This is a genomic window from Streptomyces sp. NPDC052109 (genome assembly GCF_040680195.1).
In the GTDB taxonomy this organism is placed as follows: Bacteria; Actinomycetota; Actinomycetes; order Streptomycetales; family Streptomycetaceae; genus Streptomyces.
On sequence record NZ_JBFAWF010000004.1, the window covers coordinates 80,926 to 193,800 of the forward strand.

97 protein-coding genes and 8 pseudogenes (1 of these 105 only partly in view) are annotated in these 112,875 nt (G+C 72.1%); 56 read left to right on the plus strand and 49 right to left on the minus strand.

The features are described from left to right. Positions 1-567 precede the first annotated feature (567 nt). Positions 568-1,365 carry a GntR family transcriptional regulator gene (locus tag AB0L59_RS11315; protein WP_365581736.1) on the minus strand — a complete coding sequence of 266 codons (798 nt, stop codon included), beginning with the start codon at positions 1,363-1,365 and terminating at the stop codon, positions 568-570. Positions 1,366-1,529: 164 nt separating this feature from the next. Here AB0L59_RS11315 and AB0L59_RS11320 point away from each other — a divergent pair. Both AB0L59_RS11320 and AB0L59_RS11325 read left to right on the plus strand, forming a co-directional pair. After that, a pseudogene (locus AB0L59_RS11320) lies at positions 1,530-2,373 on the plus strand ((2Fe-2S)-binding protein). A 316-nt stretch (positions 2,374-2,689) separates the two neighbouring features. Further along, positions 2,690-3,733 carry a DUF2637 domain-containing protein gene (locus AB0L59_RS11325; RefSeq protein WP_365581738.1) on the plus strand — a complete coding sequence of 348 codons (1,044 nt, stop codon included), beginning with the start codon at positions 2,690-2,692 and terminating at the stop codon, positions 3,731-3,733. Positions 3,734-3,922: 189 nt separating this feature from the next. Here the strand turns inward: AB0L59_RS11325 and AB0L59_RS11330 are convergent, their stop codons facing one another. From AB0L59_RS11330 to AB0L59_RS11340, 3 genes are all read right to left on the minus strand, one after another. Further along, complete coding sequence (locus AB0L59_RS11330) at positions 3,923-4,393, minus strand: ATP-binding protein (protein WP_365581740.1); 471 nt, start codon at positions 4,391-4,393, stop codon at positions 3,923-3,925. Positions 4,394-4,700: 307 nt separating this feature from the next. After that, the gene (locus AB0L59_RS11335; protein ID WP_365581741.1) at positions 4,701-6,443 is read right to left on the minus strand and encodes a pyruvate dehydrogenase; all 1,743 of its coding nucleotides are present in this window, start codon (positions 6,441-6,443) and stop codon (positions 4,701-4,703) included. A gap of 75 nt (positions 6,444-6,518) precedes the next feature. Then, positions 6,519-8,399 (minus strand): protein phosphatase 2C domain-containing protein, encoded by a 1,881-nt coding sequence (locus AB0L59_RS11340; RefSeq protein WP_365581743.1) that lies wholly within the window; start codon positions 8,397-8,399, stop codon positions 6,519-6,521. Positions 8,400-8,893: 494 nt separating this feature from the next. On the opposite strand from AB0L59_RS11340, the gene AB0L59_RS11345 reads away from it, so the two are divergent. Both AB0L59_RS11345 and AB0L59_RS11350 read left to right on the plus strand, forming a co-directional pair. Then, positions 8,894-9,874, plus strand: a complete 981-nt coding sequence (locus tag AB0L59_RS11345) for a helix-turn-helix domain-containing protein (RefSeq protein WP_365581744.1) — start codon at positions 8,894-8,896, stop codon at positions 9,872-9,874. A 61-nt stretch (positions 9,875-9,935) separates the two neighbouring features. Further along, positions 9,936-10,418, plus strand: a complete 483-nt coding sequence (locus AB0L59_RS11350) for a DUF456 domain-containing protein (RefSeq protein ID WP_365581746.1) — start codon at positions 9,936-9,938, stop codon at positions 10,416-10,418. 89 nt (positions 10,419-10,507) lie between these two features. Here AB0L59_RS11350 and AB0L59_RS11355 read toward each other — a convergent pair whose 3' ends face one another. From AB0L59_RS11355 to rsgA, 4 genes are all read right to left on the minus strand, one after another. Continuing rightward, positions 10,508-11,695 (minus strand): SGNH/GDSL hydrolase family protein, encoded by a 1,188-nt coding sequence (locus tag AB0L59_RS11355; RefSeq protein WP_365582187.1) that lies wholly within the window; start codon positions 11,693-11,695, stop codon positions 10,508-10,510. A gap of 294 nt (positions 11,696-11,989) precedes the next feature. Further along, positions 11,990-12,490, minus strand: coding sequence for a methylated-DNA--[protein]-cysteine S-methyltransferase (locus AB0L59_RS11360; RefSeq protein WP_365581748.1), 501 nt, complete (start codon positions 12,488-12,490; stop codon positions 11,990-11,992). Further along, positions 12,487-13,902 carry an AlkA N-terminal domain-containing protein gene (locus tag AB0L59_RS11365; protein WP_365581750.1) on the minus strand — a complete coding sequence of 472 codons (1,416 nt, stop codon included), beginning with the start codon at positions 13,900-13,902 and terminating at the stop codon, positions 12,487-12,489. Before AB0L59_RS11365 ends, AB0L59_RS11360 begins: the two co-directional genes overlap by 4 nt. 69 nt (positions 13,903-13,971) lie before the next feature. Then, positions 13,972-15,081, minus strand: coding sequence for a ribosome small subunit-dependent GTPase A (gene rsgA / locus AB0L59_RS11370; RefSeq protein ID WP_365581752.1), 1,110 nt, complete (start codon positions 15,079-15,081; stop codon positions 13,972-13,974). A 674-nt stretch (positions 15,082-15,755) separates the two neighbouring features. Between rsgA and AB0L59_RS11375 the strand changes: the two genes are divergently transcribed. Both AB0L59_RS11375 and AB0L59_RS11380 read left to right on the plus strand, forming a co-directional pair. Beyond that, positions 15,756-16,181: a hypothetical protein gene (locus AB0L59_RS11375; protein ID WP_365581753.1), complete on the plus strand. Its 426-nt coding sequence runs from the start codon at positions 15,756-15,758 to the stop codon at positions 16,179-16,181. A 1-nt stretch (position 16,182) separates the two neighbouring features. After that, a complete protein-coding gene (locus AB0L59_RS11380; protein WP_365581755.1) occupies positions 16,183-16,545 on the plus strand; it encodes an alpha/beta hydrolase in 363 nt (120 codons plus the stop codon). 46 nt (positions 16,546-16,591) lie between these two features. Here the strand turns inward: AB0L59_RS11380 and AB0L59_RS11385 are convergent, their stop codons facing one another. From AB0L59_RS11385 to AB0L59_RS11405, 5 genes are all read right to left on the minus strand, one after another. After that, the gene (locus AB0L59_RS11385; protein ID WP_365581756.1) at positions 16,592-17,467 is read right to left on the minus strand and encodes a polysaccharide deacetylase; all 876 of its coding nucleotides are present in this window, start codon (positions 17,465-17,467) and stop codon (positions 16,592-16,594) included. After that, positions 17,467-18,381 (minus strand): agmatinase, encoded by a 915-nt coding sequence (speB, locus tag AB0L59_RS11390; protein ID WP_365582189.1) that lies wholly within the window; start codon positions 18,379-18,381, stop codon positions 17,467-17,469. The genes AB0L59_RS11385 and speB overlap by 1 nt, the downstream gene beginning before the upstream one ends. A gap of 104 nt (positions 18,382-18,485) precedes the next feature. Next, a complete protein-coding gene (locus AB0L59_RS11395; RefSeq protein WP_365581758.1) occupies positions 18,486-19,262 on the minus strand; it encodes an SDR family NAD(P)-dependent oxidoreductase in 777 nt (258 codons plus the stop codon). Continuing rightward, positions 19,263-19,970 carry an SDR family oxidoreductase gene (locus AB0L59_RS11400; RefSeq protein WP_365581760.1) on the minus strand — a complete coding sequence of 236 codons (708 nt, stop codon included), beginning with the start codon at positions 19,968-19,970 and terminating at the stop codon, positions 19,263-19,265. After that, positions 19,967-21,445 (minus strand): amino acid permease, encoded by a 1,479-nt coding sequence (locus AB0L59_RS11405; RefSeq protein ID WP_365581762.1) that lies wholly within the window; start codon positions 21,443-21,445, stop codon positions 19,967-19,969. The genes AB0L59_RS11400 and AB0L59_RS11405 overlap by 4 nt, the downstream gene beginning before the upstream one ends. 299 nt (positions 21,446-21,744) lie before the next feature. Between AB0L59_RS11405 and AB0L59_RS11410 the strand changes: the two are divergent. The 5 genes and pseudogenes from AB0L59_RS11410 to AB0L59_RS11430 form a co-directional block, all read left to right on the plus strand. Then, positions 21,745-21,858, plus strand: a pseudogene (locus AB0L59_RS11410) (IS5/IS1182 family transposase); the annotation flags it as partial. 389 nt (positions 21,859-22,247) lie between these two features. Further along, the gene (locus AB0L59_RS11415; RefSeq protein ID WP_365581763.1) at positions 22,248-23,693 is read left to right on the plus strand and encodes a PucR family transcriptional regulator; all 1,446 of its coding nucleotides are present in this window, start codon (positions 22,248-22,250) and stop codon (positions 23,691-23,693) included. A 124-nt stretch (positions 23,694-23,817) separates the two neighbouring features. Continuing rightward, complete coding sequence (locus tag AB0L59_RS11420) at positions 23,818-24,363, plus strand: hypothetical protein (protein ID WP_365581764.1); 546 nt, start codon at positions 23,818-23,820, stop codon at positions 24,361-24,363. 75 nt (positions 24,364-24,438) lie between these two features. Next, positions 24,439-24,561 carry a hypothetical protein gene (locus tag AB0L59_RS11425; protein WP_365581765.1) on the plus strand — a complete coding sequence of 41 codons (123 nt, stop codon included), beginning with the start codon at positions 24,439-24,441 and terminating at the stop codon, positions 24,559-24,561. Between the two features lie 1,275 nt (positions 24,562-25,836). Beyond that, positions 25,837-26,142 (plus strand): hypothetical protein, encoded by a 306-nt coding sequence (locus AB0L59_RS11430; protein ID WP_365581766.1) that lies wholly within the window; start codon positions 25,837-25,839, stop codon positions 26,140-26,142. Positions 26,143-26,326: 184 nt separating this feature from the next. On the opposite strand, the gene AB0L59_RS11435 is transcribed toward AB0L59_RS11430, so the two are convergent. Next, a complete protein-coding gene (locus AB0L59_RS11435; protein ID WP_365581767.1) occupies positions 26,327-26,659 on the minus strand; it encodes a hypothetical protein in 333 nt (110 codons plus the stop codon). A 537-nt stretch (positions 26,660-27,196) separates the two neighbouring features. Between AB0L59_RS11435 and AB0L59_RS11440 the strand changes: the two genes are divergently transcribed. The 3 genes and pseudogenes from AB0L59_RS11440 to AB0L59_RS11450 form a co-directional block, all read left to right on the plus strand. Then, the gene (locus tag AB0L59_RS11440) at positions 27,197-30,607 is read left to right on the plus strand and encodes a choice-of-anchor D domain-containing protein (RefSeq protein WP_365581769.1); all 3,411 of its coding nucleotides are present in this window, start codon (positions 27,197-27,199) and stop codon (positions 30,605-30,607) included. A 152-nt stretch (positions 30,608-30,759) separates the two neighbouring features. Next, the gene (locus tag AB0L59_RS11445) at positions 30,760-32,733 is read left to right on the plus strand and encodes a discoidin domain-containing protein (protein ID WP_365581770.1); all 1,974 of its coding nucleotides are present in this window, start codon (positions 30,760-30,762) and stop codon (positions 32,731-32,733) included. A gap of 478 nt (positions 32,734-33,211) precedes the next feature. After that, positions 33,212-33,370 (plus strand): annotated as a pseudogene (locus AB0L59_RS11450) (leucine zipper domain-containing protein); the annotation flags it as partial. An 11-nt stretch (positions 33,371-33,381) separates the two neighbouring features. Here the strand turns inward: AB0L59_RS11450 and AB0L59_RS11455 are convergent. The 3 genes from AB0L59_RS11455 to AB0L59_RS11465 form a co-directional block, all read right to left on the minus strand. After that, entirely contained in the window at positions 33,382-34,890 is a 1,509-nt protein-coding gene (locus tag AB0L59_RS11455; protein WP_365581771.1) for a cellulose-binding domain-containing protein, read from the minus strand. Positions 34,891-35,127: 237 nt separating this feature from the next. Then, complete coding sequence (locus AB0L59_RS11460; protein ID WP_365581772.1) at positions 35,128-36,465, minus strand: radical SAM protein; 1,338 nt, start codon at positions 36,463-36,465, stop codon at positions 35,128-35,130. Between the two features lie 58 nt (positions 36,466-36,523). Next, on the minus strand, positions 36,524-37,198 hold the full coding sequence (locus AB0L59_RS11465) for a pyridoxamine 5'-phosphate oxidase family protein (protein WP_365581774.1): 675 nt from the start codon (positions 37,196-37,198) through the stop codon (positions 36,524-36,526). 157 nt (positions 37,199-37,355) lie between these two features. Between AB0L59_RS11465 and AB0L59_RS11470 the strand changes: the two genes are divergently transcribed. The 8 genes and pseudogenes from AB0L59_RS11470 (at position 37,356) to AB0L59_RS11505 (ending at position 47,328) form a co-directional block, all read left to right on the plus strand. After that, positions 37,356-38,627, plus strand: a complete 1,272-nt coding sequence (locus AB0L59_RS11470) for an FAD-binding protein (protein WP_365581775.1) — start codon at positions 37,356-37,358, stop codon at positions 38,625-38,627. Between the two features lie 131 nt (positions 38,628-38,758). Continuing rightward, entirely contained in the window at positions 38,759-40,009 is a 1,251-nt protein-coding gene (locus tag AB0L59_RS11475; protein WP_365581776.1) for an ROK family transcriptional regulator, read from the plus strand. A gap of 11 nt (positions 40,010-40,020) precedes the next feature. Beyond that, positions 40,021-41,865, plus strand: a complete 1,845-nt coding sequence (locus AB0L59_RS11480; protein WP_365581777.1) for a glycoside hydrolase — start codon at positions 40,021-40,023, stop codon at positions 41,863-41,865. 125 nt (positions 41,866-41,990) lie between these two features. Further along, positions 41,991-42,209: pseudogene (locus AB0L59_RS11485) on the plus strand (sugar ABC transporter substrate-binding protein); the annotation flags it as partial. Positions 42,210-42,228: 19 nt separating this feature from the next. Next, positions 42,229-45,150: a glycoside hydrolase family 2 TIM barrel-domain containing protein gene (locus AB0L59_RS11490; protein WP_365581778.1), complete on the plus strand. Its 2,922-nt coding sequence runs from the start codon at positions 42,229-42,231 to the stop codon at positions 45,148-45,150. A gap of 278 nt (positions 45,151-45,428) precedes the next feature. Then, positions 45,429-45,944, plus strand: coding sequence for a DUF2231 domain-containing protein (locus AB0L59_RS11495; RefSeq protein WP_365581779.1), 516 nt, complete (start codon positions 45,429-45,431; stop codon positions 45,942-45,944). Between the two features lie 249 nt (positions 45,945-46,193). Further along, entirely contained in the window at positions 46,194-46,652 is a 459-nt protein-coding gene (locus AB0L59_RS11500) for a cyclic nucleotide-binding domain-containing protein (protein ID WP_365581780.1), read from the plus strand. Positions 46,653-46,674: 22 nt separating this feature from the next. Next, entirely contained in the window at positions 46,675-47,328 is a 654-nt protein-coding gene (locus AB0L59_RS11505) for a CBS domain-containing protein (RefSeq protein WP_365581781.1), read from the plus strand. A 78-nt stretch (positions 47,329-47,406) separates the two neighbouring features. On the opposite strand, the gene AB0L59_RS11510 is transcribed toward AB0L59_RS11505, so the two are convergent. The 4 genes from AB0L59_RS11510 to AB0L59_RS11525 form a co-directional block, all read right to left on the minus strand. Then, positions 47,407-48,132 (minus strand): CBS domain-containing protein, encoded by a 726-nt coding sequence (locus AB0L59_RS11510; RefSeq protein WP_365581783.1) that lies wholly within the window; start codon positions 48,130-48,132, stop codon positions 47,407-47,409. A 138-nt stretch (positions 48,133-48,270) separates the two neighbouring features. Beyond that, positions 48,271-49,992 (minus strand): GAF domain-containing protein, encoded by a 1,722-nt coding sequence (locus AB0L59_RS11515; RefSeq protein WP_365581784.1) that lies wholly within the window; start codon positions 49,990-49,992, stop codon positions 48,271-48,273. A 572-nt stretch (positions 49,993-50,564) separates the two neighbouring features. Continuing rightward, entirely contained in the window at positions 50,565-51,239 is a 675-nt protein-coding gene (locus AB0L59_RS11520) for a pyridoxamine 5'-phosphate oxidase family protein (protein ID WP_365581785.1), read from the minus strand. 37 nt (positions 51,240-51,276) lie between these two features. Further along, on the minus strand, positions 51,277-52,353 hold the full coding sequence (locus AB0L59_RS11525; protein ID WP_365581787.1) for a zinc-dependent alcohol dehydrogenase family protein: 1,077 nt from the start codon (positions 52,351-52,353) through the stop codon (positions 51,277-51,279). A gap of 248 nt (positions 52,354-52,601) precedes the next feature. Here AB0L59_RS11525 and AB0L59_RS11530 point away from each other — a divergent pair, with 248 nt between their 5' ends. Next, positions 52,602-53,003, plus strand: a complete 402-nt coding sequence (locus AB0L59_RS11530; protein ID WP_365581789.1) for an STAS domain-containing protein — start codon at positions 52,602-52,604, stop codon at positions 53,001-53,003. Between the two features lie 242 nt (positions 53,004-53,245). On the opposite strand, the gene AB0L59_RS11535 is transcribed toward AB0L59_RS11530, so the two are convergent. Together AB0L59_RS11535 and AB0L59_RS11540 are read right to left on the minus strand one after the other, a co-directional pair. Beyond that, the gene (locus AB0L59_RS11535; RefSeq protein ID WP_365581791.1) at positions 53,246-54,148 is read right to left on the minus strand and encodes a universal stress protein; all 903 of its coding nucleotides are present in this window, start codon (positions 54,146-54,148) and stop codon (positions 53,246-53,248) included. Positions 54,149-54,171: 23 nt separating this feature from the next. Then, entirely contained in the window at positions 54,172-55,077 is a 906-nt protein-coding gene (locus AB0L59_RS11540) for a universal stress protein (protein ID WP_365581793.1), read from the minus strand. Between the two features lie 305 nt (positions 55,078-55,382). On the opposite strand from AB0L59_RS11540, the gene AB0L59_RS11545 reads away from it, so the two are divergent. Next, on the plus strand, positions 55,383-56,057 hold the full coding sequence (locus AB0L59_RS11545) for a CBS domain-containing protein (protein WP_365581795.1): 675 nt from the start codon (positions 55,383-55,385) through the stop codon (positions 56,055-56,057). 74 nt (positions 56,058-56,131) lie between these two features. After that, positions 56,132-56,833 carry a response regulator transcription factor gene (locus tag AB0L59_RS11550; protein WP_365581797.1) on the plus strand — a complete coding sequence of 234 codons (702 nt, stop codon included), beginning with the start codon at positions 56,132-56,134 and terminating at the stop codon, positions 56,831-56,833. An 80-nt stretch (positions 56,834-56,913) separates the two neighbouring features. Here AB0L59_RS11550 and AB0L59_RS11555 read toward each other — a convergent pair whose 3' ends face one another. Then, positions 56,914-57,318, minus strand: a complete 405-nt coding sequence (locus AB0L59_RS11555; RefSeq protein ID WP_365581798.1) for an Hsp20/alpha crystallin family protein — start codon at positions 57,316-57,318, stop codon at positions 56,914-56,916. Between the two features lie 314 nt (positions 57,319-57,632). Here AB0L59_RS11555 and AB0L59_RS11560 point away from each other — a divergent pair, with 314 nt between their 5' ends. Continuing rightward, a complete protein-coding gene (locus AB0L59_RS11560; protein WP_365581800.1) occupies positions 57,633-58,514 on the plus strand; it encodes a universal stress protein in 882 nt (293 codons plus the stop codon). A gap of 84 nt (positions 58,515-58,598) precedes the next feature. On the opposite strand, the gene AB0L59_RS11565 is transcribed toward AB0L59_RS11560, so the two are convergent. Further along, entirely contained in the window at positions 58,599-59,489 is an 891-nt protein-coding gene (locus AB0L59_RS11565; RefSeq protein ID WP_365581801.1) for a universal stress protein, read from the minus strand. Between the two features lie 387 nt (positions 59,490-59,876). On the opposite strand from AB0L59_RS11565, the gene AB0L59_RS11570 reads away from it, so the two are divergent. Further along, on the plus strand, positions 59,877-60,548 hold the full coding sequence (locus tag AB0L59_RS11570) for a DUF4097 family beta strand repeat-containing protein (protein ID WP_365581803.1): 672 nt from the start codon (positions 59,877-59,879) through the stop codon (positions 60,546-60,548). Between the two features lie 195 nt (positions 60,549-60,743). Here AB0L59_RS11570 and AB0L59_RS11575 read toward each other — a convergent pair whose 3' ends face one another. From AB0L59_RS11575 to AB0L59_RS11585, 3 genes are all read right to left on the minus strand, one after another. Then, positions 60,744-61,184: a GNAT family N-acetyltransferase gene (locus AB0L59_RS11575; protein ID WP_365581804.1), complete on the minus strand. Its 441-nt coding sequence runs from the start codon at positions 61,182-61,184 to the stop codon at positions 60,744-60,746. Between the two features lie 158 nt (positions 61,185-61,342). Next, on the minus strand, positions 61,343-61,786 hold the full coding sequence (locus AB0L59_RS11580; protein ID WP_365581806.1) for a universal stress protein: 444 nt from the start codon (positions 61,784-61,786) through the stop codon (positions 61,343-61,345). Positions 61,787-61,979: 193 nt separating this feature from the next. After that, on the minus strand, positions 61,980-62,846 hold the full coding sequence (locus tag AB0L59_RS11585; protein ID WP_365581808.1) for a universal stress protein: 867 nt from the start codon (positions 62,844-62,846) through the stop codon (positions 61,980-61,982). A 292-nt stretch (positions 62,847-63,138) separates the two neighbouring features. Between AB0L59_RS11585 and AB0L59_RS11590 the strand changes: the two genes are divergently transcribed. Beyond that, positions 63,139-63,732: a WHG domain-containing protein gene (locus tag AB0L59_RS11590; protein WP_365581810.1), complete on the plus strand. Its 594-nt coding sequence runs from the start codon at positions 63,139-63,141 to the stop codon at positions 63,730-63,732. Further along, on the plus strand, positions 63,729-64,487 hold the full coding sequence (locus AB0L59_RS11595; protein ID WP_365581811.1) for an alpha/beta hydrolase: 759 nt from the start codon (positions 63,729-63,731) through the stop codon (positions 64,485-64,487). Before AB0L59_RS11590 ends, AB0L59_RS11595 begins: the two co-directional genes overlap by 4 nt. Positions 64,488-64,577: 90 nt before the next feature. On the opposite strand, the gene AB0L59_RS11600 is transcribed toward AB0L59_RS11595, so the two are convergent. Further along, a complete protein-coding gene (locus AB0L59_RS11600; RefSeq protein ID WP_365582191.1) occupies positions 64,578-66,302 on the minus strand; it encodes a DUF2264 domain-containing protein in 1,725 nt (574 codons plus the stop codon). Positions 66,303-66,369: 67 nt separating this feature from the next. Next, positions 66,370-66,489 (minus strand): annotated as a pseudogene (locus AB0L59_RS11605) (carbohydrate esterase); the annotation flags it as partial. Positions 66,490-66,970: 481 nt separating this feature from the next. On the opposite strand from AB0L59_RS11605, the gene mmuM reads away from it, so the two are divergent. Next, positions 66,971-67,912, plus strand: coding sequence for a homocysteine S-methyltransferase (mmuM, locus tag AB0L59_RS11610; RefSeq protein WP_365581813.1), 942 nt, complete (start codon positions 66,971-66,973; stop codon positions 67,910-67,912). A 150-nt stretch (positions 67,913-68,062) separates the two neighbouring features. On the opposite strand, the gene AB0L59_RS11615 is transcribed toward mmuM, so the two are convergent. After that, positions 68,063-69,631, minus strand: coding sequence for a carboxylesterase family protein (locus AB0L59_RS11615; RefSeq protein ID WP_365581814.1), 1,569 nt, complete (start codon positions 69,629-69,631; stop codon positions 68,063-68,065). 667 nt (positions 69,632-70,298) lie between these two features. Between AB0L59_RS11615 and AB0L59_RS11620 the strand changes: the two genes are divergently transcribed. From AB0L59_RS11620 to AB0L59_RS11635, 4 genes and pseudogenes are all read left to right on the plus strand, one after another. Continuing rightward, entirely contained in the window at positions 70,299-71,234 is a 936-nt protein-coding gene (locus AB0L59_RS11620; RefSeq protein WP_365581816.1) for a hydroxyacid dehydrogenase, read from the plus strand. 6 nt (positions 71,235-71,240) lie between these two features. Next, positions 71,241-71,459, plus strand: a complete 219-nt coding sequence (locus AB0L59_RS11625; protein ID WP_365581817.1) for a hypothetical protein — start codon at positions 71,241-71,243, stop codon at positions 71,457-71,459. A gap of 21 nt (positions 71,460-71,480) precedes the next feature. Then, positions 71,481-71,706: pseudogene (locus tag AB0L59_RS11630) on the plus strand (substrate-binding domain-containing protein); the annotation flags it as partial. A 73-nt stretch (positions 71,707-71,779) separates the two neighbouring features. After that, positions 71,780-71,971, plus strand: a complete 192-nt coding sequence (locus AB0L59_RS11635) for a hypothetical protein (protein ID WP_365581819.1) — start codon at positions 71,780-71,782, stop codon at positions 71,969-71,971. Between the two features lie 127 nt (positions 71,972-72,098). Here AB0L59_RS11635 and AB0L59_RS11640 read toward each other — a convergent pair whose 3' ends face one another. From AB0L59_RS11640 to AB0L59_RS11650, 3 genes are all read right to left on the minus strand, one after another. After that, positions 72,099-72,356, minus strand: a complete 258-nt coding sequence (locus AB0L59_RS11640; RefSeq protein ID WP_365581820.1) for a hypothetical protein — start codon at positions 72,354-72,356, stop codon at positions 72,099-72,101. Then, the gene (locus AB0L59_RS11645) at positions 72,353-73,216 is read right to left on the minus strand and encodes an isocitrate lyase/PEP mutase family protein (RefSeq protein ID WP_365581822.1); all 864 of its coding nucleotides are present in this window, start codon (positions 73,214-73,216) and stop codon (positions 72,353-72,355) included. Before AB0L59_RS11645 ends, AB0L59_RS11640 begins: the two co-directional genes overlap by 4 nt. A 158-nt stretch (positions 73,217-73,374) precedes the next feature. Next, a complete protein-coding gene (locus AB0L59_RS11650) occupies positions 73,375-74,031 on the minus strand; it encodes a ThuA domain-containing protein (RefSeq protein ID WP_365581824.1) in 657 nt (218 codons plus the stop codon). An 81-nt stretch (positions 74,032-74,112) separates the two neighbouring features. Here AB0L59_RS11650 and AB0L59_RS11655 point away from each other — a divergent pair, with 81 nt between their 5' ends. Further along, a complete protein-coding gene (locus AB0L59_RS11655) occupies positions 74,113-74,745 on the plus strand; it encodes a VOC family protein (protein ID WP_365581826.1) in 633 nt (210 codons plus the stop codon). A 387-nt stretch (positions 74,746-75,132) separates the two neighbouring features. Continuing rightward, positions 75,133-75,534, plus strand: a complete 402-nt coding sequence (locus tag AB0L59_RS11660; protein ID WP_365581827.1) for a VOC family protein — start codon at positions 75,133-75,135, stop codon at positions 75,532-75,534. Here the strand turns inward: AB0L59_RS11660 and AB0L59_RS11665 are convergent. Both AB0L59_RS11665 and AB0L59_RS11670 read right to left on the minus strand, forming a co-directional pair. Next, positions 75,517-76,203 carry an AraC family transcriptional regulator gene (locus tag AB0L59_RS11665; RefSeq protein ID WP_365581829.1) on the minus strand — a complete coding sequence of 229 codons (687 nt, stop codon included), beginning with the start codon at positions 76,201-76,203 and terminating at the stop codon, positions 75,517-75,519. The genes AB0L59_RS11660 and AB0L59_RS11665 overlap by 18 nt on opposite strands. 721 nt (positions 76,204-76,924) lie before the next feature. After that, the gene (locus AB0L59_RS11670; protein ID WP_365581831.1) at positions 76,925-78,163 is read right to left on the minus strand and encodes a YihY/virulence factor BrkB family protein; all 1,239 of its coding nucleotides are present in this window, start codon (positions 78,161-78,163) and stop codon (positions 76,925-76,927) included. A 131-nt stretch (positions 78,164-78,294) separates the two neighbouring features. Here AB0L59_RS11670 and AB0L59_RS11675 point away from each other — a divergent pair, with 131 nt between their 5' ends. The 15 genes from AB0L59_RS11675 (at position 78,295) to AB0L59_RS11745 (ending at position 93,374) form a co-directional block, all read left to right on the plus strand. Then, positions 78,295-79,932: an acyl-CoA dehydrogenase family protein gene (locus AB0L59_RS11675; RefSeq protein WP_365581832.1), complete on the plus strand. Its 1,638-nt coding sequence runs from the start codon at positions 78,295-78,297 to the stop codon at positions 79,930-79,932. Between the two features lie 381 nt (positions 79,933-80,313). Then, positions 80,314-81,600, plus strand: a complete 1,287-nt coding sequence (locus AB0L59_RS11680; protein WP_365582193.1) for a GAF domain-containing protein — start codon at positions 80,314-80,316, stop codon at positions 81,598-81,600. A gap of 176 nt (positions 81,601-81,776) precedes the next feature. Further along, positions 81,777-83,111 carry a hypothetical protein gene (locus tag AB0L59_RS11685; RefSeq protein ID WP_365581833.1) on the plus strand — a complete coding sequence of 445 codons (1,335 nt, stop codon included), beginning with the start codon at positions 81,777-81,779 and terminating at the stop codon, positions 83,109-83,111. Positions 83,112-83,202: 91 nt separating this feature from the next. Beyond that, positions 83,203-83,775 (plus strand): GNAT family N-acetyltransferase, encoded by a 573-nt coding sequence (locus tag AB0L59_RS11690; protein ID WP_365581835.1) that lies wholly within the window; start codon positions 83,203-83,205, stop codon positions 83,773-83,775. Between the two features lie 127 nt (positions 83,776-83,902). After that, positions 83,903-83,986, plus strand: a complete 84-nt coding sequence (locus AB0L59_RS11695) for a putative leader peptide (RefSeq protein ID WP_310739661.1) — start codon at positions 83,903-83,905, stop codon at positions 83,984-83,986. 127 nt (positions 83,987-84,113) lie between these two features. Continuing rightward, the gene (locus AB0L59_RS11700) at positions 84,114-85,811 is read left to right on the plus strand and encodes a nitrite/sulfite reductase (RefSeq protein WP_365581837.1); all 1,698 of its coding nucleotides are present in this window, start codon (positions 84,114-84,116) and stop codon (positions 85,809-85,811) included. 28 nt (positions 85,812-85,839) lie between these two features. Then, complete coding sequence (locus AB0L59_RS11705) at positions 85,840-86,022, plus strand: hypothetical protein (protein ID WP_365581839.1); 183 nt, start codon at positions 85,840-85,842, stop codon at positions 86,020-86,022. After that, positions 86,019-86,729 carry a phosphoadenylyl-sulfate reductase gene (locus AB0L59_RS11710; RefSeq protein ID WP_365581840.1) on the plus strand — a complete coding sequence of 237 codons (711 nt, stop codon included), beginning with the start codon at positions 86,019-86,021 and terminating at the stop codon, positions 86,727-86,729. Before AB0L59_RS11705 ends, AB0L59_RS11710 begins: the two co-directional genes overlap by 4 nt. After that, the gene (gene cysC / locus AB0L59_RS11715; protein ID WP_365581841.1) at positions 86,726-87,352 is read left to right on the plus strand and encodes an adenylyl-sulfate kinase; all 627 of its coding nucleotides are present in this window, start codon (positions 86,726-86,728) and stop codon (positions 87,350-87,352) included. Before AB0L59_RS11710 ends, cysC begins: the two co-directional genes overlap by 4 nt. Beyond that, positions 87,349-88,284 (plus strand): sulfate adenylyltransferase subunit CysD, encoded by a 936-nt coding sequence (gene cysD, locus AB0L59_RS11720; protein WP_365581843.1) that lies wholly within the window; start codon positions 87,349-87,351, stop codon positions 88,282-88,284. The genes cysC and cysD overlap by 4 nt, the downstream gene beginning before the upstream one ends. Before the next feature lie 2 nt (positions 88,285-88,286). Next, on the plus strand, positions 88,287-89,621 hold the full coding sequence (locus AB0L59_RS11725) for a GTP-binding protein (protein ID WP_365581845.1): 1,335 nt from the start codon (positions 88,287-88,289) through the stop codon (positions 89,619-89,621). A 223-nt stretch (positions 89,622-89,844) separates the two neighbouring features. Then, positions 89,845-90,948 (plus strand): ABC transporter substrate-binding protein, encoded by a 1,104-nt coding sequence (locus AB0L59_RS11730; RefSeq protein WP_365581846.1) that lies wholly within the window; start codon positions 89,845-89,847, stop codon positions 90,946-90,948. A gap of 12 nt (positions 90,949-90,960) precedes the next feature. Then, positions 90,961-91,764, plus strand: coding sequence for an ABC transporter ATP-binding protein (locus AB0L59_RS11735; RefSeq protein ID WP_365581847.1), 804 nt, complete (start codon positions 90,961-90,963; stop codon positions 91,762-91,764). Then, positions 91,751-92,635 carry an ABC transporter permease gene (locus tag AB0L59_RS11740; protein WP_365581848.1) on the plus strand — a complete coding sequence of 295 codons (885 nt, stop codon included), beginning with the start codon at positions 91,751-91,753 and terminating at the stop codon, positions 92,633-92,635. Before AB0L59_RS11735 ends, AB0L59_RS11740 begins: the two co-directional genes overlap by 14 nt. Before the next feature lies 1 nt (position 92,636). Continuing rightward, on the plus strand, positions 92,637-93,374 hold the full coding sequence (locus AB0L59_RS11745; protein WP_365581850.1) for a sirohydrochlorin chelatase: 738 nt from the start codon (positions 92,637-92,639) through the stop codon (positions 93,372-93,374). A gap of 71 nt (positions 93,375-93,445) precedes the next feature. Here the strand turns inward: AB0L59_RS11745 and AB0L59_RS11750 are convergent, their stop codons facing one another. From AB0L59_RS11750 to AB0L59_RS11770, 5 genes are all read right to left on the minus strand, one after another. Further along, positions 93,446-93,754, minus strand: coding sequence for a hypothetical protein (locus AB0L59_RS11750; RefSeq protein ID WP_365581851.1), 309 nt, complete (start codon positions 93,752-93,754; stop codon positions 93,446-93,448). After that, complete coding sequence (locus tag AB0L59_RS11755; RefSeq protein ID WP_365581853.1) at positions 93,751-94,050, minus strand: hypothetical protein; 300 nt, start codon at positions 94,048-94,050, stop codon at positions 93,751-93,753. Before AB0L59_RS11755 ends, AB0L59_RS11750 begins: the two co-directional genes overlap by 4 nt. 815 nt (positions 94,051-94,865) lie before the next feature. Then, a complete protein-coding gene (locus tag AB0L59_RS11760) occupies positions 94,866-95,501 on the minus strand; it encodes a DsbA family protein (RefSeq protein WP_365581854.1) in 636 nt (211 codons plus the stop codon). A 10-nt stretch (positions 95,502-95,511) separates the two neighbouring features. Then, positions 95,512-96,498, minus strand: a complete 987-nt coding sequence (locus AB0L59_RS11765; RefSeq protein WP_365581855.1) for a sigma-70 family RNA polymerase sigma factor — start codon at positions 96,496-96,498, stop codon at positions 95,512-95,514. Positions 96,499-96,613: 115 nt separating this feature from the next. Next, a complete protein-coding gene (locus tag AB0L59_RS11770; protein WP_365581857.1) occupies positions 96,614-97,630 on the minus strand; it encodes a 2-dehydropantoate 2-reductase N-terminal domain-containing protein in 1,017 nt (338 codons plus the stop codon). A 62-nt stretch (positions 97,631-97,692) separates the two neighbouring features. Here AB0L59_RS11770 and AB0L59_RS11775 point away from each other — a divergent pair, with 62 nt between their 5' ends. Beyond that, positions 97,693-98,562: a transglutaminase domain-containing protein gene (locus AB0L59_RS11775; protein ID WP_365581859.1), complete on the plus strand. Its 870-nt coding sequence runs from the start codon at positions 97,693-97,695 to the stop codon at positions 98,560-98,562. Here AB0L59_RS11775 and AB0L59_RS11780 read toward each other — a convergent pair. Further along, on the minus strand, positions 98,528-99,079 hold the full coding sequence (locus AB0L59_RS11780) for a DUF1697 domain-containing protein (RefSeq protein WP_365581861.1): 552 nt from the start codon (positions 99,077-99,079) through the stop codon (positions 98,528-98,530). The two genes, AB0L59_RS11775 and AB0L59_RS11780, sit on opposite strands and share 35 nt — an antisense overlap. A gap of 398 nt (positions 99,080-99,477) precedes the next feature. On the opposite strand from AB0L59_RS11780, the gene AB0L59_RS11785 reads away from it, so the two are divergent. Continuing rightward, on the plus strand, positions 99,478-101,730 hold the full coding sequence (locus AB0L59_RS11785; protein ID WP_365581862.1) for an MMPL family transporter: 2,253 nt from the start codon (positions 99,478-99,480) through the stop codon (positions 101,728-101,730). A gap of 160 nt (positions 101,731-101,890) precedes the next feature. Here the strand turns inward: AB0L59_RS11785 and mgt are convergent. Together mgt and AB0L59_RS11795 are read right to left on the minus strand one after the other, a co-directional pair. Then, a pseudogene (gene mgt, locus AB0L59_RS11790) lies at positions 101,891-103,130 on the minus strand (macrolide-inactivating glycosyltransferase). A gap of 23 nt (positions 103,131-103,153) precedes the next feature. After that, positions 103,154-103,318 (minus strand): annotated as a pseudogene (locus tag AB0L59_RS11795) (sugar ABC transporter substrate-binding protein); the annotation flags it as partial. Between the two features lie 143 nt (positions 103,319-103,461). Here AB0L59_RS11795 and AB0L59_RS11800 point away from each other — a divergent pair. Further along, positions 103,462-104,325: an aminoglycoside phosphotransferase family protein gene (locus AB0L59_RS11800; RefSeq protein WP_365581864.1), complete on the plus strand. Its 864-nt coding sequence runs from the start codon at positions 103,462-103,464 to the stop codon at positions 104,323-104,325. 16 nt (positions 104,326-104,341) lie between these two features. Here AB0L59_RS11800 and AB0L59_RS11805 read toward each other — a convergent pair whose 3' ends face one another. From AB0L59_RS11805 to AB0L59_RS11820, 4 genes are all read right to left on the minus strand, one after another. Next, positions 104,342-105,067, minus strand: coding sequence for a 3'-5' exonuclease (locus AB0L59_RS11805; protein WP_365581866.1), 726 nt, complete (start codon positions 105,065-105,067; stop codon positions 104,342-104,344). Between the two features lie 102 nt (positions 105,068-105,169). Then, positions 105,170-106,408 (minus strand): SAV2148 family HEPN domain-containing protein, encoded by a 1,239-nt coding sequence (locus tag AB0L59_RS11810; RefSeq protein WP_365581868.1) that lies wholly within the window; start codon positions 106,406-106,408, stop codon positions 105,170-105,172. A gap of 116 nt (positions 106,409-106,524) precedes the next feature. Beyond that, complete coding sequence (locus AB0L59_RS11815; RefSeq protein WP_365581870.1) at positions 106,525-107,832, minus strand: copper amine oxidase; 1,308 nt, start codon at positions 107,830-107,832, stop codon at positions 106,525-106,527. Between the two features lie 46 nt (positions 107,833-107,878). Beyond that, complete coding sequence (locus AB0L59_RS11820; RefSeq protein ID WP_365581871.1) at positions 107,879-108,682, minus strand: Tat pathway signal sequence domain protein; 804 nt, start codon at positions 108,680-108,682, stop codon at positions 107,879-107,881. A 197-nt stretch (positions 108,683-108,879) separates the two neighbouring features. Here AB0L59_RS11820 and glgX point away from each other — a divergent pair, with 197 nt between their 5' ends. Then, the gene (glgX, locus tag AB0L59_RS11825) at positions 108,880-110,997 is read left to right on the plus strand and encodes a glycogen debranching protein GlgX (protein ID WP_365581873.1); all 2,118 of its coding nucleotides are present in this window, start codon (positions 108,880-108,882) and stop codon (positions 110,995-110,997) included. A gap of 180 nt (positions 110,998-111,177) precedes the next feature. Here the strand turns inward: glgX and AB0L59_RS11830 are convergent, their stop codons facing one another. Further along, positions 111,178-112,743: an MFS transporter gene (locus AB0L59_RS11830; RefSeq protein ID WP_365581875.1), complete on the minus strand. Its 1,566-nt coding sequence runs from the start codon at positions 112,741-112,743 to the stop codon at positions 111,178-111,180. Positions 112,744-112,824: 81 nt separating this feature from the next. On the opposite strand from AB0L59_RS11830, the gene treY reads away from it, so the two are divergent. After that, on the plus strand, positions 112,825-112,875 hold the start of the coding sequence (gene treY, locus AB0L59_RS11835; RefSeq protein ID WP_365581876.1) for a malto-oligosyltrehalose synthase. The gene runs 2,319 nt beyond the window's last position; 51 of the gene's 2,370 nt are visible here — the first part of the coding sequence; it begins with the start codon at positions 112,825-112,827; its stop codon lies off the right edge, out of view.

The window sequence follows — 112,875 nt, forward strand, 5'->3', positions numbered from 1 at the left end:
CGGCTCCGGCGCGGGGACGGGAGACCGGCCGTCTGTCGGGCACAGAGGCGGCGACCGGCTCCGGCGCGGGGGCGGAAGACCGGCCGTCTGTCGGGCGCGGGGCCTGCGGCGCAGAGGCGGGTCTGTAAGGCCGCCGGCGCGAGCGAAAGGCTGCGGCGCCGGAGCGGGTGCGGAAGGCCTCGGCTGTCTGCGGGAGCGGAAGGCTGCGGCGCAGAGGCGGGTGCGTGAGGCCGTCCGCGGGGTGCCGGGGCTGCGACGGCGGAGTGGTGCGGGAGGCTGTCTGCCAGGAGCGGCGGGCCACAGCGTGCACGCGGGCGCGGGGCGACGGCAACCGGAAGCGGCGGGCCACAACGTGCGCGGGCGCGTGACAACGGCTGCCGGAAGCGGACGGGCACAGCGTGCACGCGGGCGCGGGGCGACGGCAACCGGAAGCCTCGGACCACAGCGTGCGCGGGCGCGTGGCGACGGCTGCCGGAAGCGGCGGGCCACAGCGTGCACGCGGGCGCGTGGTGGCGGCTGCGGGCCGTCGGGGTGGTCGTGCTGTTCCCCGCGCCGCTGCCGGGCGCTTCAGCTCGCGCCGGCGAAGTGTCCCGTCACCAGGCCACGCACGATGTCCACGTCCCCCGCGATCAACGCGTCCAGCAGGGCCATGTGTTCCGCGGCGTCCGCGACCAGGTACGCCCGCCCCTGCCGGACCGGCGGCCACTGCGAACGCCGGTGCAGGTCCGACGCGATGGCGACCAGCTGCTCGTTGCCCGACAGCGCCAGCAGCGCGCCGTGGAAGGACCGGTCGTACTCCGCGTACGTCGCCGGGCAGCCGGAGGCGGCCGCGCGTGCCGTCTCCTCGGCGAGCGGACGCAGTTCGGCCCACCGCTCACCCGGCACCGTGCGGGCGAGCCGCAGCATCACCGGCACCTCGATCAGCGCGCGCACCTCCGCCAGCTCGGCCAGCTCCCGCGCCCCCCGCTCGACCACCCGGAAGCCGCGGTTGGGCACGACCTCGACGGCGCCCTCCAGGGCGAGCTGCTGCATGGCCTCCCGCACGGGCGTGGCCGAGACACCGAACCGTTCGCCGAGCACCGGCGCCGAGTAGACCCCGCCCGGCTTCAGCTCGCCCGTCGCCAGCGCCGTCCGCAGCGCGTCCAGGATCTGCCCGCGCACCGAGGAGCGCTGCACCGCCGACGGCTGCGGAATCGGCCGCTCACTGTGCGTGTGCTCGCCCCGGGCGGCGGGCACGGCGGTGTCGCGCTCGCGGAAGCCGTCGGGGGCGTCCGCCACGCGCGCCTGCGCGGGCACCCGGACGCCGCCTTCCGCCCGGCGCTCCGGTGTCCCCGCCCCGGAGGAGCCCTGCGCGCTCTGCTTCACCGGTCCTCCTGGCGGCTTGTCGGCACTTGGGTCATTAACGACGGGTTGTCACTTGTCCGTCAAGCACGATAGGCGCCCGGGGCGGCAGTTCAAATTCACCGGCGACTAGCTAAGGTTAGCCTTACCTGCACACGTCAGCCCGTGACCAAGGATCGGTGCCCCCCATGCCCGCTGCGGCCTCGCCGCTCTCCGCCGCGCACGAGCGCCTCACCAGGGCCCGTGCGGGCCTGTCCGTGACGGAGCCGGGCCCGGCGGAGCCGCTGCCCCGGGGGGGACGGATGGGTCACCGGCGCCGGGCTCGCGGCGGGTGGCGCCGAGCTGGACGCCTTCCTGGCCTGGGACGAGGACCAGGTGCTGCGGGACTACGGACGCCGGGCCCGCCCGGACGTCGTCGCGAGCTGCGGCCTGCACCGCTATGCCTGGCCGGCCTGTCTGCTGATCACCGCGCCGTGGTTCCTGCTGCGCCGGGTGCCCCGGCTCCCCGTGACGCACGTCTCGTACGACCGCGCCGCCGGCCGCATGGCCGTACGCCGCCCCGCCTCCTTCGCGTGCCTGCCGGGCGATCCCGCCGCGGCACTGCCCGGCGCCGTCGTCGTCCCGGACGCGGAGGCGCTGCGGGCCGAGGTGCGCGCGGCCGTCGCCGAGCACCTGGAGCCGGTGCCGGCCGGCTTCGGGCCGCGGATGCGGCGGCGCGGACGGGCCCTGTGGGGCATGGCGACCGACGAGGTCGTGGAGGGGCTGTGGTACGTCGCCCATCGGCTCGGCGAGAGCGAGGAGCGGCGGGCCGTGCGGGAGCTGGAGCTGCTGCTGCCGGGCGCGACCCGCCCGTACGTCGGCTCGGCCGCGTTCCGGGTGCTGACCGGACCGGACGGCGAGGTGATGCCCACCCGGGACCGGGCGAGCTGCTGCATGTTCTACACCGTCCGCCCCGAGGACACCTGTGCCACCTGCCCGCGCACCTGCGACCGCGACCGGATCGCCAAACTCACCGCGACGGCGGCGGCTTGAGGGCGCCTCAGGTCGGGAGCACCGCCCGCGGTCCACTAAGATCGTCGTCGGCACGACCGCTCGCACGCACGCAGGCTCCCGGACAGGAAGTTCACCACTTCCTCACGCGTCGCAGGAACTTTCCGAGGAACCACTCGTACAGGTAGTCTTATTCGAACTCAACTCCCGCCCCTCAAGCGGCAGTTCGAGCAGAACGCCGTCCTGGGCATTTCCTTGCACTTCGTTGGCGGCCTCTTGCCCCGAAACCCCCTGAGGGCCGTCGGGAGTGGGCCACTATGGCGGGCGTTACGCCCTATCCCAATGCAAGGGACCCCTGATGAGACTGACCGACATATCGCTGAACTGGCTGCTTCCGGGCGCCGTACTTCTCCTGGGCATGCTGGCGGCGGTAGCGGTGCTCGCGCGCGGCAAGCGCTCCTCCGGGGAGAACGCGAGCGCCGACGACTCTTGGGAGCGCAGCGAGGAGCGCCGCAGACGCAAGGAGGCCATCTACGGCACGGCCTCCTACGTGCTCCTGTTCTGCTGTGCGGCGGTCGCGGCCGCCCTGTCCTTCCACGGCCTCGTGGGCTTCGGCGAGCAGAACCTGGGGCTGACCGACGGCTGGCAGTACCTGGTGCCGTTCGGCCTGGACGGCGCGGCGATGTTCTGCTCCGTCCTCGCGGTGCGCGAGGCCAGCCACGGTGACGCGGCCCTCGGCTCCCGGATCCTCGTGTGGCTCTTCGCCGCGGCGGCTGCCTGGTTCAACTGGGTGCACGCCCCCCGGGGCGCCGGACATGCGGGCGCCCCGCAGTTCTTCTCCGGTATGTCACTGTCCGCGGCCGTCCTGTTCGACCGGGCCCTGAAGCAGACCCGCCGCGCCGCGCTGCGCGAGCAGGGCCTGGTGCCGCGCCCGCTGCCGCAGATCCGTATCGTGCGCTGGCTGCGCGCGCCCCGCGAGACCTACAAGGCCTGGTCGCTGATGCTCCTGGAAGGCGTGCGCAGCCTGGACGAGGCGGTCGAGGAGGTCCGCGAGGACAAGCGGCACAAGGAGGAGACGCGGCAGCGCCGGCGCGAGCAGCATCGCCTGGAGCGGGCCCAGCTGAAGGCCATCAGCCGGGGCCACCGCGGCTTCGTCGGCCGCGGCGGACGGCAGGTCGAGGTGCAGGCGGTGGAGCGTGGCCCCGCCCCGGCGACCGCGGAGCCTGCCATATCCACCGCGGAACAGCTGCCCGTACGCGCCCGTCCCTCCCTGCAGCCGGTCCGCAGCGGGGCCGCTGAGCAGGTGACCGTCGACCTCACGGCGGAGGACGACACCATGGCCCTGCCGCGGCTGGACTCCCTGGAGCGCAAGCTGAAGGACCTGGAGCAGCAGTTCGGCTAGGACCGCCGCTGCCGACGGGCCGGGGGCGTGACCGCGTGGGTCACGCCCCCGCCCGTTTCCCACCGGCCGCGCGCCTGCCGCGTCCGCGGCGGCCCGCGGTGACGGCCCCGAGACGGCGACACCTCCCCACGGGACGCGGGGACCTCGGCCCGCACCTTGCGCGCCCGCTGTCCGGGCGTTCGCGGAGCCTCACACGGCCTCGGCGCCGAGTTCGAACCACACCGCCTTGCCCACCCCGTGCGGCCGTACGCCCCAGGCGTCCGCGAGGGACTGCACCAGGACCAGGCCCCGCCCATGGGTGTCGTCCGTGTCCGGGCCTGTCAGCTCCGGTCTGCGGGCCACGAAGTCCCTGACCTCCACACGCAGTCCGCCGGGCTCCACGACGGCCGTGAGGACCGCGTCGTCGTCGGTGTGGACGAGCGCGTTGGTGACCAGTTCGCTGGTGAGCAGTTCGGCGATCTCCGAGCGGCCCGGTCTGCCCCAGTGCCGCAGCAGCTCGCGCAACTCCCGGCGGGCCTCGGGCACCGCCCTGAGGTCCGCCCGCCGCAGCCTGCGCCGGAACCGGCGTGCGTGTTCCGCGATGGTGCCGGCCCCTTCCCCCGTCGTCGCCGAGGAGCCCCCGACGACCGCGGGACCGCCACCTCGTGCCTGACTCTCCATGACCCCCGCCCGCACGCCGCCGGACCCTGCCCCTCCTGGTCGAACACGTTCACGGAGGATGGTTGCCCAGCGCGCACACAGGCAGTCATCACGCATGTCCGATGACCGGCGGTTCGGCCACGGCCGTACGGCGCGCGGGCCACCCGCCGGGCCGCTCGCCGTCGGCCCCGACGGCTCCCCGCGCGGCGCTGGGCGCCACGGACGCCCCGGGACGGCAGGGCAGATGCGCCCGGCACCGGCCGTCGGCACGCCGTCACGCGCCGTGAAACTGGCCGAAATCCGCTCCCTCGGCCCGGGGGTTGCTTCCTCAAGGGCGGGGCACGTTCCGGAGGTTGGAGCGGGCCATCTGCAGCATCCGGCCGACCCCGCCGTCCAGCACGATCTTGGAGGCGGACAGGGCGAACCCGGTGACCATCTCGGCGCTGATCTTCGGGGGGATCGACAGGGCGTTGGGATCGGTGACGATGTCCACCAGCGCCGGTCCCCGGTGCTTGAAGGCGTCCTTGAGAGCGCCGGCCAGATCCTTGGGCTTCTCCACCCGCACCCCGTACGCGCCGCACGCCTGGGCGACGGCCGCGAAGTCGGGGTTGGTGTTGGCGGTGCCGTAGGCAGGCAGTCCGGAGACCATCATCTCCAGTTCGACCATGCCGAGGGAGGAGTTGTTGAACAGTACGACCTTGACGGGCAGGTCGTACTGCACGAGCGTCAGGAAGTCGCCCATCAGCATGGAGAACCCCCCGTCTCCGGACAGGGAGACCACCTGCCGGCGCCGGTCGGTGAACTGGGCGCCGATCGCCATGGGCAGCGCGTTCGCCATCGAGCCGTGCGAGAACGAACCGATGATCCGGCGGCGCCCGTTGGGCGAGAGGTAGCGGGCCGCCCAGACGTTGCACATGCCGGTGTCGACGGTGAACACGGCGTCGTCGGCGGCGAGTTCGTCGAGGACGGCGGCGACGTACTCGGGGTGGATCGGGACGTGCTTTTCGACCTTGCGGGTGTACGCCCTGACCACGCCCTCCAGGGCGTCGGCGTGTTTTTTCAGCATCCGGTCGAGGAAGCGCCGGTCGGTCTTCTCCTTCACCCGGGGGACGAGACAGCGCAGCGTCTCGCGTACGTCGCCCCACACGGCCAGGTCGAGCCGGGAGCGCCGGCCCAGCACCTCGGGCCGCACATCGATCTGCGCGATCTTCACGTCGTCGGGCAGAAACGCGTTGTACGGGAAATCGGTTCCGAGCAGGATCAGCAGGTCGCACTCGTGGGTGGCCTCGTAGGCGGCGCCGTAGCCGAGCAGCCCGCTCATGCCGACGTCGTACGGGTTGTCGTACTGGATCCACTCCTTGCCGCGCAGGGCGTGCCCCACCGGGGACTTGATGCGCCCGGCGAACTCCATGACCTCCGCGTGCGCTCCTGCCGTGCCGCTGCCGCAGAAAAGGGTCACTCTGCGTGCCGCGTCGATCATCTCCACGAGCGCGTCGATCTCGGCGTCGCCTGGCCGGACGGTGGGCCGGGAGGTGACGAGGGCGCTCTGCGCGGCCTGCTCCGGGGCCGGTTCGGCGGCGATGTCGCCGGGCAGCGCGACCACGCTGACACCGCTCTGCCCGACCGCGTGCTGGATGGCGGTCTGCAGCAGCCGGGGCATCTGCTTCGGGCTGGAGATCAGCTCGCTGTAGTGACTGCACTCCTGGAACAGCCGGTCCGGGTGGGTCTCCTGGAAGTAGCCGAGGCCGATCTCGCTCGACGGGATGTGCGAGGCGAGCGCGAGCACCGGCGCCATGGAGCGGTGCGCGTCGTACAGGCCGTTGATCAGGTGCAGGTTGCCCGGACCGCAGGAGCCGGCGCAGGCGGCCAGCTTGCCCGTGATCTGCGCCTCGGCGCCCGCCGCGAAGGCTGCGGTCTCCTCGTGGCGTACGTGGATCCAGTCGATGGCGGGGTTGCGGCGGACGGCGTCGACCACCGGGTTGAGGCTGTCCCCGACCACGCCGTAGAGGCGGCGCACACCGGCGCGGACGAGGATGTCGACGAACTGCTCGGCAACGTTCTGTTTGGCCATGTTCTCTCGTCTGCCCCTTCGGTGGTCCCGGATCCCGCCGTGGTCCTCGGTTCCATCCAGGCACACAGAGAGCGGTTACGCCTCCCAAACGGCCGCCGCCGTGCGGTCGTCGGCGTAACCCTTCACCCGCACCTGGGCGTCGGCCAGGAACGCGGCGAGACCGGGCGCGGTGCCGCCGGACCAGCGGCGGGCCAGGTAGGCGCACAGGGCGGCCTCGCCGCGCAGCGGGTCGGCCAGGCCCGTGGAGCACATCACCAGCGCATCACCCGGGCGGGCTACCGAGGCACGGAACCGGAACGGCTCCCGGGGCGGCTCGGGCGCCGGCTCGTACGGGCTCGGCGGGGTCGGGATGCCGAGGTCCATGGTGAGCCGGTCGCCCTGGGCGGTTTCGGCGAACGTCTTCGCGGGCGGGGACCCGAAGCCGACGACGGAGCCGCCGATGATGTCGGCGGGCGACACCACCGGCTCGATGTCCTGCCACGCGCCGTCCCGCAGCCGGAACAGGCCCCCGTCGCCGACGCCGAAGAACACGCGGGTACGGCAGTCGGGGTCGGCGGGCAGCAGCAGACAGCGCAGGCTCGCCGTGTACTCCTCCGGGTCGACGCCCTGTTCGGCGGCGCTCGCGCGGAGCCTGCCGAGACTGCGGTCGGTCAGCCGGTGCAGCCCCGCCTTCAGATCGCCGCGCCGGGCCGCCCGGATGTCCTCCACGAGCCGCTGATGACTGCGGCCCACGGCCCGTCCGATCCACCGGCAGGCCTCGGCCGCCGCCAGATGCGCGCCGGGCGTGCCCCGCACCCCGGTCGCCAGCGCGACGAGCACCAGCCCCTGCTCCCCCGCCCCGAACCGGGCGACGAACAACGAGTCCCGGCGCGGCTCGCCCCGGTACCGCGCCGAGTCCCCCCGCAACGACACGGCCCGCAGCGTGCACACCCCGTACTGGGCACCGTCCAGCACGGTGTCCGCGACCAACTCCCCCAGCCCGTCCGGGTCGGCGGCCGGCAGCGCGGTGGGCTCCGGGTCGTAGGTGGGCGGGCCGGAACCCACGTAGTCGATGGCGGAGAGGGACGGGGGCGGGGTGAGGAGCGGCGGTGCGGGTGGGACGGGGGCGGACTCGGAGTACCGGGGCGCGCGGGCCGCCGGGGGCGGCGGCGTGACGAGTCCCGTGTCCCGCGACTCGGAGGGCCCAGAGACCGCGGACGAGTCCTGGGGCTCGGGAGGCACGGAGAGCGCCGACGGATCTTGCGGCTCGGGAGGCTCGGCGGGTGACCATGGGTCCTGAGGTTCGGGGAGCGGCGCGGGCGGCGGCTGGGCCGGTGCCGGGCGGTCCGAGGCCGGTGGCGTCGGTCGGGAGGAGGCGGTGGGGGTTTGCCTGACGGCCGGGTCCGGTCGTGTCGAGGCCGGCGCGGAGGGCTTCGCGGCCGAGGGGAACGACGACGGGGCCGGGGGTGCGGCCGGCGGAGGCTCCCAGGGCTGCCGTTGCCGCGGCGGCGCGCCGGTCACCGCGCCGGGAGCGGGAGGAGACGCGGCCGGGGGCTCGGGGGGCGGGGCGGCCGGGGGCTCGGGGGGCGGGGCGGCCGGGCCTTCGGCCGCGCGTGGTTTCGGCACCGCGGCCGGCCGGGGCTCCGGTCCGCCCGCGCCCGCGGCATCCCGCGCCATGCCACCGCGCACCGCGCCGCCGTCACCACCCCGCGCGCCCCCGTCGCCACTCCACGCGCCGCCGTCGCCGTCGCCCATCCGACCGCCCGGCGCCGAGTCGCGCGGCGGCCCGGTCTCGGCCGGCGATGCCGCGTCGTACCGTCCCGCCGGCCGGCCCGTCACCGTGTGCTTCGCCGAGGCGAAGCGGTCGTCCAGGGAATCGGGCGCGGCCGTGGGTCCCGTGTCGTCGGTGGAGTCGTCGTACAGCTGTACCCACCAGTCGTCCTCAGGACGGGCGGGCCTTCCCCCCTGCTGGCTCATGCCCCTAATTGTCCACCGCACGGGCCGTGTGAAAACGGGGCATCGGGAAAATCCGGCATCCCCGGCCGCTTCGAAGGGCGGGTCGAGTGAAGGGGTGAACAGCCGTACGAGGGGCGCGAGATGGCCGCCGGGCGGCCCCACCCCCCACGGGAGGACCGCCCGGCGACGTCCGAAGTGGCCCGGCCCCGGATCCCCTTCGCGTGGCTCGCACACGTCCGGGCCCGGGCCACGGCCCGGGCGACCGGGCCGCGGACGAGGCGCCGGTCGGATGGCCGGATTGTGGCTTGGTTTCCTGGGACAGGGCTGTGAACCGGCAACGGCGTCGCGTCCCGCAGTGCTGCCACCTTGGCAGAGTCACCTCCGGTACGGCGATGATGTTCCGCGGCGGGTTTGCGCCGTGGCCGGTTTCCGCCAGAGCGGGCCCGTCGTGGCGGCTTGTTGGTGGCGTGTTCTCGGGCCTGGTTCCAGGCCTGTTCCGGGGAGGGGCTGGACCGATGCTGGCAGCGATAGGGCTGGACGAGACGCACGAGGCGGCGTACCGGGCGCTGGTCTCCGTGGGCGCGGCCGACGTGACCGATCTGGCGCGGCGCCTGACGCTGGCCGAGCCGGACGCCGAGCGGGCGCTGCGCCGGCTGGAGCGGCAGGGGCTCGCCGCCCAGTCCCCGGCCCGGCCCGGCCGTTGGGTGGCGGCCCCGCCCGGGGTGGCGCTGGGCGCCCTGCTCACCCAGCAGCGGCACGAGCTGGAGAAGGCGGAGCTGGCGGCTGCGCTGCTCGCGGAGGAGTACCGGGCCGCGGCGGCCGAGCCGGCGGTGCACGACCTGGTGGAGGTGGTAACCGGTTCCTCGGCTGTCGCCCAGCGCTTTCTGCAGCTGCAGTTGGGGGCGTCCGAGGAGGTGTGCGCCCTGGTGAGCGGCCATCCCGTGGTCGTGTCCGGCGTGGAGAACGAGGCGGAGGAGCAGGCGGCCGGGCGCGGGGTGCGCTACCGGGTGGTGGTGGAGCGGGAGGTGCTGGACCTGCCGCACGGGCTGACCGAGCTGACGGCGGCGCTCGGCCGGGACGAGCAGGTGCGGGCGGTGGACCGGGTGCCGACGAAGCTGGTGATCGCCGACCGTTCGCTCGCGATGGTGCCGCTGACCTCGCGCACGGCGGAGCCGGCCGCGCTGGTGGTGCACGCCAGCGGGCTGCTGGAACTGCTGGCGGGGCTGTTCGAGTCGGTGTGGCGGGAGGCGCTGCCGCTGCGCCTGGGGCCGGCGGGGGTGACCGAGGAGCGGCCGGACGGCCCCGACGCCACCGATCTGGAGGTGCTCTCGCTGCTGCTGGCCGGGCTGACCGACGCGAGCGTGGCCAAGCAGCTCGACCTGGGGCTGCGCACCGTGCAGCGCCGGGTGCGGCGGCTGATGGAGCTGGCCGGGGTGACGACCCGGCTGCAGCTGGGCTGGCACGCGTACGAGCGGGGCTGGGTGACCCGCTCGTAGGCTCGGGCCCGCTGCGGCCTTCGCCTCTGCCGTTTCGCGGCTTCTCCGGCACTCTGGGCAGATGGGAGTGTGGGAACTCCTGCTGGTCGGCGTGGTCGTCGTGCTCGGCCTGTGCGGAGTGCTGGTGCCAGGGGTGCCGGGGTCGTGGCTGGTGTGGGCCGCGGTGCTGTGGTGGGCGCTGACCGATCCGCAGCCGCTGGCCTGGGCCGTCCTGGTGGGCGCCACCGTGGTGCTGCTGCTGTCGCTGGCGGTCCGCGCCGCACTGCCACCGCGCCGGCTCCGGCAGAGCGGTGCCACGCCGCGGACGGGGGTGTACGCGGGAGTCGGGGCGTTCGCCGGCTTCGTGCTGCTGCCGGTGGTGGGCGCCGTACCGGGTTTCATGGCCGGCGTCTATCTGCACGAGCGGCTGCGCCTTGGCCGGCACGGCGACGCGATGGCCGCCCTGCGTACGACGATGCGCTCGGGCGGCTCCAGCGTCCTTGCGGAACTGTTCGCCTGCCTGCTGATCGCGGGGGCGTGGCTGGGGGCGGTGCTGTGGGGGTGAGCCGCCGCCGCGCCGACGCTCCGACGAGGCGAGAGCGCCGACGCTCCGACGAGGCGAGAGCCGGGCGGGGCGAGAGCCGGGCGCAGGTGTCAGCGCAGCGCGGCGAGGGCCAGGTGGACCGTGTGGGCGAGCGCGGCCATGCCCGCGTCGTTGAAGTGCAGGTGGTCGCCGGGGTCGTAGGCGGGCAGGAGGCGGGTCGGGGCCGCCGGGTCGCGCAGGGCGGCGTCGGCGTCGGCGACCGCGTCGAAGGCGCCGCCGGTGCGGATGAAGGCGTTCACCCGCTGCCGTACCGCCTCCCGGGCGTCCGTGTAGGCGGGAAAGCCCCGGTACGGCGTGAGCGTGACCCCGACGACCCGGACGCCCCGGGCGTGGGCGCGGGCGATGAGCGTGCGGTAGGCGTCGGCGTAAGCGGTCACGTCGTCGGCCGTGGGAGTGCCCTTGATGTCGTTGATGCCCTCCAGGACCACCAGGACCCGTACCCCCGCCCGGTCCAGGGCGTCGGCGTCCAGGCGGGCGAGGGCACTCGGTCCGGTGCCCTCGTGCAGCAAACGGTTCCCGGAGATTCCGGCGTTGAGGACGCCGAGCCGCTCCGCGCGCACCCCCTCGGCGAGCCGGTCGGGCCAGCGGTGGTTGGCGTCGGGTGTGGAACCGTTTCCGTCGGTCAGGGAGTCACCGAATGCGACGATGCTGCCCGCGGCCCTGCCGAGGACGTCCACGCCGGTGACGTAGTACCAGCGGCTGATGACGGTGGTGTAGGCGGCGCCGCTCTCGTCGGCGGCCCGGCCCGCGCCGGACGGGGCCAGATAGCTGGTCTGCAGGGCGGTCTGGTGGTAGGTCGCCGGGCCGCTGTCACCGGGGGTGTACACGGTGACGAGAAGGTCGGCGGCGGCCGGGACGGGCAGCGGCACCGGGTCGGTGACCGTCTCCCGGCCGGGCGCCACGGTGACGGTCGGTGCGCCGTGGAAGGTGGCGGTGCGCAGGGTGCCGGGCACGGCGAAGGGGCCGGCCGCCCGGCGCAGCGCGACGGTGACCGCGCCGAGCCGCAGGGGCGCGGCGCCGAAACGGTTGCTGAGCCGGATGCGCACGGCCGTGCCACCGACGCTGAGATGGACGACGTTGCGGATGGCGGCGCCGGGCAGTGCGGAAGCGGTTCCCGACGGTGCGGACTCCCAGCTGCCGGTCCAGGGCGGCGGGGCCGGTTCCGCGACGGCCGGCGCCGTCGTGCCCGGCAGCACCGCCAGCACCAGCACCGCGAGGACCCGCCCGACCCCGGCCATTGCGACCCCGGCCATCTCCGCACCCGCCCTTCCCCGTTGCCCGTCGGAGCAGACCGTGCCACACGGCCGGCCCACGCCACCGCACCTTCGTCGGCGGTCCACCCGCTCGGCGCAACCGGCGCAGGGCGCGCAGCCGTGGCCATGACGGCAGCCAAGCACGCCCGCCCGCCCCGCACATCGGTGGAGGAGCAGGGAAGAAACAGAGGAAACCGAGGTACGGCCCAAGCGCAGCGAACGTACCCGGGTGGGGGCTCGGCGAGGCCGGACGGCCGCGCTCCGAGGCGGCGGCAGGGCCTAGCAGGCGAGCGCGCTCTCCAGGGTCAGCAGCCGCACCTTGCGTTCGACCCCGCCCGCGTATCCGGTCATCGACCCGTCCGCACCGATGACCCGGTGGCAGGGCCGCAGGATCAGCAGGGGGTTGGCGCCGATCGCGCCGCCGACGGCGCGAACCGCCGCACGGGGTGCGCCGATGCGCGCGGCGATCTGCCCGTAGGTGACGGTGGCGCCGTACGGCACCTCGTCCAGCGCCGCCCAGACCCGCTGCCGGAACTCGGTGCCGTGAGCGCTCAACGGCAGCCGGAATTGCTTCAGTTCACCGGCGAAGTACGCGCCGAGCTGGTCCGCGGCGGCGCGGAACGGCCCGGTGTCGTGCCGCCAGCCGTGCTGCACGCTGCGGCCGCCCTTCTGCCCGGGCACGGACAGCGAGGTGAGCGCCCCGTCGGCGTCGGCGGTGAGCAGCAACGGGCCCACCGGGGACTCCAGTCGGGTCCAGTACACGGTCGGCACGGTCGTCATCGGTTCCACTCCCCCGCCACGCGCAGATGCTGAACGGCGTACGAGCGCCAGGGCCGCCAGTCGTCGGGCGCCTCCGCGCCGGGTGGGGCGACGTCCGGGTCGCCGAGGGCTCGCACGCGTACGGCGGCGACGGCAGCCGGGTCCATGCCGGGCAGGGCGAGCAGCACCTCCTGCGCGTCGTCCCGGTCGACGCCCGGGTCCAGCCGGACCGTGCCGTCGGCGAGCGCGGCGGAGAGCGCGCCCAGCGGGCCGCCCGGCTCCGCCTCGGCGAGGACGGCGGGCTCGGGGAAGAGGTGGGTGAGGCCGTCGCAGGGCGCGTCGAGCAGCTTGCCGTACCGGTGCACCAGTTCCTGAGCGCCTTCCCGCCCGATCAGGGCGCGGACCGCGGGCTCCAGCGGGTCCACGGCGCCGGGCGAGCGCAGTCCGGGCCGGGCCACGACCAGCGGGCCGAGCCGCGCGTCGGCACCGAGCCGCTCGTCGACGGCGTACGGGTCGGCGTCGAGGTCGAACAGGCGCCGCAGCCGCTGCACCGCGGTGGTGAGGTCCCTGGGGTCGGTGAGGTGCAGCCGCGCGTCGAGCCAGCCGCCCGGACGGGTGCCGGTGCCGGTGGTCGCCGGCCTCGTCCGTTCCTCGACGGCGACGATTGCGGTGCCGTACGGCAGCCGCAGCGTGCGTCGGTAGGTGCGACCGCCGGGCGCGCCGGAAACCTCCTCGACACCGGTTACCGCCTCCTCCGCGAGCTGATCGAAGACGGCGGCGGCCTGGTACGGCCCGCGGTAGGCGAGCCGCAGCGGGATCCCGGCGCCCGGATGTGCCCGGCGGGCGCCCCGGTTCCGGGCGCCACCCCGGCTCCGGGTGGCGGCGGCCCGCAGCTCCGTGGGCGTCGAGGCGTACACCTCCCGGACGGTGTCGTTGAACTGGCGGACGCTGGCGAACCCGGAGGCGAACGCGATCTCGGTGACGGGCAGCTCGGTGGTCTGCAGCAGCACCCGCGCGGTGTGCGCCCGCTGCGCCCGGGCGAGCGCCACGGGCCCGGCGCCGAGCTCGGCGGTGAGCTGCCGCTGGACCTGCCGCGCGCTGTAGCCGAGCCGCGCGGCGAGCCCGGCGACGCCCTCGCGGTCCACGACCCCGTCGGCGATCAGCCGCATGGCCCGTCCCACGACGTCCGCGCGGACGTTCCACTCCGCCGACCCCGGCACGGCGTCCGGCCGGCACCGCCGGCAGGCCCGGAACCCGGAGCCCTGCGCGGCGGCGGCCGTCGGGAAGAACCGCACGTTGTGCCGCTTCGGCGTGACCGCCGGGCAGCTGGGCCGGCAGTAGATGCCGGTGGTCTCGACGGCGAAGAAGAACACTCCGTCGAACCGTCCGTCCCGGCTGCGCACCGCCTCGTACCTGGTGTCTTCGTCCCTCACGTGTTCCAGTGTGGGACCGGGCAGGAGGCAGGGCCAGCGGGATTCGGACATGGTGCTGGGGCGGTGCGCCTACCCTCGGCGCCCCCGCTTGATCTCCATCGCCGCCCTTCCCTCGGCACCCTTCCTCTTCCAGTCCCGCCGAAGCTCCGCTCGGACCCGCGCGTCGGTCTTGGCCACGATCCACTGGTTCTCCCGCACCAGCTTCCGGTAGCTCTCCAGCCGTCGCGCCGCGAGCCTGCCGTTCTCCACCGCGGAGCGCACCGCGCAGTCCGGCTCGGTCTCGTGGGCGCAGTCATGGAAACGGCACCGCTCGGCCAGTTCCTCGATCTCGGCGAACACCTGGCCGACCCCGCTCTCGGCGTCGTACAGGCCGACGCCCCGCAGCCCTGGCGTGTCGATGAGGACGCCGCCGGAGGGCAGGGCGAGCAGATTGCGGGTGGTCGTGGTGTGCCGGCCCTTGCCGTCGACGTCCCGCGCGGCCCGTACGTCCATGACGTCGGCGCCGACGAGGGCGTTGGCCAGCGTGGACTTGCCCGCGCCGGACTGGCCGAGCAGCACGGAGGTGCCGGAGCCGACGAGCGCGACGAGGACGTCGAGCCCCTCGCCGTGCAGGGCACTGACGGTGAGCACGGGCACGCCGGGCGCGCTCATCTCGACGTCCTGCACCAGATGGGCCAGGGTGGCGGGGTCCGGCACCAGGTCCGCCTTGGTGAGGACGAGGACCGGCTGGGCGCCGGACTCCCAGGAGAGGGCGAGGAATCGTTCGACCCGGCCGAGGTCGAGTTCGGCGGCGAGGGAGACGGCGACGACGGCGTGGTCGATGTTGGCGGCGAGGATCTGCCCGTCGGACCGCTTGGAGGAGGTGGAGCGCACGAACGCGGTCCGGCGCGGCAGATACGCGCGGACGTACCGCGGGGCACCGTCGGGGTCGACGGCGACCCAGTCCCCCGTGCACACGACCTTCATCGGGTCGCGGGGCACGACGAACTCGGTGTCGGCACGGACGGCGCCGAGGGGCGTGACGACGTCGCACTGGCCGCGGTCGACCCGGACGACACGGCCGGGCAGGAGGCCCTGCTCGGCATAGGGAGCGAACTCGGCTTCCCAGCCCTCGTCCCAGCCGTAGACGGCAAGGGGGTGCGACGAAGTGGAAGAAGCCGAAAGAGAAGAGAGATTCAAGGGGAACCCTTCACAAGGGCGGCCCCGGCTCCGCGCATGTGTGCGCTGTGCGAAAGGTCAGCCGGAGGCCACGGAGGTGGAGTGGACGAACTTCTGGTTGCGGGCAGCGCCCATCACAGAGACAGCCATCGGTCACACCTCCCGTTCCTCACTCAGCCGACAGCGGCGGCCAACAACCGCCGCGAGAAAGCAGCCCCAACATAGAGGCACGAACACTCAGGCGCCACCGAATTTCCGTCCGTGTCGCCTACACGGCCTCGCTCGCAGTCGCAGACCTGAGGCCTTCGACTGCAGCGTGGCCGGTGTTTCGCGGTCGCCGCCGCCCTTCCGACATCGACGTCAGCGACTCCAGGAACACCACCGGACCGCACACCCATCACAGCCCGCCCCGCTCCCGCGGTGACCGCGACGGGCTCTGCGGCGGCTTCAGCCACCCCTGTCACGGCGCCTTCGTAGGCTGCGACACCCTCATCCCACCGTCACCCTCGGCCGCGGGGAGAGATTGCCGGGCAGCGTGCCCGGCTACCGCCTCATGCCGTAACCCTCGGTGCACTTGACCGCCGTCGGAGCGCCCTCGGCGGATAGCCGCCAGCCGGCTCCGCCCGAAGCCCCTGACCATGGGCGGGGTCCGGCATCAGCAGACGGTGAAGACCGCGGCAAGGATCGCCGACCGTATGCGGGAGGTGCTGGCCCCCACCGACATCGTGCGGATCCCGCCGCCGCCCATGGCGCTCCGCCTCGACGACGACGTCGCCCAGCTCTCCGCGGCGGCCCGCGGCCTGTTGCCGATGGTCCTGCTGGACCTGGTCACGCAGAAGGACGCGTTCGACCCGGCCCCGGCGCTGGAGTTGGTCGAGGAGCGACTGTCCTTGCTGGAGGCCCAGGAGGCGCTCCGTCCCGCACTCGCCCTCGGCGAGACGGGCCGTAAGGGCGGAGCGGTAGCCGAGGCCCAAACCTACCTGGCGTCGATCCAGGGCCGTCTCGACGGCGTCGCCCGGCACATCTCGGAGAGCCCAGAACTCGTCGAGTTCTTCGAAGAGGTCCGCGCGGCTCAACGCGCCCTGCCGGGCCTGGGGCGCCGAGGCCGGCACCCTGATTGACGTGAACGGCTCGAAGGTGGCCGGCGCACTCCTGATCGGCGAGACGCTGGACGCGGCGATGCCGTTCGAGGGCAGCCTCGGAGTGCGGGCGCGGTTCCCGCACTCGGCGCCTATCGGCGTGCTGGGCGGCATCGGCAACGGTAAGACCCCGGGCAGCAACACGTGTGCGGACGCGTCCGTCGCCGCCTACCTCACCACCGGCACACTGCCGACCCGCACCCCGGCCGCCATGCCGGCGAGTGTGCGCAGCGTCCCCGCTGCCCACACCGGCCGGCTGAACCCTGCACAGCGGCCCGGTCGGCACCGACCAGCCGACCGGGCGTATCCCGGGACGTGGGCGCTCCGGCACCTTCGGCTCCGGTAGGACCGGCGGTCAACTGGCAGGACGGCCGGCCGGTGCAACAGTCTGCTCAGGACAGGTCCGCAGGGATCTCGATAGACCGTGGGGCAAGGCTGAGTCCGCGTATGTGGCGCGCGATTTCCTCCATCGATGCCACCCACACATCGGCACAGCCCAGGACGTGCTCCATCAATTCGTCGAGCTGCTGAGCGCGGGACGGGCGACCAGAGAGGAACGGGTGGTTGGTCAGCACCCAGCATCCACCCGCCACGCGCAGGCCCTCGAACTCGGCCTGCCATAGCTCCCTTGCCTTGGCAGGTGTCTCGATCAGGCCGCCGCCGTAGATATCGGGCAGGTAGCAGTACTGCTCCCAGTCGTCGAGCGCCCACTGCATGGGAATTTCCACTATGGATCGGCTTGACCCGGGAGTGATCGCCAGTTCGTAGGGGACGTCGGCGTCCATGAGGCTCGCATCGTACAGAAAACCCCGCGCGTCCAGCAGAGCGGCACTGTGCCAGGAAAGTTCACACATAGGGGCGCGATAGCCGACAGGCCTGATGCCCGCGACCTCTTGGAGCGCGTCAAGCCCCCGGTCGAGTACAGCGGCTTCTTCCTCGGCACTGATCCCGGTGGGCTGCTCATGCAAGTAACCATGATGCCCGATTTCGTGTCCCGCCGCGACGATGTCGCGCACCACGCCCGGATAGCGGTGCGCAGTGTACCCGGGCACGAAGAAGGTGGATCGGATTCGGTGTTTTTCCAGCAGGCCGAGCAGCCTCGGAACACCGACCAGCGGGCCGTATGCTTGGTGGCTCATGACGCTCATGCGGTCAGCGACGTGCGGCGTCTGCCACAGTACAGCCGATTCGGCGTCGATATCGAAACTGAAGGTGGCGGCGGCGGTCTTACCCTCCGGCCACGTCACCGGGTCTGCTGGCCTGCTCATCAACGCTTCCCTGTCGTCATGATGGTCACCAATTCGTACGCGAGGTTCGCTGCCGCGACCGCAGTGATTTCTGCATGGTCATAGGCGGGCGCCACCTCGACGATGTCGGCTCCTACGAGCGGTAGTTCGCTCATGCCGCGCAGCACTGCCAGAAGTTCGCGGGTGGTCATGCCCCCGCCTTCAGGGGTTCCGGTCGCCGGGGCAAATGCCGGGTCGAGCACGTCAATGTCAATCGACACATAAACCGAGGCGTCTCCCACGCGGTCGAGCACCCGCTGGATAATTCCCTCGACGCCGATTCTTTCGATGTCGCGGCAGTGCACGATGGTGAATCCGAGGTCGGCGTCGTCGAGCAAATCTTTGCGGTCATACAGCGAGCCGCGGATACCGACATGGGCGGAGTTGCCCTTGACCAGCAGCCCTTCTTCGGATGCGCGCCGGAACGGGGTGCCATGTGTGCAGGGGGCACCGAAGTAGGTGTCCCACGTGTCCAGATGTGCATCAAAATGCACGAGCGCGACCGGTCCGTGGACGGAGTTGATCGCCCGAAGCGCGGGGAGTGCCACCGTGTGGTCCCCTCCCAGGACGAGAACCGGTCGACCGTCGCCGATGAGTGGCAGGAGTCCCCGTTCGATCTGCTGGAGAGCCTCGGTGATGTCGAAGGGGTTGCAGACGATGTCTCCGGCGTCGACGACCTGGGCCTCGCGGAAGGGCTCGGCATCCAGGGCGGGGTTGTACGGGCGCAACAGCCGCGAGGCCTGCCGAATGTGAGACGGGCCGAACCGCGCCCCGGGCCGGTAGGTCACCCCGCTGTCGAACGGGAGACCGACCACGGCCACGTCATAGGTCTCGACGTCCTCCAGGCGCGGCAGCCGTGCGAACGTGGTCAGGCCCGCGTAGCGCGGAGCCTGCATCCCGTCCACCTGGCCGACCACCCCATTGGCGTACTGCACGTGTTGCTCAGTCAAGTTGCCTTGTCCTTCGCTTCTGGTTCCCTGCAGAACGGCTCATGCGGCGCTCAGGCCCGGGTCCGGGTGGAGCCGCCGTTGGCCTGAACTACTTGTCCGACCATGGCCGAGATGCGGAAGTCGGACAGCATCGCAACTACGTCGGCGATCTCCTCGGGCCGAGCTATCCGTCCCAGCGGAATACCGGCGGCGTAGCTGGCGCGCATCTGTTCCAGGCTCAGTCCTGCGTCGGCGGCGTCGACCCTCAGTTGCTGCGTGTCGGTGACGCCGGGGGCGACGGCGTTGACGATGATCGCTTCGGGGGCGAGCTCGCGGCCGAGAGTTTTGACAAGGGAGATGAGACCGGCTTTCGAGGCCGCGTATGCCGTCGCTCCCGGCCAGCCCGTGACACCCCATTCGCTGGCCACGACGACGATGCGTCCCCCTCCGCTCCGGCGCATCCCGGGGAGGACGGACTGGATGAGATGGAAGGCACCTCCCAGATTGGTGTCAATCACCTTCCACCAGTCGTCGAGGTCACTCTCGAGGAATGCGCCCATGGACATGTAGGCGTGGTTGGCGACGAGTACGTCCACCGCACCGAGTTGTTCCTCGATCCTGGCCACCAGTTGCTGCACCTGATTCCGGTCGCTGACATCCCCCGGGGCCGGGACTCCTCCGATTTCCTCTGCCAACAGGGTGAGTTCGGGTGACGGGCTCAGGTCGTTGACGGCCACGAGCGCTCCGGCGTCGGCGAGCCGCCGTGCATGAGCGGCCCCCAAGCCCTGGGCGGCCCCGGTAACCAGAGCGATCTTGCCGGCCAGAGGCCTGTCCTCGTTCAACGTCATTCAGATCACCGCTCCGGCATTGGGATTGAGGACCTCGCCGACACAGAACGTGCCCTCGTCGGCCAGGAATGCGATACACAGAGCCACTTCCTCGGGGGTGGCCAGGCGGCGCAGCGGGAGGGTGTTCACGTACTCCGGTGCGCGCCACGGTGAATCGGGGGGATTCATCGGTGTATCGGTCGGACCGGGTGCGACGGCGTTGACCCGCACCCCTTGACCGGCCACCTCGGCGGCCAGGCTTCGGGTCAAGCCGAGGATGGCGCCCTTGGCGGACGCGTAGTGGGCGTCCTCGCTGCCGCCGCCGACGGCCAGTTCGCTCGCTACCGCGACGACCGAGCCGCTGCCTCGGGCCAACATGCCGGGCAACACCGCCCGGCTGAGGTTCAGCAAACCGCCGACATGCACCCGCAGCATGCGCGTCCAACGCTCTGGCGCTATGTCGGACACCGCCAACATCTCGTAATATCCAGCGACTGAAACGGCGCATCCCACCGGCCCCAGACGGTCTTCGGCCGCGACCACTGCGGCAGTCATCGCCTGGGCGTCGGCGACGTTGACCTCAAGCGAGTAGTCGCAGTTCGCCGCGGTATGGAGATCGAGTCCGGCCACAGCCCAGCCCCGTCGTTTCAACTCGGCTGCCGTTGCCGCGCCGATGCCGCTGGCAGCGCCTGTCACGATCGCGGTGCGTGCTTCCTGCCTACCGTTCATGCTGTGGTTGCTGCGACGCCCGCGGCCTCGTCAGCTTCCTCCTCCCGGTCGATGGACGCCGCATCTGGGATGCGCCGTCGCACGGATGCGTAGATGACAGCGCCGATCACGCCAAGAACGGCGATCATGATCCATTCCGACCAGTCGAGGTAGCGCTGCGGGTAAACCCGACGTGGCCAGGCTATGTTCAGGAATTCGAGGACCACCCAGACGGTTGCGACAGCGGTCAATGGCAAGGAATACCTGAGGGCGAACGGCCCTGATCTCCACTGTCGTCGCAACTGCACGACCAAAAGGCCAACCAAGGGGAACAAGAAGGCGAGGAAGAACCCGCCGGATGAGAAGTTGACCATAATCGTGTACACGTTGGTGGCGAGATTGCTGAGCAAGAACAAGGCGGAACCGATGATGGTCGTCACCAGAATCGCGGCCCGGGGGAGGCGCTCGCTGGAACTCAGCCGCGACAGCACGGCAGATCCAGGCAATGCGCGGTCCCGGGCGAACGCCCAGATCAACCGGGAAGCCGAGGTCTGCAGCGCAAGGAAACTGGCGAGGAAGCCGATAACGAACAACACCTCGACCGGTTTGGCGATTCCACTGCCCAGCGCGGATGTCAAGGTGGAGGAGACCGGGTCCGCGACCTTGCCGCCGGCGACGGCCGAAAGGTCAGGGATGGCCAAAATGATGGCAAGGCTGGAGTAGATGACCACGACAGCTATGAACGTCAACGAGAGGATAACGGCCTTGGGCAGGTTCTTGCGAGGTTCTTGTACCTCTTCTGCTATAGCGCCCGCGCTTTCAAAGCCGACGAAGGACCATCCGATGAACGCGACGGCCACTAGAAACGGACCCGACAGCGACAGGTATCCGCCCCCGGCTCCGGCGCCCGCGCCGTGGAACAGAACACCCAGCGAGTTGTGCCGGTGGAACAGCAGAAGCCATGTTCCCAGTCCGATCGAGCCTACGACCTCCGCGATGATGCTGCCCGTCATGAAGATCTTCAACGCCTGGCGGCCCACCAGATTCAGGACGGTTCCGCAGAGCAGGATGACGAAGGCGATAGCCGCCCGTTGTGTTCCGGTCGGGGCATCGATACCGGCGATGTTGGCGATGAACCCGGCCGCTCCCAGCGCCACCGTGGCCATTGCAATCACAAGGGTCCATGTGTAGGCCCAACCGGCAAACCAGCCGTAGCCACTGCCGAGAAGTCGGCGAGACCACTGGTAGATCGATCCTTCGATCGGCCACCGAGAAACCAACGTGGCGAACACGAAGGCGACAAGGAGTTGGCCGGCGAAGACAAGAAAAAATCCCCACCAGAAGCTGGGACCTGCGGCCGTGATCGCCAGGCCAAAGATTCCATACAGAGCCACGATCGGAGAGATGAACCCGAACGCGAACGCGAACGAGGACCACAGGTTGAACTCTCGTTTGAGGCTCTGCTCGGTGGGCGCAACAGTCGTGTCAGGCGACAATTGGATCTCCTGATGGCCGGGGAGGGCGATGGCTAGAGATTTTTCACGCTCTCGGGCCGGCTGCAATGCCCTGACAACCTTACGCTACGGACCTACAATCCAGGCCTCCCAGGTTAGAGGTTTCCACAAGAGGCAGCCTCTTGACTTGGGAGGGAATGGCCAGACGGACGGCCTTCCGCTTATCGCTCGGCAGGCTTGATCAGCCGAACATGGTTCCTGTCCGGGTGGTCTCTCGGTAGTCGGGGGATAACGGCAGGTGGGCCACAGTGTGGGCGGCTGCGAACATCCCGCGCTCCACGACCGGCTGGGACGGCGGGAAGAGGGCGGGCGGCCGCACAAGGCACCTGGTGGTGGACTGCCTCGGCCGGCCTGGCGCTGTGACTGCGGCGAACGGGCAGGACCGCGATGCCGCACTGCTCCTGCTGGAGCGCCCAGCCTCGCTCCACAAGGCGTTTCACCTTCGCCGCAGCACTCGGCTTTCGCCGGGGCCGCCTCCGGCCCAGGGCCACGGCCAGCTGCCGGCACCGCATGCCCTCCCGGCCCGCATCCGACTCCGGTACGGACATGATCCGCCGGTAGTCCGGCGGCAGGACCGACGCCGTCATGCCCTCGCCCGTCGCGGCACCACGGACGCCGCCACCGCGCTCCCCCACCGGCTCCGCGACCGCGGAGGGCGGCTCGGCGCACCGGCAGACCGAACGCCCCATCCCTCCCGCCGCGGACCGGAATTCATGGCCACCCAAGCCGAACCAAACGATCACGGTCGAAATTCGGAAGGCGTCTCACCGGATACGCTTGACCAGTGAGCTTCTCCGAGAGCACCTCCGGAACCAAATCCTCGGAAGGTACATGTCAGGCCACCCTGAGGGACCTCCTCGGCGTCGCGGACCTCCAACTGCAGTGGATCCTGGGCGATCACGGCAAGATGGAGCGAGCGGTGCGCTGGGCACACACCACCGAGCTGCTCGACCCCTCGCCCTACCTGAGGGGCGGCGAACTCGTATGCACGGTGGGAGCCTCCCTGACTCACCCCGAGGCCTGTTGCAGCTTCGTCGCAGCCGTGTCCGGAGCGAATGCAGCTGCCCTGTGTTTCGGCACGGGTGATCTTCACGAGGACATCCCCTCAGCGCTTCTTGACGCCTGCCAACAGCACGGTCTCCCGCTGCTTCATGCGCCGAAGGGAGTTCCGTTCATCAGAGTCGCTGAATATCTTTCCGAGCGCCGCGTCGCCGCGGAAATCCAAGAGAGCCGGCGAGCTGAACTCTTGATGTCGAAATTGCTCGCGGCGGTACGTGGGCAGGTGCCGGTGTCCGGCATGGTGGCCATAGTTGCCGAGTCCTTGCGGGGGCGGGTCGAGCTGATCGTGGACGAGCGCGTCATCGCGACCGAAGGGGCTGACAGGGCGGCAGAGGGCGTACTCGTCACAGCCGCCGTGGAAAAGCGATCCACGCTGACCTGGTCGGGAGCCGGCGTCGCCCCCAGCCTGACCCTCCTGGGACAGCTAGGACGGGTCATCGAACTCGCCCGGCATGAACGGGACGTGGAAGAGGCCCTCAAGCGAGAGCGAGTGGGACAGCTGCTTCTCTTGGTCGAGGATCGCCTTGCCAACCCGATCGCATTGCGGCCGATCCTCTACGAGACAGGAATCGACGAGCGTCGGCTCGTTCTCTCAGCCTGGCCGGACGGAGCCGCAGCCTTGCTGTCCGCTCATCTCGTGGACAGCCTGATCGGCGAGGCGCCCGGCATTGCCCTGGCGGTCACTCGAACAGCAGATCCGGCATATGGTGCCGCACAAATGTTGACTCTGCCATGTGGTTATAGCAGCCCCGTCGAACTTGTAGAACTCCCGCGCGCGATCGCAGAGGCGCGCGCCGCTCTCAAGCTCGCACGAAGACGCGGCGGAGCGGTGGGACCCGACGCGCTGACGAGTCTGGAAGGGCTGCTGGAGCAACAGCCGGAGCGGCGCCTGAGCCCGTTCATCGACCAAATCCTGACCCCACTCATCACCTCGGACGACCGACACGGCACCAGACACGTCGAAACTCTTCGGACCTTCCTGCGGCTGGGCGGATCTTTGCAGGACACGGCCAAGGAGCAATACCTCCATGTCAATACGGTGCGGCACCGGCTCGCCCGGATTCATCTAATAACCGGACATGACCCTCTCGTTTTCGCCGACCGCGTAGCACTTGCCATAGCCCTATGGGCATACGATCGGCGTCAAACAGGCCAAAACCGCGCAATGTAAAGCGTTGTTGGGGGGGTGGAGCGCTTCCCTCGACGGTTCCGCGCTGTTGTCGAGGAATTCTCGGGTCGCGACGTGCGGTGCGTCGATCGAGGGTGGAGCACGGACAAAAGGAATATGATACTTCATGACCGTACCGCGGAAGCTGATTGGCGCCTGGCGTCGTACCGGACTGATCATCGACGGCTTGCGGCAGGTTGATTACTGCGATGTTCTGTGGTTGCAGAGCGCCGACTGGTTTGCCGATATCCGGCTACCACTGGACCCAGTGAGACCGGCTCCCAGTGATGGCGTTGCCGGCTATTTCGCAAAGGAGGGTTCCTTTGCCGGGCTCGCGCACTGGTCGTCTCCCATGATGACCTGGGAACACCTCATCGACGTACGCAAGAATCCTCAACCGGACTCAAATCATGTGCATTGGCAGAATGGGGGAATTATCGAGCGCGGCACGAAATTGTGGAATGCGAGGGAGGTGCCCTGGGCGGAGGAATGGATTCGCCTGACGGATGATTCGGTCGAGCCGGTGGTCGAGGCGGACGACAGGCATGTCCATATTGTAGTCGGCGACTGGGCCATTAAGATAGAAGACGAACGTCCGCATGGAAATTTCCTTTCCGTGCGGCATGATCGCATCGACGGCGAATGGCGCGAGGTCGGCTCGGTGCGCGGCTGAGGTTATCGCGCACGCCCAGGAGACCACCGACCCGGACACCTGCCACCTCCTTGTGGTCTACGGCTGAACGGGGCGGTGGCCGCGCACCCCGAGACCGCTCACTACGCCCGGTGGCTTGAGGCAGCGCAGGAGTTCCTCGCCGAGCCGCGCACCCTGGTGGAGCTTCGTGCCGTCCTGCTGCCGGCCCTGCCGTCCTGATGCTCCTGCCGCAAGGCACGGACCCGACTTCGGCATCCCGCGGCACGTCCGCCTCGAAGGGACGCGGTGGACCCGCTGCCGCGGCGCGGTGTCGCGCGGGCAAGGGGGGAAGGGGCGGCGTGCGGTGGGGGCGCCCATGTCCTTCGTCAAGTGAGGCGTGGGTTCGGGGCTCGTAGAAGCTGCCGACGCGGAGCGTGGCGAAGAGCATGCTGGTGCGGCGGCGGGCGAGGCGAGGCGGGCGCCGTATGCGCGCATCCACGTCATGCAGACCTGCCGCCCGCAATCGTCCGGGCGTTGCGCCGGGCCGGGCGGTAGCCGAACCCCTGACATGTTGAATCGGATCCAGACGTACGGTCTGCAGCCGTAGCGTCCAGGGTGCCGACCGGCACGGGCGCCGCCGGTCACGGTCAGCGCGGTCAGCAGCGGATGGTGCCCACGGCGCCGCCGCTTGCATTCACAGCGTCGCCGTTGAGGGCGACGCTGAGGGGCTCGCCAGGATGGCCACCACACACGCCAGCTCCTCGGCGGTGACCAGGCGGACGATTGTCGGCGGCGACACCGATCACCGGGCGCCCGGTCGCGGCCGCGAGGCAATCCGCGGCCTTGGCCAGGACGTCCTTGTCGCGGGCGACCAAGGTCACGCCCGCGCCCTCGGCGGGAGCGCCTGGGCGCACGCCAGTCCGGTGCCGCGGCTGCCACCGGTGACGATGGCGTGTCGTCCGGTGAGATGCAGGTCCATCGGATACCTCCCCGTCGGGCTGCGGCGGTACGCAGCGCCGCACGCCGCTTGACGCCGGAAGCCTGTTGCTTTCTGTTCCACCCGCCGACGACGGTGGGGCCGAAACCGGTTCCGCCGCTGACATCGCTTCAGCGGCCGGCCCGATGCCCCGGCGCCGCGCCGGGCACCGGCAACGTCGGCAGCGGCCGTATGAAGGCGGACACGCTCGACACGGCGAGGTGGGGCAGCCGCAACAGCACGATCCACCAGCCTGACACGCCCGACCCCACGATCACTGGCCGTTCGCGACCTTCTGCAGGCCGCAGACCTTGGATGGGTTTTTCGGCGCCCGTAAGGGCCGCAGACCCCTGCCACCCGGAATTTGCAGATTTCAGGCTAGGAGTTGCAAGGACTTGCATGATTCATTCGCGTTGCATGATGACGATCCTCAGACCCTTGTGCGGTATCCGCCGCTCAGGAGGCGCCGCCGTCCAAGGCGCCCGGGCCGGCCCGACTGTCCCCGCTCCCCGCAGGCGCAGGCGGCAGCGAGCGCGGCGGTGGGTGCGACGACGCCGTTGTCGCTCTACGAGGCCGAGGCGGGAACGCCCGGCGGGGGTGCCGCCGTCCGGTCGCTGACCTCGGCGCCGACGGCCCGGTACTCAGGCGCCGCCTTGGCGGCTTCGGGCCATGCCTATGTCCACCTGGGCGGCACGGGCCGGTCGGTGCAGTGGACGAACACTGCCGGGCAGTCGATCTCCTTCATCGACGTCCGCGCCGGCGTCCCGGATTCGGTGTCCGGCGGTGTCACCGAGTCGGGTGCGGGCAGCATTTGGTGCGGCGCGGAGGAATCTTGGCGACCGTGATGCCCTCGCCGGCGAAGACGGCATCGAAGGCGGCGGTGAACTTCGCGTCCCAGTCGCGGATCTCAGTTGGGTGAAGTCGGCGGCGCGGTCGCCGATCTGCCAGAGCATCTGCCGGGCCTGTCGGGTGGCCCAGACGGCGGTGAGGCGGGCGGTGAGGCCAGCCGTAGGTGGCCGGGTGGGAGACTCAACTGGTGACGCAGGGTGAGATCTCCGTGTCCTCGTCCCGGTCGCTGATGGACAGCAGGCCCAGCACGGCGGACGCGTTCGTCACGGCCAGGTGAGCAAGTTGGAGCAGTACGACGCCCATCATGCCGGGGTGGTCGCCAGCCGTGCGAGAGTACCGATCGCGTCCGCACGCGAGACCCTGCACCTCCCGCACACCGGCTCCCACCCGGGCGGATGAGGTTTTCAGCAAGGGCAGCCGCCAGGCGGCGCCGATCTGCTGGAACGAGCCGAACGAAACCGGGTTGTCCCGCAGGGCTCGTCTCGAGCGGCCCATGGAGCGCGCCTGTTCCATTGCCTCGGTGCTGAAGCAGTGTCGCCGGACGTCGAACGCAGGTACCCGCTGTCCGGACACACGGGCTCACGGTTGGTGGCAAGTGGTGTCCGAACAAGATCTTGCAGGCAGCATTTTGATTCTGCAAAGTTCTATCTAGTTATTGCGCGTGTGAGTCAACGATATTACGGTCCCCTTGCGTCGTAACCACCCGCACCTCCCTCCGCTCCCCCCATCTCCCCCGTCTCCCTCTGAGCCGCTTTGCCGACCACGGTCCATAGGTCGGCGAGGTGTCTTGCTGTGCGCTGGACTGCGTCGATTGCTTGGGGTCTCACTCGTTCCCTGTGCCTCCCTCTCTGGCGGTGCCAGCGGCATAGATCCGGCATTTCGCGATGAAAAGAGTGATAAGTGTTCCATTCCATCCGAAATCTGAGGCGAGCCCTCGTCTGGGCAGTCAGCGCCGCGATGCTGGCTGCCTTCGGCGTCCTCGCTCTGGCTGGCCAACCGGCTTGGGCGGCCGCTGCCGCCACTGGCGGCAGCGGCGCGAGCCTGCCCTACGTGGAGGTGCAGGCTGAGAACTCCGCCACCAACGGCACGCCCATCGGCCCGAGTTACACCCAGGGCCAGTTGGCTGACGAGGCGTCGTACCGCAAGGCGACGACGCTGCAGGGCACCGGCCAGTACGTCACGTTCACCACGCCGGTGGCGACCAACTCGATCAACTTCCGGTACAGCATCCCCGACACCTCGAGCGGCTCGGTCTACACCGCCGCACTGTCTCTGTACATCAACGGCGTCAAGCAGCCCGACTTCACCCTGACCAACGCCTACAGCTGGTACTACGGCAGCTACCCCTTCACCAACACGCCGGGCAGCAACCCGCACCACTTCTTCGACGAGGCCCACCGCCTGTTCTCCACCACCTATCCGGCGGGCACGACCTTCAAGCTGCAGGTCGATTCGGGGGACACCGCCTCCTCGTACACGATCGACTTCGCCGACTTCGAGCAGGTCGGCGCAGCGCTGACCGCACCCTCGGGGTCGGTGTCGGTGACCAGCAAGGGCGCGGACGCAACCGGTGTGAACGACGCGACCAGCGCGTTCAACGCCGCGATCAGCGCGGCCGGTCCCGGCGGCACCGTGTGGATCCCGCCGGGCACCTACAACATCCCCGGCCACATCAGCGTCAACAACGTCACGATCGCCGGGGCCGGCATGTGGTACTCGACCGTCACCGGCACGGCCCCCGGCTTCTACGGCAACTCCGCACCCTCGCCGAGCACCGGTGTGCACCTGCAGAACTTCGCCATCTTCGGCAACGTGCAGGAGCGCAACGACAGTGCCCAGGTCAACGGCATCGGCGGCGCGATGAGCAACTCGACCGTCTCCAACCTGTGGATCGACCACATGAAGGTCGGCGCCTGGATGGACGGGCCGATGGACGGCCTGACGTTCAGCGGCATGCGCATCCGTGACACCACCGCGGACGGCATCAACTTCCACGGCGGCGTCACCAACTCGAAGGTGACCAACAGCGACATCCGCAACACCGGCGACGACGGCATCGCGACCTGGGCGGACTCCGGTATCGGCGCCGACGCCAACGACACGATCTCCAACAACACCGTGTCACTGCAGATCCTCGCCAACGGCATCGCGATCTACGGCGGCCACGACAACACCGTCAGCGGCAACCGGGTGGTCGACACCGGCCTCACCCAGGGCGGCGGCATCCACGTGGGGCAGCGCTTCTCGTCGACGCCGGTCGGCACCACCACCATCTCCGACAACACCATGATCCGGGACGGCAGCCTCGACCCGAACTGGCAGTTCGGCGTGGGCGCGCTGTGGTTCGACGGCAGCCAGGGCGCGATCACCGGCCCGATCAACGTGACCAACGCGCTGATCCAGCAGAGTCCGTACGAGGCCGTCCAGTGGGTCGAGGGCACCATCAGCGGGGTCAACCTCAACAACGTGACCATCGCCGGCACCGGAACCTTCGCCCTCCAGGAGCAGACCGGCGGCGCGGCCAAGTTCACCAACGTCACGGCGACCGGTGTCGGCTACTCCTCTGCGGTGTACAGCTGCTCGGCCGGGAGCTTCACGGTGACCGACGGCGGCGGCAACTCCGGCATCAGCGGCACGCCGTACTGCGGAGGGTGGCCGGCTCCGGTCTACCCGCCCTACCCGGCCGAGGGCGTGACGGCCACCCCCGGCGCGCTGAACTTCGGTTCGGTCCCGACCGGTTCGACCAGCGACGCACAGACCGTGACGGTCTCCAACCCGACCAACACCGCCGCGTCCGTCTCGTCGATCTCCACCAGCGGCGACTACTCCCAGACCAACACGTGCGGTTCGTCGATCGCGGCGAACGGTTCCTGCACCGTCAGTGTGAAGTTCGCACCGACGGCGACCGGCAGCCGTAGCGGCACTCTGACCGTGAACGCGGGCGGGATCACCAACAATGTCAGCCTCTCCGGTACCGGCACCGCGCCGGGCCCGGTTCTGAACACCGACCCGGCCAGCCTGTCCTTCGACAGTACGGTGGTCGGCTCGTCGGCCACCGCGCAGACGGTGAAGGTGACGAACTCGGGCACCACATCGGCGACCGTCTCGGACGTCTCGGTGACCGGTGACTTCAGTCAGACCAACAACTGCTCCACCCTCGCGGTCGGTGCGTCCTGCACGGTGAGCGTCGGGTTCAAGCCCACCACGGGCGGATCGCGCACCGGCAAGCTGACCGTCACCAGCAACGCCAACAACAGCCCGACCGTGGTCTCCCTGACCGGCAGCGGCATCGACAGCACCACCAACGTCGCCGCGGGGCGCCCGGCGTCGGCGAGTTCGAGCACCAGTCCGTACGTCGCCTCGAACGTCACCGACTCGGACGCCTCGACGTACTGGGAGAGCGCGGACGGTTCGTTCCCGCAGTGGGCGCAGGTCGACCTCGGCCAGAACTACAGCGTCGGCAAGGTCGTGCTCAAGCTCCCGCCGGCGACGGCGTGGTCGGCCCGCACGCAGACGCTGTCGGTGCAGGGATCCACGGACGGCTCCAGCTTCTCGACGATCAAGGCATCGGCCGGGTACACCTTCGACCCGAACGCCAACAACAACACGGTGACCATCACGTTCAACGCCGCCACGGCGAGATACGTGCGGGTGAACATCACCGCCAACACGGGGTGGAACGCAGCCCAGTTGTCGGACCTCGAGGTGTTCCCCAGTGACGGCGGCTCCTCGAACGCGACCTTGTCGGCCAGCCCGACGTCGCTGTCGTATCCCACCCAGGCACTCAACACCGCCAGCAGTGCGCAGACGGTCACGGTGACCAACACCGGTACGGCGGCCGCGACGGTCTCCGGCATCACCGTCACGGGCGACTTCTCGCAGACCAACAACTGCGGGACGTCGATCGCGGCGAACGCCTCCTGCACGGTGAACGTCACGTTCAAGCCCACCGCGTCCGGCACCCGCACCGGCGACCTCAGCATCGCCAGCAACGCGTCGAACGGCACGACCACGGTCGCGCTGACCGGCACCGGCGCCGGCACGGTGAGCAAGAATCTGGCAGCCGGCGCGGCCACCACCGAGTCCAGCCACACCGACGTGTACCCGTCGTCGAACGTGACGGACGGCAACCAGGGCACCTACTGGGAGAGTGCCAACAACGCCTTTCCCCAGTGGGTCCAGGTGGACCTCGGTTCCGCGCAGAGTGTCAGCCGCGTCGTCCTCCAGCTCCCCGCGACCTGGGGCGCCCGTAACCAGACGCTGTCCCTGTCGGGCAGCACCGACGGCTCCTCCTTCACCACCATCAAGTCGTCGGCCACGTACACCTTCGACCCCACCACCAACAACACGGTCACCATCACGTTCGCCGCGACCACCCAGCGATACGTCCGGGTGAACATCACGGCGAACACCGGCTGGCCGGCCGGTCAGATCTCGGAATTCCAGGTCTGGAACACCTGATACGACCTGATGGTGCCGCCGAGCGCAAGCCGCTCGGCGGCACCATCTCGATCCCACGGGCCCGGCCCCCACAGGGTCATGGGCGGCGCCGGCCACCGAAGTCCACCCGCTTGCAGTCGATGGGAAGTCGACAGCCGACCAGAGGAGTCCAGATGGGTGTCACGCGCAGGGTCTTCTTGCAGGCCGCGATCGCGGCCACCGCGGTGGGGACCGTGGTAGCCGCCGAGACCGTACTCGCCGAACCCGCGTCAGCGGCCAGCCAGGCGGGCGACGTGGTCGGCAAGATCAGCGTCGGCTACCAGGGCTGGTTCGCCTGCATCGGCGACGGCGCGCCCATCAACGGCTGGTGGCACTGGACCCAGAACTGGAGCCAGCCGCCGTCCCCGTCGAACACCGGCATCAAATGCTGGCCCGACGTGCGCGACTACACCAAGACCTACCAGACCTCGTACGCCAACCTCGGCAACGGCCAGCCCGCCACGCTGTTCTCCTCGTACGACCAGCAGACGGTGAACACCCACTTCTTGTGGATGCAGCAGAACAGCATCGACACCGCGGCACTGCAGCGCTTCAACCCCACCGGCGGCGAGGGCCCCACCCGCGACGCCATGGCGACCAAGGTGCGCAGCGCCGCCGAGTCGTACGGGCGGAAGTTCTACATCATGTACGACGTGACCGGCTGGTGGAACATGCAGTCCGAGATCAAGACGGACTGGACGAACAAGATGTCCGCGCACACCGCTTCCTCGGCGTACGCGAAGCAGAACGGCAAGCCGGTCGTCTGCATCTGGGGCTTCGGCTTCAACGACAGCAATCACCCCTTCACCGCCGACGCCTGCCTTGACGTCATCAACTGGTTCAAGAGCCAGGGTTGTTACGTCATCGGTGGCGTCCCGCGCGAATGGCGGACGGGCACCGGGGGCTCACGGGCCGGCTATCTCGGCGTCTACCACGCCTTCAACATGATCTCACCGTGGATGGTCGGCGCCATCGGCAATGTGTCGGACGCCGACAACGCCTACAACACCTACACCGTCGGCGACCAGGCCGACTGCAACGCCAACGGCATTGACTATCAGCCCTGCGTCCTGCCTGGCGACGTTTCCGCCCGGCAGCGAGCACACGGCGACTTCATGTGGCGGCAGTTCTACAACATGGTCCGGGCCGGGGTGCAGGGCATCTACATCTCGATGTTCGACGAGTACAACGAGGGCAACCAGATCGCCAAGACCGCCGAGACACAGGCATGGGTGCCCACCAACTCCGGCTTCCTCGCCCTCGACGAAGACGGCACCGCCTGCTCCTCCGACTACTACCTTCGCCTGACCGGAGACGGCGGCCGCATGCTCAAAGGCCAGATCGCGCTGACCGCCACTCGCCCGACCCAGCCGATCGTCTCCACCGGCGGCGACACCACTCCGCCCACCGCGCCGAGTGCCCTGAACGCCACCGGGCACACCAGCAACTCCGTCTCGCTGGCCTGGAGCGCTTCGACCGACTCCGTCGGCGTCACCGGCTACCGGGTCCTGCAGGTGTCCGGCTCGACCAGCACACAGGTGGGCACCACCAGCGCCACCTCGTTCACTGTCGCCGGACTCAGCGCGTCCACCGCGTACACCTTCGACGTCGTCGCCCTCGACGCGGCGGGAAACGTCTCGCAGCCCTCCAACCAGGTCACCGTCACCACTGACCCCCCCTCCAGCACCACGAACCTCGCCCTCCACCGCCCCACCTCGGAGAGCAGCCACACCCAGACATACGCCTCGGGCAACGCGACCGACGGCGACGCCAACACCTACTGGGAGTCCGCCAACAACGCCTTTCCGCAGTGGCTCCAGGTCGATCTGGGCGCCACCACCGGCGTCAAGAGGATCGTCCTCAAGCTTCCCCCGGCGACCGCCTGGGCCACCCGCACCCAGACCATCTCCGTCCAGGGCAGCACGGACGGCGGCACCTTCGCCCAGCTTCTCGCCTCGGCCGGCTACACCTTCGACCCGGCGACCGGCAACACCGCGACCCTCACGCTTCCCTCCACCGTCGCCACCCGCTACGTACGACTCACCTTCACCGCAAACACCGGCTGGCCGGCCGGGCAGGCCTCGGAGTTCCAGGTCTTCGGCGTCTGACGCCTGGCTGTGAACCGCCCCGGCCCATTGCCGGACGGGGCGCGTGAAACGGGCATCCGCGGCCTCTGGTCCTGCCCACTCTGCGACGGTGAACGGAGCAAGGCCGATTTCACTCTGTGGGAGACCGGAGGCCCGGCTGACTCCCTGCCACTGGCTGGGGCCGTCTGAACCTGAAGGGCGGCGTCGGTGGCGTCGGACGGGCGCGTGTTTCGTGACGCGGCCGAAAGCTACATCGACGCCTCGGCGTACGGCATAACGTGGCGCCGAGGACATGAGACGGCGCTGACTCTGGAAGAGCTGCCCCTCGAACTGGCGCAGCGCCGTACGAGCTGCGCCATGCGGGCATCTCCTTCTGGCCGGCCGTCGGCGTCGGTCCAGCCGAGAGCGCGCGCCGGGCGGGGCAGAGCATCCAGGTGCTCTTCCGCTGATACGCCAAGTTGCTCGCCGACGCCGCAGGCCACCTGCGTGGCCCGCCGCACTGTCCCTTGAAGGGTGGCGCCGTCCGATCGACCGCTGCCGGAACCGCCCGATCGCCCCCGCGGCCGCGGAGACGGGAGTCTCTCGCGCGTGCGCGTCGAAGTGGGTCAACGGCTTCCGCCACTTCGGGGGCCCGGGCCTGAACCGGCGCCGTGGATCGACGCGGCGCGCTCAGCCGGCCGTGCAGGACGCCCCGTTGAGGGTGAAACCGTACGGTGCGCGATTCCTGTCGTGCCAGGTGCCGATGAACCCGAAGGACAGCGTGCCGTGCGCGGCGACGGTCCTGTCGTAGTCGGCGGCGGTGGCGGTGACGCGCGAGCCGTACTGGTGGACGGTGGCGTCCCACATCTGGCCGACCCGCTGGCCGTCACGGAAGGCCCAGGACACGCTCCAGTCGTTCAGGGGCCGGTCGGTGGTGACGGTGACGGTGGCCTGGAAGCCGTCGCTCCACTGGTCGACGACGTCGTAGGCCACCCGGCAGCCGGCGTCGGCGGTGGGGGTGGCTGCGGGGGTGGTGCGGCCGGCCCCGGACGGGTGCGCGGACGAGGAGGTGCTGCCCTGCGGTTCGGGGTCGGTGTTCCCGCGGGCGGAGCCGGCGGTCGTACGCGTCGCGGACGGCGTGGCGGCGGGTGAGCTCGGCGAGGGCGGCCGGGTGGGGGCGGGGGTGGGGGTGCGGGAGACGCTGGGGTCGGCGACCGGCTGCCGGTCGTCGTGGGCTGCGGCGGTGTCGCCGCCGGAGCCGCCGCCGAACGGCATCAGCGACACGCCGAGGGCCAGCGCCGAGATCAGCGCGGCGGTGGCGAGCAGGCCGCCGCGCAGGGCCCGGCTGCGGCCGGTGCCCTCCCCGGGGTCGCCGGTGGCGGGGTCGGCGGCCCCGGGACGGCCCGCGCCGAGGCGGACCTCGGCGGAGCGGCGGCGGCGCTCCAGGTAGGCGAGGCCGCCCCAGCCGATCACCCCGCCGGCCAGCGCGGCGGGCAGCCCGCCGCCGTGCAGGCGCAGGCAGGCGGCGGCCTCGGCGCACCGCACGCAGGTCGCGAGGTGCCGGGAGAGGTCGTCGGGGGTGTCGGCGGTCGGCGAGCGGGTGACCGCGTCGAGCAGGCGGGCGTAGGAGCGGCACTGCGCGTCCATCGGGGTGTCGAGATGGGCGCGGTGACAGCGGTCCCGGAACAGGGTGCGGACCTGGTCGAGTTCGTCGGCCACGGTGGCCGGGTCCAGGCCGCGCCGGCGGGCGACGGCGGGCAGCGGCAGCGCCTCGACCTCGGCCAGCCACAGCAGGGCGGCGTCGGCCTCCTGCATGTCCCTGAGCCCGCGCAGCGCGACCGGGCGTTCCAGCGGCGGTCCCGCATGGCGGGCGGCCTTGCCGGAGTTCAGCCACAGCCTGAGGTCGGGGTCGAGCTTGTGCCCCTGCCCCGCGGCCTCCCAGGCGGCCGCGGTGTCGCGTACGGCGGTGAGCAGCGCCGGGATCGTGGGCAGCCGTGCCGTGCGCCGGCCCGCCCCGCGCACATGGGTGCTCGCGGCGGCGCGGACCTCGCGCATGCCGAGTGTGAAGGCCTCGGTCGCCAGTTGATGCGCCGTCAGGGATCCGGAGGTGCACAGGTCCGCGTAACTGAGCACCGCGTCCCAGCCCTCCGAGAACAGCGCGGACTCGGTGGCGTCCTTGGGGGTCGGCAGGTCGGGCATGGGACTCCTGCATCCACGAGCGAGGTCAACTCACCATAGAGGGAAGGGAGTTGCGGGGAACCTCGCGGCAGGGCACAGAGCCTTTCACGTTCTCGACACAACTGACAAGCGGCCTGTTCACAACCGGTCACCCATGGTGGCGGTACGGGTGCGCGACGCGATGAGCCCACAACTGCGGCCTCCTGTACGGATGCGGACGCCGTTGCGTTCAGCGCCGGGCCGGCCCGGTGCGCGGGATCACACCTCGGCCGGCGCCTCCGCCTCCGCGGATTCGTCCGCGGGCAGGCTGTCCATGAAGGAACTGACGGAGAAGACGGCGCGGCCGGGTCCGGGCGGCCCGTAACCGGGCGGGGAGGACAGTCCGAAGTCCTCCATCGTCTGGCGATAGGCCTGCAGCAGCCGGATGTGGTACTCCAGCGGCGCGCCCTGCGGGTTGGCCTTGCCGAGCGGGGTGGTGGGCTCGGGGCACCAGGTGGTGAAGCGGGGCGTGATGCCGTGCGACATGAAGAAGCGCAGCCCCTCGGTGGTGGAGGCGATGGCCTCGTCGACGGTGGTGAACCCGAACGGCTCGGCCATCTCGACGCCCGCCACGAAGTTGGGGATCACGTTGCGCGCGCCGAACACCTCGGCCGAGTCCAGGATCCGCCTGTGCCACTCGTCGCGGCCGACGTACCGCTCCTTGCCCGGGCAGTACAGCTCGAACAGCCGACGGTCCCACACCTCGAAGTTGGGGTGGTAGATCTGCACGCCGTAGTCCTTGAACCGCTGCACGTCGGCCTTGGGCAGCGCCTGGGCGACGACCTTGCCGATCCAGCGGCCCGGGAAGCGCTCCTCGATGGCCTTGGCGTAGTGGCCGTAGAAGTCGGCCTCGTCCCGTCCGGCGACCGTTTTCGTGATCGCTCCGCCGGTGAGCGTGTACGCGGTGGAGGCCTTCTGGGTGTCGTACCGGTCGATGATCTCGAGGGCCTCCAGCACCTCCTCGACGTCCTTCACGCCGGTGTACGGCCGCCCGGCCGCCTTGTGCTGGCGCCAGTTGTGGTTGATGTCGCAGTACTGGCACTCCTCCTTGGCGCCGAAGTACTGGCAGACACGGAAAACGGTGAGATAGATCAGGTAACCCCATTGGATGGTGGGGGCCACCTCCATCACGGACTTCCCGTTGGAGAGGGTGTGCCGGTAGTACTCCGGCATCGGGGGGACGCCGACGTCGGCGATCCGCTTCCCGTCGAGGTAGAGCCCGAGCAGCCCCTCCTCGTCGGCGGCCACCCGGTACGGCGAGGCCGGGTTCACCCGTACGGAGACGACGGTGCGGCGCAGGTCGTACGGGCCGCCGGTGAGGATGATCTCCTCGGGCGGACGCCTCAGCGCCGCCTCGCCGAGCTCGGGCAGGGTGCCGTGGTCGAAGGAGAAGATGAAGTACGACTTCGGCTTGACCTCGCCGCTCTCGTTGTCGCTGAGGGCGGACGGGTCGAAGGCGACGCCGCCGCGGAGCAGGTCCTCCTTGAAGACGGCTTCCCGTGGCACATGCGGGAACCGCTCCATCAGATCCTCGACCAGCGCGGTACGACTGCCCATCCGTCTGTCTCCTCCCGGCTCAGGCGTACGTCTCACACCGTATGCCCCCGCCTGCGGCTCAGCCGTGCCGGGTCCCCGCTCGGCGTGCGATGTGGTCCGGTACGGCGGTCTGGGCCGGCAGGGCCGGGTCGGGCTGCGGGGTGCCCCAGGCCGTGGTCAGCGGCAGGACACCGGCCCACAGGCCGAGGGCCGCGTCGGGTCCGTCACCGTCGTCCGGGGCGCCGGTGCGGATCTTGACCGAGGCCTCCCGGAGGGAGAGGGCGAGCAGGGTGGTGGCGGCCAGCTCCTTGCGGCTGGGGCGGCGGGCGTACGACCACTGGCCCGGCGCAGAGTGCTCGGTGAGCAGGCGCAGACCCTCCAGCTTCTCTTCGGGGTCGGTGACCCTGCGGGCGGTGCCGTGGATCATGGCGCTGCGGTAGTTCACGCCGTGCTCGAAGACGGACCGGGCGAGCACGAGTCCGTCCACGTGGGTGACGGTGACGCACACGTGGGTGTCGCCGGCGAGGCTACGGCTGGCCACGGAACCGTGCAGGTAGAGCCATCGCTCGTCCCGTCCGTAGACCGTGGGCACGACCACCGGCCGCCCTTCGACGAGCACACCCAGGTGGCAGACGAAGGCGGCGTCCAGGATCGCCTCCAGCCCGGCCCGCTCCAGTCTTCCCTGCTCGCGCAGGCGGCGGTGCCGGGTGCGGTCGGTGACGGGGAGGCGAGCCGGGAGCGGTTCCTGAGTCATGGCACGGAAGGTACCGATATCGCATTCAGTCGGCCAGCATGTTTTCAAACACGTCATTCAAGTCGGTCGAGACGACGAAATCCGAAGTCGATCTCTCTTCCGGGACCTCGCGGATGAGAGGGTCGGCGTACACGCACTCTCCAGGAGGGACGCAACTGTGAAAGGGACGGCAGGGACCGCGGGGACGGTCACCAACTGGGCGCGCACCGTCACGTACACCGCGCGCGAGTTCCACCGTCCGCGCACGCTCGACGCACTCGCCGCGCTGGTGGCGGACAGCGCGCGGGTGCGGGTGCTGGGCAGCGGGCACTCCTTCAACCGCATCGCCGACCCGGGCCCGGACGGCATCCTGCTGTCCACCGCCGGGCTGCCGCAGGAGATCGACGTCGACACGGCGGCGCGCACGGTCCGGGTGTCCGGCGGGGTCCGCTACGCCGAACTGGCCCGGACGGTCCACGCGCACGGGCTCGCCCTGCCCAACATGGCGTCCCTGCCGCACATCTCGGTGGCCGGCTCGGTGGCGACGGGCACGCACGGCTCGGGCGTGGACAACGGCCCGCTGGCATCGGCGGTGCGGGAGGTGGAGGTGGTCCTCGCGGACGGCCGGACCGGGACGATGGGCCGGGACGACCAGCGGTTCGACGGTGCCGTGACCTCCCTCGGCGCGCTCGGCGTCGTCACCGCGCTCACGCTCGACCTGGAGCCGGCGTACGAGGTGGAACAGCGGGTCTACACCGAACTCCCGCTCGAAGGCCTGGACTTCGACGCCGTGGCGGCCGCGGGGTACAGCGTGAGCCTGTTCACGGACTGGCGGGAGCCGGGGTTCCGGCAGGTGTGGGTCAAGCGGCGCACGGACCGGCCGGCGGTGGACTTCCCGTGGGCCGCGCCCGCGGCGGGTCCGCTGCACCCGGTGCCGGGCATGCCCGCGCAGAACTGCACCGAGCAGCTGGGCGTGCCCGGGCCGTGGCACGAGCGGCTGCCGCACTTCCGGGCGGAGTTCACGCCGAGCAGCGGGGAGGAGATCCAGTCGGAGTACCTGCTGCCGCGGTCGGCGGCGGTGGCCGCGCTGTGTGCGATCGACGGCATCCGGCCCGTGGTCGCCGGTGTACTGCAGACCTGCGAGGTGCGTACGGTCGCCGCGGACACGCAGTGGCTGAGCCCAGCCTACGGGCGGGACTCGGTCGCGCTGCACTTCACCTGGGTGCGCGACGAGGCGGCCGTGCTGCCGGTGGTGCGCCGGCTGGAGGAGGTGCTGGACCCGTTCGACCCGCGCCCGCACTGGGGCAAGGTCTTCGGTATCGCCCCGGCCGTACTTCGCAGGCGGTACGCACGGATCTCCGACTTCCGGTCCCTGATCCGCTCCTCGGATCCTTCCGGCACGTTCGCCAACGCCTTCGTACGGGACCTCCTCGGCCTCCCCGACGACTGACGGCCACTCTCCCGGACTTTCTCCAGCCCCTTTCCAAAACCCTTGTCGAAAGCCCCTCCCAGCCCCTAGCCTGACGTCCGCGCCGGTGCCGACGTCGCCCCGGCCCGGCCGGCGTGGGAGGGGGCAGCCGCGTGAAGCGCACATCGCGTGACATCCGCACCGCGAACCGCTACGAGGTGCTGCGCCAGATCATCGCCGAATCCCCCACCTCCCGGCAGGAGCTGGCGGCCGCCACGGGACTCAGCCTGGCCACGGTCGCCACGCTGGTCGGCGAGCTGCTGGACCTGCACATGATCACCGAAGTCGGCTTCGAGGACTCGGCCGGTGGCCGGCCCCGTGGCCTGGTGGCCGTCAACGCGTCGGGGGGCGCGCTGATCGGCGTCGACATCGCGGAGACCTACGTCCATGTCGAGCTGTTCGACCTGGCACTGAACGTGCTCGCCCGCGCCGACGAGGACATGCGGCCCGGCGAGAGCCGCCCGGAGCAGGTGGTGGGCCATGTGGCCGCGGCCGTCGGCTCGGTGGTGGCCCAGGCCGGGGTGGAGGCGGCCCGGGCGCTGGGCGTCGGGGTGAGCGTGCCGGGCCAGGTGGACCGGGACTCCGGCGTCGCCGAGTACGCGCCCAACTGGGACTGGCACGACGTGCCGTTGCTCGACCTGCTCGCCGAACACATCGCGTATCCGCTGTACCTGGACAATCCGCTGCGCGCCTGCGCGGTGGCCGAGCTGTGGTTCGGGGCCGCGCGGGGCCGCGGGGACGCGGTCGTGGTGAACCTGGGTACGGGCGTCGGCGCCGGGCTGGCCCTCGGCGGCGGGCTGCACCGGGGCGTGAGCAACAGCGCCGGCGAGTGGGGCCACACCACGCTCGTGCTGGACGGAAGGCTGTGCCACTGCGGCAACCACGGCTGCGTCGAGACGTATGTCGGCGCGCCCGGGATCATGCAGAACCTGCGCGAACTCAGCCCGGGATCCCCCTTGTTGCACCCCGAGGACCAGACGGCCACCATCGACGCGCTGGCCGGCGCGGTCGCCGCGGGCGACCCCGTGGCCGTCAAGGTGGTCCGGGACACCGCCCGTTATCTGGGCGCCGGCATCGCCGATCTGATCAATCTCCTCAACCCCGAAGTGGTCGTGCTCAGCAGCTGGGTCGCCGCCCGGCTGGGCGAGCCGCTGCTCGGCGAGGTCCGGCAGGCCGTCGCCCGGCACGCGCTGCGCCGTCCGCTGGCCGCCACCGAGATCGTCCTCTCCCCGATCCCCACCGACCCGGTGTCCCTGGGCGCGGCCACGTTCGCGCTGGAGGGGGCGCTGCAGTCCGTCGGGCAGAGGCCGGGCACCACCAAGCGCACCATCCCGGCAAGGAGCCGTACCGCACCGCCTTCATGACGACGGAAGGGATGCATGTGTCTCACCCTCGCAAGAGATCCCTGCTGGTGACCGCCTCCGCCGCTCTGGCCGTCACCGGAGCCCTCCTCACCGCCCCGGCCGCGAGCGCCACGGCCGCCCCGGCCGCCGCCGAGGTCTCCCCCCACGCCGCACAGACCATCGACAACATCGGCGCTTCCGGCGCCTGGTGGGTCGACGACCTCCAGCACTTCGACCCGAAGGTCCAGGCCCGCGTCGCCCGACTCCTCTTCTCCAAGCAGGGCCTGGCGCTGAGTTCGTACCGCTACAACATCGGTGGCGGCGGTGTCGCGGTCACCACCCCGGCCCGCGTCGCGGAGGACTTCCTCGACGCCGACGGCTCCTACGACTGGAGCAGGGACCAAGGCGGCCGGACGTTCCTGAAGTACGCCGCGCGGTACGGCGTGAAGGACCTGATCGGTTTCGTCAACAGCGCGCCGGCCCAGTGGACGACCAACGGCAGGAGCTGCGGCGGCCGGTTGAAGACGGGGAACGAGACCGATTTCGCGAAGTACATCGCCGATGTGACCGCTCACTTCGCGCGGCAGGGCGTGAAGCTCGACTACATCAGCCCGTTCAACGAGCCGGACAACAGCTTCGCCGACTGCGGCCAGGAGGGCATGCCGGTCCCCGTCGACCAGCGCGACGACATCGTGCGCGCACTCGGCGCCGAGCAGCAGGCCCGGCACCAGACGACGGGCATCATCGCGGACGAGTCCAGCAGGACCACACAGTTCACCGGCGAAGTGCCGCAGTGGATCTCCCAGCCCGGCACCGCCCGGTACGTCGCCAGACTGGCACACCACACGTACGACGACCCCGACGACGGCCAGCTCGGCAACGTCTACGAGACGTCGAAGTCGGTCGGGAAGACGCCCTGGGCCACCGAGATCTGCTGCTTCGGCAAGGGCAGCACGGGCTGGAACCAGGAGTACGACCCGACCATCGACAACGCGCTGCTGCTGTCGCGGATCATCTACAAGGACTTCGCCACCTCTCACGACTCGGCGTTCCAGTGGTGGGTCGCGCTCGCGAGCGGTTACGGCGCCGATCCGACCACGAGGAACGACCAGGGCTGGAACGACGGTCTGATCTACTACGACCCCGACTACGCGACGAACGGTGACCAGAAGCTGTACTTCACCAAGCGGTACTACGCGCTGGGTCAGTACAGCAGGTTCGTCCGGCCGGGTGCGGTCGCGCACAACGTGACCGGGGCCCCGGAGGGCGTGGAGGTGTCGTCGTACGACCGGAACGGGCGGTGGGTGGTCGTGGTGAACAACCACAACACCACCGACACGGCGCTGAACCTGCACTTCGACACCAAGGCGCCGGTGCGGGCGACGCAGGCGGTACGGACCTCCGCGGACGAGAACTGGGCGAAGGTCGCGAAACCGGCCGTCAGTGACGGAACCGTTTCCACCACGCTCGCCGCCCGCTCGATCACGACGTACGTCCTCGACCAGAAGGGCCAGGGCAGTTCGGCGCTGACCGGCGCCCTGGTGGGCCGGCAGTCGGGCAAGTGCCTCGCCGCCGACGCCTCGGGAGCCGCGATCACCTCGTGCACGGGCGCGGCGGACCAGTCGTGGTCGTACGACGCGCGGGGCACCCTGACCGGCGCGAACGGCTATCTGACGGCGGGGAGTTCCGGCCTGACGGCCACCGCGGCCGCCACGGGTGACGCGACCCAGCGCTGGCTGCTGAACTCCGACGGGCAGATCGTGAACGAGGCGTCGGGCAAGTGCCTCGACGTCGGCGGGCAGGCGACGGCCGACGGCAGCAAGGTGATCGTCTACAGCTGCAACGGCGGCGGCAACCAGGCCTGGACCAGGCGGTAACGCCCGCTCCCCCGTGGACCGAGGACCGCCGGCCACACCCCTGACCCGGCGGCCCCGGCGGCGTCTGCGCACCGCACCGGGGATGCGCCGTTCGGCCTCCGGGCACACGGAGCCGCCGCGGCCGCATTTCGACAGACGAGGACGTCAACCATGCCGGCGCCGGGCAGCAGCACCCTGGACCCTGCGGCAGCGACAACGGGCGTGGCGGTGGAAGCGGTTCCGGCAAGAACCACACCCAGATGTTCCACGCCTACGGCGAGGCCGGGACGGAGCAGGCGATCAAGCGCCACGCCGCCTACAGGGGCGCCCACGTGAGCACACAGTGGATCACCGGCGCCGACTACACTCTGAGCTAGGAGACCGATGTCGTTGAGCACCCGAACTGTCACCGATTACGTCGAGGACGTCTCGCCGGGCTCCGGGGCGCTGCCGCCACGCGCCTGGTACGCGTCCTCCGACGCCGCCTCCCTCTCGCTGAACGGCCGCTGGCGTTTCAGGCTGTCGCCGACGGCCGACGCCGAGGACGACTCCTTCGCGGCGCAGGGGTACGACGCCGGTGACTGGGCGGAGATCCAGGTCCCCGGCCACTGGGTCCTGCAGGGCGGGGGCGCCTTCGGCTCCCCGATCTACACCAACCACCTCTACCCGTTCCCGGTCGACCCGCCGCGGGTGCCGACCGAGAACCCGACCGGCGACCATCTGCGCGTCTTCGACCTGCCCGGGGAGTGGCCGGACCGCACCGGGGGCGGCGCGGTGCTGCGGTTCGACGGGGTGGAGTCCTGCGCCCGGGTGTGGCTGAACGGCACGGACCTCGGCGAGTTCAAGGGGTCCCGGCTGCCGCACGAGTTCGCGGTCGGCCATCTGCTGCGGCCCGAGGGCAACGTCCTGGCGGTCCGGGTCCACCAGTGGTCGGCCGGCTCCTACCTGGAGGACCAGGACCAGTGGTGGCTGCCGGGCATCTTCCGGGACGTCACCCTGCTGCACCGCCCGGCGGGCGCCGCCCTCGACTTCTTCACGCACGCGTCCTACGACCACCTGGCCGGCACCGGCACCTTGCGCGTCGACTCCGACGTGGAGGGCCGGGTAACCGTTTCCGAGCTGGGTGTCGACGTCGCGACCGGCGAGAGCGTGACCGTGCCGGTCGAGCCGTGGTCGGCGGAGACCCCGAGGCTGTACGAGGGAACGCTCGCCACGGAGGGCGAGCGGGTGCCGCTGCGCATCGGTTTCCGTACCGTCGAGCTGTCGGACGGCCTGATCAGGGTCAACGGCAGGCCGGTGCTCTTCAAGGGCGTCAACCGGCACGAGTGGCATCCGGAGAAGGGACGCGCACTGGATCTCGTCACCATGCGCGAGGACGTGCTGCTGATGAAACGGCACAACATCAACGCCGTCCGCACCTCCCACTACCCGCCGCACCCGGCCTTCCTCGACCTGTGCGACGAGTACGGCCTGTGGGTGATCGACGAGTGCGATCTGGAGACGCACGGCTTCACCGAGCAGGGCTGGCGGGACAACCCCGTGGACGACGACCGCTGGACCCCGGCCCTGGTGGACCGGGCGTCCCGCATGGTCGAGCGGGACAAGAACCACCCGTCGGTCGTCATCTGGTCCCTCGGCAACGAGGCCGGCACCGGTCGCGGCCTGACCGCCATGGCCGAGTGGATCCGCGCCCGCGACGCCTCCCGCCCCCTCCACTACGAGGGCGATCCCACCTGCCGTGACACGGACGTGTACTCGCGGATGTACGCGAGCCACGCCGAGGTCGAACGGATCGGCCGCGGCCTGGACGGCGGCAGCCTCAGGCGCCGTCAACTGCCCTTCATCCTGTGCGAGTACGCGCACGCCATGGGCAACGGTCCCGGCGGACTCGCCGACTACCAGCGGCTGTTCGAGTCGTACGACCGGGTGCAGGGCGGGTTCGTCTGGGAGTGGATCGACCACGGCATCGCGCACCCGGAGCTGGGGTACGCCTACGGCGGCGACTTCGGCGAGGAGCTGCACGACGGCAACTTCGTCTGCGACGGTCTGCTCTTCCCGGACCGGCGGCCCTCGCCCGGTCTGCTGGAGTTCAAGAAGGTGATCGAGCCCGTCGGCATCACCGGTGAGGCCGGCGACGGCACGGTCCGGGTCACCGACAAGCAGGACTTCGCCGGCCTGTCGGCGCTGGCGTTCTCCTGGTCGTACGAGGTCGACGGGGAGGTGGTGGACTCCGGCCCCCTGGCGGTGCCGGCGTTGGCGCCCGGCGAGTGCGCCGACGTCAAGCTGCCCGCGCCGCCGGCCGGGGCGCCGGCCGGGGAGGCCCACTGGACCGTCCGGGCGGCCCTCGCGAAGGACACCGCCTGGGCCACGAAGGGCCACGTCGTGGCCTGGGGCCAGGTCCCGGTCTCGACCTCGGAGCGGCGGGTGCCCAGGGTCGCGGCGACCGCCCGGCCGGTGCCCGGCGACGGGCACGTCCTCCTCGGCCCCGGCACCTTCGACGCCCGCACCGGCGCGCTCACGGCCGTCGGGGACGTGCCGGTGTCCGGGCTGCGGCTGGACGTGTGGCGGGCCACCACCGACAACGACGACGGCGCCCCCTGGCAGAGCGGTCCGCGCCACGGCCTGCTGTGGCGCAAGCTCGGCCTGCACCGGATGCGGCACCGCCTGGACGCGGTGGAGACCGGCGAGCACACCCTGACGGTCCGCACCCGCGTGGCGCCGGCCGCGCGGGAGCTGGGCCTGTCGACGGTGTACCGCTGGACGTCGGACGGCGACCGGCTGCGGTTGACCGTGCGCACCGTCCCGGAGGGCGACTGGACGGTTCCGCTGCCCCGGCTCGGCATCCGCTTCTGGCTGCCGGCGGCCGACCGGGTGCGGTGGTTCGGCGGCGGCCCCGGCGAGGCGTATCCGGACACCGACGCGGCGTCGATGCTGGGCCGTTGGCAGTCGACCGTGGACGAGCTGCAGACGCCCTACGTCCGCCCCCAGGAGAACGGCGCCCGTACCGACGTCCGCTGGGCGGAGCTCGGCGGACTGCGCGTCGAGGGCGATCCGTCGTTCTACCTCACCGCCCGCCGCTGGACCACCGAACAGCTGGACGCCGCCACGCACCTCACCGACCTCACCCCCGGTGCCGCGTCCGACGGCGGCTCCGCCGCGGGGGTCTGGGTCAACCTCGACCACGGCCAGCACGGCATCGGCTCCCAGTCCTGCGGGCCCGGCCCGCTGCCCCGCTACCACCTGCGGGCCGAGCCGGCGGAGTTCTCCTTCGTGTTCTCGACCGTCCCCGACCCCGAGGCCGGTTGACCGCAACCGTTCACGACGCCCACCGCGGCCGGCCGGCCCGGGGCGCCCGGGGATGTCCCCAGGCGCGCTCCGCACCCGGCCGGCCGCGGTCGCGTCCCGCAGCGCACACGACCCGTGCCCGCTGCGCCTGCACCACCTGCGCCGCCTCTGCCGACGGGTACGGCGCCCCGTTCGCGGACGTGGTGGTCCGGGGCCCGAGTGACCCGTCGGCTCAGAGGTAACTGAGAGGTGGCTGTGCCAGGCTCGCGAGCGCCCCACACCCCCCTCAGGAGCCCTGGATGACTCTCGTCAACGGTCTGCCCGCCCATGTCCTGTTCGTCCATGTGGTCGTCGTGTTGATACCCCTCACCGCGCTGGCCCTGGTGGCTGCCGCGCTGTGGCCGCGCGCCGCCCGGCGGCTGGGGGTCCTGCTCCCGGCGCTCGCCTTCGTGGCCCTGGTCAGCGTGCCGTTGACCACGCACGCAGGCGAATGGCTGGAGAAGCACGTGGAGGACGACGCCCTGGTTCGCCGGCACACCGAGCTGGGCGACGGACTGCTGCCGTGGGCCCTCGGCCTGTTCGTGCTGGCGGCGGTCGTGTGGTGGGCGGGGCGGCGCGCCCCGTCGGAGCCCGGGCAGGGCCGCGGCCTGCGCTGGACCGCCCTTCCGGTACGGATCGCCCTCGGCGTGCTCTCCCTGGCCGTCGCCGTCGGAGCGGTGGTGGACGTCTACCGGATCGGCGACTCCGGGGCCAAGGCCGCCTGGCACGACGCCTACTCGAAGACGGCGAACGGGTCGGAGCACAACGGCTCCTGACCCGGCCCGGTGTGCCTGCGGAGGGCCCCTGCGCGGACGTTCCGCGCCGGGGCCCTCGGTGTGCGCGGGTGATCGGCGGACCGGGCCCGCCGGGCGGGTGTCGGGCGCCGGTTGCCGTACCGACGCCGGGCCGAGGAACGTCGTCCGCCTCCGGGGCCGATGGGCCTCCGGCCGGGCCCGATCGGCCCGTGGTGCCCCGGCACCGGCACGCCCACGCTGGGAGCAGAAGCCCTGAAGGGAGCCGGCGTGATGACCTCCACCACCACCATGACCGCGGCCCTCGAGCCCCTGCACCGCGAACGTCTGATGCGCCTCGCCCACGAGGTCTCCTTCGGGGCCGGGGCCCGCCTGTTCGAGGAGGGCCGGCGCGCCGACCGCTTCTGGATCGTGCGCACCGGCGCCGTCGCCCTCGACCTGCACGTGCCCGGCCGCCGGGCCGCCGCCATCGAGACCCTCGGCCAGGGAGAACTGATCGGCTGGTCCTGGCACTTCGAACCGTACTTCTGGCATCTGGGCGGGGAGGCGATGAGCCCGGTGCGCGCCTGGGAGTTCGACGCCGAGGCCGTACGGGTGCTGTGTGCCGAGGACCCGGAGTTCGGCCGGGCCGTCGCCGTCTGGGTCGGGCGCGTGGTAGCCCAGCGGCTGCACGCCTCCCGGATCCGGCTGCTCGACCTCTACGCGCCCTACGGCAGCGGTGGTCCCGTCTGACCCGGCCCCCTGAGGAGCACGCATGGACAGCAGCCCGCACCGGGTGAGCGACGTGATGACGCGAGCCGTCGTCGCCGTGGGCCGCAAGGCCCTGTTCAAGGACATCGTCGAGCGCATGGAGCAGTGGCAGGTCAGCGCCCTTCCCGTGCTGGAGGGCGACGGCCGGGTGGTGGGTGTGGTCTCCGAGGCCGATCTGCTGCCCAAGGAGGAGTTCCGGGACCGCGATCCGGACCGGTTCACCCAGCTGCGCCGGTTGTCCGACCTCGCCAAGGCGGGAGCCGTGTGTGCCGAGGAGCTGATGAGCGCCCCGGCCGTGGCCGTGCACGCCGACGCCACGCTGGCCGAGGCCGCGCGCATCATGGCGCTGCGGCACCTGAAGCGGCTGCCCGTCGTGAACGCCGAGGGCGTCCTCGAGGGCGTCGTCAGCCGCGGGGACCTGCTGAAGGTCTTCCTGCGCCCGGACAACGACCTGGCCGACGAGATCCGCCGCGATGTCGTCGACCCCCTCTTCCCCAGCCCGGTCGAGCCCGTGCACATCGTCGTCACCGAAGGCGTCGCGACCTTGACCGGGCGCGTGCCGGATCCCGAGCGGATCCCTCTCGCCGCGCGCCTGGCACGCGGCGTCGAGGGTGTCGTCGGCGTGGACTGCAGGCTCATCGCTTCCGGAGCGGAGTGAGCGCGGAGCGGGTTCAGCCTCTGTCTCCGCTCATGGGTCACTCGTGTCGGGGTCACTCGTGTCAGGCCCCGCCGTCCGTCAGGGCGTGCGGGCCCGGTGGGGGGCGGGGACGCCCGGGCCGGCGAGGTCCGGGGCGAGGGCGGGACGGCGGGGCAGTCCGGTCAGCGCGCAGCGCACGTCCACCACGCCGGCGACGGCATGAGCGAGCCGCGCCGCGAGCGGGATCAGGGCCGTTTCGCGGACCCGGCCGGTCAGCGTGACGACACCGCGGCGGACCTCCACCCGTACGGTGGCGGCCTGCGTGCCGAAGAGACGTACGACGACCTCGCGCCGGACCTCCTCGGCGATCTCCTCGTCCTCCCGCAGGAAGACCTTCAGCAGGTCGGAGCGGCTGACGATGCCCCGCAGCCTGCCGTCGGGGCCGACGACCGGCAGCCTCTTGAACCGGGTGCGGGCCATGAGGCGCGCGGCCCGGGCGAGCGTGGCGTCGGGTGCCACGGTCACGGCCGGGGCGGTCATCAGCCCGGCGGCGGTCACGGCGTCCGCCTTCCCGGCCTCGATGAGGCGGACTGTCCGGCCGTGGCGGCCGATGCCGGCGGTGTCGGCGTCGCCGTCCTCCTGCTCGCCCAGCAGATCGGCCTCCGAGACGACGCCGACGACCCGTCCGGTGTCGTCCAGCACCGGCAGGGCGCTGACGTGCCAGTCCTGCATGACCCGCACGATGTCCTTGAAGGCCGCACCTCCCCGCAGGGCGACGACCCGGCGGGTCATCACATCGTGCACGAGGGCCGGAATGCCGTTCATGGCGTCCTCCCGAGGCTGGGGCCGGCTGCGGACACCTTCAGGCTGCGGCCGCGGAACCGCCGGGGGCATGGGCCGAGTGGGCCGCTCCCGTGCCCCGTCGGCCCCGCCCTCGCGTGCCGCGGGGTCCCGCAGGAAGGCTCAGGCCGCGGGCAGCGGGACGCGCCAGTCCAGCGCGGCACCGCCTGCCTCGGGGCCGGTCACCTCGAGCCGCCCGCCGAGCCTCTGCGCCCGCTCGGCCATGTTGAGCAGTCCGCTGCGCCGGCCGCCGGGCGGGATGCCCACGCCGTTGTCCGAGACCTGCAGGCGCACCTCGCGGCCGTCCGTCGTCAGGGCCACCTGGGCCCGGTCGGCGTGGGCGTGCCGGGCGATGTTGGTGAGGGCCTCGGACAGCACGGCCACGACGTCCTCGGCGATCTCGGGCGGCACATCGGTGTCGACCAGGCCCTCCATCCGCACGCTGGGGGTGAAGCCCAGCACAGGGGTGGCCTCGCCTGCCGTGCGGACGACCCGCGCCCGCAGACCGCTTCCGGCCGTGCCCACGCGGGCCCGCAGCCCGAAGATCGTCGACCTGATGATCTTGATGGTCTCGTCGAGGTCGTCCACCGCCCGCAGGACCCGCTCGGCGGCCTCGGGATGGTCGATGAAACGGCCCGCGCTCTGCAGGGTCATCCCGGTGGCGAACAGCCGCTGGATGGCGAGGTCGTGCAGGTCCCGGGCGATACGGTCCCGGTCCTCCAGCAACGCGATCTGCTGGGCGTCCTGCCTGCGCTCGGCCAGTTCCATCGCGATCGCGGCCTGCGCGGCGAAGCCCAGCAGCATGTCGGTCTCCCTCTCGAGGAAGACCGGCCGGCCTATCTCGCGGGCCACCAGGACCACCCCGCGCACGCCGCCCACGCCCGTGCCGATCGGGACGGCGACGGCGGGGCCGAGCCCCTCGAAGCGCGGCGGCTCGGGGTCGATCCGGGAGTCGTGGACGACGTCGTCGCTGGTGATCGGGGCGGTCGCGGTGTACGCCAGTCCCATCAGGCTCGCGTCCAAGGGCAGCACCAGTCCACGATGCGCCTCCGCGTCCACTCCGACCGCGATCTCCACCGTGAGCGACTTCGTGCCCTCCATCGGAAAGGCGACGGCGGCCAGGGCGGAGGCCGAGATCTCCCGGGCGCGCTCGGCGATCAGTCCCAGGGACTCGGCGCGGTCGGTGCCGGACATCAGGCTGTGGCCGATCTCCGCGTTCGCGCGCAGCCAGCGCTCGCGCAGCCGGGACTCCTCGTACAGGCGCGCGTTGTCGATGGCCACGCCGGCGGCCACGGCCAGCGTGGAGAGCACCGACTCGTCCTCCTCGTCGAACTCCCGCCCGCCGCGCTTCTGGGTCAGGTACAGGTTGCCGAAGACCTGGTCGCGGATGCGGATCGGGACGCCGAGGAAGCTGCTCATCGGCGGGTGGTTCGGCGGGAAGCCGTAGGAGGAGGGATGCCCGGAGATCCTGGCGAGCCGCAGCGGACGCGGGTGGCGGATCAGCTCGCCGAGGATGCCGTGCCCTTCCGGATAGGGGCCGATCTCGGAGATCTGCTCCTCGGTGACGCCCACGGTGTGGAAGGCGGACAGCCGTGTGCCGTCGGGTCCGATGACGCCGAGGGCGGCGTACTCGGCGTCCACGAGCACCGCGGCCGCCTCCACCAGGGAGTGCAGGACCTGCTCCAGGTCCAGCTCCCGGCCGACGGAGAGGACCGCCTCCAGCAATCCCTGCACGCGATCCTGGGTGCCACGGGCCGCGTTGATCCGGGCCTGCAACTCCTCCAGCAGCTCGTCGAGCTTCAGCTGCGGCAGTCGTACGCGGGGCTCCTCGGGGCCTGCCACCATGTCCCTCCAAGGACCCCTCGGCACGGACCCGGCACCGGGGGCCCTCTCCACGGTATCCGCTCCCGACCCGGCGCGGTACGGCGGACCGGCGACCGCCCTCCCTGTGCCTGCCGCGCCTGCCCGGGCCGGTCCGCCGGGCATGGGGCGGGCCGGCCGGCCTCGACCGGCTTGCCGTGCGGCTCCTCTCCGGTGGCGAGGAGGGAGCGGCCGCCTCCGCGATGACGCCGTGGGCCGAGGGTGCGGGACGAGGGCGCGCAGGTGGTACGGGCGCCGGCTGACGTCGGCGGGGGTGTGCCGGGCCTGCCCGTCGCCGACGGCGGCACGATGCCGGACCCGGCGCGGGCCGCGCTCGCGGTCGTCCGGATCGCGGAGCCGGCCGGGTTCTCCACCTTTCCTTCGGCGTTCTTCCCGTCGTACCTGGGCCAAGAGGCCTTCACCGCCCCGCCGTTCGAGAAGCGCGGCGGCGAGGCGACCCGTCCGGCCCGGGCCGCAGCCCGGTGCGTGCGACGAGCGCGCCGGCGGTTCCGGGCGATCGAGCACCGGTCGACGTCGTCGGACCGCCCCGGCCGCGCTCAGGCCCTGATCCGGCGCCCGGTCACCGTGTGGGCCTCGATGCGCACCCACAGGTCGCGCGCACCGCCGGCCCAAGGCGCGCTGTACGCCTGCTCGGTGAACCGTTGCCGCTCCCGCTGGTCCGTCACCGTGCGCGCGTGACCGCGGATCAGGACGCTCCATCCCTGGCTGAAGGCGTCGTCGATGCGGTCGACCTCGAAGGCCACGTCCTGCCCTGCGGCGAGGGACGGTGTCGCGCCGAGGGCGGTGCGGAAGACGATCGCGCCGTCGACGACGCTGTAGTTGACGGGCACGATCACCGGCCCGGTGTCGGTGGGTACCGCCAGCCGTCCCACACCGTGCGAGCCGAGCAGCGCCCGGCACTCCCCGGGTTCCAGCTCGGTGAAGCGGGCTTCGCGTACGGCGCGCCCGGGGCCGGGCGGCAGGTCGACAGCGCCGCCGGTCAGCTCGGTCACGGTGGTTTCCAGCACCTCGGCCAGCCTGATCAGGGCACCGGTGCCCGGGGCGGCGCCGGGATGCTCCTCCAGGTACCGGAGGTAGCCGACGGCCATGTCGGCCCGTGCGGCCGTCTGCCTCCGGGTCAGGCCGAGTTGGGCCCGCCGGGCGGCGAGGCGGCGGCCCAGATCGCCCCGCGGCGCCTCCGTCGCCGGGTGCGCACTCGTCTGTTCGGTCATGGCCCTCATGCTCCTTCTCGATCGGGCCGCGGAGATCTCAGGGTCGGGCCGCGGGGACGGCGACTTCCGCGTGCTGTTCCCCGCCGAGCACGACCTTCAGGGCGCCGGTCTCGGCGGCCTTGGCGAAGACGTCGTAGGCCTCCTCCATGTGGTTCAGCGGGAAGGTGTGGGTGACCAGGTGCCCGGTCGGCAGCCGCCCGGCGGCGGCCATCCGCAGCAGGGTGGGCGTGGAGTACGTGTCCACCAGGCCGGTCGTGATGGTCACGTTCCTGATCCAGAGTTCTTCGAGATGCAGCGTGACGGGCCCGCCGTGCACGCCGATGTTGGCCACGTGCCCGCCGGGGCGGACCATGCGGGTGCACAGCTCGAAGCTCTCCGGAACGCCGACCGCCTCCATGACCACGTCCGCCCCGAGCCCGCCGGTCAGGTCGTCGACCAGCTGGCCGGGATCCTCGCGGACGTCGGCCACGGCGTCGGCGCCGAGCCGCCGGGCGGCCTCCAGCCGGGCCGGGGCCATGTCGACCGAGATGATCCGTTCCGGGGCGAACAGGCGTGCCGTGACGACGGCCGCGAGGCCGATGGGTCCGGCGCCGACGATGGCGACGGTGTCGCCGGGACGTACGCAGCCGTTGAGGACGCCCACCTCGTAGGAGGTGGGGAAGATGTCCGCGAGCAGGACGGCGTCCTCGCCCGGAAGGGCGGCGGGCAGCGGGTGCACGGACAGGTCGGCGTAGGGCACGCGGACGAACTCGGCCTGGGTGCCGTCGACGAGGTGGCCGAGGATCCAGCCCCCGCCGCCCCGGCACTGGCCGTAGGAGCCGTCCCGGCAGAACCGGCACCGGCCGCACGGGGTGATGCAGGAGACCAGCACCCGGTCCCCCGGCCGTACGGTGCGCACGTCGCCGCCGACCTCGACGATCTCGCCGACGGCCTCGTGGCCGAGCACCGTCCCGGGGCGGACCTCGGGCACGTCGCCCCTGAGGATGTGCAGGTCGGTTCCGCAGACGGTGACGGCGCCGACCTGCACGATGGCGTCGGTGGGTTCCTTGACGGCAGGGTCCGGGACGTCCTGCCAGGACGCCTGTCCCGGACCGTGGAAGACGAAGCCCTTCATGACAGCTCCCTTGTCCTTCTTCGTCGGTCCGCCGCGGGCTCCGGGGTCCGGGAGGACGCCGCAACCGCCCGCACCTCCAGCTTCGCCGCCGGCCGGCGGTGCCGCTTGGGCCTTTGGACCCTCGCGCCCGGCCGGACGGGTGCCCGTCGGCGTCCGTGGCGGTCGCGGGGCCGGACGGTGCCGTACGGACCTGCGGCCGGGGCCGAACGGCCCTTCCCACGGTCCCCCGGCCCCGGTTCGCTCGTTCCATGTCCGAGAAAGACACGGCCCAGGCGGGGGAGCACCACACCGCACAGGACGTGGTCCTGGCCCACCGCGTGGCCGACGGAGTGACCGTCGTGTCCCTGGGCGGCGAGATCGACGCGCTGAACGCGTACGCGCTGGCACGGCGGCTCGACGCGCTCACCGCGTGCCCCCACCTCGACCTGGTGCTGGACCTGCGGCCGGTCACGTTCATCGACTGTGCCGGGCTCGGCGTCCTGTGCCGCGCACGCAACCGGACGCGGGTCCGGCGGGGACGGCTCCGGCTGGTCGCGGAGAGCGCGGACTTCCGGCGGATGCTGCGGATCACCGGCCTGGGGGACGTCTTCGAGGTGCACGAGCGGCTTCCCGACCCGCTGCCCGAGCGCGCCGCGGGTGCGGCGCGGTGAGCGCGAGGCCGGGTCCGTCACGCCGGCGGAGCGCTGGGCCGGGGCGACTCGAGACGCCGGGTCCACCGCGTGCCCCACACGCGGCTCACCACAGACCGCGTCGGGCGCCGGACGTCGGCCACGCCTTCGGCCGAGCCACGACTTCCACCGACCCACGGCTTCCGCCGGCCCACCGCTTCGGCCGGCCGTGGACGACCGTCCGCCGATCCGGCGGTCCGCGAGGCGGCCTGCGAGCCGGTGGCTCAGGCGGGTTCCGGTACGACGGCCACCGGGCACCCCGCGTGGTGCAGCACGCCGTGGGCCACGCGGCCGAGCCGGAGGCCGAAGTGTCCGTGCCCGCGCGGGGCGCCGACGACGAGCAGGTCGGCCTCGTGGGAGACGGTGATCAGGGCGTCACGGGCGTGTCCCTCGACGGTGCGCCGGTCCGCCTTCAGGTCGGCCGGTGCGTCCCGCAGCGCCTCCTCCAGCAGCTCGGCGGCCCGCTGCTGCTGTGGCAGAGGTGCCGGCCCGCCGGCGAGCTGGGGGTCGCTCTGGACGACGTCCGGGGGACGGTGACCGGTGGTCGCGTGTGCCGGGCGCCGCCAGGCCCGTACGGCCTCCAGGGGCACCCCGCGCAGCGACGCCTCCTGGACGGCGAACCGTACGGCCGCCGAGCCCGCCGGCCGCTCGCCGACGCCGAGGGCGATACGGCCCCGGATCCCGGCACGAGCCGGGTCGTCGGGGCGGCCCCGCAACACGATCACCGGGCACTGCGCGTGCCCGGCCACCGCCAGGCTGACGGAGCCGAGGAGCGTCTCGGCCATGCGGCCGCGGCCACGGCAGCCCAGCACCACGGCGAGGGCGGCGCCGCTCTCCCGTACGAGCCCGTGCTCCGGTTCCTCGGGCAGCACGGCGGTGGTGAGCTTCAGGCCCGGGTGGCGGCTCAGGGCACGGTCCTCCGCGGTACCGACGACGTCCCGGGCCATCACCTCCTCCAGCGGCTTGCCGAGTTCCTGCGCGAGCAGTGCGCCCTCGTAGCGCTCCCAGAGGGAGGCGTACACGAGCCGCAGCGACGCCCCGCGCAGGGCGGCCTCGTCGGCCGCCCAGTCGACGGCCCGCAGGCCGGGCTCGGAGCCGTCGACACCGACGACGATCGGAAGGTCCATCGTGTTCACCGTCCCTCGTGGGGTCAGTCGTGCGGGACCACGACGACGGGGGCCACGACGTGGTGCAGCACGGCGTGCGCGACATGGCCGAGGCGGGTGCCGAGCGGGCTGGTGCGGACGCGTCGGCCCACGACGACCAGGGAGGCCTCGCGGGAGGCGGCGACGAGCACCTGGGCCGCGCCGCCGCACCGGCTCGCCTCGACCACCGCCACGTCCGGGAACTTCTGCCGCCAGGGGCGCAGCGCCTCGCTCAGGGCCGTGGCCTGCCTGCGGGCGAGCGAGCCGTAGAGCTCGGGATCGCCGTAGAAGCGGTAGAAGGACGTGGGCGGCTCGCTCCAGCCGTGCACGACCCGCAGGGGCGCGTCCCGGTGCGCGGCGGCGTCGAAGGCGAAGGCGAGCAGTGTCGCGTCGGGCGCGTCGAGGTCGAGGCCGAGGACGACGGGCCGGAAGGGGGTCGCGGCGGACGGCACGCCCACCGGGTCCGTCCTGTGCTCGTCGGCGGCCTGCGCTCCGGCCCGGACCAGCGCCACCGGGCGTTCGGCGTGGGTGAGGACGGCCCGGCCGACCGAGCCGGCCATGAAGCCGGTGATGCCGCCGAGGCCGCGCGAGCCCAGCACCATCAGCTCGGCGGAGTCCGCCGCCTCGGTCAGGGCCGCGGCCGGGTCCCCGGTGAGCCGGTCGGTGATCACCTCGATCCCGGGATGGCGCAGCCGCAGCCCTTCGGCGGCCTCCCGGGGAACCTCCTCGGCCCACTGCCGCCGGCTCTCGCCGCCGAGCGGCCGGGCGTGCCCCACGCGCACGGGCACCGGTTCCCGGACGTGGACGACCTTCAGCGGCAGACCGCGCAGCGCGGCTTCGCGCGCCGCCCACTCGGCGGCGGCCCGGCTCTCGGACGAGCCGTCGAGACCTACCGTGACCGTCGGAGTCATCGTCCCCACCTCCCGGCGCGAGGGACCCACCTTTCAGCCTGGTGCCGCCGCGCCCGCGGGGTGAGGGGCCACAGGTCCCGGTACGGGACCGACCGGCCCCGCGCACCGCAGCCGCGTCGCCGCCGGCCCGGGCACGGCCCGGCACCCCCGCCGCCGTACGGCTGTGCTCCAGGTTCTGTGCCAGGGCCGAAAGCCGTGGCGATGGGGCGGAGCGGCCCACCCCGGGGCCTGGTGACCCATGGCCCGTCCCCGGGCGGCGGCACATGCTGGGACGGACGGCCGCCACGGACGTTACGGAGGTCACCATGTACGGCACCCCGCACATCGTCAGCGATGTCATGACCCACACGGTCGCCGCCGTGGGCCGCCGGGCTCCCTTCAAGGAGATCGTGCGGCTGATGCGGGACTGGCGGGTCAGCGCCCTGCCCGTGCTCGAGGGCGAGGGCCGCGTGGTCGGCGTGGTGTCGGAGGCCGACCTGCTGCCCAAGGAGGAGACGCGGGACGAGCCGGAGACGGGCTACCTCCAGCTGCGTCAGCCGGTCGACGTGGCGAAGGCCGACGCCCTCACCGCGGGGGACCTGATGTCGTCGCCCGCCGCCACGGTCCGCGCGAACGCCACCCTCGCCGAGGCCGCGAGCACCATGGCGCGCGAGGGGGTCAAGAGGCTGCCCGTGGTGGACGGGACGGGACTGCTGGAAGGCATCGTCAGCCGCGCCGACCTGCTCAAGGTCTTCCTGCGCGCGGACGACGACATCGCCGAGGAGGTCCGGCACGAGATCGTGTCGTACCTCTTCCCGCCGCCCGCGTCGGCCGTCCAGGTGGACGTGCACGACGGAGTCGCCACGCTGCAGGGCCGGATCCGCGACACCGCCCTGGTCCCGGTGGCCGCGCGCCTGGTGCGGGCCGTGGAAGGCGTGGTGGACGTGCGGTTCGACCTCGCACGCGACGACCATGGAACGAGTGGGGCCGGTCGGCCCTAGTCCGTGCGGCACGGGCGGAGGGACGATCAGCCCCCTGGACAGTCCGACTCTGTCCCGGGGAACGAGAGGTCGCCATGACCGAGACACGCACCTTCACGGCGCAGAACCCGATCCGTGTGTTCCTGCTGGACGATCACGAGGTCGTACGGCGCGGCCTGGCCGACCTGCTCGACGCCGAACCGGACATCTCCGTGGTCGGTGACGCGGACACCGCCGAGCACGCGCTCGCCCGAGGTCCCGCGCTGCGCCCGCATGTCGCCGTGCTCGACGTACGGCTTCCGGACGGGGACGGCATCTCGGTCTGCCGCGAGCTGCGCAGCCGGATGCCGGAGCTCGCGTGTCTGATGCTGACCTCGTTCGACGACGAGGACGCCCTGCTGGACGCCATCATGGCCGGCGCCTCCGGCTATGTGCTGAAGCAGATCAAGGGATCCGACCTGGTCTCCGCGGTGCGCACCGTCGCCTCGGGACAGTCGATGCTCGACCCCGCGACGACGGCCCGGCTCATGCGCTCCCTGCGGACCGACCCGGCCGAGACCCGGTCGTTGCCGCCCGAGCTGGCGGCCCTGTCGCCGCGCGAACGGGACATCCTCGCCCTGATCGGCGACGGTCTCACCAACCGCGAGATCGGCAAGAGGCTGTACCTGTCGGAGAAGACGGTCAAGAACCACATCTCGCGGATGCTGGCGAAACTGGGCGTCCAGCGCCGGGTCCAGGCGGCCGTCCTCGCCTCCCATCTGGAGCCACAGGGCCCTGGGGAACGTACGGATCGCTGAGAGGCGGTGGCGGCCGGGAGGCGAGGTACGCATCGGCGGGCCCGCGCCGGGCCCGCCGGGTGAAGGGTGTTCGCGTCGCGTCATCCGCCGTGACTGATCGCGATGTGCCGGGCCTGCGCCTTCTCCGCGCCCAGGCCCACGCTGACGGTCAGCATGCCGTCGGTGTAGTCGGCCGTGATGTCGTTCTCGTCGGCGCCGGCCGGCAGCGTCACGCTGCGGCTCATCGAGCCGTACCGGATCTCGCTGTGGTTCTTGTCCACGTCCCGTTCGGTGCGCTCGGCCTGGACCGTGAGCACCCCGTCGCCGATGACGACGTCGATGTCCTCGGGGGTCATGCCCGGAAGCTCGGCGCGTACGACGTAACGGTCGTCCTCCGTGTAGTCCTCGATACGGACGGAGGGCATCGAGAACTTGCTGGGAATGGTCTCGAACCAGTCCGGGATGTCCGGGAACGGGATCTTCTGCCTGCGGGTGAGTGTGGCCATCGCCATACCTCCTCGAATCTCGCCTGTTTCCAGTGCAGCGCGCCCGACGGCCCCGTGCTGAGGCCGAACAGCCCATGTCGTGGGTCCCCGAAGTCCCTATCGCTCGCCCAGGCCAGGACCCGCCGGGCTCGCACGGCCGCTGCCACGCACGGTGATGGGCGGCGGGTGACGGACGCCCGCCCGACCGTCGAAGGGGGGAGGCGGGGCCGGGCGGCCCGCGGCGGGGACCAACGGCCCCTGGCACTTCGCGCGGACCACGACTTTCGTGGGAGCGGCGGCTCCGTCCAGGCCGCCGCGGCAAGGAGGGAGGCCCCATGTCCGCACCGGGCGACCGTCCGCCGATCGTGGTCGGCGTGGGAAACGATCCCACCCGATGGAGGGCGCTGTCCTGGGCGGCCGACGAGGCGGCCCGGCGACGGGTGCCGCTGCGTCCGGTCCGCGCCGAGGGCGTGCCGACCAGGGGCTACCGGGGGCGAGAGGTCCCGCCGTCCTGGGAGGAGTGGAACGAGGAGCTGCACCGGGGCGGGAAGCAGGCGCTGGAGGAGGCCGTTGAGCACGTCATGGCCCGGCATCCCGAGGCCGAGGTGGACGCCGTGCTCGCCGAAGGCGACCCGGTGTGGGTGCTGGGCGAGGCGAGCCGCGGCGCCACCGCCGTCGTCCTGGGCTCGCAGCACCTGAGCCGGGCCCGGGAGGCCTTCGGCTCCGCATCGGTCGCCCTGCCCCTCATGGCGCGGGCGCACTGCCCGGTGGTGGTCGTTCCGGAAACGGAACAGGTCACCGAGGAGAACGCCCACTACGTCGTCGGCGTCGATGGCAGCGCGCACGCGGCGACCGCCGTCGACCTCGCGTTCGAGGAGGCCGCACTGCGCGGCGCCGGTCTGCGGGCCGTGTACGTCTGGCAGCCCGGACCGCTGAGGATCTTCGACGAGTACGGGGCCCAGCAGGAGGGCCGCCGGCTGCTCTCGGAGACCGTGGCCGGCCGCCATGCCCGCCACCCCGACGTCGGCCTGCGGCAGGAGCTGGTCGTCGGGCATCCGGTGCAGGCGCTCACCGACGCCTCGGCCGGGTCTCTGGGCCTGGTGGTGGGCACGCGCGGGCACGGTGGTTTCACGGGGATGCTGCTGGGTTCGGTCAGCCAGGGAGTGCTGCACCACGCCCGTTGCCCGGTCATCGTCGTTCCGCCTGCGCGGACCTGAGCGCTCGCCCGTACCGGTCTCCCGGCCGGTTGGCCGGTATGTCGGCGACGGTATGTCCGCAGAGCCCCCGGGCCGTCACGCACGTCAGGGGAAGTCCGGTACGACGGCCACCGGGCAACTGGCGTGGTGCAGCACCGTGTGCGCCACGCGGCCCAGTTCGAGCCCGCCCCGGCTGCGCCGCCGCGGCACCCCGACGACCAGCAGGTCCGCGGCGGCGGACCGCTGGAGCAGCACCGTGCGGGCCGGTCCCTCGACGACGCGGCGGAGCACCCGTGCGTCCAGCTCCGGCTGATCGGTCACGGGAGTCCCGGGATCCTCCAGCAGCCCCTCGATCAGCGCGGCCGCACGCTCCTCCTCGTCGAGGTCCAAGTCCTCGGCGTGCCGGGGGTGTTCGACGGGCTGGCGGGCGGGCCGACGCCAGGCGCGTACGACGTCGAGGACGCACTTGCGGGCCGCGGCCTCGCGCAGCGCGAAGTCCCTCGCCCTGTCGCTCGTGCCGGGTTCCCCGACGCCGAGGACGATCCGGCCGTGGGTGCCCGCGATGCCCGCGGTGTCGCCCCGGACCACGATCACCGGTCCGGCCGCCCGGCCGGCGACGGTGAGGGCCACCGAGCCGAGCAGCACTCCCCGCAGCTCGCCGCGACCGCGCCGGCCGGTCACCAGGGCGGTGGCGTTGTGCCCTTCGCGCAGCAACGCGTCCACCGGCTCCTCCGGCAGAACGGCGCACTCCACCGGGACGGCCGGGGCCCGCCGCCGGGCGCGCTCGGCCGCGGCGGCGACGAGGTCGTCCGCCGTCGACGGACGGAGGCGCCGCAGGGGGCCGGTCGAGGGCGGACGGCCCTCGTACCGCTCCCAGAGCGGCGCGTAGACGAGTCGCAGGGGCAGACCGTGCATGCCCGCCTCGTCGGCCGCCCACTCCACCGCCAGCAGGCTGGAGTCCGATCCGTCGACACCCACGACCAGGGGAAGACACATGGCCCTCACCGCCCTTCGCCGGTCCGCGGCAACCACAGCCTGTCCTGCTCTCAGACTCACACCGCCGGCACGGCGAGCCGACGGGCGGATCGGCCCTTTCGACGGGCAACCGACTCCATCGCCCCGGGACGTTCGGCCCCGGCGGGCCCCGGCCGTGAAGGGTCCGGCGGGGGTCGTTTCGGGCACCCCGCGGTTCGACAGAGCGTTCACTTGCATGTCATTGCAACGAACAGGAGGGAGATCGTTGCATTAAGGTCGAAGCCAATGCAACGATTTCTCTGCTTTGATCTGCATAGATGCCGAGCACTCGCAATGAGTTTGTTGCGTTATCAGTGAACGCAACGTAGCGTTTCCAATATCAGAAACAACGGACCGAAGGAGCGCACCATGCAGAAGTTCGACACCCCCGCCCCGGTCTCGGCCGTCCTGGACATCCCCGCGGGACGCATCCGGCTCCTCGCCGCCGACCGGACCGACACCACGGTCGAGGTCCTGCCCGCGGACGCCACCAAGAACCGCGACGTGAAGGCGGCGGAGCAGATCACCGTCGCGTACGGCGACGGCGTCCTGCGGATCGAGGCCGCACCGGCGAAGAACCGGGTCCTCGGCCACTCCGGATCCGTCGAGGTGACCGTCCGGCTGCCCGCCGGCTCCCGTGTCGAGGCGAAGGCGGCCCTCGCCGCACTCCGAAGCGTCGGACGACTCGGTGATGTCGCCTTCGAGGGCGCGCAGGCCACGGTCGATCTCGACGAGACCGCGAGCGCCCGCCTCGCCCTCCAGGCCGGCGACATCTCGGTCGGCCGCCTGGGTGGCCCCGCGCAGATCAGCACCCGGAAGGGCGACCTGCGCATCACCGAGGCCGCGAAAGGCGCCGTCACCCTGCGCACCGAGCACGGCGACATCTCGGTCGGCGCCGTCCGCGGGGTCTCCGCCTCCCTGGACGCCGGCACCGCTTACGGCAGGATCCACAACGCACTCAAGAACACCGACGGCGCCGCCGCCGGCCTGGAGATCCACGCGACCACCGGCTACGGCGACATCACCGCTCAAAGCCTGTAGCAGAACCGCCATGACGACGCGGGCCATCACCCCGCGACTCGCCCCGCCCGAGGGCGGCGTACCCCGGCACCCCGTCGGCCGTACGCCGCCCCGTTCGTCCGCGAGGACGACCTCCTCCTGGCCGCCAGCACACTCGGTCGAGCGGGTTACGAGGTTCGGAAGGGCCACGGGGCACCGCGTCCCGGGCGACCCGGGTCAGGAAAGGCGCAGATCGATCCACGCGATGGTGTCCCCCGGCAGCAGGTACCGCTCGATCTCGACGAACCCGTGCCTGCGTGCGAACCGCAGACCGTCCTCGTTGGAGGACAGGACCACCGTTTCGATGACCTCGGCGCCCCATGCGCGTGCCCGGTCGAGCCCGCGCGCATAGAGCTCCGCGCCGAACCCCTGCCCACGGTGAGGAGCGAGCACGCGGGCTATGACCGTGGCCGTCGACGTGTCGTGCGACGGAGGGCGCACCGTGCTGCACCCCACGACAACGCCACCGAGGTACGCGACCTCCAGGTGGTGACGCTGCGCGCGTTCCCGCACCTCGTCCAGGGACAGGAGGTGCGTAGGGATGATCTCGTTGTGGACGTACCGCCAGTCCCCGAGGGTGACGTCGTCGTCCGGCTGCTGGATGCGAAGGTCAGACATCGCTGCAGAAGACCCGAGTACGCCTCGCAGGTCAACTCCGTTCAACCGCGCCGCCGAGGCGCCATGGCCACCGGGGGTCGCACGCGGCCGGCGGCTGCCGTGGCCGTTTGCCTGAGCAACCCACGGCTTTCGGCACAGATCACCGTCTGCGGAGCCGGTCACCTGTTGTGGTGTCGCACGATCACGACAGGGCAGCTGGCGTGCTGCGACACATGCTGGCTGACCGAGCCGAGCAGTGCGGCGGCGAACCCTCCCCGGCCCCGGCTGCCGACGACCAGGACCTCGGCTCCCTCGGCGGCCCGCAACAGCACGTCGACGGTGTTGCCGTGCACCACATGGCTGCGGACCGTGTCGGCCGCGCCCGCGCCGAGCACCTCGGTCAGCTCCTTCCGCATCCGCTGCCGGGCCTCGTCCGCGTCGACGTCCGTGTCCACGGCCGGCGCCGACCACCCGTGCAGTCCCGGCAGCTCCCACACCGCGATCGCCTCCACGGTGCCGCCGACGAGGCCCGCGTACCGAACGGCCCAGCGCAGCGCCTCGTACGAGGACGACGATCCGTCGACCCCGACGACCACGCGGGGCTCGGAGACATCCCTGTCCATGTGTGCCACCTCTCCCTACGGCTCTCCCACCCCGTCGATCCGCCCTGTCGTCTCCACGCTGCACGCGGTGACGCGATCTCGCCAGGGCAACGCGTGCCGGGTGCTGGGCCCGGCCCCCGTACCGCGCCGGCCCCCTCGCTGCCACGCCGGCCGCTCCGCGCCGCACGCCGTCGGTCAGGGGACCGTGCCGCGCTCACGACCGCTGGGGCACGACCGCGACCGGGCACGCGGAGTGGTGCAGCAGGGTGTGCGCCACGCGGCCGAGTTGGAGGCCGAAGTGGCCGGTCCTGCGGCGCGCTCCGACGATCACCAGGTCCGCGGCCGCCGACCGGTCCACCAGGACCTTGCTCGCCGGCCCCTCGAGCACCGAACGGTGGGTCCGGACACGGGGATACCCGGCGGCCGCGGCACCGAGCGACGCGTCGAGCAGTGCGCAGGCCGCCGCGTCGGCCGGTTCGCCCGCCCGCACCGGGTTGCCGCGGGCGTCATGGGCGGGGCGACGCCAGGCACGTACGACGTCCAGGGTGCAGCCCCGGGCGACGGCCTCGCGGAAGGCGAAGCGAAGGGCCTCGGAACCGGTGCCGGTGTCCCCGAGCCCGAGCAGGATCCGTCCGTGCGTACCGGCGAGACCCGCTCGGTCACCGCGCACCACGACCACGGGGCAGTGGGCCCGGGCGGCGACGGCCAGACCGACCGAACCGAGCAGCAGTCCCTTCAGCCGACCGCGTCCACGTGAGCCTGTGACCAGCGCGAACGCCTGCTCGCCCGCACGCACGAGGGCGGTCGCGGCGTCCTCCGGCACGATGTCGGTGGTGACCTTCACCTCGGACTCACGCCGCTCGGCGCGATCGGCCGCCAAGGCCACGATGTGCTCGGCCGGCACCTGTCCGGAGGGGCGTTCCCCGCCGGCCGACGGCAGTGCGCCCTCGTACCGCTCCCAGAGGGAGGCGTGGACGAGTGTGAGCGGAAGATCGTGGCGAACGGCCTCGTCCACGGCCCAGTCGAGCGCGAGCAGGGACGGAGCCGATCCGTCGACACCCACGACCAGAGGGAGTGTCATCGTCCCCACCGCCTTTTCCTGTGGGCCGCCCTGTCCTTGCAGCACATGGGGTCGGTTTCACCGTGGCACCCGCTCTCGGCGCGGACGAGGGCCCTTGGGCTCTTTCTGAGGGCTTTCGGCCCATGCCGGCGAACGGCCTGATGGGCGCCCTCGCATCTCCCTCGCCCCTCTCGTGCGACCGCCTCCCCCGGCCGCCCGGTTGCCGCGTTCCGGACTTCAGTCACAGACGGTTTCCTGGTATACCTAGCCCACAACCTAGAGATCCTAGGAAACACGGAAAGGCAGGCACCCCATGGCCCGAGCGGGCCTCACCGTCGACCGTGTCGTCACGGCCGCCGCCGAACTCGCCGACGAGGCAGGCTTCGAGAACGTCACCCTGTCCGCACTGGCCCGCCGTTTCGGTGTGAAGGACGCCAGCCTGTACTCGCACGTCCGGGGCCTTGCGGACCTGCGCTCCCGGCTCGCGCTGTACGCCGGCGCCGAGCTCATCGACCGGATCGCGGTGGCGGTGGCCGGCCGCGCGGGCAAGGACGCGCTGGCCGCCTTCGCCGGCGCCTACCGCGCCTACGCCCTGGAACACCCCGGCCGGTACGCGGCCACCCAGATCCGCATCGACCAGTCCCTGATCGCCGGCTCCCCGGCGATGCGCCGCACCGCCGAGATCACCTACGGCATGCTGCGCGCCTACGGACTGGACGAGCCCGACCTGACCGACGCCGTCCGCCTGCTGCGCAGCACCTTCCACGGCTACTGCGCCCTGGAGTCCGCCGGGGGCTTCGGCGCGGACCGGGACGTACGGGCCTCCTGGGACAAGGCTATCGACGCCCTGCACATGGCCCTCACCCACTGGCCCGCCGGAGACCGAACAGAGGCTGACGAACGATGACCGACGACCGCGTCTCCGACAACGGTTGCGACCACGTTTCCGGTGACGTCCACGCATACGACGTGACCGGCAGCGGTCCCGTGCTGCTGGTCCTGCCCGGTGGTGCCGGACACCCGATGGGGCTCGGGCCGCTGACCGAGCGGCTGGCCGCGCACTTCACCGTGGTGACCTACGACCCGCTCGGACTCGCTCACGGCCGGCTCGGGCTGCCGGTTCCCCAGCAGCGGGTGGCCGACTGGAGCGAGGGCGCGCACCGGGTGCTGGAGGCGGTGCTTCCGGCGGGCGCCGCCGCGTACGTCTTCGGGACCAGCGCCGGTGGTATCGCCGCCCTGGACCTGCTCGCCCGGCATCCCGGGAGGCTGGCGCACGTCGTCGCGCACGAACCGCCGTGCGTGACCGTGCTGCCGGACGGGCAGGAGCGGCGCGCCGAGCTGATCGGGCAACTGGACGGCCCCGGACGCCCGCCCGCGCAAGGCCCGTCGGCCACCCCGTACGGGGTCTTCCTGGCCCGCGTGCTGCACCGCTTCACCTCGTACGCACCGTCGTTCACCGCTCCCCCGGCCCCTCTCACGCTCGCCGCCGGCACCGACTCGCGCGGTCAACTGCTGTACCGTACGGCCGCGTTGCTCGCCGAGCGGCTGGGCGGCGCGTTCCTGGAATTCCCGGGCGGACACCTGGGCACGCGGGATCAACCGGTGGCGTTCGCGGACCTGCTCACGGACACGCTGCGCTCCAGTGCGCGGACCTCGGCGTAGGTGGGGATGGGGCCGGCCGGGGGCGTCCGGCGGCAATTGCCGACCGCCGCGTCCAGGGCCGCGCCGAGCGCCCGCCGGTTCACCGGGGCGTCACCGACCACGACGAGCCTGCGGAGCGCCCGTCCGGAGCCGTGAGCACCGCGCGTGCGAAGCGGTGAGGCCGAAGACGTTTTCCGTCCCGGACGTCCAGCGGACGGTCACCTCGTGATCGTCCCGCACCCGTACGGACACCAGTTCCGTCAGGGGCCGGGGGTCCGGCTCGCCGGTCAGCCGGGCGAGCGCCACGAACAGCGTGGCCCCGCCCGGCCCCGTCCGCCCTGTCAGCTCCTCCGACAGGCCGGACACCGGCAGGAGTTCGGCCCGGAGCCCGTCCGGTGGCGGCCATCCCGTGATGCGCACCGGTGTACCGGGCTCGGCGCCCGCCACGAGATGGGCGCGCACCTCCACCGCGCCCTCGGCGAGCACGAGGCTGGTGACGGTGATCCCGTCGCACACGGTGTGCCGGGAGGCGATCCACCCCTCACCCGAGCCGAGCGGCTCGATCCGGGTGCGGCTGGGATCGCCGTCGACGATCACACTGTTGTCGTAACCCGCCGCGGGCACGGTCGCGGTCGAATAGGCGAGCCGGGTGTAGTAGGGGTCGTAGCGCACGTCCTCGCTGCCGTGGTTGTGCAGCCGGACCAGCCCGTCCGAACGGGTTGACTGCAGCAGCCAGTTGGGGACCGGCAGGGGCGTCACCCGGTCCGCGCGCTCCGCCGGGCCCGGCTCCTCGGTCGCCGTCCAGACCTCGTGCTCCGGAGGCAGGAGCAGTCCGAGAAAGCCTTTACTCGCCCAGTACGGGGAGGCCGGGCCGGAGTAGTTCTGCACGAGCGAGTCGTCGGGGCCGTGCCAGCCCAGCGGGAGCAGGCCGCGCGCGTCGACCGCGCCCCGGTCGAGGAAGTACCGCAGCGCGCCCGAGGCCAGGCGTCGTGTCTCCCCGGGGCCGAGCGGGGTCTGTCCGGTCAGGACGCCGAGCCAGAGCGGAGCCGCCGTCGCGAAGCGGTAGGTGAGTGAGCGGCCCTGGTGCAGGGGAGCGCCGTCACCGCCGAACAGGCGGGCGTAGTCGACGAGATGGCGTGACAGCCGCCCCCCGTACAGGGACAGCAGTTCACCGTCGTCCGCGAGCCAGGCGTGCAGCACCGTGTACAGGTGCATCGCCCAGCCGTTGTAGTAGTCGAACTTCCGGCCGTCGCCGTCGGTGTACCAGCCGTCGCCGAGGTACCAGCCCTCGATCCGTTCCAGGCCGCGGTCGATCGCCTTGCGTGCCGTATCCGGCCGGTGGCCGATCTCGGCCAGGAAGCCGCCGACGGTGACGGGGAACAATTCCCAGTTGCACGCCCATGGTTCGGCGGTGAGCGCGTCCGCCAGCCAGTCGGCGGTGCGCTGCCGCACGGAGTCGTCCAGCCGGTCCCACAGCAGCGGCCGGGTCAGCCGCAGGGCGAGGGCGACGGACGCGGCCTCGACGAGCGGCTGGCTGCGGTCCTCGATGCGCGGCCAGACCCCGCCGGGACCGGTTGTGAGGCCGTCGGCGTAGCGGCCGAGCGCGGACTCGTCGCGGCGGAAGGCCGCCAGCAGCAGTGTGCGGGCGTACCCCTCCAGACCGTCGGAGAGGTGGCCCGCCTGGCTCACGTGGTCGCCGGGGAGGTGGTAAAGGGCGCGGTCGGGTGTGGCGTAGGGCTCGACGGCGGCCAGCAGGGCGTCGGCGGCGGCCTCCCAGTGGGCGCGGGTGTAACCGGTGCGGGGGCTGGACGAGCGGTCGGCGGGCGGCAGTTCGATCACGGCGGTGGCTGTCCTTCCTGGCGGGCCTGGGGCGCCCCGGTTCCGGTCGGGGCACCCCAGGGGTTCAGCCCACCCGCACGGCGCCCTCGGGCACCCGATGCAGGGCGAGCAATGCGTCACGGACCAGGCCCGCGCAGACGGTGGCGCCGTGCACGGGGGTGTGCGTGGCGGCGCGTTTCACGTGGGAGCAGGGGGAGATGCCTCGAACGCCGTCTGTCATCCCGAACGTCGAAAAGGTAAGGGCGTGCAGATGCGGGGGTCAATGGGTCCGGTGGGACTTGGAGAAAGCTCTTTCCCGTCGCATCCTCTTCCGTCGCCTCCGACCGCGCCGGCACCTTCCGTCCGGGGGTTTCCGTGAACTCGCCGAGGGGCGCACGCAGTTCGTGCCGGATCGGGTCGGGGCGTCCACGAGATCAGGAGACCGCGGCAGGTTCCGTGACTGCGCGGTGTGCGTTATTCCCGGCGCCTTTCCGGACACGTCCGCGTCTTCACGGCTTCCGGCTTCTGCACCGCTCCCGCCGTCTCCGGGGTTTCCGCAGATCCGTGGGTTCCGCCCCCTCTGGGGTTTCCGTGTCGTCGGGAGGGATGCGGACGTCCCCTCAGCCCGGACGCGGGGCCGGCCGGCCCCGGCAGCCCCGAGGCTCCGTTTGGACTAGCGTCGTGACATGACCAGCAACGCCACCCCCAGCCTCGCCGACGCCCTCGCCGCCGGGACGCTCGTGCTCGACGGCGGCATGTCCAACCAGCTGGAGTCGGCCGGGTACGACCTGAGCGACGAGCTGTGGTCGGCTCGGCTGCTCGCCGAGCGGCCGGAAGCGGTCACGGAGGCGCATCTCACCTACTTCCGAGCGGGCGCGGACGTGGCGATCACCGCCAGCTACCAGGCCACCTTCGAGGGCTTCGCGCGGCGCGGCATCGGCCACGACGACGCCGCGCGGCTGCTCACCCTGAGCGTGGGCCTCGCGCGCGAGGCCGCCCGGCAGGCCGAGCGCGCGGGCATCGGCCGACCGCTGTGGGTGGCGGCCTCGGTCGGGCCGTACGGCGCGATGCTCGCGGACGGCTCCGAGTACCGGGGCCGGTACGGGCTGAGCGTGAACGAGCTGGAGCGCTTTCACCGGCCGCGCATCGAGGTGCTGGCCGCGGCAGCGCCGGACGTTCTGGCTCTGGAAACGGTTCCGGACGCCGACGAGGGCACCGCACTGCTGAGGGCGGTGCGCGGGCTGGGGGTGCCGGCGTGGCTGTCGTACACGGTCGACGGTCGGTACACGCGCGCCGGACAGCCCCTCGAGGAGGCCTTCGCCCTGGCCGCCGACGTGGACGAGGTGATCGCGGTGGGCGTGAACTGCTGCGCGCCCCGGGACGTGGAGGCGGCGGTGGAGATCGCGTCCGGGGTCACCGGCAAGCCGGTCGTGGTCTATCCGAACACCGGGGAGGCCTGGGACGGCGAGGCCCGCGCCTGGACGGGGAACCCGGCTTTCGACGCCGGGCAGGTCAAGGCGTGGCGGGAGGCGGGGGCGCGGTTGATCGGCGGGTGCTGCCGGGTGGGGCCGGAGGTCGTCGCCGCGATCGCCTCCGGTGGCTCGGCGGGGGACGCCGGCTCGCCGTAGGAGGACGGGCTTGTACGGCGCTGGTGGGGGTGTTCGCCGACTGGCCGGAGAGGGCGGGGCCTGCGCGGCGGGGACAGGGCTTGTGTGGCCGCTCGCGCGGTTCCTCGCCCCCTTCGGGGCCGCCCGCGCATACCGTCGGCGGCGTACGGGTCAACGGCGGCGGGCGCCGACCGAACGGCGCAGGCGGCGTACCGCTGCCGCTAGCTCCGCTCCGGGGGCACGGAAGTCGGTGGCAGGGGCGGGTTCGGGGACCGTGGTGGCGGTCGACCAGAGGGCGAACTCCGCATCTCGTGGACCGTACGCGGTGTACGGGCTGCCGTCGCCGAAGATCCGTACGGGATGCGAGGGATCCCAGGCCTCCCAGCCGGGGTCGCCGGTCGCCACGAAGCGTACCCAGGCCGCGTGCATCGCGTCGCACAGTTCCTGCGGGGCGCCCTCGCCGGCCAGCTTCCTCGATTCGGGTGTCTCGCCGGTGTCGAAGACGAAGCCCAGTTCCAGGGCGTGGCAGGCGCCGAGGGACGGGATGTTGGACGGCCAGGCGAACTCGTAGAGGTGGGCGGCGCCGGGCCGGGAGTCGGCGAGGCGCTGCAGGGGCACGCGCAGCAGGTGGTCGGTGACCATCTGCCCGACGATCTCGGCGGTGCCGGCATCGGGGTGCAGGGCGCGGTAGCCGCGGGGCACGTCGTGGCCGGTGCGGCACCGGGCCATGGCGCCGCCGAGAGCGACGGGGCCGAGCCGGTCGACGTGTTCCACGAGCCCGCCGGGCACCAGCCACAGCCGGTACTCGTCCCGGGTCCAGCCCATCAGCAGTTCCACGCCCGCGCCGGCGTCCCCGTCGACCAGCGCCTCCAACGGGTCCCGCGGGACGAGGTCACCGTCCACGACGATGCCGAAGGCGGGTCCGCCCAGGACCGGGCTGCTGAGCCGGCCGACCTCGGCCTGGGTGCGCAGCAGCACGTCGCGGTCGACGGCGGCGAAGGCCTCGGCGGTGGCGGGGATCTTCAGGCGGGAGGCCATACGGCGCACCATGCGCCGTACCTTGTCGCGGTCGGAGACCTCGGGCGGGCCGCTCTGCAACACCGCCCGGCGGATCAGGCCGCGGGCCTGGGGCGCGGCGAGCAGGACTCCTGTGCTGATGGCACCGGCCGACTGCCCGCACAGGGTGATCCGGCCGGGGTCGCCGCCGAAGGCCCCGATCGCCTCGTGGACCCAGCGCAGGGCGGCAAGCTGGTCGCGCAGTCCGGGGTTCGGCGGCACGTCGGGAAACAGTCCGTAGCCCTCCACCCCCAGGCGGTAGTTGATCGAGACGCAGACGACGCCGTCCCGGGCGAAAGCGCTGCCGTCGTAAACCGTCACGGCGGAGGATCCCCTGGTGAGCGCACCGCCGTGGAGCCAGAGCAGGACGGGGAGCCGGGCAGCGGGGTCCGGCTCGGGCGTCCATACGTTGAGGTTGAGGCAGTCGTCGCCGGGGATCTCGGGGTCGGACAGGTACTGGGCGAACGCCTCGGAGTACGGCGGTTTCGGCGCGGTCGGCCCGAAGGCGCCGGCGTCGCGGACCCCGTTCCAGGGTTCGGGCGGCTCGGGCGGGCGGAACCGCCGGGGGCCGACGGGCGGGGCGCCGTACGGGATGCCCCGGAACACCGCGACACCCTTCTCGTACCGGCCGCGTACGGCCCCGTGGGGCGTTCTGACCACGGGGCCCGTCCGGTCTGCCGTCATCGCCCACCAGCCCTTCGCCGTGCTCGTGCGTCGTTCACCGCCAGGCTCGCTGCACTGCTCACATCAGAGCATCACAGCGCGCGGATGTATTCCGGTGCACGGACCGAGCGCTGGGCCGTTCGGCGTACGTCGGCTCCTCGGCGTACCTCAGCGTGCCGAAGCCGAGCTGGTCGTAGCCGCCGCTGGGGGCGGCCTGGCAGGACTGCGGCCGTGGGGTCCGGTAGCCCGAGCCGGTGGACGACCGCCTGCGGGTTGGGGGTTCGAGTGCCGTGGGGGTGCCCGTACCGATCGGCAAGCGCTTGCCCCGAGGAACAGGCCTCACGCCCCCACCTCGCGCGACCACGGCCGAAAACCCGTTCCAGAACCGGAGCCACAGCCCTTCCCCAACCCGCAATTCGGGTCTCACCACACGGTTTTGGCTCGCCAAGGGCCCGGGCCCGCCTCGCCCACTGTCGCCCACCTCACCGATTGACCCCCGCTCAGCGCCGGATCTAGCGTAGAAGGCGCTTTCGGAACCGTGTGCCATCAGCGCCTCAGGAGGGTCATGCCCAGCGCCGAGTTGCCCAGGCCCTGTCGTCGAACTCCCGTCTGCCCCGCGACGACAGGGCCCAGGGCCGTGTTCGCCATGGACCCGGTGCACCTCCCCCTTCTCTTCCCTCCGTCCCTCATGGCCAGGTTGCAGCAGGCGGCCGAGATCGATCCCGCGCTCGTGGTGCGCGACCTCGCCGATCCAGCCGCCGCCGTCTCGCTGGCCGATGCCGAGGTGCTGATCACCGGCTGGGGCTGTCCCGGCCTGGACGCGGGCGCCCTGACCGCGGCCCCCCGGCTGCGTGCGGTGCTGCATGCCGCCGGTTCCGTCCGTTCGCTGATCGGCGACGCGCTGTGGGAACGCGGCGTTGCCGTCTCCAGCGCGGCGACCGCCAACGCGGTGCCCGTCGCCGAGTACACGCTCGCGATGATCCTCCTCGCCGGGAAGGACGTCTTCGCCCGTCGCGAGCGCTACCGCGCCACGCACACCCCGCCCTCCCCCGCAGAGACGTCGGCCATCGGCAACGTCGGGCGCCGGGTCGGGATCGTCGGCGCCTCCCGGGTGGGCCGCCGGCTGCTGGAACTGCTGCGGCCGTTCGACATGGAGGTTCTGCTCCACGATCCGTTCATGAGCGGCTCCGAAGCCACCGCACTGGGCGCCGAACCGGTTGCGTTGGAGGACCTGCTGCGGCGCAGCGACATCGTCACCCTGCACGCGCCGGACATCCCCGAGACCCACCACCTGCTCGACCGTGCGCGGCTCGGCCTGATCCGCGACGGTGGGGTACTGATCAACACCTCGCGGGGCGCGCTGGTGGACCACGATGCCCTCACCGAGGAACTGGTGTCCGGACGGCTCCAGGCGATTCTCGACGTCACCGAGCCGGAGCCGTTGCCGCCCGAGTCGCCGCTGTACAGGTTGCCGAACGTCGTCCTCACCCCGCACATCGCCGGTTCCCTCGGCAACGAGTTGGAGCGGCTGGGCAAGGTGGTCGTCGACGAGCTGGAACGGCTGGCCGCGGGCTTGCCCCTGGCCTTCGAGGTACGGCGTGCGGACCTGGCGCGGCTCGCCTGACGGAGGTTGTCCGCAGGCCGGCTGCCGGGCGACCACCCGGTCTCGGAGGCCCGGCGCGACCGGATGATGAGTGCGATCCGCGAGCTGGACCACGTCACCCACGCCCATGCCCGCTCGCCGGCGGCCGGTGGCGCGATCGTGATCGACAACAGGACCGGAGCGGCGTTCGCGCCCGTGGCCGAGGGCGCCGCGCGGCCGGCTCTCCCTGGTCGGTACCACCGGTGAGGATCCGGAGCAGGGGCTGAGGTGCCGGACGATGTGAGCGCGGGCGACGACCTGCCCGAGGCCCGTCGGGCCGCCCGCGCCGACCACCGTCCGTCAGCCGCTCGGCGAAATGGCGGCGACCGCGCTCCGGCTGCTGGTGCGGATCATGCGCGGCGAACGCCCGGAGGGGACACACACCGACCCGTCGACCCGGCTGGTGCCGCGCGCGAGCACGGCCGCGCCGACCGGTGAGCGGCCAACTGCGTGAGGGACGGCGCCCGTTCGGGCGCAGCGCGGTGACCGCGCCCACGCGAGAGCGTTTCCCGGGCATGAACCTCACCATGCGCACCGCAGCGGCCCTCGCCGTGGCCGCAGTCGCCCTGGCCATCGCCTACGGCACGGCCCACGCCGCCTCCCGCACGCTCGCTCCCGGACTGCACCGGGCCACCGTGACCGCACCCGGCCAGGACCACGACCCGAAGGAGGACACCGAGCTCGACGGGATCGGCAGCCCCGACCTCGACGAGGACTGAGAGAAGAAGCGGAACCACGGCTGGAACACGTACGGAAGACACGGCGTCGGCCGGGCACCTCCCGCACGGGCTGCCCGGCCGTCGCCGTATCCGTGTATGCGGTTGTCCTCGGGTGGGGGGTTGCCGGTCAGTCGTCGTCGTGGGGGTGACCGGCGGCGCCCACCAGGGCCTCGACCACGTCCACGGCGCTGCCGTCGTGGTCGCTGCCGGCCGTGCCGCTGCCGGTCTGGACATTGGCCGCGCGGTCGACCTCCAGCCAGGAGTCGGCATGGGAGTTGTCGATCACGGTGATCAGGCTTCCCGAGGCGACCGCGGGGGCGGCGCCGGCCCCGAGCAGTACGGCGGCCACGGCGCCGATCCCGAACCGGGTGACGGAACCGGTCACACGCCCACGCCCTCGGGGGTGAGCCGTTCGCGGGCGATGTTGCGCTCCAGCAGGCTGGTGGAGGCCTTCACGCCGATGCCGCTCGCGGGGTCCACCTCCGGCAGCCGGCCGTCGGCCGCCTTCAGGTCGGCGAGCGCGGAGTTCATCGCCTCGTGCGCGGCGAACAGGCACGGGGTGCTGTAGATCGCGACGTCGACGCCGAGGTCGGACAGTTCGCCGAGGGACAGACGGGGCGACTTGCCACCGGCGATCTGGTTGAACAGCAGCGGCTTGTTCCCCACGACCTCACGGATGCGCTTGATCCACTCGACGCTGCGCACCCCGTCGACCAGGACCACGTCGGCGTCGGTCGCCGCCAGCCGCTCCGCGCGGTGCAGGATGTCGTGCTCGTCGGTGGCGTCCGTACGGGCGACGACGACCAGGTCCTTGCGGGTCTCGAGGACCTTGTGCAACTTCTCCAGATACTCCTCCAGCGGCAGCACCTGCTTGCCGTCGGCGTGGCCGCAGCGGCGGGGCCGCTTCTGGTCCTCAAGGATCACACCGGAGGCGCCGATGCGTTCCAGCCCTTCGACGACGTGGCACGCGACCTCGGGGTCGACGTATCCGTCGTCGATGTCGACCAGCAGGTGATGGTGCGGGAACGCGCCCCGCAGCCGCTGGACGAAGGCCAGCATGTCGGGCCAGGCGATGAAACCGATGTCCGGCAGCCCGTAGTACGAGGCCGCGAAACCGAATCCCGAAACGAACATCCCGTCGTAGTGCTTGGCCGCGATCGACGCCGAGTACATGTCGTGCACGCCGATCAGCGGTGTGGTCCCGGGCCCGGCGATGCGCTCGCGCAGCTTCTTACCGTAAGTCAAGGTCCGGCTCCTCCTGTGGGTGGGTGACGCGGGGCGGGATGGGTCGCCGCGTCTCGACGCCCTTTGCCGAAACAAGAGCATCTCTAGAAACTCACGTGACCTTCCATAAACGCGAGCTTTACTCACCCCAATGGTGGAACGGGTTCACCGCAGAAACGTCACGCGTCGAGCCGGCCCACCCAGCCGAGACCTCCGTCGAGGTGGACCAGGAAGTCCGGGTCGCGGTAGGCCTCCGGCGCGTGACCGAGCGCCGTGTAGAAAACGCGACCCCCGCCTGCTCCCCGCTCGTGGCACCAGGCCAGCGGATGGTCCGCTCCCATCCCGCCGCCGTCGTACGACGCCTCGTCGGCGCTCAGCAGCACCCGCACCCGTCCGCGAGGGCTGGCGTCGAAGTCGTACCACTCGTCGGTGAAGTCCCAGACGGCCGGCAGTCGGCGGGTCGCCGGGTGGCCGGGGTCCTCGACGACGGCCCGGCCCGGCTGCAAGGCGGGGTGCCGTACGAAGCGGGCGCCGAGCAGGTCGCCGTAGTACGGCCAGCCGTACTCGGTGCAGGCCGCCGCGTGCACCCCGGCGAAACCGCCGCCCTCGTCCACGTACCGCGCGAGCCTCTCCCGGCCGGCCGGGGTCAGCACCTCACCGCTGGTGGAGAGGAAGACGACGGCCGCGTAACCGTCCAGCGGCCGTTCCAGGTCCGCGGGGTCCTCGGTGTGCTCGACGGCGAACCGGCCGAGCGCGCGTACGGCGGCGACGGCGTCCGGGATGGAGTCGTGACGGTGGTCCGCGGTGCGGGTGTAGAGCAGCAGTCGCGCGGCCATGGGACGACCCTATGCCGCCAAGGCCCGCGCCCGCGCCAACTCCCTTGAACCGCCGCGGCGGTGACCCTAGCCTCGCCGGGCATGAACGCCGTTCCCCCGCTGCTGGACCATCTCGTGCTCGGCACGCCCGACCTGGCGGCGACGGTCGCCGACTTCGCCCGGCGGACCGGAGTGACGCCCGCGCCCGGCGGCGCGCATCTCGGCCTCGGCACCCGCAACCATCTCGTGGGCCTGGGCGGCCGGACCTATCTGGAGATCCTCGGCCCCGACCCCGAGCAACCCGAGCCTGCCGGGCCGCGGCCGTTCGGGGTCGGGCGACTGACCGGGCCGCGCGCCCTGACCTGGGCGATCAGCCCACCCGACCTGGAAACGGCGATCACGGCGGCCCGCGCGCGGGGCTACGACCCAGGGCCCCCGCACCCGATGAGCCGCCGTACGCCGGACGGCACCGTGCTGCGGTGGCGGCTGACCGACGGCGGCCACGCGCACCCCTCCGGTCTGGTCCCGTTCCTGATCGACTGGGGCGGCTCCCCCCACCCGACGGCCTCGGGCCTGCCGGTCACCCCGCTGCTGGAGATCACCGCCACGGTGCCGGATCCGGACGAAGTGCGCCGCCCGCTGGCGGCCCTGCGCACGGGGCTGACACTCGCCGCGGGACCGGTTGCGCTGTCCTTCACCGTGGACACGCCCAACGGCCCGGTGACCTTCGGCTGAGGTGCCGGACGCGGGGGAACGGGTTTGCCGGACCGTGGGCCCGCTCTCACTCACCCGACGTTCGTCCGCGGGTGCGCTTCCGCGCACGTATCCGGGCGGCCGGTCGCCGGAACAGGTCGGCGGACCTCGGGCGGCCGGGCCGACGTGCGCAGGAGCGGGCGCCGGCCGAACAGGGGCTGCGCGGGTGGAGCGGGAGCGGGTCGTCCCGCCGGACGTCGGGGCACATCGCCGGTGACGGGCAGCCGTGACCAATCGCGCGGGAAGGCCAGGCCCGACCAGACCCTCCCTGTGCCCCGCCCCTCCCCCGCCCACTCCCCGCTCAGCGGCCGCCCCAGGGTGTCCGATTCCTTCAAGACCGGTGGGTGGCGTGCCGCCTACGGTGACCGTATGACTGCACGATTCGCCCTGATCGGCGTGGTGGTCTCCGACCTGGCCTCCTCGCTCGCCTTCTACCGTCGCCTCGGGCTGGTCTTTCCTCCCGGGGCCGAGGAACAGCCGCATGTCGAAGCGGAGTTGCCGGGCGGGCTGGTGCTCGCGCTGGACACCGAGGAAACCGTCCGCTCCTTCCACTCCGGCTGGCGGCCGCCCGAGGGCGGCGGCCGCGTGGGGCTCGCCTTCCGGTGCGGATCGCCCGCCGAGGTCGACGCCCTCTACGAGGAACTGGTCGCCGCCGGCCACCACGGGGAGCTGAAGCCATGGGACGCGTTCTGGGGACAGCGGTACGCCACCGTGCACGACCCCGACGGCAACGGCGTCGACCTGTTCGCCCCGCTACCCGCCGCCGAGTAGCGACCCGAGCGGCAGGCCCGTCAACTCCCTTACCTCGCGGGCGAGGTGGGGCTGGTCCGCGTACCCCGCGCGCACGGCCGTCTCGGCATACGGCGTCCCCGAGCGGGCCAGGGTCAGCGCCCGTTGCAGCCGGAGGATGCGGGCCAGGGTCTTGGGCCCGTAGCCGAACGCGGCCAGACAGCGGCGGTGCAAGGTGCGGGTGCCCAGGCCGAGTTCGGCGGCGGTGGCGGACACCGTGCGGCCCTCGTCCAGGCGCTCCACCAGCCGGTGCAGCAGCGGGTCGGGCACAGTGGTCTGCGCGGCCCGGTCCAGGGCGATGTCCTCCAGTGCCGTCGCCGGGTCGGCCGCCGCCTCGACACGCGCCCGCAGCCGTCGGACCCGGGCCGTGGGCCAGAGGTCGGCCAAGTCGACCCGCAGATCGCGCAGTTCGTGTGCGGGGACACCGAGCAGGGCGGGCGCCGTTCCGGGGAAGAAGCGGACGCCCGCCCAGCTGCGGAGCGGGCCCTCGGGAACGTGGGGGCGGGTGTCGGGGCCCGCGACCAGCAGCCGGTCCTCGTTCCACAGCAGGTCCATGCAGCCGTCGGGCAACACGGGCCCCACGCCGGCCCCGGCAGGTGTGTTCGTCCACACGACCGCGCCGGTCAGTCGGGACGCCCGCTCCGTGTACACGGTTGCCAGCCTACGTCGCCGGGGTACGTGGCGGGTCACCCCGGACGCGGCCGTGTCCACGGTGGTCGTGACCGGTGCGTCCGGTCGTACGGGCAGCCGGGCCGCGGCGGCCGCGCGGGCGGCGGGCCCGACGGTTCGCGCCGCCTCACGCGCGCGGGGTCTCGACTGGCGGGACGGGACGACCTGGGAGCCGGTACTGGCGCGGCGCCGAAGCGGCGCATCTGGTGTACCCGTCGGACATGGGTGCTCCGGTCGCGCCCGTCCTCCTGCCGGCGCGGGGGCAGGAGCAGGCCCGGTGCCGACGGAGGAGGCGATCTCGGAGTCGGGGGCGGAGTGGACGGTCGTACGGGCCGCGTGATTCGCGCACAACTTCGGTGAGTGGTCGTCGCGGGAGGAGCTGGGGGGTGGATGGGGAGCTGGTGTCTCCCGGCGGGGCGTGCGGGAGCCGTTCGTGGATGTGCGGGACGCCGCGGACGTGGTGGTGGCGCTGACCGGTGTGTCGGGCGGGCGCCGGAGGTGTCCGGGCCGCGGCTGCTGTCCTCCGGCGAGGCGGTCGCCGAGGTCGCGGCGGCGAGGGGCGGGAGCTGGGGTGCCGCGCGGTGGCGCCGCGGAAGCACGGTGAGCGGCTGGCGGGGACGCCCCGGACACCCCCGCCCCCGGCAGGCCCGGACGCCCCGGCACGCCCGGTCGTCCCGTACGCCCGGTCACCCGGCACGCCCCGTCACTTGTCCTGCCGTGCCGTCCCCCCGTCCCCGTTGGCCTCGTGCGGCTGCCGGCCGTTGCTCTCGGGCTCGCGTGCGTGGGGCTCGTGAGCGTCGCGGCGAGGGTCGCGGCCGTTGGTCTTGTGCGGGTGGTGGGCGTGTTTGGCGTGGGTGCGCAGGCGGGCGGTGACGTCCTCGGGGGGCAGGAAACGGGACCAGCGCTCGGGGAACTCCGAGGGCATGTCGGGGTCGTCGGGGTCGACCTCGCGGGCCGCAGCGGCCCGGGCCACGTAATCGGCGACCTGGGCCTCGCGGATCCGTTCGTTGGCGGCGCGGGCGGCGGCGGTGGCGGCGGCGGGCCAGACCCGGTCGATGGCGGCGTTCACGGCCGCGCCGACGAGGACGGCGAAGGCCGCCACGCCGATCCACAGGAGTACGGCGACGGAGGCGGCGAGGGAGCCGTAGATGGTGGCGCCCTCGATGGTGTGCACGAGGTAGATCCGCAGCAGGAAGCTGCCGAGGACCCACATGGCGAGGGCGACGAGGGCGCCGGGCACGTCCTCGATCCAGGGGGAGCGGACGGGCACGGAGACGTGGTACAGGGTGGTCAGGAAGGCGATGGACAGGACGATGACGACGGGCCAGTACAGGACCTGCACCACCGTCTCCGACCAGGGCACCACCCGCACCACCGCGTCCGGGCCGGCCACCATCAGCGGCAGCGCGATCGAGCCGATCAGCAGTGCCACGATGAACAGCACGAACGACATCACCCGCGTCTTCACGATGCCCCGGACGCCGTCGAGGCCGTACATGACGGTGATGGTGTCGATGAAGACGTTCACCGCGCGTGATCCCGACCACAGGGCGAAGACGAACCCGATGGAGATGACGTCGGGCCGGGTCTTGAGGACGTCGTGCAGGATCGGCTCGGCGATCTCCTTCACGCCCTTGTCGGACAGGACCGTCCGTGAGGCGTCGAGGATGTTGGTCTCCAGGCCCTGGATGGTGTGGGCGCCGGTCCAGGTGTCGACGTAGGCGAGCAGCCCGATGAGGCAGAGCAGCAGGGGGGGCACGGACAGCAGGGTGAAGAACGCGGCCTCGGCGGCCAGGCCCAGGATGCGGTACTCCATGCAGGAGTTGACGGTGTCCTTGAGCAGCAGCCAGGCCGTCCTGCGCTTGGAGACGTTCCGGTAGAGGGCTCTGGCCCGGTGGAGACGACCGGCGGGCCGCTCGGAGGATTCACTTGCTGGCTGCACGACCCAAAGGTATCCGCAGCACGGGACCGCCCTCACCTTACGGGGCGGGTGACCGCATCCGGGGCGCCCGGTGGCGCAGCTGTGCCACTCTGGAGGCCATCACCGCCGCCGTCCCGGGTAGGTTCGCAATCATGGCAGGCACCTCCACCCACACCGTGACGAACCAGCCGCCACCGCTGGTCGGCTACGACCTCTTCACCGCCGACCGGGCCCTGGTCGCGGCCGTCGAGCGGCACACCGGCCCGGATGTGCTCGACGAGGTGCGCGCGGAGCTGTCGGCGCTGGGCAGAGCGGGCGGCTCGCAGCAGCTGCAGGAGTGGGGGTGGCAGGCGAACGAGCACCCGCCGCGGCTGCGCACCCACGACCGGTACGGCCACCGGATCGACGAGGTCGACTTCCATCCGGCCTGGCACCGGCTGCTCGGCAAGGGGGTCTCCGCGGGGCTGACCGGGGCCTGGATCCGGCCGTCGGGGCACGTCCGGCGGGCCGCCGGCTTTCTGCTCTGGACCCAGGTCGAGGCGGGCACCTGCTGTCCGCTGTCGATGACCCACGCGGCGGTGCCCGCGCTGCGGACCGATCCCGTGCTCGCCGCCGAGTGGGAGCCGCGGCTGACGTCGACGATCTACGACCGGGAGCTGCGGCCCGCCGCGCGGAAGCCGGGCGCGCTGTTCGGTATGGGGATGACGGAGAAGCAGGGCGGCAGCGACGTCCGCGCGAACACCACCGAGGCCCGGCCGCTGGCCGAGGCGGGCACGTACGCGCTGACCGGGCACAAGTGGTTCTGCTCGGCGCCCATGTCGGACGCGTTCCTCGTGCTGGCCCAGGCCCCGGAGGGCCTGACCTGTTTCCTGGTGCCGCGTGTGCTGCCCGACGGCACCCGCAACGTCTTCCTGGTCCAGCGGCTGAAGGACAAGCTGGGCAACCGCTCCAACGCCTCGGCGGAGGTGGAGTTCGCCGGCACCTGGGCGCGCCGGGTCGGCGAGGAGGGGGACGGGGTGCGGACGATCATCGGCATGGTCGCGGCCACCCGGCTGGACTGCGCGCTGGGCTCGGCGGGGCTGATGCGGCAGTCGGTGGCGCAGGCCGTGCACCACTGCGCGTACCGGGAGGCGTTCGGCGGGAAGCTGATCGACAAGCCGCTGATGCGCAACGTCCTCGCGGACCTCGCGCTGGAGTCGGAGGCGGCGACCACGCTCGCACTGCGGCTGGCGGCCGCGTACGACGACGGCGGTGAACAGGAGCGCGCCTTTCTGCGGCTGGCGGTGCCGGCCGCGAAGTACTGGATCACCAAGCGCTGCGCGCCCGTCGTGGTCGAGGCCGCGGAGTGCCTCGGCGGAAACGGTTACGTCGAGGAGTCGGGGCTGCCCCGGCTGGTGCGGGAGTCACCGCTGAACTCCATCTGGGAGGGCGCCGGGAACGTCCAGGCGCTGGACGTGCTGCGGGCCCTGCAGCGGGAGCCGGGCGCGCTGGACGCCTGCCTGACCGAGATCGGCCGGGCCCACGGCGCCGACCACCGGCTCGACCGGGCGGTGAAGGACCTGTTCACCGAACTCGCCTACCTGGACGGCATCGAGTCCCGGGCCCGCCGCCTCGTGGAACGCCTCGCACTGGTGCTTCAGGGCTCGCTCCTGGTCCGGTACGCGCCCCCGGAGGTAGCGGACGCCTTCTGCGCCTCGCGCCTGGGCGGAGACCGCGGAGCGTGTTTCGGCACCCTGCCAACGGGCCTGGACCTGCCGTCGATTGTCGAGCGGGCCAACCCGCTGGTCTGAATCGCACGCCGCGTGGGCGCGAGCGACCACACACGGCCCGCACCCGCCGAGGCGCCGCCATCACGCACCCTCTGCCGCGAATCCGGCCAGACCCCCGGCGGGGGTGGTGCTGCGCCGACACGGCACCACCCCCACCTCATGGGCACGTTGAGCCCGTGGACGCGACAGCGCGTCGGGGTCAAGTCTCGGCCAGCCTTCGAGCGTCCACCAGGGTTGCAGGGGGTTGCAACTTGTTGGTGCACGTGCGCGGAGTGTGTGCCTCCGGCCTGCCCGGAGCGGCAGTATGAGGGGCACAACAGCCGGACCGGAAACCGCCGCCCGGACGGCTTGACAAGTATGTTCGACGCCCTTTCCGGGAGGACCCCCGTGGTGAACCCGCCGATGAACGTGGCGCGCCTGGCCGCCGTGGACGCGCCGCAGGCGGCGCGGCTGCTGAGCGAGGTACGTGACGCCACACTTGCCGGTCGACGTGCGAGGATCTCGCCGCGGCCGGTGATCGAGCAGTCCTGGGGACGGATGCTGCGCAGTGGTGTCGATCCCGACCGTGATTTCAGGTCCGGGTTGCTGTCCTCCGAGGAAGTACGGCGCCGGCGCGAGGAGTCACCGCTCAGGCAGGTTCTGCCGGTGCTGCGTCAGGGTCTGCTTTCGGTCGCCGACGTCGCCCAGCACATCATGGTCATCGCCGACGCCGACGGGCGGGTGCTGTGGCGGGAGGGCGCCTCGCCGGTGCTGCGCAAGGCGGACGGGCTGGGCTTCGAACTCGGCGCGGACTGGCGCGAAGACGTCGTCGGCACCAACGGGGTGGGCACTCCGGCGGTCGTACGGCGGCCCGTGCAGGTCTTCGCCGCCGAGCACTTCGTCCGCTCGCACGCCTCCTGGACCTGTACGGGCGCGCCGATCACCGATCCCAGGGACGGCCGGCTGATCGGTGTCGTGGACGTCAGCGGGCCGTTGGAGACCATGCATCCGGCGACCCTCGCCTGGGTGGACTCGGTGGCCAAGCTGGCCGAGGCGCGGCTGCGGGAGCTGCATCTGGACTCCCTGGAGCGGCTGCGGTCGGTGGCCGCTCCGGTGCTGGCCCGGCTGGACGGGCGGTCGCTGGTGGTGGACCGGGACGGCTGGTCGGCGGCGGTGTCCGGGATGCCGTACGTGCGGCGGGTCGCGCTGCCCAAGTCGCTGGCGCCGGGCCGCCGGTGGCTGCCGTCGCTGGGTTCGTGCGCGGTGGAGCCGCTGGCCGGGGGCTGGTTGCTGCGGGCGGTGGAGGAACCGGTGGGCACGGCCGCGCGGATCGTGCTGGATCTGGGCCGGGCGGGCCGCAGGACGCTGACGGTGAGCGGTGCGGCGGGTTCCTGGTCGCGTGAACTGAGTCCGCGGCACGCGGAGTTGCTGTATCTGCTCGCCGACCACCGCTCGGGGCGCGGTGCGGCGGCCCTGGCCGAGGATCTCTTCGGCGACCCCTCACGCACGGTGACGGTACGGGCTGAGATGTCCCGGATCCGGCGGTATTTCGGGGAACTCCTGCGACACCGGCCGTATCGATTCTGTGAGGATGCGGAGATCGAGGTGCTTGTCCCCGCCGACCCCCGCGACCTGCTGCCTTCCTCGACGGCACCGGCGATCGCACGGAGACGCACGGCCGCGCAGGAGGGCGGAACCAGTGCTCGGTGAGCGTGTCTTCCGCATATTTGCGGGGTCTTCGCCCTGCGCGGGCCGTTACTGCCGTAGCATCCCCTGAGGGCCTCCTCAGCCGCGTCTCGCGTCAACGTACGGACCACCGGACGCAGTTGGCCCGTCGGCGGCCGCCGCGCCCCCGGCGGCGGAGGAGCCCCGGAAGAGGGGACGAGATGAAGCATCGCGGCAGACACCGCCGGCGCAGGCGGGGCGCTGCACTGCGCGCGGTCCTGACCGGGACCGCGCTGGCGCTCACCGCGGCCGCCACTCTGATCAGCGCGTCCCAGGCCGACGTCACCGACAGTCCCGGCGCGCTCAAACCGCTCTCCTCCCCTGCGGACACCGCCCCGCTCCGGCTTCAGGAGCGGCTGGTCCCGGCCCGCACGCTGGACCGGCTCGCGGCCGCGATGGGCCGTCCGGTCGGCGTGGACGCCGTTCTCGCGAGCGCCGATCGCGAGATGCGCGAGTCCGCCGGCTGCTCCTCCGCCGACCGCGCGTCGCTGCCCGTCTCCCCGGCCGCCGCCCGCGCCTACTGCTGGGACCCGGCGGACTCCGCCGGCACTGCCTGGCGTCCGGCGTCGGTGACCACCGCCGGGGACACCGGCGACGACGGCGTCCGGGGCACCCACCGGGTCGTCCTCGCCGGCTGGACGCACAGCACCACCACGGGCCGCGCCGGCGAGCGGGGCCTGGCCAGGGTCGCCTTCGTGAACGCCGACGACCCCGCGCGCCTCGCCTACCGCTGGGTGCTGCTGGTGGTGCCGGTCGACGGCGGGCGTGACTACCGGGGCCTCGCCTCCGCGATCTCCGGGATGGTCTGGTACCAGGACAAGCTGCTGGTCACCGCCAGGACCGGCAGTGCCGACGCGCTGTACGTCTACGACCTCGACCGGATCCAGCGCACCAGCGTCGACGGGCCCGCGATCGGGCGGGTGCCCGGCGGCTGGTCCGCCGACGGCTACCGGTACGTGATGCCCGCGGTCGGCTCGTACCGCTTCACCGCGGGCCGCTGCGCGCGCTCCGGGCCGCCGTGCCCCGGCGCGCTCGCCCTCGACCGGGGCACGGCGCCGGACAGCCTGGTCGCCGCGGAGTGGACGGCGCCGGACGGCGAGCGGAACGCCCGGCTGTGGCGGTACGCCTTCAGCACGGCTCCCGGGCGCGGCGGGCTGCTCGCCACGGACGCCGCCGGGCGGGTGGAGCCGGTGGAGGCCTACCGGACCAGGGCGGCCGGGATCCGGGGCGTGCTGTCCTACTGGCAGCCCGGGGCGGAGGACGCGTCCTGGTATGTGGGACAGCTGCCCGGCTCACGGGACGGGCACGGCGGGCTGTGGCGGCAGGACGCGGGTGGCGCGAAGGCGGCCCGCTGCGGCGCGGACGGCTCCCACCGATGCTGGGCGCAGTCCGCGGGCTCCCTGTCCTACTGGCAGCAGACGGGCGAGGTGTGGTCCCTGTCGGACCGCATGCTCTTCGCCGTACCCCTGAAGGAACTGGAAGGGGTACTGGGGTGACGGGGCGGCCGAAAGGCCGGAGTGACCGGGGTGATGGCCGGGTGACCGGGTCGATCGACAGACCGGGCGGTGGGATGATTCCCTGGCCCGCATGAGCAGCGTCCCCGTCACCACCTGGTCCCTGGAGCAGACCTCGTCGGCCGATCTTCTGCCCGCCGCCGCCCCCGAGGGCGACGTCCGGATCGTCCGGGCCGAGGTCCCCTCCCCCGAGTTCAGCCGCTTCCTGTACGCCTCGGTCGGCGGCGACATCCGTTGGACCGACCGGCTGAGCTGGACCCGCGCGCGGTGGCAGGAGTATCTGGGCCGGCCCGGCGTGGAGACCTGGGTGGCCTACGACCGGGGCACGCCGGCAGGCTACGTGGAGCTGGAGCCGCAGGACGAGGGCGTGGTCGAGATCGTCTACTTCGGTCTGATCCCCGACTTCCGCGGCCGGCGCATCGGCGGCCACCTGCTGGCGTACGGGACGGCCCGCGCCTGGGACCTGGCCGAGCGGTGGCCGGGGCGGACGCCGACGAAGCGGGTGTGGCTGCACACCTGCAGCAAGGACGGCGAGTTCGCCATGGACAACTACCGGCGACGCGGCTTCAAGCTGTTCGACACCAAGGTCGAGCTGGAACCGGACGCCCCGACTCCGGGGCCGTGGCCGGGCGCGTACCCGGCCTGACCTGCCGGGACAAGCCTCCTGGCAGCGTATGTGAGCGATACCACCCTCGTCCCACATTCCGGGACAAGGGTGTCCGCATGATGGATAAAGCTGGACTGTGTCCAGATCGCCGTGACACGCTTCCGTCATGCCTGGAACTGGAATTGCCTTGGTGAGTCGGCGGCACGTCGACCTCGGCCGCATGTCCAGCGCCATCTGTCCGGCGAGCTGAGCGCCCCAGCACCGCCGAGAACCCCCCGCACCTCATCCCACCTGCGCAATGACGCGCACGCGTGCCCGCGTGCGCGCGTCTTTGCAGGTCAGTGCCGATTCCCACCGGTCCCGAAGGACGTAGAACCATGGCCGCCACTCCGCCGAACCCCGCCGCCTCCGCGCCCCGCCGCAAGGTGAGCCGTCACCGTGGTGAAGGTCAGTGGGCCGTGGGTCACTTCACCCCGCTGAACGGCAACGAGCAGTTCAAGAAGGACGACGACGGTCTCAATGTGCGGACACGCATTGAGACGATCTACTCCCAGCGCGGTTTCGACTCGATCGACCCCAACGATCTGCGCGGGCGCATGCGCTGGTGGGGGCTGTACACCCAGCGCAAGCCCGGCATCGACGGCGGCAAGACCGCCGTGCTGGAGCCTGAGGAGCTGGACGACACCTACTTCATGCTGCGCGTCCGCATCGACGGCGGTGCGCTGACCACCCGGCAGCTGCGGGTGATCGGCGAGATCTCCCAGGAGTTCGCGCGCGGCACCGCCGACATCACCGACCGGCAGAACGTCCAGTACCACTGGATCCGGATCGAGGACGTGCCCGAGATCTGGACGCGGCTGGAGGCCGTGGGCCTGTCCACGGTCACCGCCTGCGGTGACACCCCGCGCGTGATGATCGGCTCCCCGGTGGCGGGCATCGCCGAGGACGAGATCATCGACGCCACGCCGGCGCTGGAGGAGATGAAGCGCCGCGTGCTGAACAACAAGGCGTACTCGAACCTCCCGCGGAAGTTCAAGACGGCCATCTCGGGCTCCCCGCTGCTGGACGTCGTGCACGAGATCAACGACGTGGCGTTCGTCGGCGTACGGCACCCCGAGCACGGCCCGGGCTTCGACGTGTGGGTGGGCGGTGGCCTGTCCACCAACCCCAAGCTCGGCGTGCGCCTCGGCGCCTGGGTGCCGATCGACGAGGTCCCGGACGTCTACGAGGGCGTCATCTCCATCTTCCGTGACTACGGTTACCGCCGGCTGCGCACCCGTGCCCGGCTGAAGTTCCTCGTCGCCGACTGGGGCGCGGAGAAGTTCCGTCAGGTTCTGGAGAACGAGTACCTCAAGCGCGAGCTGGTCGACGGGCCCGCCCCCGAGCAGCCCGTACAGCAGTGGCGCGACCACATCGGTGTGCACCGGCAGAAGGACGGCCGTTACTACATCGGTTTCGCCCCGCGCGTCGGCCGCGTCGACGGTGCCACGCTGACGAAGATCGCCGATCTCGCGGAGGCGCACGGATCGGGCCGGGTGCGCACCACCGTCGAGCAGAAGATGATCGTCCTCGACGTCGAGCAGGACAGGGTCGACTCGCTGGTCGAGGGCCTGGAGGCGCTGGACCTCACCGCCCGGCCGTCCTCCTTCCGGCGCGGCACCATGGCCTGCACCGGCATCGAGTTCTGCAAGCTCGCCATCGTCGAGACCAAGCAGCGCGGTGCCACGCTGATCGACGAACTGGAGCGCCGGCTGCCGGACTTCGACGAGCCGATCACCATCAACCTCAACGGCTGCCCGAACGCCTGCGCCCGAATCCAGGTCGCGGACATCGGCCTCAAGGGCCAGCTGGTCCTCGACGACCGGGGCCGGCAGGTCGAGGGCTACCAGGTGCACCTCGGCGGCGCCCTCGGCCTGGAGCCGGGCTTCGGCCGCAAGGTGCGCGGTCTGAAGGTCACCGCGGACGAGCTGCCCGACTACATCGAGCGGGTGCTGAAGCGGTTCCAGGCCGAGCGCGAGGACGGCGAGCGGTTCGCCACCTGGGCCGCGCGCGCCGACGAGGAGGCCCTTTCGTGAGCCCGGCCAACGACGCGAAGGACGCAGCATGAGCGAGCGGGCCGCACCTTTCTACTGCCCCTACTGCGGCGACGAGGACCTGCGTCCGAGCGAGGAGGGTCACGGTGCCTGGGAATGCGGGGCGTGCAACCGCGCATTCCGGCTGAAGTTCCTCGGGTTGCTCGCCCGGGGACTGCAGCGAGCCGACAACGGAGGGGACGAGCGAATATGACGACCGCTCAGACGGACCGTACGACCGACGAGTTGAAGGCCCTCGCCGAGCAGGCGGGGCGCGACCTCGAAGACGCCTCCGCCCTGGACGTCCTCCAGTGGGCGGTCGACACCTTCGGCGCGAAGTTCTGCGTCACGTCCTCCATGGAGGACGCCGTCGTCGCCCATCTCGCCTCGCGCGTGCTCAAGGGCGTGGACGTGGTCTTCCTCGACACCGGCTACCACTTCCCGGAGACCATCGGCACCCGCGACGCCGTCGAGGCCGTGATGGACGTCAACGTCATCACCCTCACGCCGAAGCAGACGGTCGCCGAACAGGACGCCGAGTACGGCCCGAAGCTGCACGACCGCGATCCCGACCTGTGCTGCGCCCTGCGCAAGGTCAAGCCTCTCGAACAGGGCCTGAGGGGCTACCAGGCGTGGGCGACCGGCCTGCGCCGCGACGAGTCCCCGACCCGGGCGAACACCCCGGTGGTCGGCTGGGACGAGAAGCGGCAGAAGGTCAAGATCTCCCCGATCGCCCGCTGGACGCAGGACGACGTGGACGCCTACATCGCCGAGCACGGGGTCCTCACCAACCCGCTGCTGACGGACGGCTACGCCTCCGTCGGCTGCGCCCCGTGCACCCGGCGGGTCCTCGAGGGCGAGGACCCGCGCGCCGGCCGCTGGGCGGGACGTGCCAAGACCGAGTGCGGGCTGCACGGATGACCGCGCGCACCGCACCTCACACGTCGCCCACAGCCGCCGTTGTCACTGCTGTGACGGACACGACCACTGCCACCCAGGAGAACGACGTGACCACCGGAGCCACCGTCTGGCTCACGGGTCTGCCGAGCGCCGGCAAGACCACCATCGCCCACGAGCTGGCCGGCCTGCTGCGTGCCGAGGGCCACCGCGTCGAAGTGCTCGACGGCGACGAGATCCGCGAGTTCATCTCGGCGGGCCTCGGCTTTTCCCGCGAGGACCGGCACACCAACGTGCAGCGCATCGGCTTCGTCGCCGAGCTGCTGGCCCGTAACGGCGTCAAGGCGCTGGTGCCGGTGATCGCGCCGTACGCGGACAGCCGGGACGCGGTGCGCGAGCGGCACGCGGAGAACGGGACGTCGTACCTGGAGATCCATGTGGCGACCCCGGTCGAGGTGTGCAGCGTGCGCGACGTGAAGGGGCTGTACGCCAAGCAGGCCGCGGGCGAGCTGACCGGGCTGACCGGGGTCGACGACCCGTACGAGGAGCCCCGCACGCCGGATCTGCGGATCGAGTCGCAGCACCAGACCGTGCAGGAGTCCGCCGCGAGCGTGTACGCCCTGCTGAGCGAGAGGGGACTGGCATGACCACGGTCGCCACGGTGAAGGACGGCACGGACAGCCCGTACGCCCTGTCGCACCTGGACGCGCTGGAGTCCGAGGCGGTGCACATCTTCCGCGAGGTGGCGGGCGAGTTCGAGAACCCGGTGATCCTGTTCTCCGGGGGCAAGGACTCCATCGTCATGCTGCACCTCGCGCTGAAGGCGTTCGCCCCGGCGGGCGTGCCGTTCTCGCTGCTGCATGTCGACACCGGACACAACTTCCCGGAGGTCCTCGAGTACCGGGACCGCACGGTCGAGAAGCACGGTCTGCGCCTGCATGTGGCTTCCGTCCAGGACTACATCGACCGCGGTGTGCTCAAGGAGCGTCCCGACGGCACCCGCAACCCGCTCCAGACGCTTCCGCTGACGGAGAAGATCCAGAGCGAGAAGTTCGACGCGGTCTTCGGCGGCGGCCGCCGGGACGAGGAGAAGGCCCGCGCCAAGGAGCGGGTGTTCTCGCTGCGCGACGAGTTCTCCCAGTGGGACCCGCGCCGTCAGCGCCCCGAGCTGTGGAACCTGTACAACGGCCGGCACGCTCCCGGTGAGCACGTCCGGGTCTTCCCGCTGTCCAACTGGACCGAGCTGGACGTGTGGCAGTACATCGCCCGCGAGGGCATCGAGCTGCCGCAGATCTACTTCGCCCACGAGCGCGAGGTGTTCCAGCGGGGCGGCATGTGGCTGACCGCGGGCGAGTGGGGCGGCCCGAAGGACGGTGAGAGTGTCGAGATGCGCCTGGTGCGCTACCGGACCGTCGGCGACATGTCCTGCACGGGCGCCGTCGACTCCGACGCGACCACGCTGGACGCCGTGATCACCGAGATCGCCGCCTCCCGGCTCACCGAGCGGGGCGCGACCCGCGCCGACGACAAGATGTCCGAGGCCGCGATGGAAGACCGCAAGCGCGAGGGGTACTTCTAAGCATGAGCACGACCACGACCGAGGCGCTCTCGGCCACCACCCTGCTGCGGTTCGCCACCGCCGGCTCCGTCGACGACGGCAAGTCCACGCTCGTCGGACGGCTGCTGCACGACTCCAAGTCGGTCCTCGCCGACCAGCTGGAGGCCGTGGAGCGGGCCTCCGCGAGCCGCGGCCAGGACGGCCCGGACCTCGCGCTGCTCACCGACGGCCTGCGCGCCGAGCGGGAGCAGGGCATCACGATCGACGTGGCGTACCGCTACTTCGCCACGCCCCGGCGCCGGTTCATCCTCGCCGACACGCCCGGCCATGTGCAGTACACCCGCAACATGGTCACCGGCGCCTCCACCGCCGAGCTGACCGTGATCCTGGTCGACGCCCGCAACGGCGTGGTGGAACAGACCCGCCGGCACGCGGCGATCGCGGCCCTGCTGCGGGTCCCGCACGTCGTCCTCGCGGTCAACAAGATGGACCTCGTCGGGTACGAGGAGAGCGTGTTCGCGGCGATCGCCGAGGAGTTCACGGCGTACGCGATCGAGCTGGGCGTCCCGGAGGTCACCGCGATCCCGATCTCGGCGCTGGCCGGCGACAACGTGGTTGAGCCGTCCGCGAAGATGGACTGGTACGGCGGCCCCACGGTCCTGGAACACCTGGAAACCGTGCCGGTCAGCCATGACCTGGCGCACTGCCACGCACGGTTGCCCGTGCAGTACGTGATCCGGCCGCAGACCGCCGAGCACCCGGACTACCGGGGCTACGCGGGCCAGATCGCGGCCGGCACCTTCCGGGTGGGCGAGGAGGTCACGGTCCTGCCGTCCGGGCGGACGACGAGGATCGCGGGCATCGACCTGCTGGGCGAGCCGGTCGACGTGGCCTGGACGACACAGTCGGTGACGCTCCTGCTGCAGGACGACATCGACGTCTCGCGCGGCGACCTGATCGTGCCGACGAAGGACGCGCCGGCCACCACCCAGGACGTGGAGGCCACCGTCTGCCATGTGGCCGACGAACCGCTGACCGTCGGCCACCGGGTGCTCCTCAAGCACGGCACCCGCACGGTCAAGGCGATCGTGAAGGACATCCCTTCCCGGCTGACGCTGGACGACCTGTCCCTGCACCCGCACCCGGGGCAGCTCGTCGCCAACGACATCGGCCGGGTGAAGATCCGTACCGCCGAGCCGCTGCCGGTCGACTCCTACGCCGACTCACGCCGTACCGGCTCCTTCATCCTGATCGACCCGAGCGACGGCACCACGCTGACCGCGGGCATGGTCGGCGAGTCGTTCGCCGCCCCCGAGCCGGTCAAGGACGAGTCCGAGCACGACGGCTGGGACTTCTGAGCATGAACCGGACCGACGTCTACTCGACGTTCGCCAAGGAGGGCGGCCGCATCGGCAGCGGTGCCCTCGGCAGCGGGCAGGGCGGAGTGGCGCGATGTGCGCGCTGACGTACGCGCACCGCCTGCGCGCCCTCACCCGCCACCGCCGTGGACGAAGACCTGCCGACCTCCCGGCCACGACCTGACAGACCGTGACCGCCGGGCCTCCGAGAGGAACGCCTCCCGTGCCTGCAACGACCGCCTTCCGCCGCATCCTCGCGATGACGGCCGCGCTGCCCCTCCTCGCTCTCGCCGCCTGCGGTTACGGCTCCCAGGCCAAGAACGACGCCACCGCCAAGGTCGCCGCCGGGGCCCGGAAGATCGACGGACTCGACTCCGTGAAGATCGGTTACTTCGGCAATCTGACGCACGCCACCGCGCTGGTCGGCAACCAGAAGGGCTTCTTCCAGAAGGAGCTGGGCGCCACCCTGGCCACGTACCAGGTCTTCAACGCCGGCCCGTCCGAGATCGAGGCCCTCAACTCGGGCTCGATCGACATCGGCTGGATCGGCCCCTCCCCCGCGATCAACGGCTACGCCAAGTCGGACGGCAAGAATCTGCGCATCATCGGCGGTTCGGCGTCCGGTGGCGTGAAGCTGGTCGTGAACCCGAAGAAGATCACGTCCCTGAAGGACGTCAAGGGCAAGAAGATCGCCACTCCTCAGCTGGGCAACACGCAGGACGTGGCGTTCCTCAACTGGATCGCCGATCAGGGCTGGAAGGTCGACGCGCAGAGCGGCGAGGGCGACGTGTCGGTCGTCCGCACCGACAACAAGGTGACCCCGGACGCGTTCGCTTCCGGCTCCATCGACGGCGCCTGGGTCCCGGAGCCGACCGCGTCGAAGCTGGTCGCCGAGGGCGGCAAGGTGCTGTTGGACGAGGCGTCGCTGTGGCCGGACAAGAAGTTCGTCATCACGAACGTCATCGTGCGGCAGGGCTTCCTGAAGGAGCACCCGAAGGTGGTCGAGGCGGTGCTGCGGGCCTCGGTCGAGGCCAACAAGTGGATCAACGCCAACCCGGACGCGGCGAAGGCCGCGGCGAACAGGCAGCTGGCGGCGGACTCGGGCAAGGCGCTGCCGGCCGACGTCCTCGACCCGGCCTGGAGGTCGATCCGGTTCACCGACGATCCGCTGGCCGCCACCCTGGACACGGAGGCGCGGCACGCGGTCAAGGCGGGCCTGCTGGACAGCCCGAAGCTGGCCGGCATATACGACCTCACCCTGCTGAACAAGGTCCTCAAGGCCGAGGGCGAGCCCACCGTCAGCGACGCCGGTCTCGGCGTCGGTTAAGCCCGAAAGCCGATGAGTTCCCAGGAGGTGACGACCATGGCAACGACCTTCGCCAAGGCCGCCGAGGCCGTAGAGCACGCGGCACGCATCGAGCACGTCTCGAAGTCCTTCGCGCACCCCGGCGGGCAGCAGCTCGTCCTGGACGACATCAGCCTCGATGTCGCGCCGGGTGAGTTCGTGACCCTCTTGGGGGCCTCGGGCTGCGGCAAGTCGACCCTGTTGAACCTGGTGGCGGGGCTGGACGAGCCCTCCGCCGGCAACATCACGACCGACGGGCGGCCGGCTCTGATGTTCCAGGAGCACGCCCTGTTCCCGTGGCTGACCGCGGGCAAGAACATCGAACTCGCCCTGAAGCTGCGGGGCACCGCCAAGAACGAACGGCGCGAGCGGGCCGAGCAGCTGCTCGAACTCGTCCGGCTGCAGGGGGCGTACGGCAAGCGCGTGCACGAGCTGTCCGGCGGTATGCGCCAGCGCGTGGCCATGGCCCGCGCACTCGCGCAGGACAGCCAGCTGCTGCTGATGGACGAGCCGTTCGCCGCGCTGGACGCCATCACCCGTGACCTGCTGCACGACGAACTGACCCGGATCTGGGCGGAGACGGGCCTGTCGGTGCTGTTCGTCACGCACAACGTGCGCGAGGCGGTCCGCCTCGCCCAGCGGGTCGTGCTGCTGTCGTCCCGGCCCGGCCGGGTGGCGCGCGAGTGGCAGGTGGACATCCCGCAGCCCCGGCGCATCGAGGACGCGCCGGTCGCCGAACTGTCCCTCGAGATCACCGAAGTACTGCGTGGGGAGATCCGCCGCCATGGCCAGCACTGAGACGAAGACGGCCACGGACGCGGGAAGCGTCGAGGCGGGCCTGGACGCCCTGGAGACCTCCGTCGCCTCCCGGGCCTCGTTCCGGCAGACCTTCGCCACCAAGATCCTGCCGCCGCTGGTCGCCACGGCGGTGGTGCTGCTGGTGTGGCAGGCGCTGATCTCCTTCAAGATCGTCGACAATCCGGCGAAGCTGCCGTCGCCCGCCGATGTCGCGGACGAGTTCAAGACGGCCTGGCTGCAGGGCACACTGGTCGGCTACATCTGGACCTCCGTCTCGCGCGGTCTGCTGGGCTTCCTCTTCGCGCTGGCCATCGGCACCCCGCTGGGGCTGGTGGTGGCCCGGGTGCGGTTCGTGCGCGCGGCCATCGGCCCGGTGCTGTCCGGTCTGCAGTCGCTGCCGTCGGTGGCGTGGGTGCCGCCCGCGGTGATCTGGCTGGGCCTGGACAACTCGATGATGTACGCGGTGATCCTGCTGGGCGCGGTGCCGTCCATCGCCAACGGTCTGGTGTCCGGCATCGACCAGGTGCCGCCGCTGTTCCTGCGGGCCGGCCGCACGATGGGCGCCACCGGGCTGAAGGGTGCCTGGCACATCGTGCTGCCGGCCGCGCTGCCGGGTTATCTGGCCGGGCTCAAGCAGGGCTGGGCGTTCTCCTGGCGCTCACTGATGGCCGCGGAGATCATCGCCTCCTCCCCCGACCTGGGCATCGGACTGGGCGCGCTGCTGGAGAACGGCCGCAACGCCAGTTCCATGTCGATGGTGTTCGAGGCGATCTTCCTGATCCTGTTCGTCGGCATCGCCATCGACCTGCTGATCTTCAGCCCGCTGGAGCGGTGGGTGCTGCGCAGCCGCGGCCTGCTGGTGAAGGGCTGACATGCGCGCCCCGGTCCTCGTCGTCATCGCCCACGGCAGCCGCGATCCGCGGCACGCCCAGGCCGTGCACTCCCTGGTGGAGCGGGTACGGTCGCTGCGGCCTGGGCTGCGCGTGGAGACCGGTTTCCTGGACTTCAACGTGCCGTCCGTGAACGGGGTGTTGGAGTCGCTCGCGGCGGAGGGCGTGCGGAACGTCGTCGCCCTGCCGCTGCTGCTGACCCGGGCCTTCCACGCCAAGGCGGACATTCCCGCCGTGCTGCGGGAGGCGCCGGCGCGGCTGCGGATCCGGCAGGCGGACGTGCTCGGTCCGTCGCCGCTGCTGCTGTCCGCGCTGGAACGGCGGCTGTACGAGGCGGGGCTGACGCCCGCCGACAGGTCCTCGACCGGGGTCGTACTGGCCTCGGCGGGGTCTTCGGACCCGGAGGCGATCGCGGTGATCGCCGATATCGCGCGGGAGTGGTGGCACACCGGTTGGTGCGCCGTGCGACCCGCGTTCGCCTCCGCATCCCTGCCCCGCACCGAGGACGCCGTCGCCGAGCTGCGCGCCCTCGGCTGCGAGCGGGTCGCCGTCGCGCCGTACGTCCTGGCCCCCGGCCTCCTGCCGGACCGCATCGCGCGCGGCGCGGCCGGGGCGGACGTACTGGCGGAGGTGCTGGGTGCGGCGCCGGAGGTGGCGCGGGTGCTGCTGGAACGCTACGACCAGGCGCGCCGGCCGGTGCTGACCGCGCTGGGCGCCTGACCGCGCGACCACGGCCCGGGCCCTGTGGCGGCAGGGCTCCGGCCGGTCACCTGGCCGGGCGCGTGCGGCGGCTACAGGCCGAGCGCGTGCAGCAGCTGCTGGGTGAAGGTGAGGCTGCCGGTGCCGGCCCCCGCTCCGATGGCGACGGTCTCCAGCGCGGTGCGGATCCGGCCCCGGTTCGGCGGCAGCCCGTCCTCGGCTGACCGCGCCAGCTCCACCTGGACGGTCTCCCCGCACCCGACGAGCCCCGGGTACTCGGCCCGCAGCGCCTCGGTGAGCCCGTCCGCGACGGCCATGAGTGTCTCGAGGTCCGGTGTGCCGTTCCTGGGGTCGATTCGGGCGAAGTCGACGGGTCGGTTCCCGAAGTTGTAGGTGCTCATGTCCTGTCCTCGCTTGTGGTCCGAAGGAACCTTCGGGGGTGGGGGTTGGCTGCGCGTCCGGCGCGGGCGGCCCGGATCACCGGGGTCCCGGTGACGCGCGGGGCGATCGGGCCCCGGTCGCCGAAGCCGCCGGGGCCACTGACGTTAGCGATGTTGCACAGCTGCGCGGTGACCGCCGGGACGGCGCTGCGGTAGGTGCCGGTGACGGGGTCCCGGTACCGCAGAAACCGTTCCGTGGCGGCGAGTTGCCCGGGGAGCCACAGGGCGGGTCCGGGGCCGCCGGTGCGGTCGGGCACCCGCCCGGGGAGGAGACGCGCGTGGCTGCCGGGAGAGGTTTCCGCGGCCAGGGGTGCCGACGGGCCCGCTGTACGCGGGGGGCCGCCGGGCCGCCTCGGTGGTGTCGTCGCCGCTGCCGGCGGACGGTTCGGTGCGGGTGGCCCCGGCACGGGACGGGGCCGAGGCGCGGGCGGGCCCGTGCGGAGCGGCCCGGCCGCCAGGCTGCGCGGCCTGCGCGCGTTCACCGGCGCGGTGGCGCACGGCCCCTGCCGTGCCGCGGTCACCGCCCTTCACGCGGCGGACCCGGACCGAGGCGGCCGCAAGGGCACCGAATGGGCCGAAAATCGCCACCCGTCCGGGTGACCGGCGTCCGTTGACCCCGTCCCGGGGAGCGACGGGGAGCTGGTGGCGCGCGAGCCGCTCGAGGCGGCCGGGCCACCGGCCGGAGGACGCGCGACGGCCCGCCCCGCGCGCCTCCCGGGCAAGAGCCGTGGAGGGAGTGCCGGAACCGGGCCCGGGGGCGCTGGGCCGCCGGGTGAGTGCGTCCTCGTGGTACAGCGGCAGCACCGGTCCTGGTGTGCCCGTCACGCTCATCCGTCCCCCTCCGGCCGCCTGCGCGCTTCACCCTAGGGACGGCCGGGTTGCTTTGTCGCGAGGTTCGCCGAGCGCTTCCCTCCGGGGGCACAGGCGTGGTAGGGGGGCCACCGGGTCCGGCGCTCCCCTGTGACGTCGGACCGCGGCGGCTCTTCGTTCTGCGCCGCTCCCGGTCCGCGTGTCACAGGCTCGGCGAACGCGGCGCGCGCGAGGGACGTTTATCGGCCACTCCCCTTCCTGCTCAGTCGAAACGGAGGGCGCCGGTGCGGGTGCGCTTGAGCTCGAAGAGGTCGGGGTGGCGGGCCAGCACCCGGAAGCTGTCGAAGAGTTCGGCCGCCTCGGCGCCGCGTGGAATGGCACGCAACACAGGTCCGAACCACACCGTTCCGTCGACATGGATGGTCGGTGTGCCCACATAGCCGCCCGACTCCGGCTCGGCGCCGGCCTCGTGGCTGCGGCGCACCGCGTCGTCGTACGACGGGTCGTGGGCGGCGGCCGACAGGTCGGCGGGCAACCCGAGTTCGGCCAGCGACTCGGCGATCACCTGGTCGAAGTCCTTGTTGTCGCGTTCATGGATCCGGGTGCCGAAAGCGGTGTACAGGTCGCGCAGCACCTTCTCGCCGTGCCGTTCGGCCGCGGCCGCGGCGACCCTGACCGGGCCGATCGAGCGGTCCACCAGGTCCCGGTACCAGTCGGGTAGTTCGTTGTCCAGGTTGTGCAGGTACAAGCTCATCACCCGGAACCGGAGGTCGAGGGGGCGCAGGCGCTCGACCTCCAGCATCCAGCGAGAGGTGATCCAGGCGAAGGGGCAGGCAGGGTCGAAGAAGAAGTCGATCCGGGTCGGGGCGGACTCGGTGGCGGTGTCACGGTACGTCATGACAGTGACGCTAGCCGGTCACTGGTTCGATGTCCTGGCCCAATCCGGCTTCACTCCATTGGGCCATTTCCCGGCCTGCGGCCCCTGCCCGCCCGTGGTCGACGACCGCGATCTCCGTCCCGCGCAGGCGTTCCGGTTCCGCCACTACGTCGATCCGGGTGATCCGGCCTTCCGTGCCGAAGGCGAAGGCCAGGACCAGGCGCGGTCGCCCGTGCCACGCCATGACCAGGCCGAAGCCGCCGTCCAGCAGGGCGAGTCCGGTGAAGCCGGCGCGGGCCATCGCCGCCATGGCACCCTGCGCGACGGGCTCTGCACCCCATACGGTGATCGGTTCCGGCGTGGGGACGACCAGCGCGTCGGCGTGCAGCACCACGTCCGGGTCGAGCAGGGCGACCAGTGCCGTGAAGTCGCCGCCGCGGGTCGCGGCCAGGAACGCCTCGACGGCACGGCGCCGGCGTGCGGCGTCGGCGCCGGGCGCGGGCGGCCGGCCCCGGACGCGGCGGCGGGCCCGGCTGGCCAGCTGCCGGGTGGCGGCCGGGGTCCTCTCGATCAGCGGGGCGATCTCCTCGAAGGGCACGGCGAACATGTCGTGCAGCACGAAGGCCACGCGCTCGGCCGGTCCGAGGGTGTCGAGGACGACCAGCAGCGCGACCCCCACCCGGTCGGCCAGGAGCGCCTCCCGGGCGGGGTCGGCCCCGGACGGGGCCGCCGGGGTGTCGTGACCGTTGTCCACGGCGTCGAGGAACTCCTCGCGCCGGTTGCGGCGGGACCGCAGCATGTTGAGGCAGACCCGGATCACCACGGTGGTCAGCCAGCCGGTGAGGTTCCGGACCTCGTCGAGGTCGCCCTGCCGGGCCCGCAGCCAGGCTTCCTGGAGCGCGTCGTCGGTCTCCGTGGCCGAGCCGAGCAGCCGGTAGGCCACGGCGGTGAGATGCGCCCGGTCCGCCTCGAACCGCTCCGCGAGCAGCCGCCCGGGATCCCCCGCGAAGTCGTCCACCGTCCGCCCCCGTCCCCTTCCCGCGCCGCACCCCGCAACGAGCGGCGCGCGTCCGGGGCCTACGAAACTCCGATCCGGCCGGAAGATCAACCGGATGCGGGTGACTCGCCGGGGATCAGCCGGCGGCCGTCACCGCCTCGTCCGCCAGCCGCACCAGTTCCGCGACCGGCATCGAACCGGCCGCCCGGCGCTCGCGGGCGAACCGGTTGGCGAGCCGCTGGAGCAGTTCGTTCAGCGGGGCCGGTACGCCGTGCAGCCGGCCGAGGAGGACGATCTCCCCGTTGAGATGGTCGGCCTCGATGGTGCCGGTGCCCCGGGCGAGCGACTGCCAGGAGGAACCGCCGCCGCGCGGCGCCCCGTCCAGCGGCACCAGCGTCACCTTGTCGCCACGGGCCACGCGCTGTTCCCCGGGGCTCGTGTGGGCGATGCCGGCCGCGTCGAGCACGGCCTCTCCTTCGGCCCGCACGCGCGCGTACAGCGCTCGGGCGGCCTCGGTGTCGCGGGTTCCGGTCAGCGCCTCGACGGCGTTGCCGAGGTTCGCGAGCAGCTTGGCGTACTGCCAGCGGGCCACGTCGGGTACGACCGGCGCCTCGAAGCGGGCGGTTTCCAGGTCCGCGGCGATCCGGCGGGCGGTGTCGTCGGTGCCGTGCGGCAGGCGGCCGAGGTGCAGGATGCCGGTGAGCGGGGTGCCGGCGGCGGAGACCACGCCGGGCTCCACGAAGGTCGAGGGCAGCCAGACGCAGACGCCGTACACCTGCCGGAAGCGGCGCAGCGCCAGCCGTCCGCTCTCCACGCCGTTCTGCAGGCAGACGAGCGGCAGCCGCTCGGCCGCCGTCCCGCCGCCCGCGACGGGCGCCTGCGCCCAGACGTCCAGGGCGGCCACGGTGTCCTGCGTCTTCACGGCGAGGACCAGGACGTCGTCGGCGCGCAGTTCGCCGAGCGGGCCGGGACCGTCGACGGCCGGCAGGCGGTACGTCGACTCGCCTTCCGGCACCCGCAGTCGGAGCCCGTGTTCGTCCAGTGCCGCCAGGTGCTTGCCGCGTGCCACGAGCACGACCTCGCGCCCGGCCTGGGCCAGCCGCCCGCCGACGGCCCCACCGACCGCGCCGGCCCCGATGATGATGTAGCGCATGGACCAGAGCCTCGCACACGCGTGCTTGACGTTGTCCCTGGGGGAAGGCGGAGCGTGCGGGCATGGACGACTTCCACCTGCGGCAGACGCCGTACAGCGACCCGGGCGACCTGGACGTCGCCGCCCTGCCCCGTGATCCGCGCCGGCTCACCGCGATGGTGCGCGGGCTGATCCTGCACCGGCTGGAGGGCGAGCGCTTCGGGTACGCCGTCCCCGAGGAACGGCTCCACCACGACGCCGAGGCCCGGTACGTCACGCAGATCCTGCGCATCCTGCGCGAGCGCGGCAGTGGTCCGCTCACCGAGGAACGGCCCTACGAGCAGCGGTTCGTCGGCACCTGCCGGGACTACGCGTTGCTGCTGTGCTCCCTGCTGCGGGCCACCGGCACCCCGGCCCGCGTCCGGGGCGGGTACGCCACCTACTTCGTCGAGGGCTTCCACGACGACCACTGGGTGACCGAGTACCAACTCCCCGACGGATCATGGCGGTTGGCCGACGCGCAGGTCCATGACGGCCGCTACGGCGTGTCGTTCGACCCCGTGGACGTACCGCGGGACCAGTTCCTCGTCGCCGGGCGGGCGTGGCGGGCCTACCGGTCCGGAAGGGCGGATCCGGACACCTTCGGCGTCTGGGCCGACCCGGAGCTGCGGGGGCTGTGGCTGGTGGCGCACAGTGTCGTGCTCGACCTGGCCTGTGTGGCCGGCACCGAGACGCTCCCGTGGGACTGCTGGGGGCCGTGGGACGTACAGCAGTCCCTCGCCCCGGACGACCTCGCGCTGCTGGACGCGGTGACCGCCGCCGGCACCACCGAGGAGCGGCGCCGGCTGCACAGGGACCCGAGGCTCGCCGTGCCCCGCGAGATCATCGCTCACACCACCTTCCTCGGGCGGCGGACCGTCACGCTCCCGGAGCCGTCAACTCGGCCAACTTGACCACCGTGTTCCAGTTCCGGCTCGTGGCGATCAGGCTCCTGGTCACGGGGGCGCGCGACAGTGCCTCGGCGAGCTTGGAGCGGCCGAGGCCGTCGGGGGCGTACAGGTACAGGCAGCGGTCCCCGAGCCGGAACTCCTCGGGGAGATGGGCGGCCTGGTCGATGCCCGCGTAGCGGTCCGGGGTGACGGGCGCGGAGAAGTACGTGACGTGCAGTTGCCTGGGCTCCAGGTCGGCGGCCGGGAACGGGCAGGCCTCGGCGACGGCCTTCAGGTAGGAGTGGTCGCGCACGAGCACGTCGACCGGGAAGCCGAAGCGCTCCTCGATCGCCCGGGTCAGCTCAGCCGCCAGCGACTCCTCGTCGCCGTGCCCGGCGGTGAACACGGCCTGGCCGCTCTGCAGATAGGTCCGTACGCCGGTGTGGCCGAGGCCGGTCAGCAGCGTGCGGAGGTCGGCCATGGGCACCTTCCTGCTGCCGCCGACGTTGATTCCGCGCAACAGCGCCGCGTAGGTCGTCATCCGGCCAGCCTAAGCGGCCGTCGTGCCCCGTGGGGGCGGGCACGACGGCCGGGCCCGCGCCGGGCGGGGCTGCGCGAAACTCTCGCCGATCGGCGGGGGCCCGATCAACCTCTACACGCACCTGTGACTTGTTCAACAAAGTTTCGTCACCACAAACCGTCGCGCCGGCGGCACAACGGACAACCCATGTCCCCGCCGGTGCCGGAACCCCGAGAGGCGTCCCCTAGACGTGCGGATGGATGTAAGGGGCCACTGTCCTCCCCCGTGGTGACGGGCGGTCCGCCGACTTCACCGGGCAGCAGGACGAGACGCGTCGGCGCGGCTCGTACGGTCGGACCGGAGCAAGCGCAGAGGTGGCGGCAGGGGGCCGCCACCGCACACGAGGGGGAAGACCCGCGATGGGGAACAGGAACGTGCGGGTACGGGGGCTGGCCGCCCGCGCCGGCGGCTGGAGCGCCCGGCACCGCTGGGCTGCCGTCGGCATATGGGTGCTGTTCGTCGTGCTGGCGATGGGGCTCGGCTCGGCGGCGGGCCGGGTGGATGTGGACGAGGGCGACCAGCTCAAGGGCGAGACGCACACCGCCGCGCAGATCATCGGCGACGCGGGGATCAAGCAGCCGGCCGGCGAGACCGTCCTGATCCAGTCCGAGGAGGCCGGCGTCACGGCGACCGGGGCCCCGTTCCGGGCCGCCGTCGCCGACGTGGTGAAGGCCGTCGAGAGCACCGGGAAGGTCACGGCCGTGACCTCGCCGTACGACACGCACACCATCTCCCGGGACGGCCGCAGCGCCCTGGTGCAGTTCGACATGCGGGGCGACGCCAAGACGGCCGTCGACCGGGTCGAGCCGGTGCTGGACGCCGTCGCCGGGGTACAGAAGGCGCACGGCGGTCTGCGGATCGAGGAGATCGGCGGCGCCAGCATGCAGAAGCAGTACAAGGACGCCTTCGGGGACGACTTCCAGCAGGCCGAGTACTCGGCGGTGCCGGTGGCACTCGGCATCCTGCTGATCGCCTTCGGTGCGCTGGTGGCGGCGCTGCTTCCGGTGGCTCTCGCGATCACCGCGATCATGGCGACGATGGGCCTGATGGGTCTCGTCAGCCATCTGCAGCCGATGAGCGACACCGCCAACTCCGTGATGCTCCTGGTCGGTATGGCCGTCGGCGTGGACTACTGCCTGTTCTATCTGCGCCGCGAGCGCGAGGAGCGGCAGGCCGGCCGGGACCCGGGCACCGCTCTCCGTATCGCCGCCGCCACCAGCGGCCGCGCGGTCATCGTCTCCGGTGTCACGGTGTGCGTGGCGATGGCGGGCATGCTCTTCACCGGGCTCGCCGAGTTCGAGGCGATGGGCCTCGCCTCCCTGATGGTGGTCGCGGTCGCCATGGTCGGCTCGGTCACGGTACTGCCGGCGCTGCTGTCGCTGCTCGGTGAACGGGTGGAGAAGGGGCGGATCCCGTTCCTGAGCCGCCGGCGCCCGAAGCGGGACGCGGGCGAGGGCAGTCGGTTCTGGACGGCCGTACTGCGCGGCGTGCTGGCCAAGCCGCTGGTCTCCGTCGTCGTGGCGGCCGGCGCGCTGCTGGCGGTAGCGGCGCCCGCGCTCGGCATGAAGACGCAGCAGCTCACCCTGGACCAGGAGTTCGGGAAGTCGCTGCCGATCGTGCAGACGTACAACCGCGTCAACGACGCCTTCCCGGGCGGCAGCGAACCGGCCCAGGTCGTCGTCAAGGCCAAGGACATCGACGCGCCCGAAGTACGACAGGCGCTGGCCGACTTCAAGCAGCGGGCGATCTCCTCGGGCGCCTCCCACGGCCCGGTCGACATCCGGCTGCACGACGCGCAGAACGTCGCCCTGGTCTCCGTGCCGCTGGTCGGCGGCTCCGACATGGACCGGGCGGTGAAGAGCCTGGACAAGCTGCGCGACGAGGTGCGGCCCGCCACGCTCGGCAAGGTGGCCGGCGTGCAGGCGCCGATCACCGGGCAGGTGGCCGGCAACCACGACTTCAACGACCAGCTGCTCGGTTCGGTCGTCCCGGTCTTCGCCTTCGTGGTCGTCTTCGCCTTCCTGCTGATGCTGCTGTCGTTCCGCTCGCTGACCGTCGCGATCACGTCGATCGTGCTCAACCTGCTGTCGGTGGGCGCCGCGTACGGGATCCTCGTCGCCGTCTTCCAGCACGGCTGGGGTGCGTCGCTGGTGGGTGCGGAGGGGGTCGGCGCGATCGTGACCTGGCTGCCGCTGTTCCTCTTCGTGATCCTTTTCGGGCTGTCGATGGACTACCACGTGTTCGTCGTGTCCCGGATCCGCGAGGCCCGGTTGCGCGGCCGCAGCACCACGGACGCCATCCGGCACGGCGTGGTCACCACGGCCGGCGTCGTCACCAGCGCCGCGGTCATCATGGTCGCCGTGTTCGCGATCTTCGGCACGCTGTCGATGCAGTCCATGAAGCAGATGGGTGTCGGCCTGGCCGCGGCGGTCCTCATCGACGCGACGGTCATCCGCGGTGTGCTGCTGCCGGCCGTGATGGCACTGCTCGGCGAGCGCAACTGGTACCTGCCGAAGTGGCTGCACCGCCTGCCCGACCTCACCCACGACGAGGCGCCGCAGGCGGCTGCCTCCCAGCCGGTGCGCGGGGAGGACGAGCGGCTGCCCGTCTGACGCGGCGCGCCGGACGGCCGCCCACCCGGCTGGGCGGTCGAGGCCGGGCGGGCGCGGGCCGTGGGGGCCGGTCGCGCCCCCGCGGCGGAGCCGCACGATCGCCGGCGGCCCCCGCACCTCTTGGGGCCGCTGCGGTGCGGTCGGCTTCGGGGTGCCGCTCCTACTGCTGCGTACCGCCCGGCAGTTCGGCCTCGATCAGGTCCGCCGCTCGGCGGGTACCGCCCTCTTCGGCCATCTCGGCCTGAATCTCCTTCAGGCGGCGCGCGACCTCCACGTCGCCGACCAGGGCGAGCGCGGCCGCGCGGAGGCGCTCGGCGGTGGCCTCCCCGGTCTCCAGGCGCCGTGCGACACCGAGGCCCTGGAGCATGTCGGCGTTGCCGAACTGGTCGACGGCCTGCGGTACGGCGATCATCGGCGTGGCGGTGGCCAGCCCCTCCTGGCTGCCGCCGGCGCCCGCGTGCGTGACGAACAGGTCGGCCTGCTTCAGGACCGCCAGCTGCGGCACCCAGCTGTGCACTTCCACGTTGCCGGGTGTCTCGCCCAGCTCGGCGGGATCCACATGCCGGCCGATCTGCAGGACCAGATGCCAGCCGGGCAGGTCCCCGAAGGCGCGGACGCACGCCCGGTAGAACTCCGGCTGCTTGGTGAACGCCGAGCCGAGGGACACCAGCACGGCCTTCTCGGCGCCGGCGGGCCGCTGCCAGTCGCCCTGGTCGGCGCGGTCGCCCTGGCAGGCGCCGACGAACGTGTGGATGCGTTCGTCGACCCGGTCGGCGTGCGGCTGGAGGGCCTTCGGGATGAGGACGATCGAGCGCGACGGGCCGATGAAGGAGTCCGGGTGCTCGGTGATGCCGTTCTCGGCCAGCCAGGCCTCGAACCGGGCGTAGTAGGCCCGCCCGCGCGGGGTCTTCCGCGGCTCGGCCCACAGCGGCTCGAACACCTCCTGCTCGTACCCCTCCCAGGCGACGAGGTTCGGGGAGAGGGACACCGCCGGGACGCCCCAGCGACGGGCGAGGACGCGGGCCGGGTAGGAGGCGATGTCGTGCAGCACCAGGTCGGGCTCGTCGCCCGCGTAGGCCTCGGCGAGCTGTGGGAGCGCCTGGATCGCGTCCGCCAGGAACGGCTCCACGTGGTCCAGCAGCGTGGTGCCCCAGGCCTCCGGGTCGGCGTCGGGGCCGGGCAGCGTCGTGGTGTACGGCACGGGCCGGGCCCCGGTGGCGGCCACCTTCTCGGCGAACGCCGGCGGGATGGCGTACGTGACCCGGTGGCCCCGCGCCACGAGTTCGCGGATCACCTCCAGGCTGGGATTCACATGGCCGTGCGCGGCGATGGAGAACATGGCGACATGGGCGGGAGCGGTCATGACGTTCACCGTAAACGAGACGAGACGTCTCGTCCAAGGTGTTTCCGGGGTCGCGGCCTCTCAGCGCTGGCGGCGGGCCAGGACCCGGTTGCCGTCGTTCTCCAGGCGTCTGCACAGTTCGGGGAGACCGATCGCGCCGCTGTGGTACATGCCGGTCGCCCAGCCGTTCTCCTCGGTGTGGAGGGCAGGGTCCTGCAGGGCCTGAGCGCCGGTGGGCGGCATCCAGCCTTTACCTGCTCCGGTTGACGTGCTCATGACCGTGAAGGCGATACGTCGTCAAGAGGCCGCGCACACCGCCCGACCTGTACGAATGCGAGACTGCCCGAGTACGGCACACGCACCCCACCGGACGGCACGGAGGCGGCACGATGGACGAGGCACGGGCACGGGACGTACTGGCCGCGGCGGGAGTGCTGCCGGGCCCGGCCCGGGACGCACGGCTGCTCGCCCTCGGCGAGAACGCGGTGTTCGCCGCCGGTGAGCTGGTGGTGAAGGTGGGCCGCGACGCCGAGCTGCTGCAGCGGGCCCGGCGCGAGCTGGACATCGCCGGCTGGCTGGCCGAGGCGGGTGTACCGGCGGTAGGGGCGGCCGAGCCGAAGCCGCGGCTGGTGGAGGGGCACCCGGTGACCGTGTGGCACCGGCTGCCGGATCCGGTACGGCCCGCCGAGCCGCGGGATCTGGCGCGGTTGCTGCGGCTGGTGCACGCACTTCCGTCTCCTCCTTTCGCCTTGCCGCCCCGCGAGCTGCTGAGCGGTGTGGAGCGCTGGCTGCGGCTGGCGGGCGATGCGATCGACCCCGAGGACGCGGCCTGGCTCCGCGCACGCCGGGACGGGTTCGCGGCGGCCGCGGCCGCGCTGACGCCTCATCTGCCGCCGGGACCCATCCACGGCGACGCGCTGCCCCGCAACGTGCACATCGGGCCGGACGGGCCGGTCCTGGTCGACCTGGAGACCTTCTCCGCCGACCTGCGCGAGCACGACCTGGTGGTCATGGCTCTCTCCCGGGACCGGTACGGGCTGCCGGCCGAGGCGTACGACTCCTTCGTCGAGGCGTACGGGTGGGACGTACGGGAGTGGGAGGGGTGCGGCGTGCTCCGCGGGGCTCGGGAGACGGCCAGCTGCGCCTGGGTGGCCCAGCACGCGCCGAGCAATCCGAAGGCGTTGGCCGAGTTCCGGCGCCGCGTCGCGTCGTTGCGGGAGGGGGACGAGACCGTACGCTGGTACCCGTTCTGAGGGCGACGCCCCCGACCTACACGGGCTGGCTCTCGGTCAACCCCCGTAGGGGCCACGTCCCGTCGACCACCGCGTCCGGCTCGCCCTTGCGGCGCAGGAAGGCCTGGAAGTCCGCCGCCCACTGCGCGTACCACTCGATCTGCCGTTGGTGGAGATCGGCCGGGTCCAGGGAGGCGATCTTCGGGTGGCGGTCGGCTATCGCGGAGGCGAGGCGCGCCGCGGCGAGGGCGTCGGCCGAGGCCGTGTGGGCCGCGTCGAGGACTATGCCGTACTCCGCGCAGACCGCTTCCAGATTCCGCTTGCCGCGGCGGTAGCGGTCGACCCAGCGGTCGATGGTGTAGGGGTCGATGACCGGGGCGGGGGCCGGGCCGCCCAGGCGGTCGGCGAGGGACGGCAGGGCGTGGCGGCGCAGTTCGGCGGAGAGCAGGGTGAGGTCGAACGCGGCGTTGTAGGCCACCACCGGGACGCCCGTCTTCCAGTACCCCACGAGGACGTCGGCGATGGAGTCGGCCACCCGGTCGGCCGGCCGGCCCTCGGCCGTCGCCCGTTCGTTGCTGATGCCGTGCACGGCCACCGCGTCCGCCGGGATCTCCACGCCCGGGTCGGCCAGCCATTCCCTGCGGCCCATGGGCTCACCGGCCCTGACCTCGATCACCGCGCCGGTGACGATGCGCGCCTCGCGCGGATCGGTCCCGGTCGTCTCCAGGTCGAAGCCGATCAGCAGCTCCTGGTGCCAGCCCATGGGCGGCCCCCCTTCTTGGTGGTGCTTTCCCCCAGTGGCCTCCACCCTCGCACGCGGCACTGACAATCAGAGGATCGCGTTCCGCTTGTGCCGGTGCACACGTCAGGACACAGGGCGCGAATCCGCCCAGGACAGCTCGAACTCCTCGCGGTATGTCGGGAAGAGACCGGCTTCTCCCGCCTCGTCCGCCCTGACCAGCTTGCTGCCGTTGCGCAGCACCAGCACGGGTGACTCCATCCCGCGCGCTCCGCGCAGGTAGGACTGCACCACGGCGATGCCGTCGGCGCCGTCGCCGTCCACCAGGTAGGCGGTGAAGCGCGGAGTCTCGTCGTAGACCTGGATCTCGAAGGCGCCCGGGTCGCGCAGCCGGGAGCGGACCCGGCGCATGTGCAGGATGTTCATCTCGATCGACCGGCCCAGTTCGCCCCGTTTCATCCCGAGTTCGCGCTCGCGGCGCTTGACGGAGCTGGAGGCCGGGTTGAGGAAGAGCAGCCGTACCCGGCAGTCGGACTCGGCCAGCCGGACCAGGCGACGGCCGGAGAAGTTCTGCACGAGCAGGTTGAGGCCGATGCCGATGGCGTCGAGACGGCGGGCGCCCCCGAAGAGGTCCTCGGCGGGGAACTGGCGCATCAGCCGCACCCTGTCGGGGTGCACGGCGACCACGTCCGCGTAGCGGTCCCCGACCAGGTCCTCCACCGCGTCCACAGGCAGCCGGCGCGCGGAGGGCACGTCACCGCCGGCGCCGAGCGTCTCCAGCAGCCGGGCCGAGGCGCGCTCGGCCTGGCTGAGGACCGCCTCGGACAGCGCCCGGTTGCGGGAGACGACGTTGCGGGTCACCTCCAGCTCGTCCAGGGCGAGTTCGAGGTCGCGGCGCTCGTCGAAGTACGGCTCGAAGCACGGCCAGTGCTGCACCATCAGCTCGCGCAGCTGCGGCAGGGTGAGGAAGCTGAGCACGTTGTCGTCGGCCGGGTCGAGCAGATAGCCCTTGCGGCGGCTGACCTCGCGCACGGCGACCGCGCGCTGCACCCACTCCTGCCCGGCGGGGCCGGCCGCGGCGACCACCCAGTCGTCGCCGTGGACGGGTTCGTAGATGGGGCGCAGTACGGCGGCCACGACCGCGCGCAGCCGCTGTTCGACGAGGTTCAGCCAGATGTAGGCCCGGCCGGCCCGCTGGGCGCGGGTGCGCACCTCGCGCCAGGCGTCGGCGTCCCAGTCCAGCTCCGGCCCGATGGATCCCGCGTCCATCGGCCGGGCCAGGGACGCCGCGCCGGGCGGGACGTCTGCGGAGTTTCCCTCGTGACCCTCGTCACCAGGGGGCAGCTCCAGCCCTCCCGAGCCCACCCGTGCACCGCCTTCCGCTCCCCCGGGCCTTTCCCGTCTCAACGATCAAGGAAGGGTACTCCGCGAGGGGTCGGCGGTGCAGCCGGATGGACAGGTCGGTTTCTCAACTGTTTTCCTCAACTTCGAGGTTCCCAATGGCCGTTCTGCCATGCCAGGTCACCCGGAGTGAGCGGATTCATAGCCGTCACGTCGCGCGGGACGAGGGCGAAGCCCTGCCAGTGCACCGGCATCGGCTGCTGGTCCTCGTCCCGCGCGATGTGGTGGAAGCCGACGTTCATCCAGATCACCGGGTGGGTCAGGGCCTGTCCGCCGACCCAGGTGTCGACGGACGTGGGGTGTCCGCGGCCGCACTTGGGGTTGTCGCTGGCGAACAGTTCGCAGGGGTCGTACTCGGTGACGTAGAGGTCGTGCTCGGTGAAGGGGCGGCCGAGGTACTTGGTGGTGGGGCCGGGGACGATCTCGTACGAACGGGCGTGGCCGTCGTTGTTCCTGCCGGTCGCGCTGACCACCCGCCACCAGCGGTAGTCCTTCAGGTCGGCCGCCATCTCCCTGGTGACCCCGGTGCGGGTGGTCTTCGTGCTCGGGCCCTGCTGCCCGCCGGCGCGCGGGCTGACGGCCGAGTCGTACTGTTCGACCTTCGTCCTGGACGAGCCGTCGAGGCCGAAGTCGAGCCGCCAGAAGACGTTGTGGCTGTGGCTGGTGGCATAGGCCTTGGCGCCCTTGCCGACGGGCCAGCCGCGGCCGTCACCGGCGTCGTAGTCCTCCCAGGACAGGCTGCCGGTCGCACCGACGTTCATGGCGATGGTGCCGTCGTCCTGGAAGCGCCACTCGGTGATGTACTCGTACCAGCCGACCTGGTTGACGGTGTAGACGAGGAAGTCCTTGCCCTGCGCCTGGTAGACCCTGCCCGTGCCGAGGTCGTCGTGCATGCGGTAGGCGTGACCACGCGAACGGGTGGTCGTGCACAGGCCCTTGACGTACGGGTGAGCCGTGTCGACGGGGTCGGGGACCTTGACGGTCTTGATGGTGCCGCCGGGGCACTCGGCGGGTGACAGGTTCATCAGGGAGGCGGCGAAGTCCTCGTCCGTCAGGTCGCTGTACTCGTGCTGTCCGTCGTCGTAGGGGACATGGATCTGGGCGAGTCTCGCGCTGTTCAGGACCTTGATCGGCTTCGGCTCGCCCTTGGGCTGGTAGCTGATCCTCTCCAGGACGAGACCGGCCTTGCCGTCGTAGTGCCAGCACATCCGCCAGGTCGTGCCGGTGGAGAGCTTCTGCTCGATGCGGTAGGCGGAGCTGCAGTCGGCGGCGGGCGCGGTGGCGGCCGTGGCCGGACGGGCGGCGGCCGGTCCGGCGGCAGCCAGCGCGGCCACGGTCAGGCCGACGGCCGCCGCCCTGCCGGCGACACGGATTCCGTACGTGGGCATGTCGAAATAGCTCCCTTGCGAGAGGTGCGGTCCGGGATGACGCCGGTCAGCGGTGGCCGAGCGCGGCGACGTTGCGGGCGCTCAGGTCGATCACCACGGACCTGGTGTCGATCCAGGGCCCGTTCCTGACCTTGGTGAACAGCCGGACGCACCGGTGCGTGCCGCACTGGTCGAGGGCGGCGGGCTGGGCGCCCGGAGCGGCCCGGTAGACGCCGCCGCTCAGCAGCAGCTGGTCCGGGGAGGTCAGCGCCCTGCCGGTGGCGTCCTTGTAGTCCGCCGTCAGACCCGCGCCGAGCGGGGAGGCGATCAGGAGCCGGGCGGCCTCGGCGTTCTCGTCCCGGCTCGGTGGCGGCTGGACGCCGCGCCGGGTGCCGGCCCGCACGACCCTTCCGGCGTCCAGATCGACGGTCTTGGTGACGAGGGTGTCGCTCTTGTAGTCGTAGAAGGTGATGTCGGCGCGTCGCGGTGCGTCGGGGTCGTCCGCCTCGCCGGGCTCGGATTCGGCGAGGTCGGCGCCCAGCCGCTGCGGTCCCCGCCCGCCGTCGACGTTCTCGCCGGTGTTCAGCAGCTGCCGGTCCAGGGCGATCTGCTCGGCCCGCCGGATCTCGTCGTCGGTCAGCGGGTCCCGGCCGGTCCCCTTGCCCAGTGCGGCGGGCGCCTGTTCGACGACACCGGGCCGGACCGCGTCCGGGCCCTGCCCGGGCCGCGTACCGCCGCCTCCGGCCCCGCCCGACGCGTCCGCCCCCGCCGTGCCCGGCAGGGTGATCGCGACCGTCGCGGCGGTCCCCACCGCCGCCAGGGCCACTCCTGCCACTAACGTGCCCAGATGGCGGTGCACTGTCTCACGCACATCGTCCCCCTGCTCCCCGTTGTCGTCCGGGAGTACGTGTTGCCCCACTGGTTCGGCACACAGCGGGTAGGAGAGCCACCGTGCACGCTGGTCGGTGGGTAAGAGGGAGGCAAGTCACGGGAGGTTCCGTCACTTTCGGGGAGACTCGGGGGCCGACGCGCCCCCAGCACGGCAGCACACCTGGGAGAGTCGTAGCCATGCAGGTCTGGCCTGGAGAGGCGTATCCGCTCGGCGCCACCTATGACGGCGCCGGAACCAACTTCGCGGTCTACACGGAGGCCGCGGACCGAGTAGAGCTGTGTCTGCTCCACGACGACGGCTCGGAGACGGCGGTGGAACTGCGCGAGAGCGACGCGTTCGTGCGGCACGCGTACGTGCCGGGCGTGATGCCGGGACAGCGGTACGGGTTCCGGGTGCACGGCCCGTACGACCCCGGGCGCGGGCTGCGCTGCAACTCCGCGAAGCTGCTGCTCGACCCGTACGCGAAAGCGGTCAGCGGCACGGTCCGATGGGGCGAGGAGGTGTACGGCTACCACTTCGGCTCGCCGGACAGCCGCAACGACCTGGACTCCGCCCCGCACACCATGGCCTCGGTGGTGATCAACCCCTACTTCGACTGGGGGGACGACCGGCCGCCGCGCACCGAGTACCACCACACGGTGATCTACGAGGCCCACGTCAAGGGCCTGACCATGCGTCACCCCGGCCTCCCGGAGGAGCTGCGCGGCACGTACGCGGCCCTCGCGCATCCGGCGCTGATCGAGCACCTGACCGAGCTCGGGGTGACGGCCCTCGAGCTGATGCCCGTTCACCAGTTCGTCAACGACCACCGGCTGGCCGACATGGGCCTGGGCAACTACTGGGGCTACAACACCATCGGCTTCTTCGCCCCGCACAACGCGTACGCTTCCTGGGGCGACCGCGGCCAGCAGGTGCTGGAGTTCAAGTCGGCGGTCCGGGCGCTGCACGAGGCCGGGATCGAGGTCATCCTCGACGTCGTCTACAACCACACCGCCGAGGGCAATCATCTGGGTCCGACGCTGTCCTTCAAGGGCATCGACAACGCGTCGTACTACCGGCTCGCGGACGATCCGCGCTACTACATGGACACCACCGGCACGGGGAACTCGCTGCTCATGCGGTCCCCGCACGTGCTCCAGCTGATCATGGACTCACTGCGCTACTGGGTCACCGAGATGCACGTCGACGGCTTCCGCTTCGACCTGGCCGCGACGCTGGCCCGGCAGTTCCACGAGGTGGACCGGCTGTCGTCGTTCTTCGACCTGGTGCAGCAGGACCCGGTGGTCTCGCAGGTGAAGCTGATCGCCGAACCGTGGGACGTGGGCGAGGGCGGCTACCAGGTGGGCAACTTCCCGCCGCTGTGGACGGAGTGGAACGGCAAGTACCGGGACACGGTACGGGACCTGTGGCGGGGCGAGCCGAGGGCGCTCGCGGAGTTCGCCTCCCGGCTGACGGGGTCGTCGGATCTGTACCAGGACGACGGGCGCCGCCCGCTGGCCTCGATCAACTTCGTGACCTGCCATGACGGCTTCACGTTGCACGACCTCGTCTCGTACGACGACAAGCACAACACGGCCAACGGCGAGGACAACCGGGACGGCGAGAGCCACAACCGGTCCTGGAACTGCGGGGTCGAGGGCGAGACCGACGATCCGGAGGTACTCGCGCTGCGCGCCCGGCAGATGCGGAACTTCGTCGCCACGCTGATGCTGTCCCAGGGCGTGCCGATGATCAGTCACGGCGACGAGTTCGCCCGCACCCAGCGCGGCAACAACAACGCCTACTGCCAGGACAACGACATCTCGTGGGTGCGCTGGCCGGAGGGCGAGGGTGCCGACCGGGAGCTGCTGGAATTCACGCGCGCGATGGTGTGGCTGCGGCGCGACCACCCGGTCCTCCGCCGCCGCCGGTTCTTCCACGGCCGCCCGGTGGAGGGCACCCACGACGAGCTGTCCGACATCGCCTGGTTCACTCCGGAGGGCACCGAGATGACCCAGCGGGACTGGGACTCGGCGCGGGCGTCCGCGCTGACGGTGTTCCTGAACGGCAACGCGATCTCCGAGCCCGGCCCGCGCGGGGAGCGCATCACGGACGACTCGTTCCTGCTGATGTTCAACGCCTCCCCGGGCGAGCTGGACTTCCTGGTGCCGGTCAACCACGGCCGGCAGTGGCAGGTGGTCGTCGACACCGCGCATCCGGAGGGGGTGCCGCCGGGGTCCGGGACGAAGGTCGCCGCGGGTGACCGGATCACCCTGCCCGGCCGCAGCCTGACGGTGCTCCAGCGGCCGGCGTGACGGGCGTGCACGGCCGAGACGGCAGCCCCTAGCCAGGCCCTGTCGTCGAACTCCCGTCGTCCGGCCCGGAGGGCGGCCCTCGCGGCGTCAGCTGCGTGCTCCCGGCGTGCCGGGCCCCGGCCCGGTGCGACGAGAGTGCGTGCACGGCGTCGCGGGGCAGGCGGGAGTTCGACGACAGGCCTAGGGCTGCCTGTCCGGTACGCGCGCGTGGGGGGCATTTCCATGACCCACGGGTGTCTGGTACGTCGTCGGACGCGTCGTCAGGGCCAGGGCGAAGGCGAGCGCGGCCACCGTGCTCGCCGCCGCGAACGCCGCCGAGGGGCCGTAGGAGTCGGCGAGGCGGCCGGTGACGGCGACCGCCAGGGCCTGCCCGCCGACGAGCGCGCTCGTGGCGGTCCCCATCGCCTCGGCCAGCCGGGCCGGCGCGACCGCGCGCTCCAGGAGCCCGAACACGGTGACGAGGTGCGGGGCGTAGGTGACGCCGAGGACCGTGACGACGGCGTACAGACCGGGCAGTCCGGTGATGCCGAGCAGCGGCAGCGACAGCGCGCAGCAGGCCCCCGTCGCCAGCCGCCACCGCGCCCGCGGACCGAACCGCTCCGGTACGGCGGCCATCCCGAACCCGGCCACGGCGCTCATCACCCCCATTTCCGCGTACACGAGCCCCGCCTGGTCCTCCTGGCCCAGCCGGCCGGTGAGGGCGGCGATCCCGGCCTGGCACGCCCCGAACATCGCCCCCTGGAAGGCGAGGGCGGCGAGCAGAGCGGGAACACACCGGGGCAGCGGGGGCCGCCGGGCACACCCGCGCGCACTCCCGGCAGCCCGTCGGCCGCGGCCGACGACGGCGTCCGCGGTGGCGGGGGCGGACGCCTCGCGAGCGCGTGCGGGACCGGCGACGGGAACCCCGCCCCCGGGAGCACGTACGAGGCCGGCGCCGCAAGCCCGTCCGGCGGGCGCGACAGCGGGAGCGTCCCGTTCGGGGGCCACGGCGCGGCCTTCCCGGCCGGGAACGGCGGCGGGAGCCTCGAGCGTCGGGGCGGGGGCGGCGGCCTCGGGCGTGCGTGCGGTGGCCGGGCCTTCGCGGGCCGGGGTGGGGGCCTTGGCAGCCGGTGTGAGCAGGCGGGCCGTGGGGTGCAGGGCGAAGGCGCTGCCGCAGACGGCCACCAGTACCGCCGCACCGCCCATCGCGTAGGCCGGATGGGCGAGCACCGCCGCCACACCGACGAGTGCCGGTCCGAGCACGAACGACAGCTCGTCCAGGGTGCTCTCGAAGGACAGGGCGGCGCCGACGCTCGCCTCGGGAACGCCGGCGCGGCGGGCCAGCGCGACCAGTCGGGTGCGGGCCAGCGGGCCGACGAGCGGCACGGTGGCACCCGCGGCGGCCCCCAGAAGGGCCAGGACGGGCACCGGCGGGCCCGCGAGTGCTCCGGCGACGAGCAGGGCCACGGCGAGCGCGTTGGCGAGCGAGAACGCCGGCACGACCGTCCGCTGCCCGTGCCGGTCCGCGAGCCGCCCCACGAGCGGCCCGCAGACGACCTGGCCGAGCGCGAGGGCCCCGCCCGTCAGCCCCGCCGCCGACAGGGAGCCACTCGTCCGGGCGACGAGCAGCACGCTGCCGAACTGGATGGTGGCCGTCGGCAGCCGGCCCAGGAACGACACGCACGGCAGCAGCGGTCCGGTCAGGCCGATCACCTGACGGTAGGTGTCCCGCGCCCGGCGCCGATCCGGCTTCCCCGTTGTCCCCATCGCTCGACGCTAGGCACGCGCGCGTGGGTGCGTGCAGGGACCGATGACACGAAAGGCGGCAGGCTGGGTACGTAGGTTTCCATGACTTCTGCGCGACCCGGACCGGAGGTGCCCACGGCGACCTACCGGCTG

Excerpts from the sequence above, each read along its gene's own strand:
- AB0L59_RS11360 (WP_365581748.1), bottom strand. The coding sequence starts at position 12,490 with ATGACGACCGTGCCGACCGTGTACTGGACCCGACTGGAGTCCCCGGTG.
- AB0L59_RS11510 (WP_365581783.1), bottom strand. The coding sequence starts at position 48,132 with ATGAACGGCATTCCGGCCCTCGTGCACGATGTGATGACCCGCCGGGTC.
- AB0L59_RS11770 (WP_365581857.1), bottom strand. The coding sequence starts at position 97,630 with ATGCGCTACATCATCATCGGGGCCGGCGCGGTCGGTGGGGCCGTCGGC.
- AB0L59_RS11735 (WP_365581847.1), top strand. The coding sequence starts at position 90,961 with ATGAGTTCCCAGGAGGTGACGACCATGGCAACGACCTTCGCCAAGGCC.
- AB0L59_RS11570 (WP_365581803.1), top strand. The coding sequence starts at position 59,877 with ATGCAGAAGTTCGACACCCCCGCCCCGGTCTCGGCCGTCCTGGACATC.
- AB0L59_RS11775 (WP_365581859.1), top strand. The coding sequence starts at position 97,693 with ATGGACGACTTCCACCTGCGGCAGACGCCGTACAGCGACCCGGGCGAC.
- AB0L59_RS11830 (WP_365581875.1), bottom strand. The coding sequence starts at position 112,743 with ATGGGGACAACGGGGAAGCCGGATCGGCGCCGGGCGCGGGACACCTAC.
- AB0L59_RS11325 (WP_365581738.1), top strand. The coding sequence starts at position 2,690 with ATGAGACTGACCGACATATCGCTGAACTGGCTGCTTCCGGGCGCCGTA.
- AB0L59_RS11785 (WP_365581862.1), top strand. The coding sequence starts at position 99,478 with ATGGGGAACAGGAACGTGCGGGTACGGGGGCTGGCCGCCCGCGCCGGC.
- AB0L59_RS11800 (WP_365581864.1), top strand. The coding sequence starts at position 103,462 with ATGGACGAGGCACGGGCACGGGACGTACTGGCCGCGGCGGGAGTGCTG.
- AB0L59_RS11400 (WP_365581760.1), bottom strand. The coding sequence starts at position 19,970 with ATGAACGGTAGGCAGGAAGCACGCACCGCGATCGTGACAGGCGCTGCC.
- AB0L59_RS11335 (WP_365581741.1), bottom strand. The coding sequence starts at position 6,443 with ATGGCCAAACAGAACGTTGCCGAGCAGTTCGTCGACATCCTCGTCCGC.
- AB0L59_RS11760 (WP_365581854.1), bottom strand. The coding sequence starts at position 95,501 with ATGACGTACCGTGACACCGCCACCGAGTCCGCCCCGACCCGGATCGAC.
- mmuM (WP_365581813.1), top strand. The coding sequence starts at position 66,971 with ATGACCAGCAACGCCACCCCCAGCCTCGCCGACGCCCTCGCCGCCGGG.
- AB0L59_RS11460 (WP_365581772.1), bottom strand. The coding sequence starts at position 36,465 with ATGGGCAGTCGTACCGCGCTGGTCGAGGATCTGATGGAGCGGTTCCCG.
- AB0L59_RS11340 (WP_365581743.1), bottom strand. The coding sequence starts at position 8,399 with ATGAGCCAGCAGGGGGGAAGGCCCGCCCGTCCTGAGGACGACTGGTGG.
- AB0L59_RS11535 (WP_365581791.1), bottom strand. The coding sequence starts at position 54,148 with ATGGACCTTCCGATCGTCGTCGGTGTCGACGGCTCCGAGCCCGGCCTG.
- AB0L59_RS11690 (WP_365581835.1), top strand. The coding sequence starts at position 83,203 with ATGAGCAGCGTCCCCGTCACCACCTGGTCCCTGGAGCAGACCTCGTCG.
- AB0L59_RS11345 (WP_365581744.1), top strand. The coding sequence starts at position 8,894 with ATGCTGGCAGCGATAGGGCTGGACGAGACGCACGAGGCGGCGTACCGG.
- AB0L59_RS11815 (WP_365581870.1), bottom strand. The coding sequence starts at position 107,832 with ATGCCCACGTACGGAATCCGTGTCGCCGGCAGGGCGGCGGCCGTCGGC.
- AB0L59_RS11565 (WP_365581801.1), bottom strand. The coding sequence starts at position 59,489 with ATGTGTCTTCCCCTGGTCGTGGGTGTCGACGGATCGGACTCCAGCCTG.
- AB0L59_RS11650 (WP_365581824.1), bottom strand. The coding sequence starts at position 74,031 with ATGGCCGCGCGACTGCTGCTCTACACCCGCACCGCGGACCACCGTCAC.
- AB0L59_RS11455 (WP_365581771.1), bottom strand. The coding sequence starts at position 34,890 with ATGCCCGACCTGCCGACCCCCAAGGACGCCACCGAGTCCGCGCTGTTC.
- AB0L59_RS11805 (WP_365581866.1), bottom strand. The coding sequence starts at position 105,067 with ATGGGCTGGCACCAGGAGCTGCTGATCGGCTTCGACCTGGAGACGACC.
- AB0L59_RS11515 (WP_365581784.1), bottom strand. The coding sequence starts at position 49,992 with ATGGTGGCAGGCCCCGAGGAGCCCCGCGTACGACTGCCGCAGCTGAAG.
- AB0L59_RS11520 (WP_365581785.1), bottom strand. The coding sequence starts at position 51,239 with ATGACCGAACAGACGAGTGCGCACCCGGCGACGGAGGCGCCGCGGGGC.
- AB0L59_RS11555 (WP_365581798.1), bottom strand. The coding sequence starts at position 57,318 with ATGGCCACACTCACCCGCAGGCAGAAGATCCCGTTCCCGGACATCCCG.
- AB0L59_RS11705 (WP_365581839.1), top strand. The coding sequence starts at position 85,840 with ATGAGCGAGCGGGCCGCACCTTTCTACTGCCCCTACTGCGGCGACGAG.
- AB0L59_RS11725 (WP_365581845.1), top strand. The coding sequence starts at position 88,287 with ATGAGCACGACCACGACCGAGGCGCTCTCGGCCACCACCCTGCTGCGG.
- AB0L59_RS11525 (WP_365581787.1), bottom strand. The coding sequence starts at position 52,353 with ATGAAGGGCTTCGTCTTCCACGGTCCGGGACAGGCGTCCTGGCAGGAC.
- AB0L59_RS11550 (WP_365581797.1), top strand. The coding sequence starts at position 56,132 with ATGACCGAGACACGCACCTTCACGGCGCAGAACCCGATCCGTGTGTTC.
- AB0L59_RS11745 (WP_365581850.1), top strand. The coding sequence starts at position 92,637 with ATGCGCGCCCCGGTCCTCGTCGTCATCGCCCACGGCAGCCGCGATCCG.
- AB0L59_RS11620 (WP_365581816.1), top strand. The coding sequence starts at position 70,299 with ATGGCCAGGTTGCAGCAGGCGGCCGAGATCGATCCCGCGCTCGTGGTG.
- AB0L59_RS11675 (WP_365581832.1), top strand. The coding sequence starts at position 78,295 with ATGGCAGGCACCTCCACCCACACCGTGACGAACCAGCCGCCACCGCTG.
- AB0L59_RS11750 (WP_365581851.1), bottom strand. The coding sequence starts at position 93,754 with ATGAGCACCTACAACTTCGGGAACCGACCCGTCGACTTCGCCCGAATC.
- AB0L59_RS11355 (WP_365582187.1), bottom strand. The coding sequence starts at position 11,695 with ATGGCCGGGGTCGGGCGGGTCCTCGCGGTGCTGGTGCTGGCGGTGCTG.
- AB0L59_RS11480 (WP_365581777.1), top strand. The coding sequence starts at position 40,021 with ATGCATGTGTCTCACCCTCGCAAGAGATCCCTGCTGGTGACCGCCTCC.
- AB0L59_RS11530 (WP_365581789.1), top strand. The coding sequence starts at position 52,602 with ATGTCCGAGAAAGACACGGCCCAGGCGGGGGAGCACCACACCGCACAG.
- AB0L59_RS11540 (WP_365581793.1), bottom strand. The coding sequence starts at position 55,077 with ATGACTCCGACGGTCACGGTAGGTCTCGACGGCTCGTCCGAGAGCCGG.
- AB0L59_RS11590 (WP_365581810.1), top strand. The coding sequence starts at position 63,139 with ATGGCCCGAGCGGGCCTCACCGTCGACCGTGTCGTCACGGCCGCCGCC.
- AB0L59_RS11545 (WP_365581795.1), top strand. The coding sequence starts at position 55,383 with ATGTACGGCACCCCGCACATCGTCAGCGATGTCATGACCCACACGGTC.
- speB (WP_365582189.1), bottom strand. The coding sequence starts at position 18,381 with ATGCAGGCTCCGCGCTACGCGGGCCTGACCACGTTCGCACGGCTGCCG.
- AB0L59_RS11490 (WP_365581778.1), top strand. The coding sequence starts at position 42,229 with ATGTCGTTGAGCACCCGAACTGTCACCGATTACGTCGAGGACGTCTCG.
- AB0L59_RS11585 (WP_365581808.1), bottom strand. The coding sequence starts at position 62,846 with ATGACACTCCCTCTGGTCGTGGGTGTCGACGGATCGGCTCCGTCCCTG.
- AB0L59_RS11495 (WP_365581779.1), top strand. The coding sequence starts at position 45,429 with ATGACTCTCGTCAACGGTCTGCCCGCCCATGTCCTGTTCGTCCATGTG.
- AB0L59_RS11615 (WP_365581814.1), bottom strand. The coding sequence starts at position 69,631 with ATGACGGCAGACCGGACGGGCCCCGTGGTCAGAACGCCCCACGGGGCC.
- glgX (WP_365581873.1), top strand. The coding sequence starts at position 108,880 with ATGCAGGTCTGGCCTGGAGAGGCGTATCCGCTCGGCGCCACCTATGAC.
- AB0L59_RS11465 (WP_365581774.1), bottom strand. The coding sequence starts at position 37,198 with ATGACTCAGGAACCGCTCCCGGCTCGCCTCCCCGTCACCGACCGCACC.
- AB0L59_RS11395 (WP_365581758.1), bottom strand. The coding sequence starts at position 19,262 with ATGACGTTGAACGAGGACAGGCCTCTGGCCGGCAAGATCGCTCTGGTT.
- AB0L59_RS11445 (WP_365581770.1), top strand. The coding sequence starts at position 30,760 with ATGGGTGTCACGCGCAGGGTCTTCTTGCAGGCCGCGATCGCGGCCACC.
- AB0L59_RS11500 (WP_365581780.1), top strand. The coding sequence starts at position 46,194 with ATGACCTCCACCACCACCATGACCGCGGCCCTCGAGCCCCTGCACCGC.
- AB0L59_RS11780 (WP_365581861.1), bottom strand. The coding sequence starts at position 99,079 with ATGACGACCTACGCGGCGCTGTTGCGCGGAATCAACGTCGGCGGCAGC.
- AB0L59_RS11350 (WP_365581746.1), top strand. The coding sequence starts at position 9,936 with ATGGGAGTGTGGGAACTCCTGCTGGTCGGCGTGGTCGTCGTGCTCGGC.
- AB0L59_RS11560 (WP_365581800.1), top strand. The coding sequence starts at position 57,633 with ATGTCCGCACCGGGCGACCGTCCGCCGATCGTGGTCGGCGTGGGAAAC.
- AB0L59_RS11695 (WP_310739661.1), top strand. The coding sequence starts at position 83,903 with ATGCCTGGAACTGGAATTGCCTTGGTGAGTCGGCGGCACGTCGACCTC.
- AB0L59_RS11575 (WP_365581804.1), bottom strand. The coding sequence starts at position 61,184 with ATGTCTGACCTTCGCATCCAGCAGCCGGACGACGACGTCACCCTCGGG.
- AB0L59_RS11700 (WP_365581837.1), top strand. The coding sequence starts at position 84,114 with ATGGCCGCCACTCCGCCGAACCCCGCCGCCTCCGCGCCCCGCCGCAAG.
- AB0L59_RS11740 (WP_365581848.1), top strand. The coding sequence starts at position 91,751 with ATGGCCAGCACTGAGACGAAGACGGCCACGGACGCGGGAAGCGTCGAG.
- AB0L59_RS11385 (WP_365581756.1), bottom strand. The coding sequence starts at position 17,467 with ATGAGCAGGCCAGCAGACCCGGTGACGTGGCCGGAGGGTAAGACCGCC.
- AB0L59_RS11505 (WP_365581781.1), top strand. The coding sequence starts at position 46,675 with ATGGACAGCAGCCCGCACCGGGTGAGCGACGTGATGACGCGAGCCGTC.
- AB0L59_RS11655 (WP_365581826.1), top strand. The coding sequence starts at position 74,113 with ATGAACGCCGTTCCCCCGCTGCTGGACCATCTCGTGCTCGGCACGCCC.
- AB0L59_RS11660 (WP_365581827.1), top strand. The coding sequence starts at position 75,133 with ATGACTGCACGATTCGCCCTGATCGGCGTGGTGGTCTCCGACCTGGCC.
- AB0L59_RS11680 (WP_365582193.1), top strand. The coding sequence starts at position 80,314 with ATGAACGTGGCGCGCCTGGCCGCCGTGGACGCGCCGCAGGCGGCGCGG.
- AB0L59_RS11685 (WP_365581833.1), top strand. The coding sequence starts at position 81,777 with ATGAAGCATCGCGGCAGACACCGCCGGCGCAGGCGGGGCGCTGCACTG.
- AB0L59_RS11330 (WP_365581740.1), bottom strand. The coding sequence starts at position 4,393 with ATGGAGAGTCAGGCACGAGGTGGCGGTCCCGCGGTCGTCGGGGGCTCC.
- AB0L59_RS11635 (WP_365581819.1), top strand. The coding sequence starts at position 71,780 with ATGCGCACCGCAGCGGCCCTCGCCGTGGCCGCAGTCGCCCTGGCCATC.
- cysC (WP_365581841.1), top strand. The coding sequence starts at position 86,726 with ATGACCGCGCGCACCGCACCTCACACGTCGCCCACAGCCGCCGTTGTC.
- AB0L59_RS11435 (WP_365581767.1), bottom strand. The coding sequence starts at position 26,659 with ATGGAACAGGCGCGCTCCATGGGCCGCTCGAGACGAGCCCTGCGGGAC.
- cysD (WP_365581843.1), top strand. The coding sequence starts at position 87,349 with ATGACCACGGTCGCCACGGTGAAGGACGGCACGGACAGCCCGTACGCC.
- AB0L59_RS11375 (WP_365581753.1), top strand. The coding sequence starts at position 15,756 with ATGCGGGAGGTGCTGGCCCCCACCGACATCGTGCGGATCCCGCCGCCG.
- AB0L59_RS11420 (WP_365581764.1), top strand. The coding sequence starts at position 23,818 with ATGACCGTACCGCGGAAGCTGATTGGCGCCTGGCGTCGTACCGGACTG.
- AB0L59_RS11580 (WP_365581806.1), bottom strand. The coding sequence starts at position 61,786 with ATGGACAGGGATGTCTCCGAGCCCCGCGTGGTCGTCGGGGTCGACGGA.
- AB0L59_RS11595 (WP_365581811.1), top strand. The coding sequence starts at position 63,729 with ATGACCGACGACCGCGTCTCCGACAACGGTTGCGACCACGTTTCCGGT.
- AB0L59_RS11710 (WP_365581840.1), top strand. The coding sequence starts at position 86,019 with ATGACGACCGCTCAGACGGACCGTACGACCGACGAGTTGAAGGCCCTC.